This window comes from Devosia sp. A369, from assembly GCF_054489345.1.
Genome location: NZ_JBTMWV010000003.1, coordinates 15,001 through 128,097 on the forward strand (window position 1 = coordinate 15,001; position 113,097 = coordinate 128,097).

The following is a 113,097-nucleotide window of genomic DNA, read 5'->3' on the forward strand; positions in this document are numbered from 1 at the left end:
CGATGAGCCGGGTTATAGGGGCAATTTTTGCGGCTGTAACCCCCCAAAACGACAAAACTGTCATTTTCCAATTTTTTCGCCGCAGCCCATGTGGAAAACTCGACTGAGTCACCAGTGATTACAGGGGTGAGCGCCCGGACCCCTGATTTAGGAATTTTCGCAGGTTTTTCAAGGGCTCCGCAGATCCGGCGCTTTCCGGGCCCCGGCAACCGAAAAACCCGATTCTGCGCCCCTATTGGAGTGCCCTTTATAGAAGCCCTCCCAAAACGCAGTGTCATCCCGGCGAAAGCCTGGGGGACATCGGGGGGATGGGATGGGACCGCGCTGCACCCGCCCCGTCCCCGCTCTCCCAACCCACGCCCAAACAATCCCGGGCCCAAAAGTGCGCCGTCTCCTCTCATCCGTGGCCGCCAGCAGCCCTGACTCGCAGTTTCGCCGCATTTTGCTTAGATACGGCCTGAGGATTGATATAGACTCCGCGCACGTATGTGAGCGCGTAGCGCGGGTTCGAGTTAACCGGCCGCAAGACCGGACAGGAAAACAGCCATGACACATCAAGGTACGGGGCGTTGAACGCAGCGCAAAGAAATCGCCATGCGGCGCTGCTCAAGGCCACCGGGTTCGAAGACTGCCCCGCGCTGACCGTGCAATCCACCGATGGTGAAATCCCCCATGGGCGCGAGCTCAGTTTCGCCTGGCTGACCGGCACGGTGATGACCGGCCTGACCAGCGTGCTGCTGATGGGCGCCGCGCTCTATGTCTCCTTCCAGGGGCAGGACACCTTCTCGACCGCTTATGAAGCGCTGCAGCTGTCGCGCCCCAAGACCGAAGCGCTGACGCCCACCGATCTGTCGGCCAAATCCTCCCGCCTGCGTCCGGTGACCGCCACCCGCTCCGACCTCGAGATCATCGAAGCCTCGATCCGCGAGACCGTCGATGGCCGCGACATGATCCGCAACCAGCCCTTCGTGCGCATCCGCGCCACGCTGGCCACCGCCCCGACCTCATTGTCCGAGGGCGTGCCGAATTACGATCCGGTGGCGATTCTCAACGCCACCCAGCCGATCGCCGCCACCGCCAGCAATATCGACATCAATACCGACGTCTATGGCGCCGAAGTCGAAGGCGAGGTCGCCGTCCAGCTGGCCGCCATGCCGATGACCTTCGTGCCGCCGCGCGCCATCTCCGATCAGTCGGCCGCCGAATATGTGCGCAGCGTGGTGGAAGCCACCTTCTTTAGTGAAGATCCCACGGCCCCGACCCTGGCCTATGCCGCGCTCGGCCCGAGCGTGCGCGATCTGGGCCTGCTGCCGGGTAACGGCACCTTGGGCGGCATTGCCGAAAACGTCACCGTCATGCCCAAGACGACTTTGGCCGCCGACGCCGAGCTGGGCCGCTCCGAGCGCATCCTCACCGTCAAGGAGCGCACCGCGCTCAACGAAGTGCTGCGCCGCAACGGCTTTACCGATGCGATGATCGCCGCTATCGACGCGACGCTGCAAAACGTCTTCCCCTCCACCGAATTGCCGGCCGGCGCGCGCCTGCGCATCCTGTTCGGGCCGTCGCGCACCTCCAAGACGCTCATTCCCTATCGCATGAGCATCTATCTGCATGACAACGCCAGCAACACCGACGTGCATCGCGCCACCGTGGCGCTGACCGACAAGGGTCAATATGTGCTCGGTCTGGCCCCGGCCGAGATCGAGTTCCCCGAGGAAGACACCGAAGAGGTCAACGTCGCCAATCTGCCGAGCGTCTATCGCTCGATCTGGGAAACCGGCCGCAAGCACGACCTCGACGACCCCACCATCGAACGCATCATCGGCATGTTCGCCTATGAAGTGGACATGACCAAGAAGATCGCTGCCGGCGATTCCATCGAAATTCTGGAAACCGCGCCCGATGCCGAGGGTCGCACCGACCTGCTCTATGTCGGACTGACGCTGGGCAGCACGACGCGCCAGCTCTATCGCTTCGGCACCAGCGACGGCGTTATCGATTTTTACGACGCCGATGGTGAAACCGGGAAGCGCTTCCTCACCCGCCGGCCGCTCGAAGGCGGCGGCACGCTGCGCTCGCGCTTCGGCTACCGCATCCACCCCATCTTCAAGACGCGGCGCCTGCATACCGGCGCCGATCTGGCCGCCCCCTCCGGCACCCCGATTTACGCCGCCGGCGATGGCGTCATCCAATATTACAAGTGGCAGTCCGGCTACGGCAACAAGGTCGAGATCAGCCACGTCAACGGCTACGAAACCGCCTATGGCCACATGTCGCGCTATGTCGACGGCCTCAGCGTCGGCAGCCATGTGCGCCAGGGCCAGATCATCGGCTATGTCGGCTCCACCGGCCAGTCGACCGGCCCGCATCTGCATTTCGAAATCAAGATCAACGGCAATCTGGTCGATCCGCTCAGCGTCAAGCTGCCCAAGGACAATGTGCTGGCCCAGCGCTATGAAGGCCAGTTCGCCGAGACCATGGCCCAGATCAACGACCTGATGGCCCGCGACCCCGCCCCGGTCACCGTCGCCCAAGCCCCGACGCCTTAAGGCGTCGGGCCACTACTCTCGTTTCAGCCACATGGCCGCCCCACCCACGATGTCATCCCGGCCTTGAGCCGGGACCCATCCTGAGATGCCTGCAAAAATCATCCAAATTTGGCCAACCGTCATTGCCGGGCTTGTCCCGGCAATCCAGCGCTGGCCCAACATCCTGGACCACCCGGACAAGCCGGGTGGTGACGGTGTGGAAATCCCACCGGCGTCATTTCGAGGTGGCCCAGGCCTAAAATTGTTGCGACCCTATTGGCCCATCCAACCTCTGCACCCCTCACCCTAACCCTCTCCCCTGAAGGGGCGAGGGGATTTGGCCGGTGGGTAGACAACTATGGTGCCACTTGCACAAAGCTGTCCCCTCGCCCCTCAGGGGAGAGGGTTAGGGTGAGGGGTGCACAAGTCAGGGCGATCGACGCATCCAAGCGCCACCCGCGATGTCATCCCGGCCTTGAGCCGGGACCCATCCTGAGATGCCTGCAACGGCCCATCCAAATTTGGCCAACCGTCATTGCCGGGCTTGTCCCGGCAATCCAGCGATAGCCCAACATCCCCGGACCACCCTGGACCACCCGGGTGGTGACGGTGTGGAGGGAGCCGCGGCGCCTATCCTCCAAGCGACCCAGGCAACCGCCGCTCCAGCGTGAACCACGCCACCGCCGCCGACACCAGGCTCAGCCCCGCCGTAATGTAAGCAATGCTCGCAAACGCCGCGTCAGTCGCCGCCAGCCGCAGCGCCTCTTCGTCCGCGCTCAGCCCCGCCGCCGGTAACCCAAAAAAGATTGGCAATTCCGCTGCACTGCCCAGCGCCTGTTCGAACACCGGCGCGATCACCGCCCCCAGCAGCGCCACCGCCAGCAGCCCGGCCACCCGCGCCACCGCATTATTGACCCCCGAGGCAATGCCGGTATCGCCATCGGCGACCGAGATCATCACCGCCGTCGATAGCGGCGACACCACCAGCCCCATGCCCAGGCCAAGCAGCGCAATGCAGGGCATCACCGCCTGCCACACATCATGGCGCGGCGCCGTCAGGCCCAACCCCGCAAAAGCCGCCGCCACCAGCAGCGAGCCCAAGGCAATCAGCGGCCCCGGCCCGAACCGATCGGCCCATTTGCCGCTGAACGACGACAAGGCGGTCAACAGCACGCCCATCGGCAATAGCGCCAGCGACACCGTGGCCGGCGTTTCCCCCCAGCCGCCAATCATGGTCATCGGCAGATAGAACATGGTGCCGCCCAGCGCGAAATACAGCGCAAAGGTCAGCGCATTGGCGCCGGAAAAGCCGATATCGCTGAACAGCCGCAGCGGCAGCATCGGGCTCTTGGCCCGCCGTTCCCAGAACAGAAAGCCCACGGCCAGCACCAGCCCGCCACCGCACCACATTATCGTATGCGATAGCGGCGGCGTGCTCTCGCTGCCATCGCCGGTCAGCCCGTAGGCAATGCCCATCAGCGCCAAAGTCGCCAATATCGCGCCCACCCCGTCGAGACGCCGCCCGGCTTCGGGACGATCCGGCGCCACCTTCAGCCACAGCAGCGCCAGGGCCACGGCACCCAGCGGCAGGTTGATGGCAAACACCAGCCGCCAGCTCCACTCGCCCAATCCGGTCAGCACAAAGCCGCCAATGATCGGCCCGGCAATGGAGGTCAGCGACGCCGCCGTGGCCCAGATGCCAATGGCCCAGCCCCGCTCCTCGCGCGGATAGGCCTTGGCGATAATCGCCAGACTCCCCGGCACCATGAAGGCGGCGCCCATGCCCTGCACCGCCCGCGCGATCACCAGCACCAGCGGCGTCGGCGCCAAAGCGCAGACCATCGAGGCGGCGACAAACACTGCAATGCCGAGGCCAAATATCTTGCGCAGGCCAAAACGGTCGCCCGCCGCGCCGCCCAGCAGGATCAGCGCCGACAGGAACAGCAGATAGCCATTGCTCACCCATTGCGCGTCGGCCAGCGTCGCGCCGAGATTGGCCCGAATGGCCGGAATGGCGATGGAAATCACCGAGCCGTCGATGAAACCCATGCTCGACGCCAGAATCGCCGCCACCAGCACGAAAATGCGGCTTTGCGGGGCGGCGATATCCTGGGTCATGACGGGTCCGGGGCTCGATTTGGCGTTAGCCTATTCCCGCGCTGTCCACACCGCCATCTCGTTTCCACCCGGCTCGCGAAAATGAAACCGCCTGCCGCCGGGAAAATCGAACTGCGCCTGAGTAATCACCCCGCCCGCCGCCAAGACGCGCCGCTCGGCATCATCGAGATCATCGGTCCGCACGATGGCCATGGTCGCGGCAACCTTGCCTGAAGCCTGATCCACCCCGCCATCGATGCCGGCGTCGCTCAGCCCATCATAGTCGGGTCCGTAACTGACAATGCCCCAGCCGAAAGCCGCCTGAAAAAACGCGCTGCTCGCCGCCCGATTGGTCGAGGGGAATTCCACATAGTCGATCTTGTCAGCCATCGGTCTGCTCCAAATTATTGTTCGCTCTTTGTTCTAAATCAAACCGCATGAAAACCGCAAGAAAAATGCCAGCATGCTGGCAGCAAACCGGCAGCTTGCTGCCAGAAAAAAGGGCCGATCTTGCGACCGGCCCTTTGTCGATTTACGCGGCTTCCGCGACCCCGCCCGGCAGCAGCACGATGCCATCGTCATTGGCATCGATCACCACCCGGCTGCCGTCGGTCACCTGGCCGCTGAGGATTTCATCAGCCAACCCGTCCTGCACATGGCGCTGGATCACCCGCTTCAACGGGCGGGCGCCATAGGCCGGATCATAGCCTTCATTGCCCAGCCACTCGCGGGCCCGCGGCGTCAGCTCAAGCGTGATCTCGCGATCCTTGAGCAGCTGCTGCAACCGCCCGAACTGGATATCGACGATGGAGCCCATATGCTCGCGGCCCAACCGGTGGAACAGCAGGATCTCGTCGACGCGGTTGAGAAATTCCGGGCGGAACGCGGCTTTCACCATGTCGAGCACCTTGCCGCGCACCAGCTCCACCGACTCGCCGTCCTTGAGGTCGACCAGATATTCCGAGCCCAGATTGGAGGTCAGGATGATCACCGTATTGCGGAAATCCACCGTCCGCCCCTGCCCGTCGGTCAGCCGCCCGTCATCGAGCACCTGCAACAAGACGTTGAACACGTCCGGATGCGCCTTCTCGATTTCGTCGAACAGCACCACCTGATAGGGCCGGCGCCGCACCGCTTCGGTCAACACGCCGCCTTCGTCATAGCCGACATAGCCCGGAGGCGCGCCGATCAGCCGGGCCACCGAGTGCTTTTCCATGAACTCGCTCATGTCGAGCCGCACCATGGCGGTCTCGTCATCGAACAGGAACTGGGCCAGCGTCTTGGTCAGCTCGGTCTTGCCGACGCCGGTCGGCCCGAGGAACATGAACGAGCCGATCGGGCGATGCGGGTCCTGCAAGCCGGCCCGCGACCGGCGCACGGCCTTGGCCACCGCCGCCACCGCTTCGGACTGGCCGATCACCCGGGCGCCCAGCGCCTCTTCCATCTTGAGCAGCTTTTCGCGCTCGCCTTCGAGCATCCGATCCACCGGAATGCCGGTCCAGCGGCTGACCACACCAGCGATATCGCTGGGCGTCACCACTTCGGCCGCCATCACCGGATCGGCGCCATCGACGCCATTGGTTTCCGCCGATTTGATGCGCTTTTCCAGATCGGGAATGACGCCATAGGCCAGCTCGCCGGCCTTGGCCAGATCGCCCTGGCGCTGCGCGATTTCCAGCTGACTGCGCGCCGCATCCAGCTCTTCCTTGAGCTTCTGGCTGCCCTGCAGGCGTTCCTTTTCCGCCAGCCACTTGGCCGACATCACCTGCGCCTGCTCTTCGAGCGTCGCCAGTTCATTCTCCAGCCGGTCGAGCCTGGTCTTGGAGCCGTCATCATCTTCCTTGCGCAGCGCCTCGCGCTCGATCTTGAGCTGCATGATGCGGCGATCAAGTTCGTCCAGCGCTTCGGGCTTGGAGTCGACGGCCATGCGCAGCCGCGCCGCCGCTTCGTCCATCAGATCGATGGCCTTGTCGGGCAGGAAGCGGTCGGTGATGTAGCGGCTCGACAGCGTCGCCGCACTCACCAGCGCCGAGTCGGAAATCCGAATGCCATGATGCAGCTCGTATTTTTCCTTGAGCCCGCGCAGGATCGAAATCGTATCTTCCACCGTCGGCTCATCGACAAATACCGGCTGGAACCGCCGCGCCAAAGCCGCGTCCTTTTCCACATGCTTGCGATATTCATCCAGCGTCGTCGCGCCAACGCAATGCAGCTCACCGCGCGCCAAAGCGGGCTTGAGCAGATTGGACGCGTCCATCGCGCCATCCGCCTTGCCGGCGCCGACCAGTGTGTGCATCTCGTCGATGAACAGGATGATCTGCCCCTCGGCGGCGGTGACTTCGCTCAGCACGGCTTTCAGCCGCTCTTCGAACTCACCACGATATTTCGCGCCGGCAATCAAGCTGCCCATGTCGAGCGACAGCAGCGCCTTGTTCTTCAGCGATTCCGGCACGTCGCCATTGACGATACGGATCGCCAGCCCCTCGGCGATGGCGGTCTTGCCAACGCCGGGTTCGCCGATCAGTACCGGGTTGTTCTTGGTGCGCCGGCTCAGCACCTGGATGGTGCGGCGGATTTCCTCGTCGCGGCCGATCACCGGATCAAGCTTGCCCTCGCGCACATCCTGGGTCAGGTCGCGCGCATATTTCTTCAGCGCGTCATAGCTGTTCTCGGCCGAGGCGGAATCAGCAGTGCGGCCCTTGCGGATCGCCTCGATTGCGGCGTTCAGCGTCTGCGGCGTCACCCCGGACGACGACAGGATTTTGCCCGCGTCACTATCCTTCTCGACCACCAAGGCCAGCAGCAAGCGCTCGACGGTGACAAACGAGTCGCCGGCCTTCTGCGCCGCGCTTTCGGCGGTGTCGAACACCCGCGCCAATTCGCGGCTCAGATAAAGCTGCGAACCGTCGCCGGATACGGACGGAATTTTGTTCAGCGCTGCCTCGACGGCTGCGCGCGCGCCCTTGGGGTCGCCCCCGGCGCGTTCGATCAAGCCATTGGCCATGCCCTGATCATCGTCCAGCAGCACCTTGAGCAGATGGATCGGCGCAAATTGCTGATGGCCCTTGCCCAGGGCGTAGGTCTGCGCACTCTGGATAAAGCCGCGCGCCCGCTCGGTATATTTCTCGATATTCATGCAACTCTCCTGATCTCGCCCTCGGCCCGGCCCATCAAGGCACCAAAGCACACGGCGGAAGCGTCGAATGATGGAACGCCCGACCTGGCGGCACGGCTCCATCACAGAGCTATATGGGGAGTGATCCTGGAGGATAAAGGGGCGCGCCGCCACATCCGCATCGGCTCGGGCAGGCCCCAAGAAAAAGGCCGGACATTGCTGCCCGGCCTCTTTAAATCTTATTCCGCAGCACTCGTGGTGCCGGCGGTCAGGAAGGCCGGCAATTCGCCGACATCGGGCTGATCCGCCCCGGCGAGATCGCCGCCATCACCACCTGCTGGGCGGCGACGACGGGGCCGACGCTCGCGTGGCTTGCGGGCTTCGCCCTCTTCGGCCACAGCCTCGACGGCAGGCGCCTCGGCGCTGGCCTCGACCGGCGCAGCCTCGACGACGGCAGCAGCGGCTTCGCCTTCAACCCGCTCGGGGCGCGGCTGACGCTCAGGCCGCTCGCGGCGCTGCTGGCGTTCGCCTTCCGGGCGCTCACGCGACGGGCGCGGTTCGCGGGGCTGCTGCTGCTGTTGCGGCTGCTCACCTTCGCCCTGCTCATCGCCATCACCCTGCACATATTGCTGCTGCGGCTGGGGCTGCGGCGACGAGAAGCGCGAGTTCATCTCGGGCATATCGTCATCGAAATCAGCGTCGTCCTGGCCTTCAGGGCGAATGCCGCTCTGGGCCTGCTGGGCGCTGGAGACGATGCGGAAATAATGTTCGGCGTGCTGGAGATAGTTCTCCGCCATCACCGAGTCACCGCTCGATTGCGCATCGCGCGCCAGCTGCAGATATTTCTCGGCGACGTGGGCGGCATTGCCGCGCACCTTCACGTCAGGACCGTTGCTCTCAAAATTGCGGGACAACGGATTAACGTGCTTGCGCCCACCATTACGGCTGCGCTGCCGGTTCTTGTTATTCTGGTTGTTGGGTCTCATCTGGTCGCTTTATCTAACTCTAGAAAAATAAGCGTCACACTGCTGGCGGGCCGGCTTGCTGCCTGGTCGGGCCAGTCCCTGGCGAAGCATTCCGCTTCGGGCATGGGGCTCTATCTGGCTTCATGAAGACCGAAACCGTCATCCGGCGGCAGCACCAAGTTCCGAACCTGTCCCGCGTCGTTCCAGCTCTGCCGGAACCGCGCTGCCTATGCAGCCTGGGGGATTGTCGGGTGGCTTGTCGCCGTGGCGCTCATGAAGCGCCGTTGACAGCACAGTCAAACTATAACGTTCGCGGCGGATTTGCCAGCATTAATTGCGCGATGTCCACCGCAGCACCGACGAATACCCTATAGATGGTGCGCCTCGACCACACGGTCAAGCCGATTGAGGTCACGATGCACCGTCACCGCCTCAAAGCCGGCCTCGAGAAACAATGCGCTGACGCTGGCGCCCTGATCATAGCCGATCTCGACCAGCACCCGCCCATCGGGCGTGAGCCAATGCTGCGCCTCACTGGCAATGACGCGATACGGCGCCAGCCCATCCGGCCCGCCATCCAGCGCCAGACGCGGATCGAAATCGCGCACTTCGGGGGCAAGGGTCTCGACGATAGAAGAGGTGATGTAAGGTGGGTTGGAGGTGATGACATCGAAACCCCACCTCTCCCCTGAGGGGAGAGGTCGACCCGTGGGGTCGGGTGAGGGGTTCAGATTTTGGGCTTGAGCCGAGAGGGTGAACCCCTCACCCCAACCCTCTCCCCTCAGGGGAGAGGGAGTCAGCGCCTCAAACCAGCTGCCCTGCCGAAACGCAATCCGCTCCGACACCGCATGCCGCTTGGCATTGGCCCGCGCCGCGTCCAGCGCCTCGGCGCTGAGATCCGTCGCCACCGCGCTCGCATCGCTCTGGCTGGCCAACACGGCAATCGGAATGCAGCCCGTCCCGGTACCCATATCGAGCAGGCGACCACCGGCCGGCAGCGCGCCGAGCGCCAGTTCGACCAGCAATTCCGTCTCCGGCCGTGGCTCCAGCGTGGCGCTGTTGAGGCTGAAACCCAGGCCGTAAAATTCGCGTTCGCCAATGATGCGCGCCACCGACTCGCCGGTCATGCGGCGCTGCAGTAGTTCGGCCACCCGCATGGCCGCCGCGTCATCAACCGGCTCATTCTCCCTCGTCGCCAGTTCCAGCGCACTCAGCCCCAACGCGTGGCCGGTCAGCAATTTGGCGTCACGCGCGGCGCTCTCGAAACCCTGCCGGCCAAGCACATCGCGCCAGCCCCGCCACAGCGCACCGATAGTTGGCGACAGGCTCAGTTACCCGTCTCCAGCGCCGCCAGCTGTTCGGCCTGGCTGGTGGTGATCAGCGCCTCGATCAGCTCATCCAGCGCTTCGCCGGCAATCACCTTGTCGAGCTTATACAGCGTCAGATTGATGCGGTGGTCGGTCACCCGGCCCTGCGGGAAATTATAGGTGCGGATGCGTTCCGAGCGGTCGCCCGAGCCGACCTGCCCCTTGCGCTCGGCCGAACGGGCGCTGTCGCGCTCCTCGCGCTGCATTTCATAGAGCCGCGAGCGCAGCACGATCATCGCCTGCGCCCGGTTCTGGTGCTGGCTCTTCATCGCCGAGGTCACGACCAGACCAGACGGAATATGGGTGATGCGTACCGCCGAGTCGGTGGTGTTGACGTGCTGGCCGCCGGCGCCCGACGCCCGCATCGTGTCGATGCGGATATCTTCGTTGCGGATTTCGATGTCGATGTCTTCCACTTCCGGCAGCACCGCCACGGTGGCCGCCGAAGTGTGAATGCGGCCCGACCCTTCAGTCTCGGGAACCCGCTGCACCCGATGCACACCGCTCTCGAATTTCAGCCGCGCATAGACGCCCTTGCCGGAGATATTGGCGATGATTTCTTTGAAGCCGCCCATTTCGCCGGCGCTTTCTTCCATGATGGAAACCTTCCAGCCATGGTTGGCGGCATAGCGCTCATACATGCGGAACAGGTCGCCGGCGAACAAAGCTGCTTCATCGCCGCCGGTGCCGCCGCGGATTTCGAGAATGATCGACTTTTCGTCGGCTTCGTCCTTGGGCAGCAGCAGGACGCGGACCGCCTGGAACAGATCCTCGAGCTTTTCGTCGAGTTCCTCGATTTCGGCCTCGGCCATTTCGGCCATTTCCTTGTCGCCGCTCTTGAGCAGCGCCTCGGCTTCGGCCCGGTCGCTCAGCGCCTTGTTATAGGCGCGGATCTCGCCGACGATGGGCGCCAGCTCGGCATGTTCCTTGGAGAATTTGACGAACTCATCCGGCCCCGCCCCGCCCGACAAAGCCGCTTCGACATACTGAAACCGCGTCTCGAGCGCGTCGAGCTTGTCCTGGGGAAGAGATGCCATGGGTCGGGTCTTTCAAGTCTGGAGCAGGCACGCTTTAGGGATATCGCGGACAGATCGCAAGGGTTGGCATGATATCGCCCTCCCACAGATCGTCACCCTCGGGCTTGACCCGAGGGCTCTGTACTTTGGGAATGACCGCCAAGTGTAGTGCCCTCGGGTCAAGCCCGAGGGTGACGATTCAGCTTTAGGCAACGCCCATCTCAAACCGGCAAATTCTGCTTTTCGATCCACTCTTGCAGCAGCTGCCGGATCGTCACGCCATCCGCGCCATCGCTGAGGGCAGCGCCCACGGCGAGCTGGATCGGCTTGAGATCGAGATTGAGCACCAGTTCCTTGATCGGCCCGATCGAGGCCGGCCCCATCGACAGCCGTGTCATTCCGATCGCCATCAGCGCCAGCGCTTCGAGCGGCTTGCCCGCCAACTCGCCGCACATGGTGATCGGCACATTATAGCGCCGCGCCGCATCGACCACGAGGCGGATGGCGCGCAGGCGCGGCATGCCGATGGGATCATAGGTCTTGGCGACGCGCGGATTGGCGCGATCCGAAGCGGTAAGGAACTGCACCAGATCGTTGGAGCCGATGGAAACGAAATCGGCCTGCGGCAGCAACTGATCCAGTTCGAACAGCAGCGAGGGCACTTCCACCATCACCCCCAGTTCGAGCCGGCTCGGCAGTGGCTTGCCGGCGCGGCGCTGCCGCTCGACTTCCTTCTGCACCACCATCTTGGTCTGGGTGAATTCAAAGGTCTCGGTGACCATCGGCACCAGAATCTTCAGCGGCCTTCCATTGGCCGCCATCAGCAGCGCCCTGATCTGCGTGCGCAGCAGCCCCGGCCGTTCCAGCCCCAGCCGGATCGAGCGGAACCCCATGGCCGGGTTTTCCTCGGTCGTTGAACGCTGGTAGGGCAGCACCTTGTCGCCGCCGATATCGAGCAGGCGGAACACCACCGGCCGGTCGCCGGCAATCGCCATGGCCTCGGCATAGAGCTCCATCTGCTCGCCCAGCTTGGGCAACTTGCTGGCAATCATGAACTGCAATTCGGTGCGGAACAGCCCGACCCCGGCGGCGCCGGTATCGTCCAGCATCGGCAGATCGGCCACCAGCCCCGAATTATGCAGCAGGGTGATATTGACGCCATCCTTGGTGATGGAGGGCTTGTCCTTGAGCGCGGCGTAATGCGCCCGGCGCTTGGCCGAGACCCGCACCTTGTCGACATAGCTCTGTTCAATCTCGGGCGTTGGCCGCAAATGCACCACCCCGGCCGCGCCGTCGAGAATGATGTTGTCGCCGCTCTCGGACATCGAGACGATTGATTCGGCCTGCCCCACCGCCACCATGCCCAGCGAACGCGCCACGATGGCCACATGCGCCGTGGTGCCGCCCTCTTCGAGCACGATGCCGCGCAGCTTGGTGCGGTCATATTCCAGCAGTTCCGCCGGCCCCATATTGCGGGCCACCAGAATGGCATTGTCGGGCAGGTTCTTGCGCCCGATGGCCCCGCCATTGCCGGTCAGCACCCGCAACAGCCGATTGGCCAGATCGTCGAGATCATGCAGCCGGTCGCGGATATAGGGATCCGTCTGGCGCATCATCCGCGCGCGGGTATCGTTCTGCACCCGCTCGACCGCCGCTTCCGCCGACAAGCCATTGTCGATGGCTTCGGTCAGCCGGTGCACCCAGCCCCGGTCATTGGCGAACATGCGATAAGTTTCGAGAATTTCCCGATGATCGGTGCCACCCACCATGTCGCCATGGTCGAGCATGGCGTCGATGGAGACGCGCATCTTTTCCAGCGCCGCTTCCAGCCGCAGCTTTTCCGCGTCGGTATCCTCGGCGATGAAATTGGACACCACGACGCGCGGATCATGCAGCACCACCGTGCCCAAAGCGATGCCATCGGTAAAACTGACGCCGGTGAACATGCGAGGCCGCCTGAGGTCGATATCGGACCCCGGCTTGATCAGATTGTCGAAATCCGAGGTGGCGATCATCTCAGCCAGAATTGTGGCCGTAGTCAGCATCGCCTCGGTTTCATCCTCGCCATAATGCCGGCGCTCGGCATTCTGCACCACCAGCACGCCCAGCGTCTGGCCAGCCCGCAGCACCGGCACGCCGAGGAAGGAATTATAGCGCTCTTCGCCGGTTTCCGGGCGATAGGCAAAGCCGGGATGGTTGGGCGCATCGTCAAGGCTGAGCGGCTCGGCTTCGGCCGCGATCAGCCCGACCAGGCCCTCACCCAGCCGCAGCGTGGTCATATGCACCGATTCGGCGGCCAGCCCCTTGGTGGCGAACAGCTCGAGCGCGCCATCGTCACGCAGCACATAGAACGAGCAGACATCGGCCCGCATATTGTCAGCGATCAGGCCTACGATCTTGTCGAGTCGGGCCTGCGAAGCCAGCGGCTCCGCCATCGTCTCGCGCAATTGCCGCAGCAGCACCCGTGGGCCGCCTATGGTCATGGCCATCTGCCTCTATAGACGGCCCGCAAGCCGCCCCCCTTTGTCGAGGACGCGGCCCACTCCCCCCTTGGCGGGGCTCAGGCGTCCTTCTTGTCCAACCCGTAATAAGTATGGAGGGCGCGAACCGCAAGCTCGGCATATTGCTCGTCGATCAACACCGAGGTCTTGATTTCCGAAGTGGTGATCAACTGGATGTTGATGCCCTTGTCGGCCAGCGCCTTGAACATCGAGGAGGCGACACCCGCATGGCTGCGCATGCCCACGCCCACAACCGAGACCTTTGCCCCGCCCTTGGAGCCGCTGATGCGCGCATATTCGATGCGGCTGCCGGCATCTTCCAGCGTCTTGATGGCCCGGTCATACTCGCTGTCCGGTACCGTAAATGTGATGTCGGTGGTGGCGCCATCATCGGCAATATTCTGCACGATCATGTCGACGATAATGCCCTGATCGGCCAGCGTGCCGAAAATGGCCGCCGCGACACCCGGATTGTCCTTGACGTCGCGCAGGGTGATCTTGGCTTCTGCCTTGGCGAGCGTCACGCCCGAAACGATCTGCTTTTCCACGATCTCATCCTCATCGCAAACCAATGTACCGGGCACACCCGGCGTTCCGTCAGGCGCCACCTGCGGCGCATCGGGGTCGTCAAAACTCGAGCGCACCACCAGCGGCACCTTATAGGCCATCGCCATCTCGACCGAGCGGATCATCAGCACCTTGGCGCCGAGCGAGGCCATTTCCAGCATTTCCTCAAAGGAAATCCGGGTCATGCGCTGCGCCTTGCTCACGATACGCGGGTCGGTCGTGTAAACGCCGTCCACATCGGTATAGATATCGCAACGGTCGGCCTTGATCGAGGCCGCCACCGCCACCGCCGACGTATCCGAACCACCGCGACCCAGCGTCGTCACCCGGCCACTGGGGGAAATGCCCTGGAAGCCGGTGATCACCGGCACCCAGCCATCATTGAGCCGCTTGTTGAGTTCGGTCGGATCGATTTCGGTGATCCGCGCCGCGCCATGCGCGCCATCGGTCTTGATCGGCACCTGCCAGCCCGAAAACGAGCGTGACTGGATGCCCATCTCGCTGAGCACGATGGCCATCAGCCCGGCTGTCACCTGCTCGCCCGACGCCACGACGGCGTCATATTCGCGGGCGTCATGCAGCGGACTGGCTTCATTGACCCAGCCGACCAGTTCATTGGTTTTGCCCGACATGGCCGAAACCACGACAACCACCTGGTTGCCGGCTTCGACTTCGCGCTTCACATGCCGCGCGGACTGGCGGATACGTTCGATGCTGGCAACCGAAGTGCCCCCGAACTTGACGACGATACGGGCCAATTGCTTCCCCGGACTTCCACCGAACCCGGCGGTACGCTTGATGTTGCGCGTGCAATGCCACAAAGGCGGCCCGCGATCAACACGCATCGCAGCCGCAGCGACGATCTGCGACCTCGCGTGCCTTGCCTCAGCCATGCTGGCACGTTCATATGACGGACCAACGGAGCCGCGCCATGACCGCCACCACCATCAACGACGCCGAAATCGCCAAATTCACCGCGATGGCCGAGGAATGGTGGGATCCGACCGGTAAATTCAAGCCGCTGCATAAATTCGGCCCGGTCCGCCTCGGCTTCATCCGCGAGCATCTGCTCGCCCATTTCGGTCTTGATGGCACCGGCATGCGCCCCTTCGAGGGTCTGACAATTCTTGATGTCGGCTGCGGCGGCGGGCTGCTCTGCGAACCGCTGGCCCGGCTGGGCGCCACCGTCACCGGCATTGACGCTGCTGAACGCAACATCGCCATCGCCCGCCTCCATGCCGAGCAATCCGGGCTTCCCATCGATTATCGCGCCACCACCAGCGAGGCCGTCGCCGCCGCCGGCGAGCGTTTCGACATGGTGCTCAACATGGAAGTGGTGGAGCATGTCGACAATGTCCCGCTCTATATGAAGAGCTGCGCCGATCTGGTGAAGCCGGGCGGGCTGATGCTGACCGCCACGCTCAACCGCACCGCCCGCGCCTGGGCGCTGGCGGTGATCGGCGCCGAACGCGTGCTGCGCTGGCTGCCCAAGGGCACCCATGACTGGAACAAATTCCTGACGCCCGAAGAAATTGCAGTGCTGCTGATCCGCAACGGCCTCAAGGTCACCGACCAGACCGGCGTGGTGTTCCACCCGCTGGCCGATGAATGGCGCAAGTCGCGCGACATGGCGATCAACTACATGGTGATGGCCGAAAAGCCGGCTGCCTGAGGCCCCTATCGCGGCGTCACGGCGCGTTATAGCCTGCGGGACCAAGCGCCCCGGAGCCTTCATGCGCCTCACCCAGATTGCCGTCGCCTTTGTTCTCGTTACCGCGCCCGCCCTGGCCCAGAGCGAGGAGGCGATCCTCGCGCAGATCGAAAGCCTGCATGGCGACTCGACAGCTTTTGGCGAAGCCTTCAGCACGCTGCAGGACGCCTTTCTGTTCGACAATCCCGCCGCCTTGGCTGACCTCGTCTTCTATCCGCTCGATGTGGAAGCCAATGGCGAGCTGTATGAAATCACCGAACCGCAGGAGCTGATCGACAATTTCGACACCCTGCTGACGCCAGACACCATCAGCGCCCTGTCCAGCCAGGACTTTTCCGACCTCATCGTCACCAGCGACGGCGTCGGCTTCGGCAATGGCGCGCTGTGGATGACCCTGGTCTGCCTCGACGTTTCCTGCGCCGACACCCAATGGGGCATCATCCGCATCAATAATTGAGCGGCGCCCTGCCGCCTTGATGTCATCCCCGCAGCCCCTCAAAAATGCGGTGTCACCCCGGACTTGAGCCGGGGCCCATCCCCAGATCGTCCCGCCGCCGCAAGGTCGATCAATTTCACCTCGATGTCCGTACCCCACCCCCTCCCGGCCTCCCCCATCATGGGGGAGGTGTCAGATCGAGCTTGAGGCACGATCACGCCCACGAGTGGAGCGATACCTCCCCCTTGATGGGGGAGGCTAGGAGGAGGTGGAGCCAAACGCACCATGCCCTCAACTTATCCCTCTTATCCCCGCCCCCAAAACCTCCTGCATACTCCCCCCATCTCTCCGGGATACGGGCGGCGCTGCAGCGACCGGTGTCCGGGGCGACGGTCGGGAGGGTGGAGGTCGCGCTCCGCCCTGGGCTGTGCGGATGGGGCATTCGGGCAGGGGGCTACGGTTCCATGCTGGGGCTTCGGTCTGCCTTCCGAGAAAAACCCGACGCCCCGAGGCGGTTTCGTCTCACTTTTTTACTACCTCACGAGGCGAAAGCCACCTCGGGGCTCCGCTCGTTTCGACCATGGCATTTCCGCCGCAATCGTACCGTACGGTACGGTACGTTTTGATTGATACCTGTCTGTAATGGGTCTAATGTGGCCGGCAACATTGCCAGGCGACCTTGCGCCCGACTTCTGAGGATATGTCCATGCCAGTCTATCGTTCCCGTACCACCACTCATGGCCGCAACATGGCCGGCGCGCGTGGCCTCTGGCGCGCGACGGGTATGAAGAACAGCGATTTCGGCAAGCCGATCATCGCCGTGGTGAACTCGTTCACCCAATTCGTGCCCGGCCACGTCCATCTCAAAGATCTGGGCCAGCTCGTGGCCCGTGAAATCGAGGCGGCCGGTGGCGTCGCCAAGGAATTCAACACCATCGCGGTCGATGACGGCATCGCCATGGGTCACGACGGCATGCTGTATTCGCTGCCCAGCCGCGACCTGATCGCCGACTCGGTGGAATACATGGTCAACGCCCACTGCGCCGACGCCATGGTCTGCATCTCCAACTGCGACAAGATCACCCCCGGCATGCTCAATGCCGCCATGCGCATCAACATCCCGGTGGTGTTCGTCTCCGGCGGGCCGATGGAAGCCGGCAAGGCCATGCTCAAGGGCAAGCTGCAGGCGCTCGATCTGGTCGACGCCATGGTGATGGCCGCCGACGAAAACTATTCCGACGAAGAAGTGCAGGCCGTCGAAGAAGCCGCCTGCCCCACCTGCGGCTCCTGCTCGGGCATGTTCACCGCCAACTCGATGAACTGCCTCACCGAAGCCCTGGGCCTGTCGCTGCCCGGCAACGGCTCGACCCTGGCCACCCACTCGGACCGCAAGCATCTGTTCGAGGAAGCCGGCCGCACCATCGTCGCCATCACCAAGCGTTGGTACGAGCAGGACGATGCCTCGGTGCTCCCGCGCAACATCGCCACCAAGGCGGCGTTTGAAAACGCCATGACGCTCGACATCGCCATGGGCGGCTCGACCAATACCGTGCTGCACATTCTGGCCGCCGCTCATGAAGGCGAAATCGACTTCACCATGGACGATATCGACGCCCTGTCGCGCCGCGTCCCGGTGCTGTGCAAGGTCGCCCCGGCCAAGGCCGACGTGCATATGGAAGACGTCCACCGCGCCGGCGGCATCATGTCGATCCTCGGCCAGCTCGACCGTGCCGGCCTGATCAACCGTTCCGAGCCCACCATTCACGCGCCGACGCTGGGCGATGCGCTCGACCACTGGGACATCTCGCGCACCAATTCGGAAGACGTGCGCAATTTCTTCATGGCCGCCCCCGGCGGCGTGCGCACCACGCAGGCGTTTTCGCAGTCCAACCGCTGGGCCGAACTCGACCTCGACCGCCAGAACGGCGCCATCCGCTCGGCCGAATACGCCTTCTCCAAGGATGGCGGCTTGGCCGTGCTGTCGGGCAATATCGCCATCGATGGCTGCATAGTGAAGACCGCCGGCGTCGACGAATCCATTCTCAAATTCACCGGCAAGGCCCGCGTGTTCGAGAGCCAGGACGACTCGGTCAAGGCGATTTTGGCCAATGAGATCAAGGAAGGCGACGTGCTGGTGATCCGTTACGAAGGCCCGCGCGGTGGCCCCGGCATGCAGGAAATGCTGTATCCGACCAGCTACCTCAAATCCAAGGGCCTCGGCAAAGCCTGCGCCCTGCTGACTGATGGTCGCTTCTCCGGCGGCACATCGGGCCTTTCCATCGGCCACGTGTCCCCCGAAGCGGCCGAAGGCGGCACCATTGGCCTCGTCCGTGAAGGCGATACCATCGAGATCGACATCCCCAACCGCAGCATCACGCTGCTGGTCAGCGATGACGAGCTGGTGCAGCGCCGCCACGACCAGGATCAGCTCGGCTGGAAGCCGGCGCATCCGCGTAAGCGCAACGTCACGCAGGCCCTGCGTGCCTACGCCGCCTTCGCCACCTCCGCTGCTCGCGGCGCGGTGCGCGACCTCGGCGCACTGGATAAGTGACCGGGAAAAATTGATTGACGACAATCGCGTGACAAGTCTGGCGCCAGCATGCTAGACGGGCGCCAGCCAATCAGCGGTCTGCCAAGATTGCTGATTGGTTAGGTTCGATAGCGGGGATTCCACCCTCCCTATCGAACCGACCTAAAACCCCCAGACATCGTTATCAGCGACCCAGCAGCTGCTGTCTTACGAGACGACCGTGATCTTCTCGGCGGCCCGGGTAATGCCGGTATAAAGCCAGCGCGCGCGTTCCTCGCGGAACACAAAGCTCTCATCAAACAGATAGACATTGTCCCACTGGCTGCCCTGCGCCTTATGCACGGTCAGGCAGTAGCCAAAGGTGAATTCGTCAAATTGCCGGCGCTCGGGCCAGCTCATCGCATCTTCCTCGCCTGAGAAAAACGCCTTATGCGTCAGCACCTTGGCCTCGCCCTTGCCCTCATCGGCGCCGAGCAAGAGCGACCACTTGCCATTGCTGCGGCGGGTCGCCTCGGTGACGATCCAGATCTGGCCATTGAGCAGCTTCTTGCGCGGATTATTGCGCAGGCAGACCATGCGGTCGCCCAGCACCGGCTCATGAAACGGCAAGCCCTTCAGCTCGCGCAGCCGGTCATTATATTGCAGCCGCGTCTTGTTGCGGCCCACCAGCACCTGATCGGCTTCCAGCACCGCATTGCGATCGACATTGTCGCGCCCCACCACAATGGAATCGCCATAGGTGCCGCGCTCGAGGAAGCCGCCCTCACGCACCTGCATCGACAAATGAATGATCGGATTATCCGCCGCCTGCCGGTGGATTTCGGTGAGCATCACATCGGGCTCTTCGGCGGTGAAAAACCCCGCCCCCTGCACCGGCGGCAGCTGGAACGGATCGCCCAGCACCAACACCTTGACGCCAAAGCTCAACAGATCTCGGCCCAACTGCTCATCGACCATCGAGACTTCATCGATAACGATCAGATCGGCATCGGCGGCCGGGCTTTCGCCATCCAGCACGAAGCGCGGCTCGCCGTCCTTCTCGCTGACCAAAGTATAGATCAGGCTATGGATGGTCTGCGCGCCCTTGCAGCCACGTTTGCGCATCACCAAAGCTGCCTTGCCGGTGAAGGCGGCAAACTTCACCGAGCGCACGTCCTGCGCCAGATGCACCGCCAGCGTCGACTTGCCGGTACCGGCCCAGCCGAAGAGCCGGAACACCTGCGGCCCATTGCGATCCTTGAGCCAATCGGACACGGCTTTCAGCGCCGCATCCTGCTGGGGAGACCAGACCGGCATCAGACGATCGAGGTCCTGACAGTGCCGATCCCGGCAATGGCGCCTTCCAGCACGTCGCCGCGCACCACCGCGCCGACCCCGGCCGGCGTACCGGTCATGATCAGGTCGCCGGCCCGCAAGGTGACGAACTGGCTGAGAAACGCGATGGCCTCGCTGACAGTCCAGATCTGGTCAGCCAGATCGCCGCGCTGCCGCTCGACGCCGTTGACCGACAGGGTGATAGCCCCGCTGTCGGGGTGGCCAATGGAGGCAGCGGGTTCGATGCTGCCGATGGGAGCCGAGGCATCAAACCCCTTGGCCATCGCCCATGGTCGCCCAGCCTGCTTGGCCTGGGCCTGCAGATCGCGCCGGGTCATGTCGAGCCCGACGGCGTAGCCATAGACATGGTCCAGCGCATCGGCTTCGGCGATATCGGCGCCATCCTTGCCGATGGCGACGACCAGCTCGATTTCATGATGGAAATCACTGGTCTGCGGCGGATAGGGGATCGCCGCGCCACCGACCACGACGGCGTCGGTCGGCTTGCCGAAAAAGAACGGCGGCTCGCGGGTGTCATTGCCCATTTCGACAATGTGCTCGGCATAATTGCGGCCGACGCAATAGATGCGGCGCACGGCAAACAGCCCGCCCCGGGCAATCGGCACCGAAATCGGCGCATAGGGTTCGAACAGAAAATCAGCCACGCTTGAACTCCTCGGCATAGGGGGCGATCAGATCGAGATCGATCTGGCCCAGCCGATCCTGTGCGGTAAACGATTGGTGCCAATAGGGATAGAGCAGCGGCGGCTGGCTGGCCGCGTCGAGCTGCGCCCGCTCGTCGGCGGTGAGCTTGAGATTGGCCGCAGCCAGATTATCCTGGAACTGCGCCTCATTGCGCCCGCCGATGATCACCGAGGTCACCCCCGGCCGCCCCAGCAGCCAGGCCAGCGCCACCTGCGCCCCCGACACGCCGCGCGCATCGGCAACGGCCACCAGCGCGTCGATGATGGTGTAGAACTTGTCCCAGTCATAGACCGGCGGCTCGCGGAAACCGCCGACATGGCGACCGGCTTTCGGCCCGCCATCGCGGCGATATTTACCCGACAGCAGCCCACCGGCCAGCGGCGACCAGATCAGCATGCCAAGGCCCTGATCCCGGGTGATCGGCACCAGCTCATATTCGGCTTCGCGCGAATGCAGCGTGTAGTGGATCTGCTGGGAAATGAAGCGCTGGCCATGGCGCTTGTCGGCAGCGGCGAGCGCCTTGCTGATATGCCAGCCCGAATAATTGGAACAGCCGATATAGCGGACCTTGCCCTGCTGCACGAGCGTATCGAGCGCCTCCATCGTCTCCTCGATGGGGGTCTGCCCGTCCCATTCCTGCACCTGATAGAGATCGATGACATCGGTCTGCAAGCGGCGCAGGCTGGCTTCGGCCTGGGCAATGATGTGGTGCCGGCTGAGGCCGGTCTCATTGGGCCCATTGCCCATCTTGAAGCGCACCTTGGTGCCGATCAGCGTGCGCTGGCGGCGACCATTCTCGCTCAGCGCCACCCCGATCATCTCCTCGGAGACGCCGGCATTATAGACATTGGCGGTGTCGAGCAGATTGATCCCGGCATCGAGGCACAGATCGATCTGGCGCGTCGCATCGGCCTGTTCGGTATGGCCGACGCGTTCCGAGCCACCGAAGGTCATGGTGCCCATGGTCAGCGTCGAGACCTTGAGGCCCGAGCGTCCCAGATAACGGTATTCCATCGGCTTTCCTCCTAGGATCGGCTGGCGATAGGGCTAAAGCGCATTGAGAGTCGGGTCAATGGAGCCGGCATGGAGGTGATGACGCCTTGGAAGAAGGCTGCTACAGCACGCCATCATCTTGAAAGCCCTTCCCGTGCGGCCCCAATCCGTTCTGTTCTCCGTCGCTCTCGTCACTCTCGGCATGGTGTTCACCCAGACCGGGGCCTCCTTCGCCAAGCAGCTGTTTCCCGCCATCGGCCCCGCCGGGGCGACAACGCTACGGCTGGTATTGGCCGCCTTGGTGCTGGTGCTGATCTTCCGGCCGTGGCGGCAAAAGCTCGACGCCCGCCAGTGGCGCGCCGTGCTGGCCTATGGCGGCGCCATGGGGGCGATGAACCTGTTCTTCTATGCAGCGCTGACCAGCATTCCACTCGGGGTAGCGGTAGCGCTCGAATTCACCGGCCCCTTGGCGGTGGCGCTGTTCGGCGCCCGCAAGCCGCTCGACTTTGCCTGGATCGCGCTGGCGGTGGCGGGCCTCGCCATGCTGCTGCCGTTGGGCCAATCCAGCGGCGAAATCGGCATTGTCGGGGTGCTGCTGGCGCTGGCGGCGGGCGGCTGCTGGGCCGGCTATATCATTTTCGGCCAACGCGCCGGCACCGGCGGTGGTCCCCATATCACCGCACTGGGCGTTTCCATCGCCGCCATCATCGCCCTGCCCTTCGGCGTGGCGACGGCGGGCACCGCCCTGCTCGATCCGGGCCTCCTGCCGCTGGCGCTGGCCGTGGCACTGATGTCGAGCGCCATCCCTTATGCCCTCGATATGGTGGCGCTGCCCCATATTCCCTCGCGCCTGTTCGGCATTCTGATGAGCGGCCAGCCGGCGCTCGGGGCGCTGTCAGGCTTTGTAATTCTGAGCGAAACCCTGAGCCCATGGCAGGGTGCCGGCATCACTGCCATCATCGTCGCCTCGCTGGGGGCGACGGTGACCATTGCCCGCTCGCCCCCACCACCGGTGGCGTAAGGCGCAAAAAAACTCTCCCCCCAATCTCGGATTGAGTCATAATCCCCCGCCGCCACCCGGACGAGGGATGCCCCAAAATGCTCTATGCCGTGCTCTGCTATAATGACGAAAAAGCCGTCGCCACCTGGAGCCAGGAAGAGGACGACGCCTGCATGGCGCGCCTGGCTCTGGTGGAAGAGGGCATGAAGGCCAAGGGCAAGCTCGGCCCCGTGGCGCGACTGCTGCCCACCAGCAAGGCCACCACCCTGCGCAAGACCTCGGGCGAGCCGCTGATCATCGATGGTCCGTTTGCCGAAACCAAGGAACAGTTTCTCGGTTTTTTCGTCGCCGATTGCGAAACGCTGGATGACGCCATCGCCTTTGCCAAGGATCTGTCGGTCGCCAATCCAGGCCTCGGCGCCTATGAAATCCGCCCGCTGGCGCTATATCACCCCAGCGCCTTGCTGGACGGCGACGCAAAATAGCCGCTGTCGAAGCGGCACCTGCTGGTTCGTCGTGACATGCAACCCTATGAGGAGATCAGCCCATGACCGACTTCCGCCCCCATTCCGGCGTCACGCCCTATCTCAGCGTTGACGGCGCCCGCAAGGCCATCGAGTTTTACAAAAAGGCCTTTGCCGCCACCGAATATGAAGCCATGGCCGCCGAAAACAGCGACAAGCTGATGCACTCGCAAATCGGCATCAATGGCAGCTCGATTTTCCTGTCCGATTTTTTCCCCGAGCACGGCTATGCCCCGGTCGCCCCGCAGGGCTTCAACATGCATATCCATGTCGATGACGCCCAGATGTGGTGGGACCGCGCCGTCGCCGCCGGCTGCACCATCACCTCGCCACTCAAGACCGAATTCTGGGGCGATATCTACGGCCAACTGAAAGACCCGTTCGGCGTAACCTGGGCCATCGGCCAAAGCCAGGCGCAGCCGGCTTAAGACTGGAGCCCGCCCCACACACGGTGTCACCCCGGCGAAAGCCGGGGTCCATCCTGAGATCTCAAGATGTGGGCGCCAATTCTTCCAACTCGATCAGCGTGCCGTCAAAATCCTTGGGATGCAGGAACAGCACCGGCAGGCCATGCGCCCCGGTCTTGGGCGTGCCATCGCCCAGCACCCGGGCGCCGCCTGCGGTGAGCGTCGCCGCGGCGGCGAGAATATCGGGCACCTCGAAGCAGATATGATGCATGCCGCCGGCGGGATTCTTGCCGAGAAACGCCGCAATCGGCGAATTCTCACCCAGCGGCTCCAGCAGCTCCACCTTGGTATTGCCGGTATCGATGAACACCACGGTGACGCCATGCTCCGGCAGTTCCAGCGGCGCGCCGACCTTCGCCCCCAGCAAATCACGATATTTCGCGGCGGCGCTGGCCAGATCAGGCACGGCGATGGCGATGTGGTTGAGGCGGCCGATCATCGGTTGGAGAGCCTTCCCTCGATCTGGCTCAACACGGAAAACGCCGCACTCAGCACATTGGTGCCAGGCCCGAAAATCGCAGCCACCCCGGCATCGAGCAGGAACGCATAATCCTGCTCGGGAATGACGCCGCCGACAACGACGGTGACCTCGCCCAGATCGCGCTCGCGCAGCGCCGCGATCAGTTCCGGCACCAGCGTCTTGTGGCCAGCGGCCAGGGAGGACACGCCCACCGCATCGACCTTGAGCTCGGCGACATGGTCCGCCACTTCCGGCGCCGTCTCGAACAGATCGCCCATATGCACATTGAAGCCCAGATCGGCGAAGGCGCTGGCAATGATCTTGGCGCCGCGATCATGGCCGTCCTGCCCCATCTTGGCGATGAAGATCGACGGGGCGCGGCCCCGCGCCGCCTTGAAGCTGTCGATGCGGCCGGCGATGGCGGCAAATTCGGGATCGTCGCCATAGCCATCGGCATAGACGCCGGAGATGACGCGGGTAATCGCCGAATGGCGGCCGAACACGTCTTCCATCGCCGCGCTGATTTCGCCCAAAGTGGCGCGGGCGCGGGCCGCTTCAATCGCCGCTTCAAGCAGATTGCCTTCGTCCTTGGCGGCGTATTCGCGCAGTGCCGACAGCATCGACTGGCACTTGGCCTCGTCGCGGCTGGCGCGGATGCGCTGCAGCTGCGCCACCTGTTCGGCGCGCACCTTGGCATTGTCGATATCGCGCACCTCGATCGGGTCTTCGCTGTCGAGGCGGTAGCGATTGACCCCGACAATGACATCTTCGCCGCGATCGACCCGCGCCTGCCGCAACGCCGCCGCCTTCTCGATCTCGAGCTTGGGCCCGCCGGCCTGCACCGCCTGGGTCATGCCGCCGGCCATTTCGGCTTCGCCGATCAGGATCTTGGCGCCTTCCACCAGCTCGCGCGTCAGCGCCTCGACATAATAGGAACCGCCCAGCGGATCGACCACATCGGTGATGCGCGATTCATGCTGCAGGATCAGCTGGGTGTTGCGGGCGATGCGGCTGGAAAATTCGGTGGGCAGCGCGATGGCTTCGTCAAAGCTGTTGGTGTGGAGGCTCTGCGTGCCGCCCAAAGTCGCCGCCAGCGCCTCAATGGTGGTGCGCACGATATTGTTGTGCGGGTCCTGCTCGGTCAGCGACACGCCCGAGGTCTGGCAATGGGTGCGCAGCATCTTGCTGCGCGCATCCTTGGCCCCCAGCCCGGTCATGATCTCACTCCACAGCTGCCGCGCGGCGCGCAGCTTGCTGACTTCGAGAAAGAAATTCATGCCGATGCCGAAAAAGAAGCTCAGCCGCCCGGCGAAAGCATCGATATCGAGGCCCCTTGCCTGCGCGGCACGGACATATTCCATGCCATCGGCCAGCGTATAGGCCAGCTCCTGCACCGCCGTCGCCCCAGCCTCGTGCATGTGATAACCCGAAATCGAGATCGAGTTGAATTTGGGCATATGCTCGGCGGTATGGGCGATGATGTCACCAATGATCCGCATCGAAGGCTCGGGCGGATAGATATAGGTGTTGCGGACCATGAACTCCTTGAGGATGTCGTTCTGGATGGTCCCATCCAATTTGGCCTGCTTCACGCCCTGTTCCTCAGCGGCGACGATGAACATCGCCAACACCGGAATCACCGCGCCATTCATGGTCATCGACACGCTCATCTGATCGAGCGGAATGCCGTCGAACAGCATTTTCATGTCCTCGACGCTGTCGATGGCCACCCCGGCCTTGCCGACATCGCCGGTGACGCGCGGATGGTCGCTGTCATAGCCGCGATGGGTGGCCAGATCGAAGGCAACAGAGAGCCCCTTCTGCCCCTTCTCCAGCGCCTGCCGATAAAACGCATTGGACTCCCGCGCCGTCGAGAAGCCGGCATATTGGCGGATGGTCCAGGGCCGGTTGGCATACATGGTGGCGCGCACGCCGCGGGTAAACGGCGCCACGCCGGGGATTTCCCCCTCGCCCCCAAAATACACCGGCTTGACCGGAATGCCGCCATAGTCGCTGTCGAGCGAGGCCAGCGGGGTATCCCGCAATTCCTTTTGCGCCAGCGCCGCCCAATGGGCGAAATTCGGCTGCTCGCTCATTACAGCGCCTCGAATTCGAGAATGATCTGGTCCACCGCCAGCACCGAACCGGGGCCGGCATGCACCTTGCTGACGCGGGCCCGCTTCTCGGCCTTCAGCACATTTTCCATCTTCATCGCCTCGACAATGGCCAGGGTCTGCCCGTCTTCGACGATATCACCTTCCTTGACGTCCACCCGCACGATCTGGCCTGGCATCGGGCAGAGCAGGAACTTGCTCATGTCGGGCGGGACTTTGACCGGCATCAGCACCAGCAGATCGGCGACGCGCGGCTCCAGCACCTGCACATTGAGATCGGCACCGCGATAGCGCATGCGGAAGCCGCTGCTGCTGCGCTTCAGCTTAACATGCCGCCGCACCCCGGACAGCCGGGCCACCGCGAGCCTGTCGGTTGGCTCCCAGGCCAGTTCAACCGCGCGCGGCGCGGCTCCACTGTCCACGATCCATTCATTATCGACATGGTCGACCGTGACGTCACGCCGCCGGCCATTGATGACCACCGCGAGTTGCCGACTGCCGGCCAGCGGCACGAATTTCTGCTGATGCCGCAGGGCAGCGACGGCAGCGATATCGGCCAGATCGGCGAGCACCGCGTCATCCAGCGTGGCGCCGTCAAAGCCCTCGGGGAACTCCTCGGCAATATAGCCGGTGGTGATCGTTCCCGCGCGGAACCGCTCCTGATCCATCACCGTGGAGAGGAAGGGCAGATTGTGCCCGACGCCTTCGACCTCAAAGCTGTCGAGCGCCACCGCCATCGCCTCAATGGCCTCGAGCCGGGTCGGGGCCCAGGTGCAGAGCTTGGCGATCATCGGATCGTAGAAGGTGGAGATTTCGCCGCCCTCAAACACGCCGGTGTCGTTGCGCACCACGCGATCCTTGCCAGCGCGCTCCTCGGGCGGCCGATAGCGGGTCAGCCGACCGGTCGAGGGCAGGAAATTGCGATAGGGGTCTTCGGCATAGAGCCGGCTTTCAATGGCCCAGCCATTGCGCTGCACTTGGCTCTGCGTCAGCGGCAGGGCTTCGCCATTGGCGGCGCGGAGCATCAGCTCCACCAGATCGAGCCCGGTGATCAGCTCGGTCACCGGATGCTCCACCTGGAGGCGGGTGTTCATCTCGAGGAAATAGAAATTGCGGTCCTTGTCGACGATGAACTCCACCGTCCCGGCGCTCTGGTAGCCCACGGCCTTGGCCAGCGCCACCGACTGCTCGCCCATGGCCTTGCGGGTGGCCTCATCGAGAAACGGCGACGGCGCTTCTTCGATGACCTTCTGGTTGCGGCGCTGGATCGAGCATTCGCGCTCATTGAGATAGAGCACGTTGCCATGACTATCGCCGATCAGCTGGATTTCGATATGGCGCGGCTCGGTGACGAATTTTTCGATGAAAATCCGGTCATCGCCAAACGACGACGCGGCCTCAGACTTGGAGCGCTCAAAGCCCTCACGCGCTTCGGCGTCGTTCCAGGCAATGCGCATGCCCTTGCCGCCGCCGCCGGCGCTGGCCTTGATCATCACCGGGTAGCCGACCGACCGGGAAATCGTCACCGCCTCTTCGGCGTCAGCAATCAGCCCCATATGGCCAGGCACCGTCGACACCCCGGCTTCAGCGGCGAGCTTCTTGGAGGTGATCTTGTCGCCCATCGCCTCGATGGCTTTCACCGGCGGGCCGACAAAGATGATCCCGGCAGCGGCCAGCGCCTCGGCAAACTTGGGATTTTCCGACAGGAAGCCATAACCCGGATGCACCGCCTGCGCGCCGGTCTGCTTGCAGGCGGCAATGATCTTGTCGATCTGGAGGTAGCTATCCTTGGCCGGCGACGGACCGATATGGACGGCTTCGTCCGCCATCCGGACATGCAAAGCTTCCCGGTCGGCGTCGGAATAAACCGCGACCGTGGCAATGCCCATGCGCTTGGCAGTCTTGATGACCCGGCAAGCAATTTCGCCCCGATTGGCGATGAGGAGTTTGGTGATCATGCTCTGGCTCCTCACAGCGGAATATTGTCGTGCTTCTTCTTCGGCATGCTGTGCGTTTTGTGGCGCAGCGTCGAGAAGGCACGGATGACGCGGCGTCTTGTGCCGTGCGGCATGATCACGTCGTCGATGAAGCCGCGCTCCGCCGCCACAAACGGGTTGGCGAAGCGCTTTTCGTAGTCGGCGGTGCGCTGGGCGATCTTGGCTTTGTCCGAGAGTTCGGAGCGATAGATGATTTCCGCCGCGCCCTTGGCACCCATCACAGCAATTTCGGCACTAGGCCAGGCGTAGTTGACGTCGGCCTTGATGTGCTTGGAGGCCATCACGTCATAGGCGCCGCCATAGGCTTTGCGGGTGATGACGGTGACCAATGGCACCGTGGCCTCGGCATAGGCGAAGAGCAACTTGGCGCCGTGCTTGATGATGCCGCCATATTCCTGCGCCACGCCGGGCAGGAAGCCGGGCACGTCGACAAAGGTCAGGATCGGGATTTCAAAGCTGTCGCAGAAGCGGATGAAGCGCGCGGCTTTCTTACTGGCATTGATGTCGAGACAGCCGGCCAGTACCAGCGGCTGATTGGCTACCACGCCGACGGTTTCGCCGCCGAGGCGGATGAAACCAATCAGGATATTGCCGGCATGGTCCTTTTGCAGTTCGAGGAAATCGCCCTCATCGGCAACCTTTTCAATGACTTCGCGCATGTCATAGGGCTTGTTGGCGCTGTCGGGAATGATGGTGTCGAGACTGTCGTCGCGCCGGTCGAGCGGGTCAGTGGTAGCGATGCTGGGCGCGCGTTCGCCGGCCCGCAACGGCAAAAAGCTGAACAGGCGGCGGACTTCGAGCAGGGTTTCGATGTCGTTGTCGAAGGCCGCGTCGGCGACCGAGGAGATTTTGGTGTGGGTCGACGCGCCGCCGAGTTCTTCGGCGGTGACGATTTCGTTGGTCACGGTTTTGACCACGTCGGGGCCGGTGACGAACATGTAGCTGGTGTCTTTGACCATGTAGATAAAGTCGGTCATCGCTGGCGAATAGACCGCACCGCCGGCGCAGGGGCCCATGATCACCGAAATCTGCGGCACCGCGCCGCTGGCCTGCACATTGCGCCAGAACACGTCGGCATAGCCGCCCAGCGAGGCCACGCCTTCCTGAATGCGGGCGCCACCGCTATCGTTGAGCCCGATCACCGGCGCGCCGTTCTGCAGCGCTAAATCCATGATCTTGCAAATTTTTTCGGCATGGGTCTCGCTCAGCGAGCCGCCAAACACCGTGAAATCCTGGCTGAACACATAGACGATGCGGCCGCCAATGGTGCCCCAGCCGGTGACCACGCCATCGCCCGGAATCAGCGTTTCACCCATGCCGAACTCGGTGGCCCGGTGGGTGACGAACATGTCGTATTCTTCAAAACTGCCCGGATCGAGCAGCACATCGAGCCGCTCGCGCGCCGTCAGCTTGCCCTTGGCATGCTGCGTGTCGATCCGTTTTTGCCCGCCGCCAAGACGAGCAAGTGCGCGTTTTTCTTCCAGCTGCTGGATGATTTCTTGCATATTTCCGCCTGTTTTCTTCACTGAACCTAGCGGCGAAGGGCGCTGGCACCAAGACTCCAAAGTGCGTGCGTGTTAGGATTGTGGGAGAAGTGTTTGTGGCTTTGTGGATATGTGAATGAACGACCGGAAAGTCTTCATCGGCGCCCGCCTGCGCACCCTGCGCGCCGAGAGCCGCCTGACCCAAGCCGAGCTGGCGGCACGGCTCGAAATTTCTCCCTCCTATGTCAACCAGCTCGAACTCAATCAGCGTCCGCTGACCGCGACGGTGATGTTCGCGCTGGCCCGGAATTTCAATCTCGATCTGTCGCGGCTGAGTTCGGACGATTCCGACCGCCTGGTGGCTGACCTCCGTGAAGTTCTGGTCGATCCGGTGTTTGGCGATACCCCGCCCAGCCTGCAGGATCTCAAGACCCTCGCCCATAATGCGCCCGACATGGCCAAGGCCATGCTGCAGCTGTACCAAACCTATCGCAAGACCAATGCGCGGCTGGCCAGCGTCGACGCGGTGCTGACGCAGGACCCCTCCAGCGGCACGCTGAGCCCCTATGAGGAAGTGCGCGACTTCTTCCATTATGCGGACAATTATATCGACGATCTGGACAGGGCGGCGGAGCATACCGCCGGGGAAATCGGCAGCACCGGGCCGGACCGGCTGCAAAAGCTGATCGCCTATTGCCGCCGCTCGCATGATCTCGATGTCCGGCTGACCAGCGCCGTGCCGCCCGACCTGATGCGCGATTTTGATCGGGCCAATCGGCTGCTGCTGGTCAATGCGCGGCAGGAGGCGTCGAGCCAGTTTTTCCATATCGCCGCCGTGCTCGGCGACATCACCCAGTCGCGCCTGATCGGCGAGCTGCTCGATGCCGCCAATTTCTCCACCCAGGAAGCGCGCGCCATCTGCCATATGGGGCTGTCCAACTATTTCGCGGGGGCATTGCAACTGCCCTATGAGGCGTTTCTCAGCGCCGCCGAGGCCAGTCGCTACGATATCGAGGAACTCGGCCATCTGTTCGGCGCCAGTTTCGAGCAGGTCGCGCATCGCCTGTCGACCATGCAGCGGCCGATGCTGCGCGGGGTGCCGTTTTTCTTCGCCCGGGTCGATGCCGCCGGCACCATCACCAAGCGCCATTCGGCGACGCCGCTGCAATTCGCCCGCTTCGGCGGCGCCTGCCCGCTGTGGAATGTGCATCAGGCCTTTGAAGCGCATGGCCGCATCCAGCGCCAATTCGCCGAAACCCCGGACGGCAATCGCTATCTGTCGCTGGCCTGGTCGAGCGAAAAGCGCAGCGGCGGCTATGCCGGTATCACAAGGCGTTACGCCTATGCGCTGGGCTGCGAAATCAGCCATGCCAGCCGGCTGGTCTATGGCACCGATATCGACATCACCCGCACCAAATTCGAGCCGATCGGCATTGCCTGCCGCATCTGCGAACGACGCAATTGTCCGCAGCGCTCGGTGCCACCGCTGGCCGCTTCCATCGCGGTCAATGCCGACCGCCGCATGATCGTGCCCTACGACATTTCCTAGGCGTCGGCGGCGCGCAGCAGCAGCGCCACCAATTCGGCCTGCCGGTTGGTGTCGGTCTTCTGGAAAATATTGCGCAGGTGAAACACTACCGTGGTGCGGGCAATGTCGAGGTCGGCGGCGATCTGCGCCGGTTGCTTGCCATCGGCCAGCGCCAGCGCCACCCGCGCTTCCGCCGGGGTCAGGCCGAAGTCGCGCACCAGAATGTCGGGGCAGAGCGGTGGGCGCGGCCCCAATTGCGCCCGCAGGCGCGCCACCTGTCGCAGCCTTGCATCGACCGTGGCCAGCAGCAGGTCATAATCAATCGGCTTGACCAGATAGTCGTCGGCACCCAGCCGCTTGCCGGCCACCACTTCGCGCGGATCGGCCAGCGCCGACAGAAACACGAAAGGTATGCCGGCATGCTCGCCCCCCTTGGCCTGGGTTGCCTGCAACACGGCGTGGCCGTTGAGACCGGGCATGGAGATATCGCACAGGATCAGATCGGGGCGCTGCGTTTCCAATTGCTGCAGCGCTTCGGCGCCATCGCTGGCTTCGATGACGGCATAGCCGGCTTCGCTCAATTCATCGGCGATATCGCGGCGCAAATCCTCCTCGTCCTCGACGCAGAGGATGAGCGGGCGCGACTGGGTGGCGCCGGGCATCAAGCCGGCTCTCCCAGCCGGAGCGGCGCGGGTTCGGCCAGATCGGATGCTTGCGGCAGGGTCAGGACAAAACTGACCTGATCAGCATCATGATCGGCCAGTTGCACATCGCCCCCCTGCATGCGCGCCAGACTGCGCGCCATATAGAGCCCGATGCCGATGCCCGGCCGGCCTTCGGCGTTCTGGCCACGAAAATAACGCTCAAACAGCGCCTCGCGCTCATCCGGGCAGGCCAGCGCCCCGCGATTGCTGACCGTGCATTGCACCGCCTGCCCATCGCCGCGCACCGTCACGCCGATCGGGCTGTCGGGTGCGGAATATTTGATGGCATTGGTCAGCAGATTGACCAGAATATTTTCGACATGCACCGGATCGCAGCGCGCCATGGTGGGTGACGGACCGGCATCGAGCAGGATTTTGCGGCGTGGCGTGGCCTCATGCTGGCGGGCACAGACTTCCGCTGCCAATTTGCCCAGATCGCAGGCCTCGCTGCGGATCTCGATCTGTCCGGCGTCGAGCCGTGCCGCATCGAGCGTGCTTTCCACCAGCCGGATCAGCCGGGCAATCGCCTGCCGCGCCTTGCCACCGCGATCCAGCACTTCTGCCGCCGACAGCTTGTCACTGCGCCGCATCAGCCGCTGCAGGGCCGAATCGACAATCGCCAGCGGGGTGCGGAATTGATGCGAGATCATGGTGCCGAAATGGCGGTAGAGGTCGGCCGTCGTCCGCTCACGCTCCAGCGCCGCATCCAGCTCCCGAGTGCGGGCCTGCACCAGATGTTCGAGCTGATCGCGGTGCTCGGCGGTCTGGCGCTGCGCCGCGCGGCGCTCGGTTTCGTCGGAGACCAGCAGGATCGCCCCGATGATGCGCTCGCCATCGCGCAGTGAAAAACAGCGCAGATCGAGATAGAGCGGCGCGTCCTTGCCCGGCGGGAAGAATGGCTGGTCGGACAACACCGTCGCGGTTCCGGCCAGAGCCTGATCCATGGCCTGATTGATCCGCTCGACCTGAAAAAAGCCGGACACGGCGCTCAGCGTGCAGCCGATGGTTTTGCCGGCGGGGAGCCTGAACAATTGCTCCGCTGCCTCATTCCACACCGTGCAGCGCCGTTCGAGATCGACGGCAACAATGCCCTCGCCGCTCGAGCCGATCAGCAGTTCGGAAAATGCCCTTTCCTTGTCCAGCAGCCGGGCGCGCCGCCGCGCGTCGCTGATGGTCAGCAGGAAATGGATCGACAGCACGGCGCCGGCCAGCGAAATGCCGATCACCGAGATGATGATCTGCCAGAGCTGATGCCGCGAGGTATCGAGCTTGCCGCCCAGATCATCCCATTCCGCCACCATGGCCTTGTTGGCCGCTTGCGTCAGCATGGCATCATAGGGGTCGAGCAGGCCATCGATGGCGCGCAGCTCGGCCATGGCGCCCGGCTGGAGCGCGCCCAGCAATTCGGCGAGTTCCGGCAGCCGGAGCTGGAACGCATCCAGCACCGGGCCAAAACCCAGCGCCTGCATTTTGCGGCGCTGCGGCCCATCATTGAGCAGGCTGACGCGGCTGAGAAACAGCTGATGGCGCAGTTGCAGCGTCTCCTGGTCGATCTCGCCCAGCGAGCGCTGCGCCGCCGCCTCGCTCAATTGCAGGCTGGCGACATGGCTGCGCGACACCACCCACACCATGTTCTGCGTGGCTTCGATACGCATGTCCCGCTCTATATTGGACAGCCGCATCAGCGAGAACGCCAGCAGCAGCGCGAAAATGGCGATGGTCAGGATCGGCAGGGCGATGCCGATCAAAGTGCGGGCCGAGCGGCTCATTTGATGTCGAGCCGGGTCAGCTGCCAGACCCAGCGATAGTCATAGCGGATGTCCTGCAACTCGACATGCTGGTCGCGTGGATAGACGATCCACAGCGGGCCCTTGTCGCTGGCCAGCAGCGGCGCGCCATCCAGCGCATAGGCCACCAGCACATCGAAGCGCTCGAATTCATCGGCGGCAAAATCGATGATGTAATCATTCAGCGCGGTCGCGGTGACCATCGTGCCAGTGGCGCCGACGTGAGCGAGCAGGTCGCGCATCATAAAGCCATCGAAGCGATGCACCCCGTCGGTCACGGCGGTGCTGGTTTCCAGCGTCACCACCGGCAGCGCTTGCAGCATCGCCATGTCGAACAATGCCGCGCCTTCCTGATTGCCATTGGCAATCTCGCCATGCACTTCAAGCACAGTGTCGCCGCGCGGCGCACCCAGGACATCGGCCCACGCCGAAGACCCCGTTGCCGACGCAGCCAATAGCGCCACAGCAACGCCCAGAAAACTCCACCGCCCTCCCCCCAAGACCGCTCCCCCTCAATTGCCGCACTGGTTCACCAAGCCATAGCATACTTATGCGCCAGAGTTTTCTTCACCGCCCCCTCCAAACGAACGGGGCGCCCACTGCCTCTCCCCGCTAGGCTCGGCAAAACAGATTGCGGCGGCCGGAGACAAGCATGTGGGACTTTAGCGTGGGCAACGCCCTGGGATTGATGGCGCGGACCATGCCGTTCATCGTCTTGCGCATGGCGGTGTATTTCGGCATTGCCGTTGGCTATGTGCTGGTCACCGGCACTGGGGCCGGGGTCGGTTACGGCGTCGGCATGTTCGGCGATAGCGAGTTTCAGGCCAGCACGGCCTTCTGGGGCGGTGCGGTCGGCTTCGGCGTGTTCGGCGCCATCATGTATTGGGCCCGCGAATATATCCTCTACATCGTCAAGGCCGGCCATATCGCCGTTTTGGTCGAACTGCTCGACGGCAAACCGATGCCGGAGGGCAAATCCCAGATCAGCTATGCCAGCTCCGTGGTGCAGCAGCGCTTTGCCCAGGCCAGCGTGTTGTTCGCCATCGATCAGCTGATCAAGGGGGTGGTCGGCGCCATTACCGGGCTGATGCGCGGCGTGCTGTCGATCCTGCCGCTGCCCGGCATGCAGCAGCTGTCGGGCATTCTCAATGCCTTCCTCAAAATCGCTGTCGGCTTCATCGACGAGGTCATTCTCGCCCACGCCATTCGCACCCGCTCGACCAATCCCTGGGCCTCGGCCCAGGAAGCGCTGGTGCTGTATGGGCAGAACTACAAGGTGATGCTGAAAAACGCCGCCTGGCTGGCGGTGATCGTCTATCTGCTGAGCTTTGTGGTGTTTCTGGTGATGTTGGCCCCGGCGGCACTAGTGGTTTACCTGATGCCCGGCGCCTGGGCCGCTGGCGGCGTGGTGTTTGCCCTGCTGTTTGCCTGGAGCGTCAAGGCGGCGCTGCTCGAGCCCTTCGCCATCACCTGCCTGATGGAAGTCTATTTCAAGACCATCGAGGGCCAGCAGCCCAATCCCGAATGGGAAGCCCGGCTCGAACAGCTGTCGGACAAATTCCGCAAGCTCAAGGCGCGCGCCATCGGTGCGCCCGGCGGCGCAACCCCGGCAAACGAGGATTGGCGGCCGGCATGACACCGGTTCGGGCCCAGGAGACAATGATGAAAACTCTACACGCAGCCTTGTTCGCCGCTTTGGCCTTGCTGGCGCCTGTCGCCACGGCTTCGGCCGCCGATGATGTGGTGATCGTCTATGACGCCTCCGGCTCGATGTGGGGCCAGATCGATGGCGTCAGCAAGCTCGAGATCGCCCGCGAGGTGATGGGGGATTTGGTCCAGAGCTGGTCGGCCGAGACCAATCTGGGACTGGTGGCCTATGGCCACCGCTCGGAAGGCGATTGCCGCGATATCGAGACCCTGATCGAACCGGGGCCGCTGGATCGCGCTAGCTTCATCGACACCGTCAATGCCATCCGCCCCAAGGGCAAGACGCCGATTTCGGCGGCGGTGCAGCATGCCGCCGACCTATTATCCTATCGCGATAATCCGGCCACCGTGGTGCTGATCTCGGACGGCCTGGAAACCTGCCAGGCCGATCCCTGCGCGCTGGCCGAGCAATTGTCCCGGCAGGGGGTGAAATTCACCGCCCATGTGGTCGGCTTCGATCTCGACGACGCGTCCAATGCGCAATTGGCCTGCATTGCCGACAATACCGGCGGCATCTTTGTCCCCGCCCAGAATGCCGCCGAATTGCAGGACGCGCTGGCGCAGGTGCAGGATGTGCTGGCTTTGCAGCCCATGGCGCTCGCGCCGGCTGAGCCGGAGCCGGAACCGCGGCTTGAGGCCGAAATTGAGCTGACCGCGCCAGCCGAGGTCACCACCGGCGCCAGTTTTGCCGTAGCGTGGTCGGACATCGTCGATGCCAATGACCTGGTGACCATTGTCCCGGCCGGGGCCGATGAAGGCAGCTATGCCACCTATGTCCGGGTGCATGACAACCGCCAGGACCAGCTGGTCGCCCCGGCCGACCCCGGACTTTATGAGGTCCGCTATATCCTCAACGAGGGCCGGCGCACGCTCGGATCGACCCCCGTGGAAGTGGTCGAGGCCGAAGTCGGCATTGCCGCACCGGAGCAGGTCACCACCGGCGCCAGCTTTGCCGTTTCCTGGTCGGCAGCAGTGCATCCCAACGACCTGGTGACCATCGTTCCAGCCGGGGCCGATGAGGGCAGCTATGCCACCTATGTCCGGGTACATGACAACGGCCAGGACCAGCTGGTCGCTCCGGCCGAATCCGGGCTGTATGAGGTCCGCTATATCCTCAATGAAGGCCGGCGCACCCTGGCATCGGCTCCGGTGGAAGTGGTCGAAGCCGAAGTGGGCATTGGCGGGCCAGCTCTGGTCCGGGCCGAGACGCCGGTGCGGGTGAGCTGGTCGTCATCGGTACATCCCAACGACCTGGTGACCATCGTGCCGGCCGGCGCTGATGAAGGCAGCTATGCCCAATATGTCCGCGTGCATGACAAGCTGCAGGCCGATCTCAAGGCGCCCGCCGAAACCGGGCTGTATGAGGTGCGCTATATCCTCAATGAAGGAAGGCGGACTTTGGCCAGCTATCCGCTGGAAGTGGTGGACGCGGATGCGGCGCTGGATGATGGCGCCAGCCTGACCGTGCCGGCGCAGGGCGCGGCCGGCAGCACCATCACCGTGTCGTGGAGCGGCGGGGCCGATAGTGCCGACCAGCGCATTGCACTGGCGCGGGCGGAGCAGGCCGATTTCAGCTGGATCAGCGCGCATAAAATCGGCGCGGACACCACGCTGGAGCTGAAACTGCCAGCCGAAGCCGGCCGCTATGAGGTGCGTTACCTCGATGTCAGTGGCCGCGCCGTGCTCGGCCGAGCCATTGTGGAGGTACAGTGATCATGGCGTGGTTTAAGGCAGCGCTGGCCGTCGTCTTCCTCGGCGCCATGGCGCCAGCGGCGCATGCCGAGATTGACGGTCACGGGCCGGATAGCTGGCGCGTCACCAATGTGCGCGTTGGCGAGGTGCTCAACGCAAGGATGGGGCCGGGCACCAACTATCCGGTGATCGAAACTTTTGCCGACTATGAGCGTGGGCTGCAGCAGATCACCTGCGTGCCGTTTTACACGGCAGCCCATTTCATGGCGATGAGTGAGACCGAGATTGCTTCCCTGCCGCAGCGCTGGTGCCTGATGCGCGATGCTGCGATGCGCAAGGCCGGTTGGGTGGCGCAGCACTATATCACCCCTGATAATGCCGAGACGCTGACCGTAACACCGGCGACGGCGCCTGCCGCGCCACCGGCAACCGAGCCTTACGCACCCGATCCCAATATCGACCCGGTCGATCAGGCGACGGATCTGGTGCGCGAAATCTACGAGCGCCAGTTCCAGTCCGAGAACAGCAACCTGCCCAGCGCGTTTGACCCGTCAGTGTCGCACCACTACTTCACCAACGATATTGTGGCTTGGCTCGCCTCCGGCGATATTGGCGCGCATCCGCTCTACGGCGCCCAGGACTTCGATGGCGCTATCGGCGAGCCGACCCCCGATCCCGATCAGCCCATGTTTCGCGGCATGATCACTATCAATGTCGACTTCACCAATTTCGGCCAGCCGCAGCGCGCGGTGTTCTATCTGCGGGCCGACACCGAACGGGCGCGCGCGCCCTTGCGCGTATTCCGCATCGAGCATGATGGTTGGTCCCTGCCCTAGCGCGTGCCCCAACCGTATAGGCATCAGCACTGTTTTGCCGGCGCTCTCGCCCCAAATGATCACGAGGCGAGGGGCCGGCGAAAGTCTAAGCTGATCTTTCCAACCACCCAGTTGTACTAAAGCGCCACAACGCGATACCATAAGTCGCATTGCATGGCCGCGCCGTTGTTCGTAAGCGGAGCTGGATACAACGGTGGATAGACATGAACGAGACGGAAAACACTTCCGACAACCTGCACCTGCTGGACCTGACGACCGAGATCGTTGCGGCTTATGTGAGCAACAATGCCGTCAGCCCCACGGACTTGGTCGGCCTCATCACTGACACGCACGCTGCGCTGCTGTTGCAGCAACAGGGCGAGGTGATCGAGCCGGTCGTCGAACTGACCCCGGCTGTGCCCATCAAGAAATCGGTCACGCCCGAAGCGCTGATCTGTCTCGAGGACGGCAAGAAGTTCAAGTCGCTCAAGCGGCATCTGGCGTCGCATCACAATCTGACGCCCGAGCAGTATCGCGAGAAATGGAACCTGCCGCAGGACTATCCGATGACGGCGCCCGCCTATTCGGCGACGCGGTCGGCGCTGGCCAAGGCCAATGGGCTCGGCCGCTCCCCCGCAGCGCCGGTGCTCGAGGTCGTGCCCGGCCCTGCCAAGCGCAAGAAGCTGGGGCTGAAGTTTCAGTAATCATCTGAGCCGGCGGTCTGAACACCCGCCGGCAATGCCGCGTTAATTGTCGTCGGCGACGTCGGGCAGCGGCAGGAAGTCGATGCCGTCATCGAGCAGGCCCGCCACTTCGTCGCGCGTCGCCTCGCCATAGATGCCGCGCGCTTCCACTTCCTCGAAATGGATTTTGCGCGCCTCTTCGGCAAAATTGTCGCCGACATAATCCGCCTGGCTGGTGACCTGCTGCCGATAGGCCCGCAGCATTTCGCGGAATTTGGCCGCCTCGGCCGGCGTCGGGCTCAAGGCCAGTTTTTGCGTGTCGCGGCGCGCCACGGCCGGCGCCATCAGCGCCTTTTCGATGCTGCCATCGCCACATACCGCACAGGTCACAATGCCACGCGCCTGCTGTTCATCGAACGCCGCAGCGTTCTTGAACCAGGCGTCGAACTGGTGGCCTTGGGCGCAATGGAGCGAATACTGGATCACGGCACTATCGTTTCAGGAGCCCCGATGGCTCGTTGCATAAGCATATAGGGCGTCAGGCTAGACCTGCAACGGCCCAGGAGGAGCGAAGCTGCGGGCATTGGCCAGCGCCGGGATGCGCTCACGCGCCTCCGTAACCAGTTCCGGGGTGATCTCGGCCAACAACACCCCCGGCTCGTCATGGGCCAGCTCGGCGACAATCCGCCCCCAGGGGTCGATGACCAGCGAATGGCCATAGGTCGCCCGCCCATTGGGATGCTTGCCGCCCTGCGCCGCCGCGATCACATAGGAGCCGGTTTCAATGGCCCGGGCGCGCAGCAGCACATGCCAATGCGCCTGCCCCGTCGGCACGGTGAAGGCCGCCGGCACCGCCAGCAGATTGGCCCCGGCATTGGCCAGGGTATTGAACAGGCTGGGGAAGCGCATGTCGTAGCAGATGCTCATGCCGAGCGTGAACTCGCCGACCGGCGCCACCACCGCAGCCTCGCCACCGGCATAGGTGGCGCTTTCGCGATAGGCGTTGAGCCCGGCAATATTGGCGTCGAACAAATGGATCTTGTCATAGGTCGCCGTGATCGCTCCGTCCGGCCCGAACAGCACCGAGCGATTGGCGAAACGCCCATCGGGCAGCGGCACCGCCAGTGAGCCGATATGGATATGCATGGCATGCTGCTTGGCCAGTTCGCCGATGCGCCGCAATTGCGGATGGTCTTCGAACGGCGCAGCGACGCTGGTCAGCTGCTCGCGACTCTCGGGGAAAATCACCGTGACTTCCGGGGTCAGCACATAGCTCGCGCCCTGGGCGGCGGCATCGGCCAGCATCGGCTCAAGCGCAGCGAGATTGGCTTCGGGATCAAGGCCCGAGCGCATCTGGATGGCAGCGATTTTCATGATTTATATCCTGACCGATTAGGCTGCCAGCAACGGGTCGAGCCCGCCCCGGCGATCGAGCGCCGCCATATCGTCATAGCCGCCGATATGGGCGTCATCGATGAAGATTTGCGGCACGGTGCGCCGTCCATGGGCGCGCGTCGTCATCGCCTCGCGCAGGGCCGGGTCGAGCACGCTGATCTCGGTATAGTCGGCGCCCTTGTCGGCCAGCAGCGACTTGGCGGCGTGGCAATAAGGGCAGGTCGGCGTGGTGTAGATCTCGATCTTGGCCATCACATTTTCTCCAATGAAGACAAGATGTTTGTCCCTTATATGGGCAAGTCGGCGCCAATGACAACTCGGGCAAAACTCACGACATCGACCGCCGTGACGCCGGCCTTGAGCAGGCTGCGCGCCGCCGCCTTGGTGGTGGCGCCCGTGGTATAGACATCGTCGACCAGCACGATCCGCCTGCCGCCGGCGCGCAGCAGGATTTCGGGGTCAGCGGCGAAGGCGCCGGCGACATTGCGCTGCCGGCCATCGCCACTCAAACCCACCTGCTGCCTGGTGTTGCGGCTGCGCCGGACCAGGCTCGGATCGACCCCAAGCCCGGTCAATTGCCCCAGCGCCTGCGCCAGTTCACTCGATTGGTTATAGCGCCGCTGGCGCTGCCGCGCCTTATGCAGCGGGATCGGCACCAATATCGGATTATCCGCCCACAGCTCATGCCCGGCCCCGGCCATCAGCCGGGCGCAGAAGCGGGCCAACTCGGGCCGGTCGCCATATTTGAGGCGCGAGACGATGCTGCGCGCCACCTCAGTATAGACCACCGCCGAGCGGGCGCGGCCAAACGGGGGCGGATCGGCAATGGCTTCCACCGACAGCGCGCCGGGCCCGGGATCGGCATCAAATGGCAGGCCGAGGCGGGGACATAGCGGCGCCGTGATCGGCCGCAAGCCCTGGAAACACTGGGCACACAGGCAGTCTGGGTTGGCGGTCGGGGCATCGCAGCTGAGGCAGACCGGGGGATAGACCAGATCGAGCAACACGCTGCCGGCGCGCCGCACGCCTAGGCCCAGGCGGCGACGCCAGCCCCCGCTTTTGACAAGCTCCCCGGCGCTCTCCATAAGGCAGATACTGCGTTATCTCCCCAACCGGCCGCAAGTCCATCATGAGCCAGTCGCCCGCCATCTTCGATACCGCGCTGATTGCCCGCCATCTGGCCCGGCGACAGACCATCGGCGATTTTGTCACCGAGCTGGTGCTGGCCGATCTCGACGACCGGCTGAGCGCGCTGATCCGTGACTTTCCCAAGGCCATGATCATCGGCCCCGATGTCGAGTTGCTGCCCGTGACGACCCGGTCGGCCAGCGCCGAAATCCAGTTCGAGCGCCATGCCGCCTTTGCCGGCGATGATGGCATTCCCCCGGATGACGGGAGCAAGTTCAACCTCATCGTCTCGCTGCTGCATCTGCAGGTGGTCAATGATGTGCCGGGCTATCTGGCGCGGCTGCGCGCCCGGCTGGAACCCGATGGATTGCTGATGCTTGCGGCGCTGGGCGGGGAGACGCTGACCGAGCTGCGCGAAGCCTTTCTCGCAGCCGATGCCGAGGTGTTCGGCGGCGCGTCGGCCAGGGTGGCGCCGATGATCCAGGTGCGCGACGCTGGGGCGCTGCTGCAGCGGGTCGGGCTGGCGCTGCCGGTGGCCGATGTCGAAACCCATATCGTGCGCTATGCGACCCCGTTTGCGCTGATGGCCGAACTCAAGGCGCTGGGGGCCGCCAACCCCTTGATCGACCGCTCGAAACGGCTGGCAAGCCCGGCCCTGCTCAGCGCAGCGGCGCAAGCCTATGCCGCGCGCGACAGCGATCCCGATGGCCGCATCCGGGCCACCCTCGAAATCATCTGGCTCTCGGGCTGGGCGCCGCATGAAAGCCAGCAACAGCCGCTGCGCCCCGGCAGCGCCACCACGCGGCTCAAGGACGTGCTGCGCGGTTAGCGTCAGCGCGGACACAAAAAAGGCCGGTATTGCTACCGGCCTCTTTTCAGAATTTTGCGGAGGGCGACGCTTAGGCGGCCGCTTCCTCGTCGGTCTCGGCGGCTTCAGTCGCGTCGGCCTTGGTGCGCTTGGGCGACTTGGCCAGATTCTTCTCGATGAGCTGGACGGCTTCGGTCAGCGTCAGCTTGTTGACGGCACCGATTTCGCGGCTCATGCGGTCCATTGCCTGTTCGAACAGCTGGCGTTCCGAATAGGACTGCTCAGGCTGGTCGTCGGAGCGATAGAGGTCGCGCACAACTTCAGCGATGGCGATGAGATCGCCCGAATTGATCTTGGCTTCGTATTCCTGGGCACGACGCGACCACATGGTGCGCTTGACGCGGGCGCGACCGGTAACGGTGACCAGCGCCTGATCGACCAGTGTCTCCTCGGCGAGCTTGCGCATGCCAACGGACTTGATCTTGGCGACAGGAACGCGCAGGGTCAGTTTGTCCTGCTCGAAGCTGATGACGAACAACTCAAGGGTCATCCCAGCGACTTCTTGTTCCTCGATCGAGACGATCACGCCGACGCCGTGCGACGGATAGACCACGTACTCGCCCGTCTTGAACCCAAGCCGCTGCTGTGACTTCTTGGCTACCATATTCATGGAACTCCTTGTTGACGCCCCAAAATGGACAATTCCCTGCGGGAAGGATCGTCCACTCCTACTCTTACCTCACGTCCGGACGGGACGCTGCGCGCAGCACAACCCCATGGGCACCCGGGTCCGCTTTCCCCGGAGCACATGCATCCAATGATGTTGTCAAAAAAATCGTGCCTTAAGGCACGGGCTGGGTGACGGGCTTAACTGCATCTGAAAAGACCATAGCACAAATTTTCAGCAGAATCAAAAACTACGAATCAGGTCGTAAATCACCGTGGCGCGACGAGCGCGCAAGTGGGCGATGCTGAGGCCCAGGGTGATCGGATGAGCTGTCCACAGCCTATCCACAATTTGCGCCCGGCCGCGTTCTGCGCACCGCGAGCAAAGCCGGCGGCGAACCGCCTGCCGGCCAGAAAACTCAGTCGCCTTCGCCGGGGGCTTCGGAGAAATACTTCTCCAGCTTGCCGTCTTCGCCGTCTTTTTCCTTGGCCTCGGGCAGAGGATCGCGCCTCTCGGTCAAATTGGGCCAGAGCGAGGCGAACTTGGTATTGAGCACCAGCCACTCATCCAAGCCGCTTTCGGTATCGGGCTTGATGGCTTCGGCCGGGCATTCGGGCTCGCAGACGCCGCAGTCGATACACTCGTCCGGGTGGATCACCAGCATGTTCTCGCCTTCGTAGAAGCAGTCCACCGGACACACTTCCACGCAATCGGTGTATTTACAGGCGATGCAATTGTCGGTGACGATGTAGGTCATCTCGGGGCGGCAGTCCGGGCAGGTCTCAACAGGTCCGGTGCTAACCCGTTTTGGTGCCCCCCGCAAGGCTGCAGAGGCGCACCTTTTGGCGCAGGCAGGCCCCCAGCAGGAAAGCTATTCCGGCAGCGTCGGCGCGTCACGGCGAATGGCGGTAAACCAGGTCCTCCGGATCCTGCCGCGCCGCCGCCGGATCGCACACCGCTCCCAGCCGTTCGGCCACGGCGATGGAGGCAAGATTGCCGGCGTCGATATAGCTGACCAGCGTCGACAGACCCCGCACGGTGAACGCCCAATCGCGCAACGCCCGCGCCGCTTCGGCAGCGTAGCCGTGCCCCTCATGCCCGTCATAAAGCAGCCAGCCCAGTTCCTGTTCGGGAAACAGCGGCCCGTGATTGATGCCCACCTGGCCGACACAGGCGCCGGTAGCAGTCAGGTCGACCATCAACGCGCCGTGGCCGAATAATTCCCACTGGGCGATATCGTGGCAGAACAGGCCCCAGGCGGCGAAACGGTTATACGGGCCACCCATGTAAACCGCGCGTGGCGACGCCATCAGCGCTTCATAGGCAGGAAAATCGGCGATTACCGGCGGGCGCAGCGTGAGGCGCGAGGTGGTGAGCGTGGGGATCATCTTTCTTCACCTCTCCCTTGGGGGAGAGGTGAAGAAAGACTCAATCATTACCATCATCCCCACCACGCAACTTGTCGGTCTCCCGCCGTTCCTTCTTGGTCGGCCGGCCGCTGCCTTCGGCGCGGGGGGCGATGGCGGCTTCGTAGGGCGACTGCTCGGCCTTGGGCAGCACCGGGGGCGATAGGTCTTCGTAGAGCGCCTGGGCTTCGGCGGCCGGGCCGCGCCTGGTCCCGCAATCGAGAATGCGCCAGACCAGGATGCGACTATGCAGGCTCATGGTCAGCACATCGCCCGCCCCGACCTTGAGGTCGGAGCGGATGGTGCGTTCGGAATTGACGCGGATGGCGCCGGTTTCGATGAGCTTTTGCGCCAGCGTGCGCGATTTCAGCGCCCGCGAAAAGAACAGGAATTTGTCGAGTCGTTCCTTGCGAACGGGTTCAACACTCCCTGCCAAGCGCTACTGGCCCTTGGGCGCCTTGAGCGCCATCAGCTTGGCGAAGGGGCTGTCGGGATCGAAAGCCTTTTCCTTGCGCACTTCCACAGGCCGCTCGAAACGGGCGCGATCGCCCTGCTGGTCGGCCGGACGGCGATTGTCATTGCGGCCCTTGCCCTCGAATTTGGGGCGCGGATTGAGATGCTGGGCCTTGGCGAGGTCCTGCACTTCACCCTCGGGGCGACGCGGCGCGGACGGGCGCTGATTGCGCTCGGGACGCGAGCGCGTCTGCTGCGCCTCGCCCTCGGGACGACGACGGCCGTCGTGGCGCTTATGCTCCTGCCGCTTGCCGGCAGGCGACCAGATTTCGTCGAATTCGGGTTCGGCAGGCACGGCGGGTTCAGCCGATTCGGTCGACTCGACAGCTTCAACAGCCTCGGCCGGTGTGGCTTCGACCGTCTCCGGCGCAGCTTCGGCTTCGGCTTCGGCTTCGACTGCGGGAGCAGTTTCCTCGACCGGGGCCGCTGCTTCGACAGCAGCAGTCTCGACCGGCGCTACGTCTTCGGCCGGAGCGGCGTCGACGGTTTCGGTCGAAGCGGTCGCCTCGGCATCAACCGGCGCGCTTGCCTCGGCGGCAACTTCAGCAACAGCCGGCGCCGCCACCTTGGGGGTGCGCTTGACGCGATAACCCAGCGAATTGAGGATCGAGGCGAAATCTTCGCCCGAGCAACCCAGCAGCGAGGTCATTTCCACGGTGACTCGGAAGCCATTGCCTTCGGCGGCGCCAGCCGGCAACTCGCCCTGATGGCGGGTCGGATCGAGCGCGATCAGCGGGCGGATGATATCGGCGAGGCGTTCGAGAATATCGACGCGCACGGCACGCTTGCCGGCCACCTTGAAGCCAGCGACTTCATAGAGGCGGGTATCGACTTCGGGATCGACCACGAAGCTGGTGCGGCCGCTCAGCACGATATGCGGAATGTCGGTGACGCCGGCCTGGCGCACGCCGCCATTCTGGAGCGCGAACAGTATCACCGCCAGCTCGCGTGGGGCGGGCTTGAGCGAGAGCGGCAGATAGATGTGATAGGCGCCGAACTTGACGCCGAGCTTGCGCAGCTTGCCGCGCACGTCCTGATCGAGCGTCTTGACCTCTTCAGCCACCTGGCTGCGGGGGATCAGGCCGAGATGCTCAAACAGCTGATAGGCGATGCCGCGCGCCGGACCTTCGAGGTCGGTCGGGGCTTCCAGCGCCATGACGCCTTCGAGCACGGTATTGATGTGGTGGCGCAGCCAGAGGCTGAGGCGATCCTGCACGCGCTCAAGATCGGTGCCGGTGAGGCCCTCATCGGCCAGCAGCAGGATGCGCGGACGATACAGCGCATCGCCCTCGATCAGCTCGGCGACGATGTCGCCCTTCCAGCGCAGGCGACCATCAGTGGCCAGCACGAATTCTTCATTGGGCGCGCCGGCCAGCCGGTCGGCCCGATTGGCGATCTCGGGGGCCACCACATGGTCGGCCGCCGCGCGCAGCCCCTTGATGTCGGCATCGCCGTCATTTCGGGCGATGGTGAAGCGGAAGCCTTCAAGCGTGCCGATGAGATGGCCTTCCAGCCGCACTTCGCCACGCTCATTGATCTCGGGAGATGCCATACGTTTGTCTTTCAGGTGACGAAGCAGCACGCTGGTGCGCCGGTCGACGAACCGCTGGGTTAAACGCTCATGCAGCGCGTCACTCAGCCGATCTTCAATATCCCGGGTCTTTTCGCGCCAATGTGCGGGGTCTGCAAGCCAGTTTTTGCGGTTCGCGACGAAGGTCCATGTGCGGATCTGCTTGATCCGGTTGCTTAAAGTGTCAATATCGCCGCTCGCATTGTCGCAAAAGCGCACCTGCTCGGCAATCCAGTCCGCGTCAACCTTGCCGCGCTTGACTAAATCCGAGTAAATTCGGGTGACGATTTCTCCATGATTGGCCGGCGAAATCCCTTGATAATCAGGGATTTGGCAGCACTCCCACAGCAGGCGCGCCCCATCGAGGCCCCGGGCCAGCTTACCCGCCTCATTGCGGGCAACGAACTCGAGGGCATGCTGATCCTTGGCAATCGGCACCCTGGTCAGACTGCGGTGGTCGGGGGTGGCTTCGAGGCTATAGCGCAACGCATCGATGGAGCTGAAATCCAGCTGATTGTTGCGCCATTGCAGCACTTTTACCGGAGCGAAGTCGTGGGTTTCGAGCGCCACGACCATTTCTTCATCGAATCCCTCGGTGCCGCCGGTGACGCCAAAGGTGCCATTGCGGGCATGGCGACCGGCACGGCCGGCGATCTGGCCCAGCTCGGCCGGGGTCAGCGGACGGCTGGTATGGCCATCGAATTTGCTGTCATCGGCAAAGGCGACATGGTGGATATCGAGGTTCAGCCCCATGCCGATGGCATCGGTGGCGACCAGAAAATCCACATCGCCATTCTGATACAGTTCCACCTGGGCATTGCGGGTGCGCGGGCTGAGCGCCCCCATCACCACGGCGGCGCCGCCGCGCTCGCGCCGGATCAATTCGGCGATGGCATAGACCTGCCGCGCCGAGAAGGCGACGATGGCACTGCGTTCGGGCTGGCGCGAGATTTTCTTCGACCCGGCATAGGTCAGGTGGGAAAACCGGGGCCGGTCGATGATTTCGCAATGCGGCAATAGCCGGCGGATCACCGGCTCCATGGTGGCGGCGCCGAGCAGCAGGGTTTCGCTGCTGCCGCGCGCATGCAGGATGCGGTCGGTAAACACATGGCCGCGGTCGAAATCGGTGGCGGTCTGGATTTCGTCGATGGCGACGCAATCGACGCGGATATCCATCGGCATGGCTTCGACGGTGCAGACCCAGAAGCGCGGCCGCGCCGGCACGATGCGCTCCTCGCCGGTCACCAGCGCCACCGCGCCCTCGCCCACCCGCTCGACGCAGCGCTGATACACCTCGCGCGCCAGCAAACGCAGCGGCAGGCCGATCATCCCGGTGGGATGGGCCAGCATGCGCTCGATGGCAAAATAGGTCTTGCCGGTATTGGTGGGGCCAAGAATCGCCTTGACCGACTGAGGGGGCGCGAAAGTCATTGCCGACAATGTAGGCGGTCACGATGGCGGTTGCGAGATGGTCCGGCGTTTGTCCCAAGAAAGGACAGGCTTTGCGACCCTTTTGCCACGCCGGTTAACGGCAGGAACAAGCAGGGAACGAAACGGCACCGAATCGGCGCGACTCACAGAATCTGGTTTCGTTCACGGCTAGCAGTGGTAGCGGCAGCGGCTTCGGACACCAGAGGATGGCGAAATCGGGGCTGCGACCGGGAAACAGCCAAAAATCCGTTCAGCTTGGTTACCGGCAGGTTAATTTCGGCCGGAAACGGGCAAAAGTAAACGCGCGGTAAATCCTTGTCTGGCAAAGATTTTTGGCAGATTTATGACGCGGGGTGCGGCGGCTATGGGGCGGCGCGACGCAAATTGAGGAAACAGGCAATTGACCGTGCCGGAGTGGGACAGGCGGGGGCAATTCTACCGCACGCGCAGTCGGCCCACCCTCCCCCTTGCGGGGAGGGACAGCGAGATAGGACTTAGCCCTTCGCTAAGTCCGTGATCGAGCCGGGTGGGGGTATCTCGCCGCAAGCGCCGTGCCCGTGACTCACCCCCACCCTTGATCCCTCCCCGCAAGGGGGAGGGTGTCGACTGCGAGATCGGGGGTCATCACCATTCCCATATCTGGACACAATCGCCCGCCCATCCGCCGCTCCGTTCACCATCGAACCAAACCGGGAACGAACAGGGACAGAATCGGGCGAACAGGCAAAATGCGGGTTTGTTCACGGCCAGATGTGGTGGCGGGAGCGGGCTGGGACACAAGAGGGGTCGAAATGACGTCGCGCCGGCGCCGGCACGGCGCAAACCGGTTCACCTTGGTTAGAAAAGGGTTAATTTCGGCCGATTCTGCCCGTTTGTGAGCAGAACATTGCGCGAAAATCCGCGCCCGGCCGGCGGCCGTTAACCTCTATGGCCACGGCCGCAGCCACTATGGCGGGGCAAAATTGGTAATAAAGCCGTTGACCGTCCCGAAGCGGGACGGGACCTATTGGGTCAGGCTGGTCAGCACCATCGACAGATCGCCCATATTGGTGCCGAGCAGCACGCGATATGGGATGAAATAGCCGGTCTCGCCCAACGGGGCGTACCAGATGATGATGCGGTCGCTATTGGCCAGATAGGTGGTGATGTCCGAGCTGGTGAAATGGCCCGACACCGGCTGATACGACACCGTGCACAGCACCACCGGCCCCTGATAGCCGGTGCGGGGCGACGTGGCCTTGTCCTCGCCGGCATAGCTCATGGCGATATTGAAGCGCTCGACGCCGGTGAAAATCTTGGCCTGGCGCTGGCACAGGCTCTTGTCGAGCGCCTTGCCCTTGAGCACGAAGGAAGACAGGAAATCGGCCACCCCGGTCAGGTGGCGGCGTTCCAGCGGCACCCGGTCATAATTATCCAGGATCGGCGGCTCGACCTTGAAGGAGGAGACATCCTTGCCGGCGAAGGTCACGTCGACCGTGAAGCTGTCGCCATTGGCGCGGGTCTGCAGGTTGAATTTGTCGGCCAGCAAGGTGCTGCCTGAGGACTTGCCCACCGAGGTGGCGTTGGCGGTGCCGCTGGCCACCAGCGTGCCCAGCCCCGCCACATTGGCCGACAGATCGAGCGTATAGGCCCGGCCATCATCCTTGAGATCGACATTCATGGCGGCAATATTGATGCCGCCCAGCGTCATGACATAGCGTGCCGTGGCATCGACCTCGGCGGCCGCGACCGGAAACGTGAACAAAACGGCCAGCGCGGCCAGGGGAGCGAAACGGGACTGGATCAAGGCGGCTGGTCTCTGGGGGCGGGGGCGGCGCGAATCAGTGATTTGAACAAAACTGCCTGCGCACCATGGCCCATGCAAGGCGCTCGCGGGCGTTTGAGCCCCGCTTGCCTTGACTGCGGCGGCCATTTTCTCTAGAGACACGCCAGATCTCATAACAATCGAGGCCCGTCGCGGCATTGTCCGCCACGCAGGACCTTTACACAAATAGGATATCTCCAAATGGCACGTCGCTGTGAATTGACTGGCAAGGGCGTAATGGTTGGCAACAACGTCTCCCACGCTCTTAACCGCACCCGCCGCCGGTTCCTGCCGAACCTGGTGAACGTCACGCTGATTTCGGACGCGCTCGGTCGCTCGATCAAGCTGCGCATCTCGGCTGCGGCACTCCGCACCGTCGAACACCGCGGTGGTCTCGACGCCTTCCTGCTCAAGCAGAGCGACGACACGCTGTCGACGCTGGCTGCCGGCATCAAGAAGGAAATTCGCGCCACGCTCGCCGCCAACGCTTAAGCGACCGGCCAGCTATCGAATTTGAACCGCGTGGGGTAATGCCCCGCGCGGTTTTTTATTTGGCCCGCTGCATTCGCACCGGCCGAAGCACTCTCGGATCAAAGCCGAGGGTGACGAACGACGCCTGGGGGGCTATAGGTCCCCGCATAACACTGCGCTCCGGTCTGTTGCCGGTCGGCGCTAACAGAGGTGCATTCTGATGCTTGCTCGCTTCATGACGGCCGTGGCCGCCATGGTCGCGGTTGTTGCCGCGTCCAATTTTCTCGTTCAGTTCCCGGTCGATGTTCAGCTCGGCGGCATCCATGTCGGCGATATCCTCACCTGGGGTGCCTTCACCTATCCGGTGGCCTTTCTGGTCACCGACCTGACCAACCGCGCCTTCGGCCCGGCCCGGGCGCGCCTCGTGGTGCTGGCCGGTTTCGCCGTGGCGGTGGTCCTGTCGATCTGGCTCGCCACGCCGCGCATCGCCATTGCCTCGGGCACGGCCTTCCTCTGCGCCCAGTTCCTCGATATTTCCATCTTCCACCGCCTGCGTCATGGCGCCTGGTGGCAGGCGCCGATGTTTTCCTCGCTGGTCAGCTCGGCGCTCGACACGGTGATCTTCTTCTCGCTGGCCATGGCCCCCGCTTTCGTGGCGCTGGACACGCTGTTCGGCCGCGAGGATGGCTCCCTAGCCTTCCCCGCCCCGCTGCTCGGCGTCGGGCCCGAGGTGGAGCTGTGGGTCTCGCTGGGGCTGGGTGACTTCCTGGTCAAGCTGGTGCTCGCCGTACTGATGCTGGCGCCCTACAAGACCCTGCGCAGCTGGCTGGCCGGGCGTGGGGCCGTAGCGGCTTAGGCTAAACTCCCCCTCTCCCCTTGAGGGAGAAATTTGGCCATTCACCTTAGCAATATCAATAGGTTACGCTGCTACCGAAAGGCATAACACTGCATCTTGTTATGCACAAGTGAGGGATGAAACTGGGGTGGCAGGTGGCATCAACAATGGCGTGGTAGGTTTCGAAAACTTAGGTGGAGAGCCAGTTGGCGCGTAGATACTGCCAAGCATTTTCGACCGGGTTCGGGGTCGGGATGGCAGGAAGACCATGGTGAGTTTCGCGGCACATCGACTACGCCAGTGTTGTGCCAACAGGTCCTCTCGAGCAACAGAATGCTAATCGGTGTAGGGTTTAACGGGCCGACTGGCCCGCTAAACCATCGAATCACATGATGGCGGGATCGTGCAATTGTGCTCAACTACCTGGGTTTTGCGCCCTCAAAGCAACCGGTACTGCCTGGCCTTGTTGCGCAGGAATGGAAGCCCCCTATCCATCACCTCCTCGAAGCTATTGGCAACGGGACGCCATACGGCGAGACCATGAGCGAGTTCGGGCGGCATGTTTATGAAGCTCTCCATGGCGATTCCACCCTTGTACCCGATGGCAGCAAGCGTCGCGTAGATCTCGTCCCAGTTGCAGGTTCCCTCGCCTGGCGTACCGCGATCAGATTCAGACATATGGATATAGCGCAGCAAATCGCCGGCATCGATAATGCCGTTGCCAACGCCCTTTTCTTCGATATTCATGTGATAGGTGTCGAGATGGATGAAGATGTTGTCTTCTCCCACCTTCTCGATCATCCACCTGGCCTGGGCAGCGGTGTTGATCAGGTGGTTCTCGTAGCGGTTTACCGGCTCGATGCCGAAGGCAATGCCCAATTGCCTGGCATATTTGGCAGCCGCTTCCAACGCGCGAGCGACATTGTCGTATTCTTGGGCGGTTGGAGGAAAGCCGGACCGTTGCCCTATGCCGCCATAGGTCACGCCCGACAGCGCCTCGGCACCCATGCTGGCGGTCACGTCCATGGCCAGTTTAAGGTGGGCAATGCCGGCCTCGGGGGCCATGGACGGCCAAGCATTTTCCGGCAGGCCCAGCGAGCAGACCGCGCGCAATCCATGGGCGTCAAGCAGCGCCCGCGTATGCGAGGCATCGACATCTCCCGGGTTCAGCAGCGCGATCTCGATGAAGTCCATACCGTAGGCGGCGGCGGCCGGAATCGTCCGTTCTGCCCCCGCGCGGTCCCAGTTCATAGTCCACATGCTGGTGTGAACGCCAAAACCCTGCATTGTTCGTCCCTTTCGTACTTTGTAGGCCCCGGTTTTAGCTAATCTGTCGTGCCGCAGCCTGCAGCGCCTCGAAGGCGCGATAACGCTGCCGATGCAACGCGGCGCCATGTGAGTCGGCGGGCGTGAACAGCGTGGCGGGACCGGACATAGCCTGCATGGCCTCGCTCACGCTGCCATGGCGCTTTGCTGCAACCGTGGCCAGCATCGCCGAGCCCAGCAGCACCGGTTCGGGTGTTGCTGGAACGGCGACCGCCACGCCCGTCGCATCGGCCAGGACCTGGCAGACTAGTGCGCTGCGCGCGGCGCCGCCGCTTACCATGATCGTTGATATTGCTATGCCATTCGTTGCGAACCGATCGAGCAGCTGCCGGAGGCCGTAGCCGACCCCCGAAAGCCCCGCAACATAGAGGGCAACGAGGCTCGCCACATTCCGCTCCAGGCCTAGGCCGGCGATCACCGCCCGGGCATCTGGATCGGCAAAGGGCGAACGATTGCCCAGGAATTCCGGCACCACATGGATATTACCAGCAAGTTCAACAGCGCGCGCGAGGGATGGTGCCATCCGTGAAGCTTCCCGGTCGAGCCATTCCACCGGCGAGATATCCTCTGTCGCAGCAAGAGCGGCCACCTCGGGCGCCGCAGGATGCAGGGTCACGAGATGGTCAATAGCCGCACCCGCTGCCGACTGGCCACCCTCGTTCAGCCACAGGCCGGGCACCATCGCCGAGAAATAGGGTCCCCAGACGCCAGGCACGAAAACGGGCTGGGGGGCCGATGCCATGGAGCAGGCCGAAGTGCCAAAGATATAAGCCAGGCGGGCGCCGACATCCGCCGGCGCACCCTCGACATTTGCGCCCAGCGTACCAACTCCGCCGGCATGGGCATCGATCAGGGACGCCGCGACCGGGGTTCCCTCGGCAAGGCCCAGATCAATGGCCGCCTGGGCGGTGAGCCCGTAGCCTAAAGCCGCCCCCGGCTCCACCATTTCAGTGCCAATGCGGGTGAACCCCTCTTCGACCAGTTCGCCCAGGCCAATGGCTTCGAAATAAAGCGGGTCCCAGCGGCGCTCGTGGGCGAGATAGGTCCACTTGCAGGTCACAGTGCAGATCGAGCGCGCCGACGAGCCGGACGCGCGCCAGCTCAGATAGTCCGCGAGATCGAAGAAATGATCGGTGGCAGCAAAGGCGGCCGGCAGGTTTCGCTTAAGCCACAGCAGCTTCGGCGTTTCCATCTCCGGCGAGATGCGCCCGCCGACATAGCGCAGCACCTCGTGCCCCCCCGCGTTGATCTCCTCGGCCTCGCCGGCCGCGCGGTGGTCCATCCAGACCATGACGTTGCGTGCTGGATCGCCCGAAAGGCTCACCGATACGGGCGCGCCATCAGCCTTGACGGCAACGAGCGAGCACGTGGCATCAAAGCCGATCCCCGCGATATCGTCGGACGTCAATTGCGAAAGCTGCAGTGCCTCGCGCACGCTCTCGGCCACGGCTTGCCAAATCTGGTCACTCGACTGTTCGACAACATCTCCCGCTTCGTGCCAGATGGAGATCGGGCGCTTGGCGGAAGCCAGTAGCTGTCCCGCGAAGTCAAAGACACCAGCCCGCGCGCTGCCGGTGCCGACATCGACACCGATGACGCTGCCCCGGGCAGATGGTTGGCCGACCTGGCTCATAGATCCAGGCTGACTGGCAGGATGGTGAGATCGCGGATGACAATGTTGCGCGGCCGCGTCAGCATGAACAGCACTGCTTCGGCGACCTCCTTGGGCTGCATCAGGCTACCGTTCGCCAGCGCCTCGTCCATCTTTGCCTGCGGCCAATCGTCGAGCAGGGCCGTCACCACGGGACCGGGCAGAACAGCACCGACGCGGATGCCATGCTTGGAGACCTGCCGCCGGACGGTGTGGACAAAGGCCTGCACCGCATGCTTGGAGGCGGTGTAGATCGGCTCCCAGACCACCGGAATGACACCTGCCACCGAACTGGTGACGATAATGTCGCCGGTGCGCCTTTCCACCATATGCGGTAGCACCGCGTGGATGGTCCGGAATACGGCATTGATGTTGAGGTTCAGCATCCTGTCCCAGGCGTCAGGGTCACCATCGATGACCTCGCCGCCGACATACGAACCGGCATTGGCATGGAAGATGTCGAGGCCGCCGGCCTTCTCTAGGATTTGCGGCATCATGGTCGCGACGCTTGCCGGATCCAGCAGGTCGATCACCACCGGAATGGCGCGCGAGCCCAGTGCGGTGCAGAGCTGGTTCAGCTTGTCTCCGGCCCGGTCAACGAGAACGACTGTTGCTCCGGCATTCAGCATGGCCCGGGCGCATTCAAGGCCAATGCCTGACGCCGCCCCGGTAACCGCGGCGACCTTGCCGCCCAGTTTATCACTCATCTTCAGCTCTACTCCGATTGTTGGTTTTAGGCGCGCCCATGGGACGCGCGCGACTGCCGCGCCAGCGAATCGACGATAACCGCCAGTGCCAATACCGCCCCGGTGATCATGTACCGTAACGAGGAGCTGAGATTGAGCAGGGTCAGGCCGTTGGCGATGGCCTGGATGACAATGATGCCGAGTAGGGCCGAATAGGCGCTGCCGCGGCCCCCGAACAGGCTGGTGCCGCCGATGACCGCCGCGGCAATGGCATTGAGGTTGACGTCGCCGGTGCCGGCCTGCTGGCTGGACGAGGCGAGGCGAGACGCCGCAAGTACCCCGCCCAGCGCCGCAAAGGTCGAGCACAAGATGAAAGCACTGGTGTAGATCCGACGCACATTGATACCGGCGCGACGGGCTGCTTCCTTGTTGCCACCGACCGCGCGCATCGAGCGCCCCCACTTGGTTCGGGTGAAGGCATAGTCCATCACCACCACCAGGGCGACGAAGAGGCCGAACATCCACGGCACGCCACGCCCCAGATTGAGATAATAAACGGCGGCTTCAATGACGACAGTCAGCGCGATCGCCTTGAAAACGACGCCGCTCACCCCCCCGGTGCTGAGGTTCGCGGCGCGGCGGCGCCGGATTGCAGCGAACCCGATGCCGATGGTGAACAGGCCGGGAAGCAGCCCCAACACATAGGATAGCCATGCCGGCATCATCAAAATCTGACCGAACATCACCAGGGAGGATTTGAACGGCAGGTTGATCGAACCGGCATTGCCCAGGATGTAGAGTTGCAGGCCAAGCAATGCGAGCAGTCCTGCCAGTGTCGCGACGAAGCTGGGCATCCCCAAATGGTTGTAGAGCAGCGCATAGAGCCAGCCCATCAACACGCCCGCGAGCAGTGCAACGCCGATCGCCACTTCCACCGGCCAACCCTGACTGACCCACAGCGCCCCAAACAACGCCGAGGCCAGGCCGCTCATCGAGCCCACAGAGAGATCGATCTCGCCCAGCATCAGAACGCAAACAACGCCGAGTGAAATGATGCCAACCGTGGCGCAGTCAAACAGCAGGTTCACCAAGTTATTGGGCGCGAGGAATACCGGATTGAGGGCCGTGAACACGACCGAAATGACCACAAGCCCAACGGCTACCGGAAGCATGCCCAAATCGCCGGAACGCACGCGCGCGAAGAAGCTGCGAATGGCGCCGCCGATGCCCTTGTCGTGTCGTACCCGCGTGTCGCCGCGATCGAGCGCCGGTGGCGGGGTATTCACCTGATCCTGGCTCATAGCGGTGCCTCCTGTGCCATGGTAGGTACTGCGCGCTTGTTTCGCATGCGCCGTGAGACTGAGTTTTCGGTAGCGCCGGTGATGGCAGCAACCAGTTCCTGATTGGAGGCGTCGGGTGTGAACACGCCACTGTTGCGCCCGAGCCGAAGCACCACGATGCGATCGGCCACGGCCAGCACGTCTTCCATATTATGGCTAATCATGATCACACCCAGCCCGCGGTCACGCACCCGCTCGATCAGGTTCAGCACCTCTGCGGTCTGGGCAACACCGAGCGCTGCGGTGGGCTCGTCGAGCATGATCAACTTGGGCTCAAGCAGGAGCGAACGGGCAATGGCCACGGTCTGACGCTGGCCGCCCGAGAGCGAGGCAACCGGCTCGCGCACCGATGGGATGCGGGCCGAAAGTTCATTGAGCAGCGTCCAGGCGCGTACCTCCATGGCCACCTCATCGAGGCGCCACGGGTCTTTCTCGCGGCCGAGGAAAATATTGGCGACGACATCGAGGTTCTCGCACAGCGCCAGATCCTGGAACACAGTGGCGATGCCGAGGTCGAGGGCCGATGCGGGGTCGCTCAGCGCGACCTCGCGCCCACCGAACTGGATCGTGCCGGCACTCTGCTGGTGCACGCCGGCCAGTATCTTGACCAGCGTCGACTTGCCGGCGCCGTTGTCGCCGACCAGCGCCACGACCTCGCCAGCATGGACGTCCAATTCGATGTCTGTCAGCGCCGAGACGGCGCCAAAATTCTTCGATATCCCGCGCAGACTGAGCACGGGGGCACCCCGGGCTGGGGCGGTGTCTGATATCTGGGACATGCTGGTCGACCTTTCAGGTGCTTTACCCATAGCCGCCCGGCCATGAAGACCGGGCGGGCACGTTGCGGCAGGCCTTACTGAATGATGCCGAGTTCGCGGCAACCATCCACATACTCGCCGGTGCAGACATCGTCGGCGCTGGCGATCTTTGAGTCAAAGATCTCCGCCTTAATGTTCTCGCGCGTCACCACAACCGGGACGAAAAGTTCGGAAGGCGTCTCGTAGAGGGTGGTTTTGGCCTCGGGGGTCTCTCCGTTGAGCAGCTTGAACGCCACATTGGCCGCAGCCGCAGCAACGATCTCTGACGGCTTGGAAATGGTGTTGTATTGATCGCCCGAGATGATCAGCTGCAACGCCGCAGTGACCGCGTCGTTGCCCGTGACCGGTGGCACTGGGTCCACACCTGCCGCCTTGAAGGCCGCGATGGCGCCGCCGGCGGTCCCGTCGTTGGCCGCCGCTACGCCCACGATCTGGTCGCCGAAGCGCGTGACCTGACCCGCGGCCCACTGCTGGGCTTCGGAGGGCTGCCAGTCCGGCGTGTCGAATTCCGCCAGAGTGACGTATCCGGACGCATCAAGCGCCGAGTCGATGCCATCCCGGATGAGGCCGGCAGCCGCGTCGGTGGGCGAGCCATTGATCTGGATCACGCCCGAGCCCTCGGGAACACCTTTGGCCTTGAGGTGGTCAACGAGCGACTGTGCGATCGCACGGCCGATACCCTCATTGTCGAACGAGACATAGTAGTCAGCCGGCATGTCCGGGATCGGCCGATCATAGGCGATGACCTTCACACCTTGGGCATGCGCTTGCTGAACCAGCGAGGCAGCAGCCGAGGAGTCGACCGGGTCAAGCACGATCACGGTGGCACCCTGCGTCATGGCCGAGTTGAACTGCTGCTGCTGCAGCGCGACATCGGCCGTGGCATTCTGATAGATCAGCGTGCAACTCGCGCACAGCTTCTCCATTTCGGCCTTGAAGCCCGGCCAGTCATGCTCCTCATAACGGGTCGAGCCCTGGTCAGGCATGAGGAATGCCACCGTGGCACCCTCTGCCTGCGCGAATGCAGGCGTTGCCATCAGGGTGCCGACAAGAGCGGTCGCCAGGGCGGTTCCGATCAAACTTCTAGTCATGTAGTCCTCCCATTGTGATTAAGTCTGCCTCTATGCTCCTGCCGGTTGCTCCGGCGGGATTTTTGCGTGGAGTGGCCGGGGTGCGGCTCGCCACGTTTTTTGCCTGCGTGCTCAACGCCCCCCTGCAAGTGGGCCGATTTCAGCCAGCGGCCTGGCGGCCGCGGCCCGGTTGCTCGCGTCTGGGGGAAATGCTGTTGATTCCCGCACGATGAGTTCCACCGGTAATCGCCGATGGACGACATCGCCGTCGGCGCCCTTGATCCTCTCATGTAATTGGGTCCACGCCAGACGACCGATTTCTCCGACCGGCTGACGGATGGCGGTAACCGAAGGTCGCGCCACGGGCATCCACGGATAGTCATCGAAGCCCACCAGCGAAACCTCCTCGGGAACCGAGCGTCCGGCCCGGTTCAACGCAGCAAGAACTTGCAGCGTTGTGGTGTTCATCAATGCAATTATGGCCGTGGCATCGGCCAGGGGCCCTTCGACCTCGGCGGGCAGCGTCTCAAGTCCGCTGCCAAACCCGGTTTGGACGATAGCGGGCTCGGCGCCGAGTTCCGCCAGCACCTGGGCGATGCCCTGGATGCGCTCCCTCAAATTGCGGACTTCGAGTGAGGGTGCGCAGACCGTGATCCGGCTGTGGCCAAGTTCGACCAGGTGGCGCGCGGCGGCCTCGCCGGCGGCCACATTGTCGATTTCGACAAAATCGCAAGGCGCCCCATCCGGCGAGCGGTCGGCAAAGACCAACGCCACCCGGGCATCCTCGATCTGTTTGCGGATGGCGAATTCTCCCGAACAAGGGATCACGATAAAACCGGCCGGTTTCCATTGCAGGAGAGCGCCAATCCGGGCCGCCTCGATCTCCGGCTGATTGTCCGAACTGGCCACGATTAGTTCGTAACCATCCTTTTGGCACTGCGCCTCGACCGCCGCCAGGATGGTGGGAAAGAACGGGTTTTCAAGAGAAGGCACAACCGCGCAGACGATCCGCGATCGTCCGGTGCGCAGGTATGAGGCAACCGGGTTCACTCTGTAGTTAAGCTCATCGACCGCCTTCATCACCCGTTCACGAGATGCCGACCGGACGGGTTTATCGCCAGCGAGGACGTTCGAGACCGTGGCGGCGGACACGTCCGCACGCTTGGCGACATCCTTGATGGTGATAGCGCGTTTGATTTCTCAATCTCCCAGTAGGTCCCGTTGATCCGGAAACGCAAAACGATTTACGTAAATCGTTTCACCGATCAAATTGACTGTCAAGTACCACGGCGGGCCGACGTACTTTGATGTGAGCCTCACGGATGCCAGCCCATAACCTGACATCCATCACTCAAGATATGTCGCGTGAAATCGGTAAGAGCCCGGTCTTTAAAAGGCACTCGGTTTGGCGATAGCCACAACCTCGTACGGCAGGTCATTCGCAGTCTCCGCACCTATATGTCTCAACTGCAACGGACTTCGCTGGCTGCTCTTGGCTGGACGAACAATGGCGTTCAGTTGTCGCAACGGGACCGAACTGTGGCGTCAATTGAAGGGGAAGGGCTTCCGAACCTCTTCATGCATTGTGGGAGAACGGACAACTCGCCGACGCTTGCAGCGACGGGTTCAGATCGGTAGCTACACGAGGCTCCGCCCGCCAGAACCATTGCGCGGCTGATGACCACGGAGCGTGATGACTTAGGCGAGTGACTCGAAATGCAGGAAACGGTTCCGCTTGAGGGAACAATACCCTGAAGCGGCGTTCTCCTCGCGATTGCCGAGCAGGAAATATCCAGCGTCACTACCCGCGGCCGATACCACATGCCCACAAAAAGCCCAGTTGATCCCACAAGGTCCCAGTGGATACCAGTAAGTACCAGTGAAATACCAGCAGAGTACCAGTACTTTAGGGCCACCACACCTCACGCACTGAGAGTGCCGACAGGCTCAATCAGGGTCAAAACAGCTGCGCGGCGCCTACAAACGATGCCGTTTGGCCGAATTCTTGCGCAGGTAGGCACCCTTATGCCGTCCGCGCAGAAGATGGCGCCGCATCAAACGGCCGCGGTCGACGCCGAAGCTGCTCGCTTGGAGCCCTCACCAATTCGCCGATTTAGTCGGATGTCACCAGGACAAATCCACATCTTTCCATCATGCTTCAAATTGTTTCAATTTGCTCCATACTGCTCGGATATGTTGCATTTTGTTCTCTTCACACCTGTGCATCACACAAAGTGGTGAAGAGCCTAATTAGCCAAACGATACGGTTTATTCATTGGGGAGCGACAGGAACCACGCTACTAATTCGGAGGAGTTGGCCACACCGACAGAGCGTGAGAGACGAAGGCGATGCGACTCGACGGTTCGCCGTGAAAGTCCGATCTCCCTCGCGATGGCGTCGCTGCTCTTGCCCTGCGCGACCAGGCTCAGTATTTGGTGCTGGCGCCTAGTGAGAGCCAAGGGTGCCTCAGAGATCGGCCTCTTCATGGGTGAAAAGCAATAGACCGCTGCGGCGAAGGGATCCGAAGTGTTCTTCGAGCGCCCGTTGACATGGCACCAGAATCGTACTCCACCATTCGCGACCATAATCCGTTCGTCGTAATAGACCGCTCCGCCTTCCATGTGATGGCGCCAAGTCTGGCCCACCAGGACGAAATCCGCAATCGCAGGATAGAGGTGGACGAAGCTGGTATCGATCAGTTCTTCGCGCCGATAGCCAAACAGATCTGCAAATTCGGTATTGCAGTTGCGAATGATCCGGTGCGCTGCGAACACCATAGGTACCGGGATGTCTTCTAGCGTTAGGCTGAAGCGTGAGGACATTGGACAACGTTCGATTGGTACCGCTCTGCGGCAGCAAGTGCCTGTGATTGCAGCGTAGGGCGTCCGCTAAGAGCGCGGCAGACCGCATTGGGTTTTGTCATAAGTCTGTACCGGCCCTGTGGTCGCCTTCCTGGAGTTCATGATTGCTGCGGACGCCGGACAACATTACGCAGATATCCAATTTTCTCGATCTCCAGTTCGACCTGGTCGCCATCCTGCAAGAAGCGCCCAAACTCAAGACCACACCCTCCTGCCAAGGTTCCGGACCCGATAATCTCGCCCGCATGAATAGTCTCGCTCTGCGACATGTAGGCAATCACCTCCTCGAACGAGAACAACATGCCCGCTGTCGAGGTGGCCGCCCGGATTTCGCCGTTCACCTTAACAGTTCCAGCTAAACTAGAAGGATCCCCAATTTCGTCGGGGGTAACGATCCAGGGGCCGATTACATTCGAGCCGTTAAAGCTCTTGCCCTTCGCAGGGCCTAACCCGCCGAGCGTCTCAAGCGCCTGTTGATCCCGCGCCGAGAAATCGTTGAAAATCGTGTAGCCGAAGACGTGGTCCGAGACATCCTCCTCACGAATATTGACGCCCGTCCTTCCCATGACAAGGGCCAGTTCCAGCTCGTAATCCATCAGCCGCGAATATGAGGGCCAGATGATCTCGCTCTCGGGGCCTGCGAGATTAAGATGATTGGTGAAGTAGAACACCGGTATCTGACGATATATATCGGCAAGCTCGGGCAACGGAAGACTCTCAAGATCGAGCCCGTCGGCACGGAAATCGGCGGCTCGGAGCGCCATGATCGTCCGCATCGAGCGCCGAACGTGCATCTCGTGCAACATGCCGTCCCGCATCTGACGCGGCCGGGGTAGCGGCGGCAGCAGACGAATATTGTCTGCTTCGTGGTTGAAGGTTTGCTCCTGTGCATAGCGTTCGAACAGGCGACGGGCGTGATCGAGTCCGATCTTTCCACTGTCTATCAGGGCAAGCATGTCGACAAAATGGCCGGCATTCTCCCCCGCAGCTTGGGCGCCGGACGCGAGATCGAACAGCTTTTTATCGCGATCATGGACAATTGCGATACGGGCCTCTCCCTGAGAGGTCAGAAAACTTGCCAGTTTCACTCTGCGGCCTTTCCGTTCGTGTCGAGGTGGCGGGTAAACCAGGTAAGCGCGGCCTCGCTCGCCGACTTGAATTCCTCTAGATAGGGTGAGAAATGCCCACCCCGGATCAGGGTAAGCTCCTTCGGCGCGAGCGCGCGCTCATAGGCGGCCAGAGCCAGATCCGTCGGGGTCATTCGATCGCGCTCGGCCACGATCATCAGCAGCGGCGTAGGAGAAACCGCAGCGACGAATAAGCCTGGCTCGTACATCCTGGCCGCGCGGACCGAACGCACGGTCATGCTGTTCTCCCATTCAGCACCATCGAGCGGCTGCATATAGAACGCTTGGGCATCTTCGCTACGGTAAGCCGCCGGCATTTGCGACGAGCTATCCACCACAGCCATCCGGGCCAGCGTGCCGGTACGAAAATAGCTTCGATCAGCCTCGATCATGTTATTTTCATAGGCTTCCAGCTGATCGGGAGCGACCCTGCGCAAGCCTTGCTGGATGCCGCTGATCGTCGGCACCTGCGAAACCACCGCCTTAATCCGCCGGTCCGTGGCACCGAGCACCAGCGCATGCCCTCCCGCATAGCTGGTGCCCCAGAGGCCGATCCGCTCCGGATCAACCTCGGGCCGCGCTTCCAGCCAAGAAATGACCATGCGCCAGTCGTCTATCTGACGCCAAGGGTCGATATCACCGCGCTCCGTACCGCCGCTGCTGCCGAAATTGCGATGATCATGCACGACAACGACAAATCCCGCCTGCGCAAAGGCGCGCGCAAAGCCCTGAAGCTGGTGCTCCTTGAGCCCGGCGAAGCCGACCGCCATGGTAATAGCGGGAAACGGCCCGGCACCCTCCTCGGGTAAAAAGAGCCATGCACCAAGTTCGACCCCGTCGCCTGCAGATATCCGCAGTTCAAGATGCTGTGTCATTGTGTGACGCCCTTTCTTATGTCTCCCAAACCCTCGTCGGCGCGTGGCTGCGGACCGACCACCTCTTCAGCGATCGCCGATACCTCGGCCTTCTGGTGCTTTCCGTTCTGGTTGCGCGGTACAGGTTCGGCCCTAATCAACCAAAAATCAGGGATCTTGTAATCGGCGATCCTTGCTCGCAAGTAGGCGCCCAACCCCTCGGATGTGATCTGGCTATCCTCGCTCTGGATGAGAACGAAGGTCTTCTCGCCCAACACCGGGTCGGGAACGCCAATTACTGAACAATCTATGACGGATTCATGCGCCATCAGGGCATTCTCGACTTCGGCACTGAACACCTTGAAACCGCCTCGGTTGATCATGTCCTTGAGCCGGTCGTGGATATAGACCAGCCCATTGGAATCCACCGTCGCGATATCGCCGCTCTTCCAATATCCGTTTTCGAAGGCCGCCCGAGTCGCCTCCGGGTCGTTCCAATAGCCCGGACTGACATTCGGGCCAGCGATCCAGAGTTCACCCGGCACGGCAGAGCCCGCCGGTTCACCATTCTCGTCCACCACGCGGAGATCGCAGCAATGCAAGGAGAACCCGACGCTGTCAGGCGCGAGTCGCGTCAGGCTGCTATCCATCATCGTACAAACGGCAGAAGTCTCGGTCGCCCCATAAGCATTCACCATGCGTAATTGCGGCAACTTTTGCGAAAAGCGCTCGATGACCGCAGGTGGCATGATCGCACCGCCATAGACCCCGTAGATCCAGGCCGAGAGATCGTAGCTCTCGAATTCCTCTTTCATCAGCATGAGCTGATACATGGTTGGCACCATCACCGAGAATTCAATACGCTCGGCCTGCAGCGTCTCGAGCACGCGCGCGGTCTTGAACTCCGGCAGCAACACAAGCGTGCCAGCGGCGGCGAAGGTGGTCGAGATGACCGGGCCGATCCCGGCCACATGCGTGCCCGGCACAGCCAGAAGACTGCGTAGCGGGGCCGTGATCGACAGCGCATAGATATAGTGCAAGCTGGTGTGGATCAGATTGACATTCGTCAAACACGCGCCTTTGGGCTTGCCCGTGGTGCCCGACGTATAAATGATCATCACCGTGTCCTCCTGGGCAAGCGGAGGGAACACGGCCAGCTCACCGCTCGACACCGCGTCGAAGCCGAGCTGATCCGAGCCCGCCTCTGCGGTGAGTATCATTCTGTCGCTCATCGCGGCCGGGAAGCGCTCAGCCCAATTGGGCGCGGTAATGCAGAACCTGGGCTCGCAATTGCCGACAATATAACCCACATCGTCAGGGCCGAGCCGCGTGCCCATCGGGACGAAAATGCCACCTGCCCGAATGGTAGCCAGCATTGCGATAATATATTCTGGTCGATTGTCGAGCATGACCGCGACCCGGTCTCCCACCGCCAAACCGTGCCGGATCAGACCGCTGGCAAAGCTTGTAACCAGGCGGTCCAACTCCACATAACTCAGGCGCGTCGTGCCGCAGACCAGGGCCTCGGCCGCCGGATTGCGCCTTACCGCATCGCGGAACATCGCGTCATAGGTTAGCGGACGCTTGCGGAAGCGCCAGCCGGTCGTGCCATCAGTTCCTGCCTCGGAAACCAGTTCATTGACACCATTCGCCAATTGCCATTTCCGCTCATAGGAGCTGAGAGCCCCCGTCCGCAGCGCGGCAGTGGTACCGAACAAGCCGATCTCGTTCGTCATATTCATCTGATCAATCTTTCAGTTGCGCTGGCCGGCGGCAGGCCCGACGGTACATTGAACCGGCCCGCCATCGACTAGGCACCTTGCCATTATAGGAAACGTCAGGCCGACATAAGCGTGCGGTATTCCTCGCCGCTCATCAACTCGCGGCCAAGACCCAGAGCTATGTCGCGCATCTGCGCGAAAGCGGCCGCATTGCGCGAGATCTTCTCGTCGCTATGTGGCCATTTCCACACCGTGTCCTCCATTCCGACGCGAATATGCAGGCCCAGAAGCAATCCGAGCGTGGCGACATGGGAGCTGGCGCGTCCGCCCGCACAGACGACGATGCGCGCTTCTGGATCCACCTCGCGGATAAGCCGGACCTGTCGCATGAGGCCATCGACCATGCTATTTGGTGTATACATCGGCGTGCAACCGGGCAGCCCACTGACCACGAGCCAGGTCTGCCCTTGCCCCAGCAAACCGCTATCGATCAGCAGGCGTCGCGCATTGTCGATATCGCCATCGGTATAGACTGCAAGCTGCGGTTTCAGTCCGGCATCGAGGATTAGCCGTGTCTTCTCGATAATCACATGGGGCGGCTTCACGAACAGATTGTCGCCCAAGATAATGGCTGTGGTGTTTACCGGAACCGCATCGAGAAGTCCGGTCGAGAGCATCGCGCGCAGATCTGCGCTTTCCTCGTCATTCACCGAGACCAAGCAGGCATCCACCGCGATTCCATTATGCTGTTTGCGGAGATGGCGGATGACTTCGCCGAAGGCCACGGGGTCAAGTACGTTGTAGCCCTGCTCGTCTCGCGCATGCAGGTGAATGATCTGCGCCCCTTCAGCTATACATTCCTCGGCAGATTGAATGATCTCTTCCGGCGTAATGGGTTGGGCAGGGTTCTCGTTGCGGGTGAAGAATGCGCCATTGATAGCCGCCGAAATCGCCACATTTTCATGAGCCTGCCATTTCGGCATCTGCTCGGCGCCCGAAATATTGCTGGTGTCGACGCTCATTACTGCGGGCATTCCATAGGTCCGCCAATACGTATTGAGGTTCTCGCGGTCGACATATTTTTTCACGCGATCCCAATGGATCTTCGAATCATTCACACTCATGATTTCTCCAATTCTTGCTGCTCGCGATGAGCCGATTGACAAACGAATTCTATTACGGGAAATCTCCAAGTAGAGACCCCGCATTTCCCTGAATTTTCCTTGCACCCCGAATGGTGAAGGTGGCAATCATTTCAAACTGAAACATTGACTGCTCCAGTTACTAGACTGTTGCGCATCCTATGCTGGCCGGGTGATCAGGAATCTGGATTGCGGCAGAACCTCGAAATATTCTGCTGGGCCCCCTCCCCGCATAACGGTCTTGGATGCTCCGGTTTGATAGATGCCGTCCAGCAACATGTCCTGCCGGATATGAACGCCGATCACCTCACCTAAGACGAGCCAGGTCTCGAGCGGCTTGCTCGCTATGTCTGCGAGTTGCACGATCTGGGCGACTCTGCATTCGAAGCTCACCGGACTTTCGGCCACTCGGGGCGGTCGGATGAGCCGTGAGGGCGCCTTGGTCACGCCCGAATGCTCGAACTCGTCCACGGCGCGGGGAAAAGTGGCTGAGCTTGCGCTCACCGCTTCTGCGAGCGGTCTCACCGCCAGGTTCCAGCAGAATTCCCCAGTCTGCAACACATTTTCGAGCGTGTGCTTCATACCGATGCTGGAGAAGCCGATGATCGGGGGCACATAATTGAATACGTTGAAGAAGCTATAGGGTGCCAGATTGGCGCCACCCGCCTCGTCCACAGTCGAGATCCAGCCAATTGGGCGTGGGCCAACAATGGCGTTAAGCGGATCATAGCGTAGACCATGGCCATCTACCGGCTGATAGAAATGCCAATCATGCTCGGGTTCAGACACGATTTTCCTCCCCAAATGCCGGCTCAGTTTCGGCAACGGGATAAGTACCGTCGATCCGATCAGCCAACGGGGTATAAATATGACATCGCACAAGATGGCCGGGACGCCCCTCGTTCAACTCGGGCGCGATGCGGCTGCAAAGCTCGGTGGCGTACAGGCAGCGCGGAGCAAAGCGACAGGCCTTCGGAATGTTCAGAGGTGAAGGCACCTCGCCTTTGAGCTCGACGCGCTGACGAGCGCCGTCGAAATCCATGCGCGGGATCGCTGCAACCAGTTGCTGCGTATAGGGATGCAGCGGCGTTGTCAGCACCGTGCCCGCAGGCGCCTGTTCGACAATCACGCCGAGATACATCACGGCGACCTCATCACAGATATAGCCCACGGTCGCGATGTCATGCGAGATGTACAGGATCGATAGGCCGAGCCTTTGAGAAAGCTCCTCAAGCAGTTCCAGCACGCTGGCCTGGATCGAGACGTCGAGCATCGAGACCGGTTCGTCAGCGACGATGAAATTCGGCTCGAGCACCAATGCGCGCGCGATGGCAATCCGCTGTCGCTGACCTCCGGACAGGTCACTGGGATAGCGATCCATATAATCTTCAGCGGGCATATGGACGAGTTCGAGAGCTTTTCGAACCTGCGTAGCCCGCTCAGCCGCATCGCCCCTGCCATGGATCAACAGCGGCTCCTCAACGATTTTTCCCACGGTTAGGCGTGGATTGATCGAGCTGTAAGGGTCCTGAAAGATGATCTGACTGCGGGCGCGATAGGCTTTGAGCACACGCCCCTTTGCATGAGTCACATTCTCGCCGTCGAAGAGTATCTCGCCCGAACTCGGCTCGTGCATACGCACGAGGGTCATTCCCAGGGTAGATTTTCCGCAACCACTTTCGCCAACAAGGCCGACGATCCTGCGCCTGTCGATCTTCAAATCGACGCCGTCGAGCGCACGCACGATCGGCAGCTCTTTTCCTGCCAGCGCCTCGAACACCCCGCCACCAAGCCTGAAATGGGTCTTCAATGCCTGAGCCGCGATGAGCGGCTCGGTCTCATCATGAGGGGTCATGCGTGTCTCTCCATGTTCTTCCAAGTGGAGGCTTGGGCCGCGCGCTGGCGGAACTCGACCGCCAATTGCGGATAATGACAGGCCGCGACATGTGCCTCGCTGCCCTGAAGCTGTGGTGCCTCGTTGCGGCAGAGTTCGGTGGCAAACGGACAACGGGAGGCGAAGCGGCACCCCTTAGGCGGAGCGAGCAGATTTGGCACGCGCCCCGCGATCCAGATCAGCGGCCGCTTCTCTTCCCCGTCCTTGGGCAACATCGGAAAGGCGTTGCGCAGGCCCATTGTGTATGGATGCAGCGGCGCAGTCAGCACGTCGCGCACCGGGCCACGCTCGACAATGGTTCCGGCATACATCACCGCCACATCGTTGCAGGTTTCAGCCACAACCGCGATGTCATGCGTAACGAGAACCATCGAGCGATGCAGGCGCTTCTGCAGCGCCTTGATCCGTCCCATGATCTGGTCCTGCATGATCGGATCCAACGCCGTGGTGGGCTCATCGGCCAGCAGGAGCCCTGCATTGAGGCTCATCGCCATGGCGATGACCGCGCGCTGTCGCATGCCACCCGAAAACTGGTGCGGAAATTCGTGCAATCTTGCGGCAGGCAAGCCGACAAGCGCGAACATCTCCTCGGCGCGTTTCCACGCAACACCCCGCGTCACCGGCATGTGAGTGCGGATCGATTCTACGATCTGATCTCCAATGGTGTAAACTGGATCGAGAGAGTTCATTGCGCTTTGAGTGACGAGGGCAATGCTCGACCACCGGAGCCGATTAAGAGATGCCTTATCGAGTGCCAACAGATCGATGTCGTCGAGCAGAACACGACCGCCGACTTCTGTGCCCTCGGGCAGAAGACGCATCAACGCCTTGACGACCGTGCTCTTGCCGCATCCGCTCTCACCAACAAGACCGAGCGTCCGCGCCGGATCGACCGAGAAAGATATCTTGTCGAGAGCATAGAACGGACCGCGTGCCGTACGGTAGGCCACGCTGAGGTTTTCGACATTCAGTCGTACGGCGTGCTTGCTCTCGAGACTGGCGTTCAGATCAGATACCTTACTCATCCTCACAACCTCCTCAGCCGGGGATTGGTCTGCTCCTCATAGGCCCGTCCGATGAGGTAAAGCGCTGAAACCAGGAAAATGAGTGCGATGGAAGGTGGAACAACCCACCACCAGGCTGTCCGCAGGTTGCCGCTGGTGAAGGCCGTGTTCAGCATCTGGCCCCAGCTAACCACGGTTGGATCCCCGAGACCGATAAAGGCGAGACTGGCTTCGGTTAGAATGGCGAAGGCGACCGACATGGTGATCCATAGAACGATGATACGGAAGATGTTGGGCAGGATGTGCCAGAAGATGACGTGCAGATCCGAAGCGCCGGCGGCCTGTGCCCACTTGACATAAACCCTTTCGCGCTCGGTCAGCACCGCCGAGCGGATAATCCTCGCCCCATTGCGCCAAAACAGCAGCGTGATCACGAGGATGATGTTGTCGACGCTTGGCCCGAGCATGGCCACGGCAACAATGGCGAAAGGCAGGGTAGGTATAGAGAGAACCACATCGGTGATGCGCATGAGCACATCGTCGATCCACCCACCAAAATAGCCGGCGACGACACCAACGATCGTCGAGATCACGCTAACGGCAAGCGCAGCAACAAGACCGATGCGCAGCGCAATTCCACAGCCATGCAGCATCTGCGACAGCACATCCATCCCGTATCCGGTGGTGCCGAACCAATGGTCGGCAGATGGAGGCTCAAGGCGCCGGAGCCTCCCCGCTTCCGATAGCGAGACCTCAAAGGGCCCGTAAGGTGCCAGCCAGGGGCCGAAGATTGCAAGCAGTACAAAGATCGCGAAGATAACCAGTCCAACCGCCGCGAAGCGGTCGCGCCAAAGCAGCACGAGCGAAGTGCGGAGCGCGGAGAAGGTCGGCCTGCGCTGCGTGGCAATATGCGCACCAGATTTCTGCATGGTGACGTCTCTCATTTGTAAACTACCCGCGGATCCAGCTTGCCATAGGTCAGGTCAGCCAGCAGGTTTGCGAGGACGATCATGACGGCCATGAGGAAGAAGGCTGCTTGCGCCACGGGATAATCCTGCCGCATCACCGACATGACCAGTTCCCGTCCTACGCCCGGCCAGGCAAAGACGATCTCGATGACAACAATGCCGGCGACCGTTTCGGCCAATGCGGGAAACAACCAGGTGATCAGCGGTAACATGGAGTTGCGCGCGGCATGCCAGGCAACCCTCCGGTCGGGAACCCCCTTGGCGCGAACCAGCTCGATGTAGTCCTCGGTACGATTCTCGACAACGCCGCTGCGCATCAGCAGCAGATTCTCGGGAATGAAGAAGATGGTCACCGCGACTAGTGGCAGAACCAGATGGTGCAGAAAATCGAGGGTCAGATAACGTTGCGCACCCACAGCGTCAGCCGGGTCTCCCATGCCGAAGCCTGGGAACCAACCCAGCCCGCTGGAAAACACTGCCAATAGCAGGATGCCAATCACGAATCCCGGCATGCCGCGGATGACCGTCGCCACCAGCATTCCGGCTTGTTCAATTCGGCCGCCCCGGCGGGACCAGCCGATTAGCACGCCGAGCCCACCACCGATCACCGCCCCCAGCAGAAGACCTGGAATCGCGATCCAGAGCGTATTGACGATAGCTGGCCAGAGCACATCCCAGACCGGGCGGCGATAGAAGAAGGAGGTGCCGAAATCGCCGCTCATGATGCTAAGCATGTAACGAACATATTGTTCAAACAACGATCCCGACAGACCCCAGCGTTCGAGGAGGGCCTGACGGGCCTCCTCGCTCATTCCTGCTTCGACGAACATCGTCGTGGGGTCCGCCGGCATAACTCGGAACATGAAGAACATGATCGTCGTGACCGCGAACACCACAAGGGCGGACTGGAGAAGACGACGGAAGATATAACCGCGCATCTGTGTTTCCTGTTATGAGGTGTGTCTGCTGACCCCGATGGGACGATTAGTTCGGATAGTGCAGACGCCCCTGGTCGTCCCATCCGTAGCCAGCCTTGCGCAGCGTCTCGCGAGCGGCCTCGATATCGAACAGAACCGGTTCGAGATCGTCATTGTACCAGCGCTCGAGTTGGCGCGGCACGTTGGTCTCGCCGGCTATGGCGGCAAAACCCAGCCAGGCTTCGATAGCGACGCGCTGTTTGTTGGTGGCCTGGCGAAGCGCCTCACGGAAGGCCAGGTCGGTGAATGGTGCCTTCTCGTTGTTGACCCAGGTCAGCAGGGCAGCATGCGATGGAGTCTCCATGAAGCTCAGATGACTTTCCTGATTGGCCAGGTCACTCATCGAGGCCACTGGCAGCACCGTTGTCGCGATATCGCCGGTGCCCGCGATCATCGCCTCGCGGATCGAGTCTGCCTGGCCCAGGGTAAGCCTGCGGATGCCATCATATTCGGGCGCATGGAAATGCTCCGGGTTGGCGTCGAGCTCGTGTAGCTCGTTCATCCGCCAGGTGCGGAACTTGAAAGGCCCGCTGCCGATCACCACACCATCGCCTATCACGTCCCGATCAATCCAATCGCCCTCGTAGTCGCTCCAGAGATGCTCGGGCAGAATGAAGAGATAGGTCAGAATCGTAGCAGCAAAGGAAGCATCTGCCGTCTTCAGCTGGATGTCGAAGGTCAGGTCATCGATCTGCTCAGCGCCCGAGATGTTCACGATCCGTGAAGACATCGCATAGGGCTGGATTTCGACGATACGGTTTATGGTGAAGACGGCATCATGTGCAGTTACCTGCTCGCCGTCATGGAACGTCATTCCCTCACGCAGGGTGATGCGCACGGTAGTGTCGTCAATGCTCTCCCAATTCGTCGCGGCCCAGGGAACGGTCTCGCCGTCAGCATCGTTTTTGGCGAATGTGTCGAAGATGAAGCGCAGCCAGCCGGGCGCGCTTTCCTCTGCCAGCGGGTTGTAGGTACTCACGTCCTCAAAATATGCCCAATCGACCACCCGGTCCTCAGTGAGCGGGCGCATGGAGAGCCACGGGTCGATCAATCCCTCATGTGCGGCGATCGGTGCTGGGTTGGTAACGTTTTCCCATTTGTCGCTGTTCCATACGATGCCATCGATCGTATTGGTAACCTGCCACCAGGGCGCGGCCTCATAGAAGCGCTCCTGCAGGTCGTGGACCAGTTCAAGTCGCTTGGTATCGTCGAGCACGGCACGCTGTTCGGCTGCCAACGTGGAATATTCCTCGTCGCACCACTTGGCGCCGTTGCGGCGCTGGCCGCAGGCGTTCAGGTCGAATACCCAATAGGCGGGATCGACCCGATCTGGGTCGGCCCCTACGGCAAAGACGCCAATATCCTCCAGACCACCGCCCGCGATATAGGTCGAGACAAAGGTGCTGAACTGCACCGGCTGAAGCTGGAACTGCAGCCCAAGCTTGGCCCATTCTTCCGTTAGTATCCGCGCCGACTGCTCATAGACCGGCCCCATATCGGCAGCGTAATAGACAACCTTCAAGGGAGGAACTATTTCTCCCAAACCATCCTGGGCGAATGCCGCCGCTGCTGATAAAATGGAAGTCGTCGCGATTATCGCGCAGGACGTGCGCAAAGTATAACCTATCTTCATTTATCCCTCCCTTGTGCGTTCATCGACGCAAACAATTTATCGCGGGGGAGCCTCATCAGATCTTTTTAGATCTTTTCCGAGGCATTTCCCGAAGAAGCCGCTGACGTGAAGCATAGGCAGATCCAGGAGAGGGAGTAGCAGTAAAAACACGGCACAAAGGGAATGAGAAGGAGAGCTGAAAAAAGCGATTGAGAATCGGATTTAGGGTTCGATGCAGAGGCGGCATTCGCATGATAGAAAGCCGGTTCCCACCTTTTCGCACCTTGCTCTAGCTTCACTGGCCTCCATGTCCCGCCGTCTCTGCGCCCATTCGGCAGCTTCGCCGGGGTCATCCTCCAGAACGGCCCTGATCGTGTGGTACAACTCCCCAGCGAGAGCAGTGATCTGCCTCAGCGTCCGCCGGACCGGCCCCTGCTCGAAGGTGAGCCAGACACGATCAAATTCATCCTGGGCCTCTTTTGCCAATCGCTTCGTCTCGGCGGGGGCTCTTGGTCCGCAGCGAGACCTTGAGGTCAGCGCCAAGGGTCATTGATGATGGCAGTCCGTCAATCGTAACTGTGACCGCCTTGCCCTTCGCAACCGTCAAAAAATCGCGCAGGAACGCGCTGGCGATACCAGTAAATGCCGGTTGTCGGATGCTTGTATGGAGAAGGCATGGAAAGGACCATGTGGACTACCCCTGTGTATGAACAGCGGCAAACGAAAGTCCAGCAAATCCAGATTGTTCAGGTCCATCAAGGAGATGGATTGGTGCGCCCGAAGAGATTCGAACACGCCGCAAAACAAAGCTTCTGATCAGCTCCGGTTCTCGTTGCGAGCCAAGCCTGCGAGAAAAGTCCACCCAATCGCCTGAATGATTTCGTTGAGGCGATGGATATCGACGGGCCGCGGCTCTTTCTTGGTGCCGTAGCCCTTGGTGGCGCCGGTTTCGGCATGACCGAGCAGCTGCTTCTTTTCATCCTCGGTAGCGCCGACGCTCGCCGTCGCATCCTTAAAACTATGCCGAAACGAATACAGGGTCTTCTGCGGATCACCGATCTTGAGCTCGTTGCGGGCAAAGTCCGCCCAGAAAGAAGAAACCTGCTGGGACACCGCGTCAATGTCGCGATGTTTGTCCTCCACCGGCCGCCACAGGGTGGTCCAGCCCTTGGCGCTGGCCGTGTCTACAAGTTCGGTGAGGCCGAGACCGCTGAGCTCGTTACGGATCGGCAGCCAGCGCCGGCGCGCCACGGTTTTGGTATGGCGTCCACCGCTGGTGGTCACGACAAAACACAGAATATCGGTGCCGGGATAGCAACGGACGGTGTCCGGCCCCAATTGCAGGATTTCACTGGAAATCATGCCATGCAGACAGGAGATCAGGGGCAGCCAGAATGGCAGCCCGTCCAGGGCGGTGGCCGTCGCTAGGATCTGGCGCTCCGTGAACAGCGGATGGCCGAAGATCGTTTGCAGATCCTGGCTGGAATAGGGCTCGCGGGCATCTTCACCATCCGGCACCGTCAGGCGAATGTCGCCGCGGATGGCATCATCAATCCAGCCCTTGTTGGCAGCCGTCTTCACCAGCGTGGTGATGTAGCCGGTGCGCTTGTTGACCGAGGCGGTGGCGTAGCGGCCACTGTCATACATCTGGTCGCGAAAGGCGATGATATGCCGGCGCTGCACCAGGCCGACATCGCTAACCCCAGCCTGGGTCTGGAACAGGCCGATGGTCTTATCCATGTCGTCCAATTGCTTGTTGGTCGCCGGCTTGTTGGTTCGGATGCGTTCGGCAGCATAAGCGGCCCGGCAATCGACCAGGGACTTGCCGGCCACCGCCTGCCGGGCGTTGGCCGAGCCCATAATCCGAGCCACCTGCGCGTCGGTGTTGCTGGCAATCTCGGCCCGCCACGGGCCAGCCACCGTATCGGGATGGGCATGCTGCACATTCTGACCGAGGCGAAAGCGCAGCGCCACATCCAGAAACATGATTTCTGCGGCCAGGGCGGCGGCCATGAAACGGGCAAAATACGGGTTGGCCTGCGACACTGGCGCCCCGAGCCGGCGCACGATCGACTGCACGAAGGCGCCGCGCTCGGTGGCATACTCGCCGACGGTCATCTCCTTGAGCCGGTTGTCGTGCTGGATCAGGGCCGGCGCATCAGGATAGGCCAGACTGAGATCGACCGGCCGCCCGGGCTTGCCCGCGACCGCATGGCCCTTGCGGCCCATGATCAGCCCTTTGAGGTCATCTTCGATCAGCGTCGCCGTGAACCAGACGGCCAGTTGTTCCCAATCCGGCCAGGTCCAGCTGTCGACATGAATGATCCCAATGGCAAAGCTCTTGTCGCGGCGCAGGGCGGCGAACTGGGCGTCGAGTTCGGTGGTGATCCGCGCCGCCGCGGCATATGCTTCCGACGCACTGGCAGTGGCCAGGGTACGTTGAATGCGCTGGATGGGATAAGCGTGCGCCAGATCACCGGGGATCCGGCGGACATATTGCAGCACCGTGCCGCGGCGCACGACGTAGGGCGGGAGTTTCATTGCGTCATCCATGTTATGCACTATGGTGGACAGATGCGCCTGTTACAAGCGCAGCTGCGGCACGCAAAACATTGATGATGACGATGAATAGGCCGGGCAAAAGAATGAAGAAAATATAGCGATATCAGTTGTTTGGCGCAATATGGCGTTGGCCATGTGATGCATTTCGACAGCTGGGTCTCGACCTATTTCTCTGCTTCTGCCTTGTCATGCTGTCTCCCCTTGAGGGAGAGGGACAGACCTGACGCGTTCAGCGGAAGGTCAGGGTGAGGGGTCCTGCGCGTGCCCATGCTTCAATGCTCGCGGGACCAACCCCTCATCCGCCCTCGGGCACCTTCTCCCTCAAGGGGAGAAGGGAAGAAAACCCCTACTCCGCCAATGCAAATTCCAGCAGCAAGGTCCGCTGCCAGTCGTTGAAATTATTGTCCGAGCCGATGAGGATGCGCAGCTCGCCATCCGGCGCCGTATGGACCGCCAGCGATTCCATGTTGTCGATGGAGCCGCCGCTGGCCGAGAGCAGCAATTCGCCGACCATCAGATTGCCCGGCCGCACCTCGGCCGCCGGGACGCGGCGCAGATTCATCACAAAGCTCAGCATAGCCACGCCGCGCTCCAGCACCAGCAGATCGCCATTGGGCAGGAAGGCGCATTCGGTGGGATTGACCACCGGGCTGTTGGTATAGGTGATCGGCCCCTTGTCATTCTGCCCCAGCAGCCAGCCCTGATGATTGCCGGCTGCGTCGAGATGTTCCTCGGTCAGCAGCAGGGTCGAGCCGGCAATCGGCGAGGCCGGTGGCGCGATGCAGAGGGTTTCCAGCGATTCATTGGTGCGCAGGTCGGTGAGCCAATCGGGAATCGCCACTTCGCGCGCCGCGCCGCCTGGGCGGCCATCGGTCAGCGCATAATCGGCCACCCGCGTCAGATGCTCGAAGCCCACCCGCACCGCCACCGGCTCGCCATCGCGATAGACGGTGTCGACGCTTTCGGCATCGCGCGCATATTGGCGCGGCAGCACATCGCCCCTGGAATTGCGCATCGGCTCGATGGTGATGCCGATCAGGCTGAGCAGCCGCCCGGCATCGTCATAGGCCAGATGCCCGCTGACGAAATTGCCGCGATCGCTGACAAACACCACCTGCTGGTCCGGCCCGGTCATGGCGAGACCCGAGAGGCCCCCAAACGTATCGTCCTGGCTGACCAGGGCGATGCCGCCACGAAACACCAGCTGGTCGACCTGCTGGTCGATACCGGCATCCTTGAACTGGGTAATCGGGCTGGCGCTGACGCTCACCTCGACGGCCGCGGCGGGCAACACACTGCCCGCCAGCACCGCCGCAAGGATGGCGGCGCCGAGCCGGGTCATCCCCGGCTCCGCCGGCGCGTCTGGGCCGGCATTTCTTCATCGAACAGGGCGGCCAGCTCGTCGGTCAGCGCCCCGGCCAGTTCCTCGGCATCGAGCAGGGTCACGGCGCGCTTGTAGTAGCGCGTCACGTCATGGCCAATGCCCACGGCCACCAGCTGGATCGGCGAGCGGGTTTCGATATCTTCGATCACCTGGCGCAGATGGGCTTCCAGATAATTGCCGGCATTGACCGACTGCGTGCTGTCATCGACCGGCGCGCCATCGGAAATCACCATCAGGATGCGACGGGCTTCGGGACGGGCCATCAGGCGCTTGCGCGCCCATTCGAGCGCCTCGCCATCGATATTTTCCTTGAGCAGCCCCTCGCGCATCATCAGCCCGAGATTGCGCCGCGCATGGCGCCACGGCTCCTCAGCGGCCTTGTAGATGATGTGGCGCACATCATTGACGCGACCCGGATTGGCCGGGCGACCGGCTTCGAGCCAGGCTTCGCGGCTCTTGCCGCCCTTCCAGGCGCGGGTGGTAAAGCCCAGGATTTCCACCTTGACGCCGCAACGCTCCAGCGTGCGGGCGAGAATATCGCCGCAGATCGCCGCAATGGTAATCGGGCGGCCGCGCATCGAGCCGGAATTGTCGATCAGCAGCGTCACCACGGTGTCGCGGAAATCGGTGTCGTTCTCGACCTTGAAGCTGAGCGCCTGCATCGGATCGGTGACCACGCGGGTCAACCGCGCCGTATCGAGCAGCCCCTCTTCGAGGTCGAACTGCCAGCTGCGGTTCTGCTTGGCCATCAGCCGGCGCTGCAGCTTGTTGGCCAGCCGCGCTACTGCGCCGGCCAGGTTCTCCAGCTGCTTGTCGAGGAGGCTCCGCAGCTGATCGAGCTCGTCGGGCGGGCACAGATCGGCGGCCTTGACGATCTCGTCGAACTTGTTGGTGAACACCTTGTAGTTGAACTGGTTGGACAGGCGCTCGCCGCCATCCTTGGCGGGCGGCGGCATCGGCGCGTCTTCGCCGGCTTCGGCGGCCGCGTCCTCGTCGGTATCGGCCATGTCCGATTCCATGCCGTCGACATCGCCGGTTTCGTCGCTGTCGCCGGCCTGCTCGTCCTGCTCGCTGTCCTGGCTGTCATTCTCGCCTTCGCCCTGCTCGGGCGACTGCTCGGAATTATCGCCGCCTTCGGGCTCGGAATCGTCGTTCTCGTCGTCGTCGGACGCGTCGGGGTCTTCCAGCTCGCTTTCGGGCACCAGATTGAGGTCGCGCAGCAGGGCCTTGGCCGCCTTGGAGAAGGCGTCCTGATTTTCGTAGAGGCCGAGCAAATCATCGAGCGACTTGCCGCCCTTGTCCTCGATCTCCTTGCGCCACAGCTCGACCAGCGCATGCCCCGAGGGCGGCACCGGCACGCCGGCGAGCTTCTCGCGCAGCAGCAGGCCTAGGGCCTCGGCGATAGGCGCATCGCCCTTGTCGCTGATTTCGGCAAAATTGGCGCGGAACAGCCGGTCTTCCAGCATCTCGCCGATATTGCCGACCATGCCCGGCATGCGCACGCAGCCCAGCGCCTCGACACGGGCCTGCTCCAGCGCGTCGAAGGCGGCGCGGGCGATGGGGTCCATCGGCGCGCGCTTGCGGTGGGCTTCGGGGTCGTGGCTGGCCAGACGCATCGCCATGGCGTCGCCCTGCCCGCGGGCAATGGCGATATCGCGGCGCGTCGGCAGGCGCGGCAGATTGGCCAGCCGCGCCTTGTCCGAGGTCAGCAGCGGCCGGTCGGCGGTGAAGGTGACTTCCAAATCGGGCTGGCCACCAATGGCGCGCACCGTCGCGCCCATGGCTGATTTGAACAGCTGGGTCTGGTCGGGCTTATTGGCTTTGCTGCGCGGTGGAGTGGCCATTCTACGTCAGTTCCCGAACGCCCCTCACCCCAACCCTCTCCCCAAAGGGGCGAGGGGGCGCATCGGAGCTTGGAGGGCCACCGCGTTCCCTTCGCCCCGTCGGGGAGAAGGTGGCCCGCAGGGCCGGATGAGGGGCCTCCCGGTCAATCCGGAAGGCGTGGTGTCAGGCCGTGATGGCCAGATTGGCCGAGCTTTCCGGCAGATCTTCGCCAAACACGCGCTGGTAGAACTCGGCCACCACGGGGCGCTCAAGCTCGTCGCATTTGTTGAGGAAGGTCAGGCGGAAGGCAAAACCGATATCGCCGCCGAAAATCTGGGTGTTTTCGGCCCAGGTGATCACGGTCCGCGGGCTCATCACCGTCGACAGATCGCCATTGATGAAGGCCGAGCGCGTCAGATCGGCCAGCCGCACCATGTTGGACACGATTTTCCGGCCCTTCTCGGTCTCGGCATAGGCCTTGTTCTTGGCCAGCACGATGCCGACTTCCTTGTCGTGCGGCAGGTAATTCAGCGTGGTGACCAGGCTCCAGCGGTCCATCTGACCCTGGTTGATCTGCTGGGTGCCGTGATAGAGGCCCGAAGTATCGCCCAGACCAATGGTGTTGGTGGTCGAGAACAGGCGGAACGCCGGATGCGGCACGATCACGCGGTTCTGATCGAGCAGGGTCAACCGACCCGCCACTTCGAGCACGCGCTGGATCACGAACATCACGTCGGGACGACCGGCGTCATATTCGTCGAACACCAGAGCGACATTGTTCTGCACCGCCCAGGGCAAAATACCGTCGCGGAATTCGGTGATCTGCTTGCCATCCTTGAGCACGATCGCGTCCTTGCCGACGAGATCGATACGGGAGACGTGGCTGTCGAGATTGACGCGGACCAGCGGCCAGTTGAGGCGCGCCGCGACCTGCTCGATATGGGTCGACTTGCCGGTGCCGTGATAGCCCTGCACCATGACGCGGCGATTATGCTGAAAGCCTGCCAGGATCGCCAGCGTGGTGTTGCGGTCGAACAGATAGTCCGGGTCCAGCGGCGGCACGTGGCTATTGGCTTCCTTGTAGCCCATCACCTTCATGTCCGTATCAATACCGAACAGCTCCCGGGCCGAAAATTCGGTATCGGGCAGATTGGTGTACTCAGTCATGGGCATTGCTCTTGGCGGAAGGATCGAGGCGGGCGGGAATAAAAGTCGCGGGCTCTATAGCAGCATTGTGACGGTGGCGGTAGCCATTCACACGGCAAGACTACTTGAGCACGAAGCCGGTTTTCTTCAGATGGCTATAGGCGGCGATGATGGTGCGCAGCCGCTCTTCGCTGGCCTTGTCGCCACCATTGGCGTCGGGATGGTGGATTTTGACCAGCGTCTTGTAGGCGCGCTTGATCTCGTCCGATTTGGCCTGACCCACGAGGCCCAGCGTTTCCAACGCCCGCCGATCCTGCTCATGCAGGGTGCGGACGCGCTCGGAAGCCGGCTTCTGCGACTGGCGGTGGCGATATTTGGCAAACACGCCAAACGGATCGCCATAGCGGTCGCCGGGACGCATCCCGGCGGTGGCCGCAGCGCGGGCGCCGCGCACGCCGGGATTGCCGGTGGCGAAGCTGGAGCGCGACTCGGCCTTGGGCGGGGCATGCAGCGCCTCGTCCAATTCCTCTTTTTCCATGCCGGCGAAGAAATTGAACGCCGTATTGTAGTGGCGCACATGCTCCAGGCAGAAATGGTGATACTCGCCTGCGTTACGACTGCCCTTGGGGGCGCGATAATTGCCTGCCGCCTCGCAGCCTTCCCATTCACAGACGTGCTCGATCGGCGCGGGCTTTTCTTCCCGGCGCGGCTTGATGCGAATGGTGTCGAAGATCTTGGATTGCAGTTTCATTGCGCCTAGTTAAGTGCCTGAACCAATTAGAGAGCCCGCCGTAATGTCCCTTACCGACACCATGACCGCCAAGCTCACCAGCGAATTTGCCCCCGCTTTCCTCGCTGTGATCGATGAATCGAACCAGCATTTCGGACACGCCGGGTGGCGCGAGGGTGGTGAAACCCATTTTCGTGTCAGAATCGCGACCTGTCATTTTGACGGGCTCAGCCGCGTGGCGCAACACCGAGCTGTCATGGACGTGCTGGACGCCGAACTCAAGGGCCGGGTGCATGCCCTGGCCATCGATGTACTGCCGGTCGGAGGACCGTATTGAGGCAATCGAGCGGGGCTAGCCCCGCATATCCTCGATAAACGCGGCAACCGCCGCCGGATCGACATTCTTTTCGATAAACGCCTGCCCGATGCCGCGGGTCAGAATAAAAGTCAGGGCCCCGCGCGAGACTTTCTTGTCCTGCGCGATGGCCGCCATCAAGGTTTCGGTGGACCCCAGCGTGCCGGGGATGTCGGCCAATATGGTGGGAAGCCCGGCTTTTTGCAAATGCGCCACGATCCGCCCGGTATCCTGGCTCGGCGCCAGGCCCAGTTTCGCCGAAAAACCATGCGCCAGCGCCATGCCGATAGCGACGCCTTCGCCATGCAGCAGCCGGTCGGAATAGCCGGTGTCTTTTTCCAGCGCGTGGCCGAACGTGTGGCCGAGATTGAGCAGGGCCCGGACGCCGAGCTCCTTTTCGTCCTCGATCACCACCCGCGCCTTGTGGGCGCAGCAGCGGGCAATGGCCTCGCCGCGCGCCGGACCACCGGCGAAAATCTCGGCCTGGTTGGCTTCCAGCCAGAAGAAAAACTCTTCGTCGTCGATCAGCCCGTATTTGACCACCTCGGCATAGCCGGCGGCAAACTGGCGCGGGCTCAGCGTATCCAGCGTCGACAGATCCGCCAGCACCAGCTTGGGCTGATGGAAGGCGCCGATCAAATTTTTGCCATGCGGCGAGTTGATCCCGGTTTTGCCGCCCACCGACGAATCGACCTGCGCCAGCAGCGAGGTCGGCATCTGCACGAAATCCATGCCGCGCCGTGCAATGGAGGCGGCAAAGCCGGCCAGATCGCCGATCACCCCGCCGCCCAGAGCGATAATCAGATCGCCGCGCTCCAGCCGCGCCGCCAGAATCCCTTCGACCGCCTCGCCCAGCAGCGTCCAGGACTTGGTTGATTCGCCGGCCGGCAGCACGATTTCGGTGTGCCCGAGCCCGGCCGCATCGAGCGAGGCCAACAGCCGCGGCAATTGCGCCTCAGCGACATTGGTGTCGGTGATGATGCCGTAGCGGCAGCCGGGAAAGCGCTCGGCCAGAATCGCCCCGGCGTCGTCGAGCAGGTGATCGCCGATCAGAATGTCATAGGCCCGCTCGCCGAGAGCGACGTGAACGGTGTGGGAAATTGCGGGCATCAGCGGTGCTCCTGGCGTTTGAGATAGGCGAGCACGGCATCGACCACGTCGCTGGCGACCACATCCTGCGGCACGTCGCGAGAGACCACGGTGACGTCGGCCTCGGCATAGATCGGGTAGCGCTCCTCGATCAGCTTTTCCAGCGTGGCGCGCGGATTGGCGGTCTTGAGCAAGGGGCGATTGCTGCGGCGCGACACCCGCTCGAACAGGATATCGATCTCGGCCTTGAGCCAGACCGAAATCGCCCCGGCCTTGATCAGCGCCCTGGTTTCTTCATTGACGAACGCCCCGCCCCCGGTGGCCAGCACCACGCCGCCATCCTTGAGCACCCGGGCGATGACGCGGGTTTCCCCGGCACGGAATTCGGGCTCGCCGCGCTGCGCGAAGATTTCGGGAATCGTCATCTGCGCCGCTTTTTCGATCTCTTCATCGCTGTCGAGAAACTGGCGGTTGATGCGGGCGGCCAAGCGCCGGCCCACCGTGGTCTTGCCGGCGCCCATCATGCCAACCAGCACCAAGGGCGTGCCGGCAAGGCGCTGGGACAGGCGTTCGGCGCGGGCGTGCCGCGATGCCGCGTCGGGTCGGTTCAACGAAAGGCTCCCTGATACTGGGGGGCTATCAAGCCGCCCGCACCCGCCCTGTCAAGAACTTGCGAGCCAAACCCGACGCAAACCGTTAGCCTTACGGAAACGAAAGCATTTACGCGCAAGCTTCAAACAAATCTGTCAGCCGGACTGCTCATGCCCACTTTGATCCGCCTCATCATCACGCTGCTGTTCCTGGCCGGCCTGGTCTATGCCGGCATGATCGCCCTGATCGCCTTTGTCGAACCGACGCCCAAGGAAGTGACCATCCGCATCCCGGCCCGTGACCTGCTCTCGGGCGGCCAGCCGGCCCTGCCGGGCACCGCAGCGCCCGCCGAGGAGCCTGCAACAGCGCCGGCCACCCCATGACCCAGGCTGGCGGCCATCTGGTCGACGCGTTTCTCGAAATGATGAGCGCCGAACGCGGCGCGGCCAAAAACACCATCGCCGCCTATCGCCGCGACCTGGCCGACTATGCCGGCTATGTCACCGGCAGGCAGCATAATCTGCTGACCACGGACCGCGACACCGTCAACGCCTATCTCGACCGGCTCAAGCATGACGGGCTCTCCGCCTCGTCCTCGGCGCGCCGGCTGTCGGCGATCCGCCAATTCCACAAGTTTTTATGCGCCGATGGCATCAGGGGCGATGATCCGACCCGCATCGTCGCCAGCCCCAAAAGCCGGCGGGCGCTGCCCAAAGTGCTGTCCATCGCCGAGGTCGACCTGTTGCTGAGCACGGCGGAAGCCGAGGCCAATGCCGAAGCTACCCCGCCCAAAGCGGCGGCGGCGCTGCGGCTCTATGTGCTGCTCGAACTGCTCTATGCCACCGGCCTGCGGGTCAGCGAGCTGGTCAGCCTGCGCCGCTCGGCGGTGATGCGCGACACCAGCTATCTCACCGTAATCGGCAAGGGCAGCAAGGAGCGCGTGGTGCCGCTCAATGACCGTGCCCGCGACGCCATCAAGACCTATGTGGCAACGCTGGAGCCCGGCTCCCCTTTCCTGTTTCCCGCCAGCGGCGCCGATGGCTATCTCACCCGGCAGGTCTTTGCCCGCGACCTCAAGGAACTGGCGGCGCGCGCCAGCATCAGTTCGGCCCGGGTGGCGCCGCATGTGCTGCGCCATGCCTTTGCCAGCCATTTGCTGGCCGGCGGCGCCGATCTGCGCGTGGTGCAGATGCTGCTCGGCCACGCCGATATTTCCACCACGCAGATCTATACCCATGTGCTGGACGAAAAACTGCGCACCCTGGTCGAAACCCATCACCCGCTGGCGGAGGGCTAGTTTCACCGGCGCGGCGACAAAACAGGGCGCTTTCCTGTGTCCCAATGCCGCCAACCCTTGACTCAGCGTTGCGCCAACGCCACTTTCCGGCCACTTTAGGGCGCAACAGCAGCGACCCAGCACTTCGGGGCCGCATAGCCCCCTCAGAGCAAGGCCCGAAATGCCGGATACCGGCGTTTCGCAACGGTCTTGCGACAAAAAAGAAACCGAAAGCCGGCGATCCTTGGTCGCATGCGGCTTGAGCAGGCGGGTGGGATGCAGTCTTATCTCGATTTCGAAAAGCCGGTCGCCGATCTTGAAGGCAAGATCGCCGAACTCAAGGCGATGGCGGCAACCGATCAGGCCGTGTCGATCGACGAAGAGGTCAACCGACTCTCCAGCCGCGCCGAAGAGGCGCTGGTCGAGATCTATAAAAAGCTGACCCCGTGGCAGAAGACGCAGGTGGCCCGCCACCCGCAGCGGCCGCATTTTTCCGACTATATCGGCAAGCTGATCACCGAATGGACACCGCTGGCCGGCGACCGCAAATACCGCGAAGACGCGGCCTTGCAGGCCGGCTTCGGGCGCTTCAACGGCCAGTCCGTCGCCATTCTGGGCCAGGAAAAGGGCAGCTCCACCGAAACCCGCCTCAAGCATAATTTCGGCATGGCCAGCCCCGAGGGCTACCGCAAGGCCGTGCGCATCATGGAAATGGCCGACCGCTTCAACATCCCGGTGATTTCCTTTGTCGACACCGCCGGCGCCTATCCCGGCATCGGCGCCGAGGAACGCGGTCAGGCCGAGGCGATTGCCCGCTCGACCGAGAAATGCCTCGAACTGGGCGTGCCCAATATCGCCATCGTCATCGGCGAAGGCGGCTCAGGTGGCGCCATTGCCATCGCCGTGGCCAACCGCGTGCTGATGCTGGAAAACTCCATCTATTCGGTGATTTCGCCCGAAGCCGGCGCCTCGATCCTGTTCCGCGACGCGGCCCGGGCGCAGGACATGGCGACAGCCCAGAAGATCACCGCCCAGGACCTGCTCGGCTTTGGCGTCATCGACGCCATCATCCCCGAGCCGGCCGGCGGCGCCCATCGCCACCACGAAGTCATCATGGACGCCACCCGCAACGCCATCGCCGGCTTCCTCAGCGATTTCTCCGGCAAGGGTCGCCTCGAAACCCGCGAACACCGCCGCGAAAAATTCCTGGCCATCGGCACGACGCTTTAAGGCTTCGCCTCTTCACCTCTCCCTTGGGGGAGAGGTCGACCTTCTTGGGTCGGGTGAGGGGGCCTTTTCTGGGTGTGGTGCGGGTCAAGGCCCCCTCACCCGGCGCTGCGCGCCGACCTCTCCCCCGAAGGGAGAGGTTATATCCCCACACATCTGCGTGAGATAAGCCGGCTTCCGGGCATTTTAGCGCCGTGGTAAGGCTTAATTCACCAGCAAAACTCATGCTGCGGTAACCAACGGCCCCTATTGGGTCCGGACCTGTTCCTCGACCATCGGGCCGCAATCGTGACCGCCATCGTTCTCCGCAAAATCTGTTCGACTCTTGTCGTGCTTGTCGTCGCCTTGAGCCTGGCTGCCTGTGGCGGCTTCATGTCCAAAAGCAACGACAATCGGCATAACCAGCCGCTGTCGGGCGTGACCCAGGCCGGGTTGCGCAATATGGGCTCGTCGGCCGGCGAAGCCATGGTCATCCGCATCTTCAAGCAGGAGCAGGCGCTCGAAGTGTGGAAGCGCACCTCTGGCGGCACCTACAAGCTGTTCAAGACCTATGAGATTTGCGCCTATTCCGGCGATCTCGGCCCCAAGATCAAGGAAGGCGACCGGCAGAGCCCCGAGGGTTTCTATACGATCACGCCCGGCCTGATGAACCCGAAGTCGAGCTATTACCTCTCCTTCAACACCGGCTTTCCCAACAAGTTCGACCGCGCCTGGGGCCGCACCGGCACCGATCTGATGGTGCATGGCGATTGCTCATCGCGCGGCTGCTACGCCATGACCGATGAAGGCATCGCCGAAATCTATGCGCTGGCCCGCGAAACCTTCAAGGGCGGCAATTCCAGCTTTCAGCTGCAGATTTTCCCGTTCCGCATGACCGCCGGCAATCTGGCCAAGCAAGCCGGCAGCCAGCACATCAGCTTCTGGAAGGACATCAAGGAAGGCTATGATCTGTTCGAGCTGACCAAGACACCGCCGGCCTGGGATGTGTGCGAGCGGCAGTATATTTTTAACGCCATCGGCGGCGGCGCGCTCAACCCCATGGGGGCCTGCCCGCCCGTGGTGCAGAATGCCGCGCTGGCGCAAAAGCAGCAGGCCGACGAAATGGCCTTCGTCTCCGCTGTCGAAAGCGAGACCCAGAAGGCAGCACGGCTGGCGCTTGAGGCCGAGCGCGAGGCAGCGGCCCTGGCCGCCGCCAAACAGCGGGGCGAGGCCATTGGCGGCTTCTTCAGCGGCATCGGCAATGTCTTTGGCGGCAAGGACGCCAATGTCACCCCGGTGATCTCCGGCCAGCCGGCGCCCAAGCCCCCGGCCCCGCCGCAGCGCCAGTAGGCGCCGGCACCATACCGAAGCCGTAATCTGCGCCGATCCAGACCCGACTGCCCATAGGGAGATAATTCGCCTTGGAAGAGCCGGTAACTGTCGAGGTCAAGGCGGAGACGCCGCCTGAACGCAAGCGGCCGCGCCGCCGCCTGCCGCGCGGCACGCTGCTGAGCTTTGTCGTCGGGCTGGTCGGTGTCGCCGCTTTGGGGGCCAGCGCCTGGGTCTATGGCGAAACCCAGCGCGACATCATGCGGCTCTCCACCGATATCGCCCAGTTCCGCCTCAGCCTTGAGCTGTTCGGCCGCCATCAGGGCACACCCTCGGGCACCGACGCAGCCAGCCTGCAGGATTTGGCCAATCGCCTCGCCATCCTCGAAGAAAACTGGCGCAGCCCGGTCCAGACCGCGCTGCCCGAGCTGCCGGCCGCGCCCAATGCCACCGCCCCCGCCAATGCCGGCGACTGCCTGCCCACCGGCACAAGGTTCCTGGTGGCGGCCGGCGACAGCTACCCGGTCTGCGGCGTTGCCGGCACGGTGGCGATCGGTGCGGTGGACAATGGCTTCATCTCGCTTGCCGACGGCACGGTGATCGCCGCCGGCGGCAATATCGGCCTGCCCGGCACCGCCTGCATGATCGGCGTCGTCTCCGCCGGCGAAAACGGCATGACCGGCTTCGCCGAGATCCGCGTGACCTGCTGAGGGCTCACCTCTCCCCTCAGGGGAGAGGGGGCGCAGGAGCCCACATACTGGCAATAAAAAAGGCCCGGATCGCTCCGGGCCTTCGTCATTTCAGTCCACCAGCGCCTAGAACGCGCCGTGGCAATGCTTGAACTTCTTGCCCGAGCCGCAGGGGCATGGGGCGTTGCGCGCCACGCCGACCAGTAGCTTGGGGTCGATCGGGGCCAGCGCCGGATCGCTGCCCGAAGCCAGGCCATTGCCTTCATTGACGTCATTCTCGCCGGTCAGCGGATCGATATGGGTTTCCTGCAGGCGGCTGAGATCAGGCACCGGCGGGGTCATGGGACGCGGCTGCAATTCGACATGGCTGAGCTGGGTGGTCACCAGCTCGCGCAGATTGGCGAGCAGGCCCTGGAACAGCTCATAGGCTTCCTGCTTGTATTCGTTGAGCGGATCGCGCTGGCCGATGCCGCGCCAGCCCACCACCTTGGAGAGGTGGTCCAGCGTCACCAGATGCTCGCGCCACAGCCCGTCGATCGACTGCAGCAGGATGGACTTCTCCACCTGGCGCATCACGCCCGGATTGGGTGAGCCGGCTGCTTCCATCGCCACGATGGTGCGGGCTTCCTTCTCGGCGGCATGCGCATCGGCAGCTTCCACCAGCCGCTGGGTGATCATCTCGGGATCGATGTCTTCTTCAGCCACCCATGCCGCGACCGGCACATCGAGGTTGAGATAGGTCTTGGCGGCAGCGGTCAGCTGTTCCACGTGCCACTGCTCGGGGTAGGAGCGCGGCGGAATCGCCTTGCTGACAATGTTGTCGACCACGTCATGGCGCATCTCGACCACGGTCTCGCTGACATCCTCGGCATCCATCATTTCGATGCGCTGTTCGAAGATCACCTTGCGCTGATCATTCATCACGTCATCGTATTTGAGGATGTTCTTGCGGATGTCGAAGTTGCGCGCCTCGACCTTGCCCTGCGCCCGTTCGATGGCCTTGCTCACCCAGGGATGAGTGATCGATTCGCCCTGCTCCAGCCCCAGCTTGCCGAGCATGGAATCCATGCTGTCGACCGGGAAGATGCGCATCAGATCGTCCTGCAGGCTCAGGAAGAAGGCCGAATGGCCCGGATCGCCCTGACGGCCGGAACGGCCACGCAGCTGGTTGTCGATACGGCGGCTTTCATGCCGCTCGGTGCCGATCACCATCAGCCCGCCGGCAGCCAGCGCCTTGGCCTTGTCGCTGGCGATAGTCGCCTTGATATCGGCGATCTTGGCCTCGCGCGCTTCGCCCTCCAGCCCCTCGGTTTCGCGCTGGATGCGCATTTCGAGGTTACCGCCAAGCTGAATGTCGGTGCCGCGACCGGCCATATTGGTGGCAATGGTGATGGCGCCCGGCAGGCCGGCATCGGCGACGATGAAGGCTTCCTGCTCGTGATGACGGGCATTGAGCACATTCATCTGCCCAACATTCTTGGTGCGCAGGATTTCGGCCAGCATTTCCGATTTTTCGATGGACGTGGTGCCCACCAGCACGGGCTGGCCGCGCTCCTGGCATTCCTTGATCAGATCGGCGATGGCGTTGAATTTTTCCTCGGCGGTGCGGAAGATGGCGTCTTCGTCATCCTTGCGGGCCACCGGCACGTTGGTCGGCACGGTCACCACATCGAGCTTGTAGATGTCGGCGAATTCCTCGGCCTCGGTCGCCGCCGTACCGGTCATGCCGGCCAGCTTCTTGTAGAGGCGGAAATAATTCTGGAAGGTGATCGAGGCCAGCGTCTGGTTTTCCGGCTGGATCTTGACGTGTTCCTTGGCTTCCAGCGCCTGGTGCAGGCCTTCCGAATAGCGGCGGCCCGGCATCATGCGGCCGGAGAATTCGTCGATGATCACCACTTCGTCGTTGCGGACGATGTAATCCTTGTCCTTGCGGAACAGCTTGTGGGCGCGCAGTGCCGAATTGGCATGGTGCACCAGCGCGACGTTTTCGATGTCGTAGAGCGAGCCGGTCTTGAGCAGCCCGTCTTCGGTCAGCTTGGCTTCGAGCTTTTCGATGCCCTGATCGGTGAAGGTGGCGGCGCGCTGCTTTTCATCCAGCTCGAAATCGCCCTCTTCGATGATCGGCATCAGCGCATCGATGGTGGTGTAGAGCGTGGAGCGGTCGTCCGACGGGCCCGAAATGATCAAGGGCGTGCGCGCCTCGTCGATCAGGATCGAGTCGACTTCGTCGACGATGGCGAATTCATGCCCGCGCTGCACCATCTGGGCACGGGTATATTTCATATTGTCGCGCAGATAGTCGAAGCCCAGCTCGTTATTGGTGCCGTAGGTGATATCGGCGCCATAGGCGGCCTGACGCTCGGGATCGGTCATGCCATGGACGATGACGCCCCAGCTCAGGCCCAGGAAATTATAGATCTGGCCCATCCAGGCGGCGTCGCGCTTGACCAGATAGTCGTTGACGGTGACCAGATGCGCACCCTTGCCGGTCAGGGCATTGAGATACATCGGCAAGGTCGCCACCAGCGTCTTGCCTTCACCGGTGCGCATCTCGGCGATGCCGCTCTCATTCATCACCATGCCGCCAACCAGCTGCACGTCGAAATGGCGCATGCCGAGCACGCGCTTGGAGGCTTCACGCACGGTAGCAAAGGCCGGCACGATCAAATCGTCGAGATCGGCCCCCTGTTCCAGTTGCGCCTTGAATTCGGCGGTGCGGGCGCGCAGGGCGTCATCACTGAGCTTTTCCAGTTCCGGCTCGAGCGCGTTGATCGCGGCGACCCGGCCCTGGAACCGCTTGACGTGCCGATCGGACGGTGACCCGAAAATCCGACGAGCGAGTGAAGCCAGTGCCATATATCAGGTCCTTAAATGGCTCATCGCGGAGAGCTGGAGAGGGTGCGGAAGGGACCCGTTCGGCCACGTCGGCGCGATGAGAAAGCCTTTCGGGCTTTTGAATTTCTGGTGTCCGCCAGACGACGGAAAAAGCGGGTGAGATGTAAGAGCGCACCCCTGTCTTGTCAACGTCGCCGAAATCAGCGACACCTCCCTACCCCTGCCGGAAAGCCCGGTAGAGACAGGGTTTCCGGTCAGAGATTGCCCACAAGGCGCGACGCGGCACATTTTGGCCCCGTTGCCATGTGAGCTGAGGCCATTGCCCCGCGCCGGACTCCGGTTCCGGAGCGCATGTCGCAGAACAATTTCGCCTGGCGCCTAGCAGCGCCGGCCCAGGAGACCGAACGATGATGCTTTTTTCTTCGCGCCTTGCCCGCACTGCCAGCGTTCTGGCCCTGATGCTGGCCGGCACCGCACTGGCGCCGGCCCTGGCCCAGGAGGCCGCGCCCGCTGTCGAAGCCGCCGCTGTGACCCCTGAAACGGTGGTCGCCACCGTTGGCGGTGAGCCGATCACCGAGGCCGATCTCAGCTTTGCTGCCGAAGACCTGACCCAGGAACTCGGCCAGATGCCCCCCGACCAGCGCAAGCCGTTCCTGCTGCGCGTGCTGATCGACATGAAGGTGATGGCCAAGGCCGGCAAGGACGCCGGCATGGCCGATACCCCGCTGTTCCAGCAGCGCCTCAAATATCTTGAGGAACGCGCCCTGCGCCGCGCCTATTTCGCCGACACCATCGCCAATGCGGTGACCGAGGAAGCCGTGCGCGCTGCCTACGACAAATTCGTCGCCGATTTCGTGCCCGCCGAGGAAATCCGCGCCAGCCACATCCTGGTACCGACCGAAGACGAAGCCAAGGCAGTCAAGGCCGAGCTGGATGGCGGCGCCGATTTCGCTGCCGTCGCCAAGGAAAAGTCGATTGATCCGGGTGCTGCCAATGGCGGCGATCTTGGCTTCTTCGGCAAGGGCATGATGGTCGCGCCGTTCGAGGCCGCTGTCTATGCCATGACCGAGATCGACCAGGTCTCCGATCCGGTGCAGTCCCAGTTCGGCTGGCACGTCATCCGCCTCGAAGAAAAGCGCCAGTCGTCCGCCCCGGCTTTCGAGGCAGTCGCCGGCCAGCTGCAGCAGCAGCTGCTGATGACCACCTTTGACGAGACCGTGGAGCGGCTGATGGCTGGTGTCACCATCGACATCCCCGACGCCACCCTCAAGGCCGCCGTCGACGCCCAGACCGAAGGCGAAGCCGCCGCGCAGTAAGGCCTCCGGCCACACCCACCGGGTTCACCTTCGCCCTTGCGGGGAGGGCGAGCGAGATAGGACTTAGCCCTTCGCTAAGCCCGTCATCGAGCCGGGTGGGGGTACGAGAGCCCCGATCACCGGGACCAAACCACCCCCACCCTTGATCGCCATTCGGGCAAAGCCCTCATGGCCTCCTCACCTAAAATCGCTCCATTGGAGCGATTTTGCCTTTCGGCCGGCTCGAAGCCCCGCAAGGGGGAGGGTGTCGACTGCGGCTTTTGTGCTCAAGCCATCCCACCACCCCCAGCCGTCGGGCCTGACCCGAGGGCTCTCCACTTCCCCAAGCCCTGCCCCCTCGGATCAAGCCGCCCACAGGCGGCACGTCTGCCCGTCTTGCGAATGCCGCATGTTTGGGGCACACCGGGCGTTGAACTCATCTCCCACAAGGCACCTGCAGATGGCCATCCCGGTTTCCCCGCTCGCTCCCAAATCCTATCCGGACCTGCCTTCCATTGCCGGGGTGCGCTTTGCCACCGCCGAAGCGGGCATCAAATACAAAAACCGCACCGATGTGCTGCTGATGGCCTTTGATGAGGGCACCGTCGCCGCTGGCGTGCTGACCCGCTCGAAATGCTCGTCGGCCGCCGTCGACTGGTGCAAGGCCAATCTGCCGGGCGGCGTGGCGCGCGGGCTGGTGGTCAATTCGGGCAATGCCAATGCCTTTACCGGCGCCAAGGGCCAGCAGAGCGTCGAGCTGACCGCCGACTATGCCGCCAAGGCACTGGGCTGCACCCCATCCGAAATTTTCCTCGCCTCGACCGGCGTCATCGGCGAACCGCTCGATGCCAGTAAATTCGCCGGCGTGCTCGACACCATGGCGACCCAGCTCGGCGATGGCCCGTGGATGGGCCCGGCCAAGGCCATCATGACCACCGACACTTTCCCCAAGCTATCAGGCGCGATCCTTGAGATCGACGGCGTCGAGGTCAAGATCAACGGCATCGCCAAGGGCAGCGGCATGATCGCGCCCGACATGGCCACCATGCTCAGCTTCGTCGTCACCGACATGCCGATTGCCGCGCCGGTCTTGCAGGCGCTGCTGGCCCAGCATGTGCAGACCAGCTTCAACGCCATCACCGTCGACAGCGACACCTCCACCTCCGATACGCTGTTGGCCTTTGCCACCGGCAAGGCCGGGGTCGAGCCGATTGCCAGCCTCGATGATCCGCGCGCCGAAATCTTTGGCGAGGCGCTCAAGGACGTGCTGTTCGATCTGGCCATCCAGGTGGTGCGCGACGGCGAAGGCGCCACCAAGCAGGTGTCGATCCATGTCGAAGGCGCCACCACCGACGCCTCGGCCTTCCGCATCGCCAAGGTGATTGCCGACAGCCCGCTGGTCAAGACCGCGATTGCCGGCGAGGACGCCAATTGGGGTCGCGTGGTAATGGCCGTGGGCAAGGCCGGCGAGCCAGCCGACCGCGACCGCCTCGCTATCCGCTTCGGCGATCTGGTGGTGGCCCGCAATGGCGAGCGCGCCCATGGCTATGACGAAGCCGCCACCAGCGCCTATATGAAGGGCGAAGAGCTGGAGCTGACCGTCAGCCTGGGGCTCGGGGACGGCGCGGCGACGGTCTATACCTGCGACCTGACCCATGGCTACATCACCATCAATGGCGATTACCGGAGCTGATATGGCCCTGCCCGACGTCGAAGCCTTCGAGCGGGCCAGCCTGCGCGCCTGGCCCTCTCTGGAAGAAAAATGGGACGGCGGCTGGGTAAGGCGAGCCGCCGGCGGCTACACCAAACGGGCCAATTCGGTGCAGTGCTTTGATCCCGAAGACGGCGAGGATGCCGATCTGCGGGTGATTTCGGCCAGCTCCTGGATGGTGATCCGCGGGCTCAAGCCGGTGTTCCGCATCACGCCGCTGTCGAACCCCGACCTCAACGAAACCCTCGACGACGCCGGCTGGCAAAGCATCGACGCCAGCCATCTGCTGGCCATGGAATTGGGTGAACACGCGCCGGACGCCGAGGCGCAATGCCTTGGCGTGCTTGATCCGGTGTTCCTGGCTGCCCAGCAGCATTTGTCGGACCTCAGCGACGAGGTCACGGCCAAAATGAGCAAGGTGCTGGCCGCCTTTGCCGTGCCGGCTACCGGCGTGGTGCTGTTTCGCGATGGGCAAGCCGTGGCCTCCGGCCTGATGGCCGTCGCCGATGGCATTGTGCTGACCGGCAATGTGGTGACCGACCCCACGCGCCGCCGCCAGGGCCTGGCCGCCGCCATGATGCAGAGCGGCCTGGCTTGGGCCAGGGGCAAAGGCGCGACCATTGCGGCGCTCAATGTGCAGGCCGACAATGCTGCCGCCAAGGCGCTCTATGCCGGTCTCGGCTATACCCATCAATATGACTACAGCTATCGCATTCCGGGGGCCCGATGAGCGACCACAAACTGCTGCTCGTCGTCGCCTGCGCCCTGATCGATGCGGATCGCCGCGTGCTGATCGCCCAGCGCCCCGAGGGCAAAAATCTGGCCGGGCTGTGGGAATTTCCCGGCGGCAAGATCGAGCCGGGGGAAAGCCCGGAAGAAGCGCTGATCCGCGAGCTGGAGGAGGAGCTGGGCATCTCCACCAAGACCGCGTGCCTGGCGCCGCTGACCTTCGCCAGCCACTCTTACGACAATGTTCACCTGTTGATGCCACTTTACGCCTGCCGGAAATGGCAGGGCGTGCCGGAGGCGCGGGAGCATACGGCCCTCAAATGGGTGCGTCCGCAGAAATTGCGCGACTATGCCATGCCACCGGCGGACGAACCGCTGATCGCCGCTCTATGCGATCTGCTCTAGTCCGATAACCTTGCCGGCCGGGGGGCGCGCATGCTGGTTGAGACGATCAAATCCTTTATCGGCGACGAAGCCGGCGCCACCGCCATCGAATATGCCCTCTTGGGCACACTGATCGCTGTCGCCATTGCCGGCACCTTTGCCGCCGTCGGCAATAATCTGTTCGTCGTCATGGGCGCGGGCACCGGCGGCGCCGCCGACGTCATCGGCGATCAGGCCAAGAAGCTCTAGGCTATTGCAGCACCACGACCTTGTATTTCTCCCCGGCTACGACGCTGTCGCCGGGATAGAGGTCGTTGATGATATAGAACAATTCGCTGCCGCGACTGAGCCCGGCCATCTGTCGCGCCAGTGAATCGGCACTATCGCCGGCCTTGGCGGTGACGACGCGCAGCGCCACCTTGCGCACCTGGCCGAGATCGGCGGCGCTGGCCCGGCGGAAGCTCTGCAGCGTGGCGTCGGCCCCCTGGGCAAAGCGGGCGCTGTCGCTCTTGGCGGCAAAAATGAACCGATAGACCTGGCCATCCAGCCGCATCACCGAGACGCGGAAGAACCACTGGTCGGTCTGGGCCAGGCCCGAAGCCATCTCGATACCGTTGAAGCTCTGCGTCTTGACGCTGTCGGCCTTGAGCCCGGCGATCCAGCCCGATTTCAGATAATCCGCCAGCCCCACATTGGCCTGCACATCGGCGCTGTCGAAACGCACCGCCTCGCCGTCGCCCGCGACGCCGACCACTGCACTCTGCGAGTTCTGCAGCGTGTAGCCGTCGGGCACGGTGAAGGTGAATTTGGACGCGGTATGGATGAAGCGCCGTCCGACGATGGAGCCCTGCGCCGGGCTGTCGCCAAAGGTGAGCCCGGAAATCGACGCCAGATAGCCGGCGCGGTCCGTCTCCAGCTGGGCCTGGCCGAACATGGTTTTGGCGGTATCGAGCGCCTTCTGGATGCGGGCCGGGGTCGAGGGGTGGGACGACAAGAACCCTTCCCCGCCATTTTCGCCGGCCGAGAAGCTGGCAAAACGGCTCATCACCCCGAGGAAGCGCGCCGCCGCCTGCGGGTCATAGCCGGCCTTGCCGGCAAATTTGATGCCCTCACGGTCGGCTTCCAGCTCCTGATTCTGGCTGAAGGCCGCCATTGATTCGCGGGTGCGGTTGGCGGTGGCGTCGGTCGAGGTATCGCCGCCGAAGACGCCGGTGATGACGCGGTCGACAATCTGGGTGGTGCGGGTGCGATTGGTGCGCGCGCGGGCATGGCGCAGCGTCACGTGGGCAATTTCATGGGCCAGTACGGCGGAGAGTTCGCTGGTATCGGAGGCCAGCGCCAGGATACCGCGCGTCACATAGATATAGCCGCCCGGCAGCGCGAAGGCATTGACCTCGGAACTGTCGAGAATGGTCACCTGGAACTGGGCATTGGGCTGGCTGGCGGCAGCGAGCAGGCGGCCGACAATGCGGGCCACCATGATTTCGGCCGGCCGGTCGGAATACACCCCGCCATAGGCGGCGATGATACGCGGATGCTCGCGGCGACCGATCACCACGTCATCGGGTTCGGTACCAGCCGGCACCACGGCCGGCGCCGGATTGTCACCGGTCTGGCTGACCGCGACATTGGTCCCGGTCAGGCTGGTGCAGGCGCCAAGCGCCAGCAGCGACACCACCAGCACGCCGCTGCGCAAAATTTTTGCGATATGCCCCATGCCCGTCATTGCCTAGCCAGAACCTCGATCTGTTCGGGATGCGTAATTTCAATGCGTGGACCATCCCGGTCGTCCACCCATCCGCGAATCCGCACCAGCGCCTGTTCCAGCACCAGCGGGTCGATACCGGCCTTGGCAAACAGCCGCAAAGCCGGCGCCTCGATCACGGCGGTGAAGTCTTCCTTCCAGAACCGGCCGAAATTGAGATAGACCCGCCCGCCGGTTTTATCGGCCAGCAGGATTCTACCTTCGACAAGTTCATAATGGCCGGCCCGGGCAAGGAGGTCGCCGGGCGCGTCCGCCGCACGAACGCTGTAATAGGGATCGGCCCAGATGCCAAGCCCGCCCAAGCGGGCCCGGCCTTCGGCGGCCAACAACAATTCGAGACAAGCGCGATTGTCGGGGAAGGAATAGACCCGCGCCAGCCCCTGCGCCACCATCACCTGCTGCGCCCAGATTTCGCCGTCCGGCGTGTCGATGAACAGATGCGCCAGGCTACGGCCATAGCGATCAATGGTTTCCCCGCCATAGCCCAGCCGCACCTTCTGGTTGAGGGCGATCGCCTGCAGCGCCGCCTTGGCCTCGGGCGCCAGCGGCCAGGTGACGAAATCGGGCCGGTCGAGCGGCAGCTTGGGCGCCTGCGTGCCGATCAGCCGCACCACCCGCCCATCATCGAGAATCACCGTATCGCCATCGGTGACCGCCGTGACCACGCCACAGGCCGCCATCGCCAGCTGTTCGCAGGCAAGGTTCGCCACCGACACCGAAGACAGGGCCGCAAGCGCAGCAAGGCGAACGAGACTGGAGGTGAACAAATCAGGCCCCGGAAAGACTTCCCTAACCATGCACCCAAATACGGCAAAAAATCATGAACGCCGATTTCACGCCGTGAAGACGCACATTGCCCCGCCTACCGCGCGTCACCCTCGGGGCGTGGTGCGGGATGGTGGTCGCCCACCGAGCCCCCCTTCTCCCCTCGTGGGAGAAGGTGCCCGAAGGGCGGATGAGGGGGTTCTTCGGCCGACATCAAAACATAGGCGAGCGCAGCCCCCTCACCCTGACCTGCCGCTGAACGCGTCAGGTCTGTCCCTCTCCCACAAGGGGAGAGGGGATCCGGCGATTGGGCGGGATGCCCCTGAGCAAGAAGCGCGGCGAAGGCCGCCGCTTCGCCTTGTCACCATCCGGCCTTGCTGGTATTTCGTCCGGCGTGGTCTCGTAGCTCAGTTGGATAGAGCACCGGATTCCTAATCCGGGGGTCGTGGGTTCGAATCCCGCCGAGATCACCACCTCCCGACAGCACCAGATCGCGTTAAGCCGCTGGCAGGTGTCTGGCGGTTATAGAGGGGGCAACCATCTTTTGGCCTTGCTCGGCCCATAATTGGCCACGGCCCTTTGTCTCAGGATTTACTCATGACCGCTCTGCGTTCTTTCAAGCCGGCCCTTGCGCCGCTCGCCGCCGTGTTGGCGGCAATTGTCCTTTCCGCCTGCAGCATGGGCGGCGGCGGTGCCAGCAGCGCCACGGCGCTGGCGCCGGCTCTGTCGGCCCGCATGGATCAGCCGGGCGCCCGGCTCGACCAGGCCCAGGCCATCGGCATGATCAACGCCTATCGCGCCACCGCCGGCCTGCCGGCTCTGGCCTCCGACGCGGCGCTCGACGGCACCGCCCAGGCGCTGGCCAATCAATATGCCCAGACCGGCACCCCGCCGAAAACCCCGCAGGGCCTGACGGTGATGAAGCTCAGCGCCGGTTACGCCACTTTTGCCGAGACCTTCTCGGGCTGGCGCAACAACCCCGCCGACGCCGTCGGCCTGCGCGCCACGGCCGGCAAGGCCGGCCTCGCCATGGCCTTCAACCCGACCTCGAGCTACGGCATCCACTGGGTTCTTGTCCTTGGCGACTGAGCCCGACATCATCGACGCACGCGGGCTGAAATGCCCGCTGCCGGTGCTGAAAATGGAAAAGCGTCTTGCGGGCCTGCCCGCCGGCGCAACCCTGCTCGTGCTGGCCACCGACCCGATGGCCAAGGTGGATATCCCGCTTTACTGCCGCCAGCACGGCCACGACTGCACGCTCAGCACCGAGGGCACGGTGCTGCAGTTTGCAATTATAGTGGGATAATGGTGCCCCCCGCCGGACTCGAACCGGCACGCCTCGCAGCGGAGGATTTTGAGTCCTCTGCGTCTACCATTCCGCCAGAGGGGCACGGGAAAGCTCTCTAACCCAGGTCGGGTTGCGCTGCAACAGGCTGATTACGCTAGCAGCCACAGTCGTACGAGATAAACCGCGAGGACGCCGGCCGCCATCGACGCCAGCAGATTGCGGGTGATGACATAGGTCCCGGCGGTGATGGCAGCGGCGATGACTTCGGCGGCGCTGCCGGTGACCAGAGCCGGGGCCACCAGCGAGGCCAGCACCGCGCCGGGAATATGCTTGAGCCAGGACGCGGCAAAGCCGTCGCGCGGCAGGCGATTGGCCAGCAGCAAGCCCCCGGCCTTGACCATGAAAGTCACCAGCGCCATGCCGGCGATGGCGAGCAGGGCTTCGGTGCTAGTGAGCATGGCGCAGCCTTTCGGCGATGGCCCCGGCCAGACTGCCGACCACGCCACCAATCAGAATATACCAGCTGCCCTCGATCAGCTTGGCCGAGATAATGGCCGCCAGCGCCGCCACGATCCACGGCACCAGATCGCCCTTGCCCTTCCACATGCCGAGCAGCAGCACGAGGAAGGTGGCGGTGAAGGCAAAATCGAGGCCATAGCGACTGGGATCGTCAATCGCCGAGCCCAGCGTATGGCCGATGACGGTGGTGGCCATCCAGCAGCAATAGGCCAGCACGCCGCCGCCCAGCAAAAACCCGACCGAGCCGCGCCCCTTGGCCATTTCGGCCACGGTCATCGCCCAGGTTTCGTCCGAGACAATGCCCATGATCAGCGCGCCCTTGACCTGTTCATGCGGACCAAACAAGGGCCGCAGCGTCGCCGTCAGCAGCAGATAGCGCAGATTGACGATCAGCGCAGCGATGATCAGCGGGCCGATCGGCAGGCTGGACGGCGTCGCGCTCCACAGATCGAGCGCCACGAATTGCGCCGAGCCGGCAAACACCAGCCCGCTCATCAGGATCACTTCCAGCAGGCTCAACCCGGTGCCGCGCGCCAACACGCCCCAGACAATGCCATAGGCGGCCACCGAGATGACGACGGGAATACAGGCGCGGGCGCCGGCATAGAACTGGTCGGAAAAGCGGACAGCGGGGGCGGCGGTGATCGTGGACATGGTTGATGCTTAGCCGCAGCGCGCCGCGAACGCATCAGCTTTTCGCGCCTGGGGCGATGACACTTGGTGATGGGAGCGATTGGTGGCGGTGATAAGGGTGGATTGGGCTTGTCCACTCATCGGTGTGTGTGGCCCCACCCCACCCTCATTCCCTCCCCATCGAAGGGGAGGGAGGCGCTGGCTGAGGTGTCTGTGTTCATCGTCTCCCTCCCCCTTGTGGGGAGGGATCAAGGGTGGGGGATGGGAGCCACGATATCGGGGCGCTCCGTCACCCCCTCCTAGCCTCCCCCTTCAAGGGGGAGGTACCGCGCAGTGGTCGTGACGGGATCGTGCCACGCGAGTGGAGAGACACCTCCCCCTAGATGGGGGAGGCTGGGAGGGGGTGGGGCCCCAGCCTCCGCGCCCCCGCCCACACGCCCGCAAAACGCGTTGACGCCCACCACCCTCAAGCGTAGAAACTGCGCCGTGTCATTGCCACGCCTCCAGCGCCCGTCCAGCCTGCACTCCGCCATGAGGGTGTAAATCGGTCCCTGCAGCGACCTGAAATTTTCTCAGCGTTGCGCTGTTCCCGGGGCCCCTGTCGGGGCGCTCTTTTTTGTCGAGGTTCTTCGGAGTGTTCAAATGAACCCCCAATCCAAGCCGCTCTGGCAGCGGTTCGTCGTGTTTCTCATACCGCTGATGGCCTCCAATATTCTGCAGGCGCTCTCGGGTACGGTCAATTCCATCTATATCGGGCAGATGATCGGCGTTGAGGCCCTGGCCGCCACCGCCACCTTCTTCCCCATCATGTTTTTCCTGATGAGCTTCGTCATTGGCCTGTCGGCCGGCTCGACCGTGCTGATCGGTCAGGCCTGGGGCGCGCGCAATGTCGACAAGGTCAAGCAGGTGGCCGGCACCACGCTGTTCGCCACCCTGGTGCTCGGCGCGCTGGTTGCGGTGGGCGGCGGGCTGCTCACCGAACAGATCATGACCGTGCTCGGCGCCCCGGAAAACATCCGCGAAATGTCGGTGGGCTATGCGCGCATCGTGCTGATCGGCATGCCGGGCTTTTTCATGTTCCTCGTGGTCACCTCGGTGCTGCGCGGCGTCGGCGACACCATCACCCCGCTCTTCTCGCTGATCATGTCGATGGTGGTCAGCCTGCTGGTCACCCCGGCACTGATCCTGGGCTGGTTCGGCCTGCCGCAGCTGGGCGTCAATGCTGCGGCCTGGGCGATGATCTCCGGCTTCCTCACCGTGCTGGTCTTCCTGTTCTTCTATATGCGGATCCGCAATATGCCGCTGGCGCCCGATGCGGTGCTGCTGCGCGCCATGCTGCATCCCGACTTCAAGCTGCTCGGGCTGATCCTCAAGCTGGGCGTCCCGACCGGCATGCAGATGGTGATTTCGTCCATCGCCGGCATCGTCGTGATCGGGCTGGTCAACCGCTTTGGCTCGGACGCCACTGCCGCCTATGGCGCGCTGGGGCAGGTGATGAGCTATGTGCAGTTCCCCGCCATGTCGATCGGCATCGCCGCCTCGATCTTTGCCGCCCAGGCCATCGGTGCGGGCCAGACCCAGCAATTGGGCACCATCGCCAAGACTGCCGTGCTGCTCAATCTGATCATCACCGGCGGGCTGATCGTGCTGGCCTATCTGTTCAGCCAGCATGTGGTGGCGCTGTTCATCACCGATCCCGAAGTGATCGAGCTGACCGAAACCCTGCTGCATGTGGTGCTGTGGAGCATTCTCTGCTTCGGCTGGAGCGTGGTGTTCTCGGGCATGATGCGCGCCAGCGGCACGGTCTATGCGCCGATGCTGCTGTCGCTGTCCTGTATCCTGTTCATCGAACTGCCCGGCGCGATCTGGCTCAGCCAGACCAGCCTCGGCCTCACCGGCATCTGGATCGCCTATGCCGCCAGCTTCACCATGATGCTGGTGCTACAGGCGAGCTGGTATCAGTTCGTGTGGAAGCGCAAAAAGATCGTCGCGCTGATCTAGGCTCTGAAGCGGCGCTCCAGCCAGTCGATCGCGAAAGCGACGATGGCCGGGGCGTCGACCAACACCGACGGGGCGTGGCCGATCTGGCCGCGCCTGCCCTGCCCGCTGGCCAAAAACGCGTCCACCACATCGGCGAAATAATCGTCGGCCAGGCCATCGACCACCGGATCGCTGGTGTCGAATTCCTCGAAATGCCGCCACACACTGCGGCCATTGATCAGCATCGGCGCCTCGTAGCGCCGCACACGCTTGTTCGGCAGATTAGCCAGATGCTCGGCGTGATGCAGCAGCGTCATGGTGTCGAGCGGCGCGCCAACCAGCAGGGTCTTGCCATTGGCGGCGACCAGCTTGCCGAAGGGCGAGTGCGGGCCATAGCCATAATCCAGCGCATGATCGGCGACGAACCAGTCGGCCCGCCCACCCAGGGCGGCGCAGGACGCACCGGGATTGCCGCTGCGTCTGGCGCCCGGTGTGGTGCGCAGTAATTCGGGGAAAGCGCCATTGTCGCGCGTGGCGCGGGAGCGCTCCGGATCGAAGGGCGGCACCTGCGGGCGCAGGGCATGATCGGGATAGTCGCGATCATCATAGGCCCAGTCGCAATAGGCCAGAATGGTGCCGTCGGGCCCGACCGCGTCGCCCAGCGCCGCGATCAGGGCATCCGGCCCGCCCAGTATCGGCCCGACCGACCGCAGCCCGGCATGGGTCAGCACCGCATCGCCGGGTCGCAGACCCAGTGCGGTGAGCTGTTGCGCCAGCGCCGACCGCGTCCAGACCATGGCTCACTCAGCCATTGACATAGGCGACCTTGCGCGGCTCGGCAGCAGCCACCGCATCGGCGCGGGCGTCATAGATGGAACGGGCTTCGATGATGGCGGTGTGATGCTCGGCCGACCAATCCCACAATTTGCTGATCGGACCATCCAGCGTCTTGCCCATTTCGGTCAGGCCATATTCGACGCGCGGCGGCACCTCGGGATAGATGGTGCGGGTGACCAGCCCATCGCGCTCGAGATTGCGCAAGGTCAGCGTCAGCATGCGCTGGCTGACGCCATTGATCATGCGCTTGAGCTCATTGAAGCGCAGCGTGCCGTTGCGCCCGAGCATGCCCACCACCAGCACGCTCCACTTGTCGCCGATGCGATTGAGCACGTCAGACATCGCGGTGCAGTTGGCGGATTTGGACGTGTCGTGCAGTGACATGGAATATAGCTTTCATTTCGCGTAACTCAGGCACTAATATAGACACAGTTCCTTATTGTGCCTAGGGGGCAAAAAATTACAGGCAAATTGCGAGAAAACCGCAAGAAAACCACAAGCATGCTGCCAGCCGATGCTGGCTTCAAAAGCCGGCTTCAAAACCCCGTCAGCAGCCATCCCCTTCCATTGAGGTGACGGCGCCGCGCTGCTAAGAAGGGGCGCCTTTCCCCCACCCTGGAGCCGTGTCCGTTGCTGTTTGCCCGCCGTCTTGTCCTTGTCGTCCTGCTGGCCCTGCTGAGTCTGGCGCCGGCCCGCGCCAATCCGATGCTGCTGGTCGATATGGACAATTTCGACGTGCTCTATGCCCAGGAGGCTGGCCAGCCCTGGCACCCGGCGTCGCTCACCAAGATGATGACGGCCTATGTCGCCTTCGAGCAGATCGCTCTGGGCAAGGTCACGCTCGACACCCCGGTGGTCGTCTCCAAAAAGGCCTTCAACCAGGCGCCGTCCAAATCCGGCCTGCCGGTGGGCAGTGCAGTGAGCTTGCAGGACGCGCTGTATTTGATGCTGGTCAAATCGGCCAATGACATCGCCACCGCCATCGCCGAAACCGTGGGCGGCGACGAGGCCAGCTTTGTCGGCATGATGAACGAAGCCTCCTCGCGCATGGGGCTGACCGCCACCCATTACGCCAATGCCAATGGCCTGCACGACCCGGCCCAGGTGACCTCGGCCCGCGACATGGCGATCCTGTCGCTCTATATCCGCCAGAGCTTTCCGCAATATCTGCCGATTTTCGGCACCAGCACCGTGATGCTCAACGGCAAGGCGCTGAAGTCGGAAAACAAGCTGCTGGAAAGCTTTGCTGGCACAACCGGCATGAAAACCGGCTTCGTCTGCGCCTCCGGCCTCAACATCGTCACCACTGTCGAACGCAATGGCCGCCGCCTGCTCGCCGTGGTGCTGGGCGGCGCCTCGGGCCGCGACCGCAATGAGCGGACCGCCGAATTGCTGCTCAAGGGCCTGTCGGGCGGCGCCACGCCGACCGGACAGAACGTGCTGGGCCTCGCCAACAATCCCGGCGCCGCGCCGGTCGACATGCGCCCGCTGATCTGCGGCAAGGAAGCCGCCGCCTATACCGCCGCCCAGGAAGCCGCCTTCCCCATGGGGCTCAAGGGCCAGCCGAGCTTTCTCAGTGACACGGTGATCGCCAGCTCTTATGTCGCCACCGATCTGGGCCGCATCGCCGTCGGCATCAACCTGCCGCGCCCGCGCCCGGTGCATCTGCCGCTGTTCAGCGCCCCGACCACCGAAGCCTCCCTCGGCGGCGACCTGCGCCCCGGCCTGCCCAGCACCGACTCCGCCCCCTTCCCCCGACCACGCCCGAGTTTCTAGGTTTTTGGCCCCTCGCTTCGTCTAAACGCGGTGTCATCCCGGCCTTGAGCCGGGACCCATCCTGAGATGGGTTCACCGGCCTGATCTCGAGATGGGCCCCGGCTCAAGGCCGGGGCGACACCGTGGCGTGGCAATATCAAAAACCGCCGCTTTCGGCCCGATTCCGCCCCTCCACACCCATCCCGCGCAAATGTGATCACCTGCCATGCTCTCCTGCATGGCGTTAACCCTGTTCCTTACCCGACTATTAATTTGTTCAGTCGCATTTTGCGCAGGACAATTTCCCTTCCCTTCTACGAGGACATCCATGAAGCGCCTTGGCATCATGCTTTCCGCGATCCTGCTGCTTTCCACCGCTGCCCAGGCTGCCGATCTCGGCTGGAACAGCGGCGCGAGCCCGATCTATTCGCCCACCCCGGCCTCCGGCTGGTCGGGCTTTTACGCTGGCGTCAATGCCAGCTACGGCTGGGGCACCCTGGACCGGCAGCCTGCTGCTGGCGGCGCGACGGTCTCCAACAATAGCGGCGGCGGCGCGCTGGGCGCACAGGTCGGCTACAATCTGGATATGGGCGGCTTCGTGCTCGGCACCGAAGCAGATCTGCAGTGGGCCAGCATCGGCCACACCCAGGATCTGGGCGCCGGCGACACGCTCAAGGCGGGCATCGACGTGTTCGGCACCATCCGTGGCCGCGCCGGCATGAGCTTTGGTCAGGTGATGCCCTATGTCACCGGCGGCTTTGCCGCGGGCCGTGGCAGCGTCAGCCTCGACAATGGTGTTACCACCTCGCAGACCGCCACCCATATGGGCTGGACCGTGGGCGCGGGCCTCGAAGCCCAGGCCACCTCCAACATCTCCATCAAGGCCGAATATCTCTATGTCGACCTGGGCACCCAGACCTACAACAACCTGCCCGCTCCGTTCGGCAACACCAACGCTACGCAGCGCTTCAGCGTCGTCCGCGCCGGCCTGAACTACAAGTTCTAGCCGCAGCCATCCTGTGTGGGCGTTTATTGGGAAGGGACTGGTTTCGGCCAGTCCCCTTTTTATTTGAGCCAAACCGCCCCTAACCAGTTTGCCGTGTCGGCGATGCAAGAATTGATCGCGGCGTTCATGCGATACCCTCGCTCGGCCGCGGGCGTTGAGCCCGCGCGCGGGATTGTGGGCACCCTGCTCGATCAGCTTCAGATCGGCCCGAACTGGCCGTTTCGATGGCGATCTTGAGAAAATCGGCAAGCATCGAACGCTCCATCACTTGAGATGGAACGGAGCTACGCCTTAGCGGCGTAACGGCTCTAGATCGAAAGCGGCGCTAACCCGTAACGCGGGCGTAAAGCCCCTCCGGGTTGGAGCACCGGATCAGCGATCAATCGATTTGGGCGGCCGGCCCGGCAAAGATCTGCTTCACGTCGCCGGCACAATCGGCTCTGAGCAGCAGCGTCAACAGAACCCGCGCTTTGAGCCCGTCGAGCTGGCCGGCCAGCACGACGCCGCGCCGTTGCAGATCAATCTCACCCCCGACAAAGCCGTAGGTGCTGCGCAATACTTCGCCATTGCCGGCCCGGCTGGCCAGCACGACCGGGATCGCGGTCGCGGCTCGCTCCAGCGCCGCTGCAGCATTGGGTGAGGCGTGCCCGCCACCAACCCCTTCGATGACCAGGCCAGCAAAACCCGCCTCGACCGCCGCATGGATCAGTTCCCCCTGATCATCCAGCGACAGGCGGAGCAAGGCTACCCGCTGGCTGCCGGTTACCTTGTGGCGTGGTAACCGCCATGCGCGCAGGGGTCGGGTATGGAAATGGACGCGCCCCTCGCTCACCCCACCGATGACACCCCCACCCAGCGAGACAAACGCCGATGGGCTGGTGCTGTGTCGTTTGGCGACAAACTGGGCGGCATGTATCTCGTCATTCAGGACGACAACGACGCCCATCTGCCGGGCCTCGCTGCTGGCGGCGACACGGATTGCCGCGAGTAGATTGGCCGGGCCGTCCGCCCCCGACAATGATGGATTGCGCATCGCTCCGGTGACCACGACCGCGATGTCGGGGACAACGAGCAGGTCCAGGGCAAAGGCAGTTTCCTCGATAGTGTCGGTGCCTTGGGTGATGACCGCCCCTTGGGTACCCGCAGCAGCAAGGTCGTTGATGTGCGCGGCCAACTGCACGATGTCATCGAAGGACAGGTGAGCGCCGGGCAACATCCGGAAGCTTTCGGCGCGCAGGCCCGTGAACGCCGCCAACTCGGGCACCGCCCCGAGCAGTTGATCGGCGGTCAGGGTCGGTGTGACGCCCGGCTGCGCGCCGGGAGCCATGGCAATGGTGCCGCCCAGTCCGATAACAACGACCGGCGTGGCGACAGTCTCTGCAGTCACAATGGCACCCCTTCAAACTCGGCTTCGGCAAAATGCCCGCATTCGGGGCCGGGGCGCAAGCGGCCGTTCAGGCCGGGGAGAGTCTTGAACTGGCCCATTGCGGATATTGCATCCGCAATGGGCCTTCCGACTATCGCAAGGGCTTAGTCGGCGACGGGAACCACGGCACCCTTGTATTTTTCCAGAATGAACTGGCGGATCGGCTCGGACTTCAGCACTTCGACAAGGCGAATGATTTCCGGCCGGGTTTCATCGCCGGCCCGCACGGTGATGATGTTGGCATAGGGGTTGTTTTCGGCACTTTCGACGGCGATTGGATCATTCACCGGGTCAAGGCCGGCATCGAGGGCGTAGTTGGCGTTGATCACCACGGCGTCGGCTTCATCATTGAGATGGACCTGCGCCAGCAATGCGGCTTCCACATCGGTCTTGAAGGTCAAATTCTTCGGATTGCCGACGATATCGTGCACGCGGGCGGAATAGACATCGAGGCCTTCGGGCAGGGTGACGATGCCTTCACGCACGAAGATCGCCAGAATGCGGCCTTCTTCAGCGACCGAGTCGCGCAGGATGACTTCGCCATTGTCCGGCAGGTCCTGCAGACTATCCCAGCGCTGCGAATAAAGGCCGATCGGCTCGACATGGATGCCGCCGGCATTGACGAAATCATAGTCCGGATTGTCCGCCAGAACTTCGTTCAGATAGGGCACGTGCTGGAAATAATTGGCGTCGATTTCACCCGAATCCAGCGCCGTGTTGGGCAGGATATAGTCCTGGAACGGGATGATTTCGAGTTCGATGCCTTCTGCGGCCAGGATGGGCGCGGCCTGTTCGAGGATTTCGGCGTGCGGCACATAGGATGCGCCAACCACCAGCTTGGTCTGGGCCAGAGCGGGGGTTGCCAGCACAGTTGCAGCGAGCAACGCTGCGGTGATGAGAGAGGTCTTTGCCATCATTGGCTCCTTTGGTTTTATCGTTTGTCGAGATTGCGGGTCGCCATGTCGCCAGCGAATTGAATGGCGAAGACGATGACGAGAACCATTCCGGTGGCGGCCAGCGTGACGTCGCCATTATTGCGCTGGAAACCTTCGAGATAGGCCAGATGGCCCAGCCCCCCGGCCCCGATGACCCCGGCCATGGCGGTGAAGCCAACCAGCGAGATCAGGGACACGGTGAGGCCCGAAGCCAGCGCGGGGCCTGCCTCTGGAATGAGAACTTTGAAGATGATGGTGAAAACACCGCCACCCATGGAGCGCGTCGCTTCGATCACGCCCTTGGAGACCTCGCGAAAGGCAATCTCCACCAGCCGTGCATAGAACGGCGCTGCCCCCACGATCAGCGCCGGCAAGGCGGCGTTGACGCCCAGCATGCGCCCGACCAGGAACCGGGTTACCGGGATCAGCAGCACGATCAGGATGATGAAGGGGATCGAGCGGAAAAGGTTGGTAACCAGCGACAGCGCGCCATAGGCCGAGCGATTGGCCAGCAGCTGCCCAGGACTGGTCAGAAACAACACCGTGCCGATCAGCAGCCCGAGAATAAAGGTCGCGCTGCCAGCCATGCCCGTCATGTAGAGCGTGTCGATCGTGGCCTTCCAGAACTGGTCGAGCCGGAGATTGGGAAACAGCAATTCGATCATGGCGCGGTCTCCTCGCCAATGATTTCGGCGACGATGTCGCGCTCCGCCAGATAGGCCAGCAATGCCTGCAGCGCCGCGCCCTCGGCCGGCACCTCGACATAGAGTTCACCGATAGCGGCATCGCGCGTTCGGCTCACCCGACCATGCACGATGTTGATGGGGAGGTCGAAATGCCGGATCGCGTCGGCCAGCACGGGCTGGCGGGCCCGGGGCCCGACATAGACCAGCTTGATCAGGGCACCGTCCACGAGGCCAGGGACCGTTGGGTCGAAGGTATCGGCGCTGGAAATCTGCCGCACGAAACGCTTGGTCACCTCGGCCTGGGGCTGGGCGAAAACGGCCTTGGCCGGACCGGTCTCCACCACTTTCCCGGCTTCCATCACCGCCACCTGGTCGCAGATGCGCCGAATGACATGCATCTCATGGGTAATCAGCACGATGGTCAGACCCAGCCGGCGATTGATGTCGGACAACAGGTCCAGAATGGCGTCCGTGGTCTCCGGATCGAGCGCAGAGGTGGCCTCATCGCAGAGCAACACATCGGGATGGTTGGCCAAGGCCCGGGCGATACCGACGCGCTGCTTCTGGCCACCGCTCAATTGCGCCGGGTAGGCGTCTTCGCGGCCTTCGAGCCCCACCAGACGCACCAGTTCGGCCACCCTGGCCTTGGTTGTCGCCCGGTCAACCCGGGCAATCTCGAGGGCGAAGGCAATGTTCTGCGCCACGGTGCGCGACCAGAGCAGGTTGAAATGCTGGAAGATCATGCCGATCTTCAGCCGTGCCTTGCGCAAAGCCGGCCCTTCGGCATGCGACAGATCGAGACCATCGACATGGACCGTGCCGCTATCGACCCGCTCCAGCCCGTTCAGCAGGCGGATCAGCGTGCTCTTGCCCGCGCCGCTATGGCCGATCACCCCGAAGATCTGGCCCCGCTCCACGGACAGGTCCACCTGATCGACCGCCGTGATGCGCGCGTCTCCCTGCCCAAAGGATTTAGTGGCCTTGTTCAACGAGATCAGTGCGGCGGTCAAAAAACTTTCCTGTCAAAGCGAAAACGAACACAGCTTATAGCCCGGCTCATTCACGATATGAACGGTCGTGATTAAATCTCTTTCCCTCTCCGGCCGCGCGCGGCGCAATGGTTTCGCGCGGGGTGCGGCATGGGGAGCAATCGGGTCCCGTGGCATCTGGGCGTCCATGTCTCGACCCTGTTTTTAAGCGAGACGGGCGGGACAGGCTCGGCTAGAAAATATTCGGCCGCTCTGTGGCCATGTCGGATCGGCGTGGCCGTTAGCTGTTTGGCGCTGGGCGGCGGAGGACAAGAGCGTGAGCAAGCAAGGCGAAGTGCGCACTGGAACGGCCGGCTGGGTGTTCGAACCCTGGCGCGGCAGCTTTTATCCCGAAGGCCTCGTGCAGAAAAAAGAGCTGGCCTATGCCAGCTCCCGCCTCGGCAGCATCGAGATCAACGCCACCTTCCGTGCCAACCAGAAGCCGGAGAGTTTTGCCAAATGGGCCGGCGAAGCCCGCGACGGCTTTGTCTTCGCCATCAAGGGCCCGCAACTGGTCACCCATATCAAGCGGCTGAAAAACTGCGAGATCGAACTGGCCAATTTTTTCGCCTCGGGTCCGCTGGCCCTCGGCCCCAAGCTGGGTCCATTCATCTGGCAGCTGCCGCCCAATGTCAGCTATGACCGCGATGTGCTGAGCGGCTTCCTGGCGCTGCTGCCCAAAACCGGCGCCGACTATGTCGCGCTGGCGGGCAAGGCCGATGCACGGCTCAAATCCCCGCCCTTCCTCGATACCGGCAACGTCGGCCCGATCCGTCACGCCATCGAGCTGCGCAATGCCAGCTTTGACGCGCCCGAGGTCAATGCGCTGCTGGCCGAACATAATGTTGCGCGCGTCATCGCCGACACGCCGGACAATCCATCGCGCGACCTGACCGCCGATTTCGCCTATTGCCGGTTGCAGGGACCGGCGCATGGCCATGGCGGCGGCTACCAGCCCACCGACATTGCCGACTGGGCCAAAACCGTCACCGCCTGGGCTGGATCGGGCAAGGACGTGTTTGCCTATTTCGTGCATGAGGACAAATTGCACGCCCCGGCCAATGCCATCGCCCTGCGTCAGGCGGCTGGAATCAGCCTGCCCGGCGATTGATCACAAGCCTGTTTCCGGCTGGAATTTGCCACAGCGGCACGCTATCCAGCCTTCACTCCAGCGTCACTCGAGAACCCAAATGGCCCAATCGTTCCTCCGCCCGCTCGACAAGCTTTCGGCAGGCGCCGCCTTCGTTCTCGGCCTCGTGACCATCCTGCTGGCGCTCGCCTCGCAGGTATTCGGCGGCCTCGTGCCCTGCGAACTCTGCCTCGAACAGCGCCTCGCCTATTATTATGGCCTGCCGCTGCTGTTGCTGGTGCTGCTCACCTGGAACCGGCTGCCGCTGCCGGTCTGGTATGTCGCCATGGCCATCGTCACCGCCATTTTCGTCTGGAGCACCTATATGGGGGCGTTCCACGCTGGCGTCGAATGGGGCTTCTGGCCCGGCCCGACCGCCTGCACTGGCGTCGGCGAAAGCATGGATTTCAACGCGCTGAGCAACCTGACCCCGGTCATCGGCTGCGACGTGGTGCAGTTCCGCTTCCTCGGCATTTCCATGGCCGGCTACAACGCACTGGTGTCATTGGTGATTGTGGTTTTGCTGGGCGTATCGATTGCCGCCCAGCTGCGCGGGCAGAAGCGGGGCTAGACGTCCAGAGCGGCGTCGATGTCGACAGCTGCCGATAGGACGCGGATCACCGAGATGACGTCGTCGCGCACCACATAGATGACCGCGTAGCGCCCGTGTACCCGCCGACGATACCCGCGATCGGCGAAATTAGGCAAAACGGCAAAACCGAACGGGGTTTCGGTCAGCTCAATGCAGGCGGTCTGCAACTCCTGCACAAAGGTGATGGCCCGTTTTGGACTGTCCTCGGCGATATAGTCGCCTATGCCGCGCAAATCCATTCTGGCTCGAGGAGCGAACCGCAGCCTCATGCCGATTTCTTTTCGGCCATCTCACTGTAGCGGGCCATGAGTTCAGCAAAAACGTCATCGGCCGGGATGCCGAGCCCCGCATCAATCTCGTCCAGCCCCACTTGCAGCTTGGCTTCCAACTCCTTGAACCGCGCCTCGCGCTCTTGCACCAGGCGGACGCCTTCGCGCAGCACTTCGCTTTTGGAATTGTAGCGGCCGTTCTCAACCAGATCGGTCACGACTTTTTCGAGCGTTTCGCCCAGTTCAGCGCTGATGGCCATGCCTGTTCTCCGTGCCTGAGTGAAAACCAATAATAGTTATTGGCTAAACACCTTGCAAGAGAGCACGGGCTCCGTAGCTCTACTGATCCTCAAGCTCGCCCCACCCAGCCAGCCCTACGGCTCCAGCTCGATGTCCCAGTACAAATAATCCAGCCAGCTCTTGTGCAAATGGTTGGGCGGGAAAGCCCGGCCATTATTGTGCAGGTCATATACCGTGGGTTGATACGGCGTCTGGTGCGGGAACATGCGGATTTCGCTCGGCATCCGATTGGCTTTTTTCAGATTGCACGGCGCGCAGGCGGCAACGACATTTTCCCAGGTGGTCTGGCCGCCCTTGGAGCGGGGGATGACGTGATCGAAGGTCAGATCGTCCTTGCAGCCGCAATATTGGCACAGGAAGCGATCGCGCAGGAACACGTTGAAGCGGGTAAAGGCCGGGTTCCGCGCCGGCTTGATATAATCCTTGAGCGCCACCACGCTGGGCAATTGCATGGCAAAGCTGGGCGAGCGGATCACCGTGTCATATTGCGACACGATATTCACCCGATCGAGGCACACCGCCTTGATGGCGTCCTGCCAGGACCATAGGGACAATGGATAGTAGCTGAGCGGCCGGAAGTCGGCGTTCAGCACCAGAGCGGGACAGGCCTCAGGCGACACGTGGATGGTCACTTGAGTCTCCCGGAACGGGAATCGAGTAAGTCCATAGCGCTTTATACTAAGCGCTTTGTGTCAGCCCTGTGAAGCGGGAAGCATTCGCTTTATTTTGTGATCAGGCGCTCGATGAAACGGGTGGCAAACGCCATGCCGTCCGGGGCAATGCCGTGCCCGACGCCCGGGCTCACGTGATAGTGCACCTCATAGCCGGCTTGGCGCAGCGCCAGATCGGCCTCGGCGCTATGGATCGGATCGACCACGCTGTCGTTGTCACCATGCACCAGGCACACCGGGCTCTTGGCCACACCATCACTGCCAAAGCCCTCCGGCGGCAGCAGCGCCCCGGAAAAGCCGATGATGCCCATCAGCGGGCGATCCAATGACAGCCCAACATGCAGCGCCATCATCGCGCCCTGGCTGAAACCCGCCAGCAGCGTGTTTTCCGGGGTAATGTCGGTCTGGCTCCACAGATCGTCGAGAAATTCGCGCAGCACCGGGGCTGCCTGAACCACGCCCAATTGCCGCTTGGCCAGCCGGTCGCCGTCAAAGCTGATATCGAACCACTGATAGCCCGAGGCCAGTTGCCCGCATTGTTCGGGCCCATTGGGCGAGATGAACACCGCATCGGGCAAGGCGTCCTGCCACAGCGGCGCCAGCCCGATCAGATCATTGCCGTCGCTGCCATAGCCATGCAGCAGAATCACCGCCTGCTTGGGCAGGCCACCGGAAGCGGGGGGCACCATCGGGCCGGAGAGTTTGGTCATAAAAGAATTCCTTCCCGGTCGCGCATCACCGCGAAATACCGCCAGAACAACAGGGCCGCTGCCGAACGATGGGGCGTCCAGCCAGCGGCGATGGCGATCATTTCCTTGATGGTTGGCCGCGCGTCAAGGCCAAGCCCATGCTGCACCGCCTTGAGCAGCGCCAGATCGCCGGATGGAAACACATCGCAATGGCCGGCGCAGAACATCAGATAGACCTCCGCCGTCCATGGCCCGATGCCCTTATGCGCCACCAGAGACCGCACCGCATCATCCCCCGGCAGCGTCTCCAGCGCGTCGAAATCCAGCGTCCCATCCACCACCGCCTCGGCGATCACCCGCACGGTGCGAAACTTGCCTCCGGAAAAGCCGGTGGCGCGCACCGACTCCTCGCTCAGCGCCAGATAGGTTGCCGGATCGAGCGCCCCGGGCAGCAGCTCAAACCGGCTCCAGATCGCCGACGCACTGGCCACCGACACCTGTTGGCCGCAGATCACCTTGGCCATGCCGACAAAGCCCCGGCGATTGATCCGCGGCGGCACCACCCCGGCAAAATCGCGCACCGGGCCCAGCCGCGGATCGAGCCCCACCAGCGCCTCGATATGGGCGGCAATGGCGTCGACACTATCGAGGCGCGGTGACGGCGGCAGCAGGCCTATGGTAGAACCGTCCTGTGTCGCCGAATCCATCCAGTCCCGTCCTTCGTTTTGCCCCCAGCCCCAATGGGAGGCTGCATCTCGGCCATGCCTATTCGGCGCTCTATACCTGGCGCGCCGCCGCCCAGCTGGGTGGCACGGCCCTGCTGCGCATCGAAGACATTGATACCGAGCGCAGTAAACCCGAATTCACCGCCACAATCATCGACGATCTGCATTGGCTGGGGCTCGACTGGCCCGAACCGGTGCTGCGCCAGTCCGACCGGCTCGACGCCTATGCCGAGGCCGGCAACCGTTTGCGCGAGCAAAACCTGCTCTATCCCTGCTTCTGCGCCCGCAGCGAGATCGCCGCCCATGCCGATGGCAGCGACCCCGATGGCGCCCCGCTCTATCCCGGCACCTGCCGCCATCTCGACCGCGGCGAGCAGATCGAGCGGCTGGAACGCGGCGATCCGGTGCAGTTCCGCCTCGATACCGCCAAGGCCATGGACCGTGTCGGCATGCTCAGCTTTACCGTGGTCGGCCCGCTGCTCACCGACCGGCCGCAAATCCGCTATGCCAAGCCCGAACGCTGGGGCGATGTGGTGCTGCAGCGCAAGGGCATCCCCACCAGCTATCACCTCAGCGTCGTGGTCGACGACGCGGCGCAGAATATCACCCATGTGACGCGCGGCCGCGACATGGAGGCGGCCACCGATATCCACACGCTGCTGCAAATGCTGCTCGGCCTGCCGGCGCCGGTCTATAATTTTCATCGCCTGATTCTGGATGATTCCGGCAAAAAGCTGGCCAAATCCAAGGGCGCCGAAAGCCTCGCGGCCTTGCGCGCCCAAGGCTGGACGCAAGAGGATGTGCGGCGCGCGGTCGGGTTTTAGGCTCCCTTGCCGATCCGCCCCAGATGGGTCAGCGAAAATCCCTCCAGCGCTTTGAGGCCATAGCCCAGCATCCGGTCAAAGCCGGCATGGGCCAGGAACAGCGCGCCACAGGCTGCAAGCGCCGGCACGGCAAACACCGATCCTGCCGCCAGCAGCACCAGGCCAAAGCCATAGATATGCACGATATTGTAGCCCACTGCGCCCACCCTTGGGCCGAACGCATAGGCCAAAAAACTCAGGTCAGGCGCAAAGA

104 protein-coding genes, 2 tRNA genes and 1 pseudogene (1 of these 107 only partly in view) are annotated in these 113,097 nt (G+C 62.9%); 35 read left to right on the forward strand and 72 right to left on the reverse strand.

Translation table 11 applies throughout. The features are described from left to right. Positions 1–569 precede the first annotated feature (569 nt). Positions 570–2,549, forward strand: a complete 1,980-nt coding sequence (locus tag ACX3OZ_RS05305) for a M23 family metallopeptidase (protein WP_459093739.1) — start codon at positions 570–572, stop codon at positions 2,547–2,549. A gap of 609 nt (positions 2,550–3,158) precedes the next feature. Here ACX3OZ_RS05305 and ACX3OZ_RS05310 read toward each other — a convergent pair. From ACX3OZ_RS05310 to ACX3OZ_RS05345, 8 genes are all read right to left on the reverse strand, one after another. Further along, positions 3,159–4,646 carry an MFS transporter gene (locus ACX3OZ_RS05310; RefSeq protein ID WP_459093740.1) on the reverse strand — a complete coding sequence of 496 codons (1,488 nt, stop codon included), beginning with the start codon at positions 4,644–4,646 and terminating at the stop codon, positions 3,159–3,161. Positions 4,647–4,676: 30 nt separating this feature from the next. Then, the gene (locus ACX3OZ_RS05315) at positions 4,677–5,015 is read right to left on the reverse strand and encodes a VOC family protein (RefSeq protein ID WP_459093741.1); all 339 of its coding nucleotides are present in this window, start codon (positions 5,013–5,015) and stop codon (positions 4,677–4,679) included. Positions 5,016–5,157: 142 nt separating this feature from the next. Beyond that, a complete protein-coding gene (gene clpB / locus ACX3OZ_RS05320; RefSeq protein ID WP_459093742.1) occupies positions 5,158–7,761 on the reverse strand; it encodes an ATP-dependent chaperone ClpB in 2,604 nt (867 codons plus the stop codon). 218 nt (positions 7,762–7,979) lie between these two features. Next, a complete protein-coding gene (locus tag ACX3OZ_RS05325; protein WP_459103972.1) occupies positions 7,980–8,726 on the reverse strand; it encodes a DUF4167 domain-containing protein in 747 nt (248 codons plus the stop codon). 347 nt (positions 8,727–9,073) lie between these two features. After that, a complete protein-coding gene (locus ACX3OZ_RS05330) occupies positions 9,074–10,036 on the reverse strand; it encodes a N5-glutamine methyltransferase family protein (RefSeq protein WP_459094776.1) in 963 nt (320 codons plus the stop codon). Further along, on the reverse strand, positions 10,033–11,109 hold the full coding sequence (gene prfA, locus ACX3OZ_RS05335) for a peptide chain release factor 1 (protein WP_459093744.1): 1,077 nt from the start codon (positions 11,107–11,109) through the stop codon (positions 10,033–10,035). The genes ACX3OZ_RS05330 and prfA overlap by 4 nt, the downstream gene beginning before the upstream one ends. Positions 11,110–11,309: 200 nt before the next feature. Then, positions 11,310–13,577: a phosphoenolpyruvate--protein phosphotransferase gene (gene ptsP, locus ACX3OZ_RS05340; RefSeq protein WP_459093745.1), complete on the reverse strand. Its 2,268-nt coding sequence runs from the start codon at positions 13,575–13,577 to the stop codon at positions 11,310–11,312. A 71-nt stretch (positions 13,578–13,648) separates the two neighbouring features. Further along, complete coding sequence (locus ACX3OZ_RS05345) at positions 13,649–14,914, reverse strand: aspartate kinase (RefSeq protein WP_459093746.1); 1,266 nt, start codon at positions 14,912–14,914, stop codon at positions 13,649–13,651. Positions 14,915–15,087: 173 nt separating this feature from the next. Between ACX3OZ_RS05345 and ubiG the strand changes: the two genes are divergently transcribed. From ubiG to ilvD, 3 genes are all read left to right on the forward strand, one after another. Next, the gene (gene ubiG / locus ACX3OZ_RS05350) at positions 15,088–15,828 is read left to right on the forward strand and encodes a bifunctional 2-polyprenyl-6-hydroxyphenol methylase/3-demethylubiquinol 3-O-methyltransferase UbiG (RefSeq protein WP_459093747.1); all 741 of its coding nucleotides are present in this window, start codon (positions 15,088–15,090) and stop codon (positions 15,826–15,828) included. 61 nt (positions 15,829–15,889) lie between these two features. Beyond that, positions 15,890–16,324, forward strand: a complete 435-nt coding sequence (locus tag ACX3OZ_RS05355) for a hypothetical protein (RefSeq protein WP_459093748.1) — start codon at positions 15,890–15,892, stop codon at positions 16,322–16,324. Positions 16,325–17,009: 685 nt separating this feature from the next. After that, positions 17,010–18,854 (forward strand): dihydroxy-acid dehydratase, encoded by a 1,845-nt coding sequence (gene ilvD, locus ACX3OZ_RS05360; RefSeq protein WP_459093749.1) that lies wholly within the window; start codon positions 17,010–17,012, stop codon positions 18,852–18,854. A 186-nt stretch (positions 18,855–19,040) separates the two neighbouring features. Here ilvD and ACX3OZ_RS05365 read toward each other — a convergent pair whose 3' ends face one another. The 3 genes from ACX3OZ_RS05365 to ACX3OZ_RS05375 are packed head-to-tail and all read right to left on the reverse strand — an operon-like array spanning position 19,041 to position 21,866. Continuing rightward, complete coding sequence (locus ACX3OZ_RS05365; protein WP_459093750.1) at positions 19,041–20,129, reverse strand: ATP-dependent DNA helicase; 1,089 nt, start codon at positions 20,127–20,129, stop codon at positions 19,041–19,043. Further along, positions 20,129–20,812 (reverse strand): fumarylacetoacetate hydrolase family protein, encoded by a 684-nt coding sequence (locus ACX3OZ_RS05370; protein ID WP_459093751.1) that lies wholly within the window; start codon positions 20,810–20,812, stop codon positions 20,129–20,131. Before ACX3OZ_RS05370 ends, ACX3OZ_RS05365 begins: the two co-directional genes overlap by 1 nt. Next, on the reverse strand, positions 20,805–21,866 hold the full coding sequence (locus ACX3OZ_RS05375; RefSeq protein ID WP_459103973.1) for an aldo/keto reductase: 1,062 nt from the start codon (positions 21,864–21,866) through the stop codon (positions 20,805–20,807). The genes ACX3OZ_RS05370 and ACX3OZ_RS05375 overlap by 8 nt, the downstream gene beginning before the upstream one ends. A gap of 133 nt (positions 21,867–21,999) precedes the next feature. On the opposite strand from ACX3OZ_RS05375, the gene ACX3OZ_RS05380 reads away from it, so the two are divergent. From ACX3OZ_RS05380 to ACX3OZ_RS05390, 3 genes are all read left to right on the forward strand, one after another. Continuing rightward, the gene (locus ACX3OZ_RS05380) at positions 22,000–22,866 is read left to right on the forward strand and encodes an EamA family transporter (protein ID WP_459103974.1); all 867 of its coding nucleotides are present in this window, start codon (positions 22,000–22,002) and stop codon (positions 22,864–22,866) included. A gap of 77 nt (positions 22,867–22,943) precedes the next feature. Further along, positions 22,944–23,330 (forward strand): YciI family protein, encoded by a 387-nt coding sequence (locus ACX3OZ_RS05385; RefSeq protein ID WP_459093754.1) that lies wholly within the window; start codon positions 22,944–22,946, stop codon positions 23,328–23,330. A 62-nt stretch (positions 23,331–23,392) separates the two neighbouring features. Next, positions 23,393–23,797, forward strand: coding sequence for a VOC family protein (locus ACX3OZ_RS05390; protein ID WP_459093755.1), 405 nt, complete (start codon positions 23,393–23,395; stop codon positions 23,795–23,797). A gap of 61 nt (positions 23,798–23,858) precedes the next feature. Here ACX3OZ_RS05390 and mce read toward each other — a convergent pair whose 3' ends face one another. The 5 genes and pseudogenes from mce to ACX3OZ_RS05415 all read right to left on the reverse strand — a co-directional run bounded on the left by mce (position 23,859) and on the right by ACX3OZ_RS05415 (position 29,912). Further along, positions 23,859–24,275, reverse strand: coding sequence for a methylmalonyl-CoA epimerase (mce, locus tag ACX3OZ_RS05395; RefSeq protein ID WP_459093756.1), 417 nt, complete (start codon positions 24,273–24,275; stop codon positions 23,859–23,861). After that, positions 24,272–26,392, reverse strand: a complete 2,121-nt coding sequence (gene scpA / locus ACX3OZ_RS05400) for a methylmalonyl-CoA mutase (protein WP_459093757.1) — start codon at positions 26,390–26,392, stop codon at positions 24,272–24,274. The genes mce and scpA overlap by 4 nt, the downstream gene beginning before the upstream one ends. Continuing rightward, complete coding sequence (locus tag ACX3OZ_RS05405; RefSeq protein ID WP_459094777.1) at positions 26,392–26,982, reverse strand: biotin/lipoyl-containing protein; 591 nt, start codon at positions 26,980–26,982, stop codon at positions 26,392–26,394. The genes scpA and ACX3OZ_RS05405 overlap by 1 nt, the downstream gene beginning before the upstream one ends. 17 nt (positions 26,983–26,999) lie before the next feature. Beyond that, positions 27,000–28,368: pseudogene (locus ACX3OZ_RS05410) on the reverse strand (acetyl-CoA carboxylase biotin carboxylase subunit); the annotation flags it as partial. 11 nt (positions 28,369–28,379) lie between these two features. After that, the gene (locus tag ACX3OZ_RS05415; protein ID WP_459093758.1) at positions 28,380–29,912 is read right to left on the reverse strand and encodes an acyl-CoA carboxylase subunit beta; all 1,533 of its coding nucleotides are present in this window, start codon (positions 29,910–29,912) and stop codon (positions 28,380–28,382) included. A gap of 115 nt (positions 29,913–30,027) precedes the next feature. On the opposite strand from ACX3OZ_RS05415, the gene ACX3OZ_RS05420 reads away from it, so the two are divergent. After that, complete coding sequence (locus ACX3OZ_RS05420; protein ID WP_459103975.1) at positions 30,028–31,440, forward strand: short-chain fatty acyl-CoA regulator family protein; 1,413 nt, start codon at positions 30,028–30,030, stop codon at positions 31,438–31,440. On the opposite strand, the gene ACX3OZ_RS05425 is transcribed toward ACX3OZ_RS05420, so the two are convergent. From ACX3OZ_RS05425 to ACX3OZ_RS05435, 3 genes are read right to left on the reverse strand one after another with little or no spacing between them, the layout of a single operon-like run. Continuing rightward, the gene (locus ACX3OZ_RS05425) at positions 31,437–32,081 is read right to left on the reverse strand and encodes a response regulator (protein ID WP_459103976.1); all 645 of its coding nucleotides are present in this window, start codon (positions 32,079–32,081) and stop codon (positions 31,437–31,439) included. The genes ACX3OZ_RS05420 and ACX3OZ_RS05425 overlap by 4 nt on opposite strands. Further along, positions 32,081–33,892, reverse strand: coding sequence for a sensor histidine kinase (locus ACX3OZ_RS05430; protein WP_459103977.1), 1,812 nt, complete (start codon positions 33,890–33,892; stop codon positions 32,081–32,083). The genes ACX3OZ_RS05425 and ACX3OZ_RS05430 overlap by 1 nt, the downstream gene beginning before the upstream one ends. After that, positions 33,889–34,374, reverse strand: coding sequence for a putative pterin-binding protein (locus ACX3OZ_RS05435; RefSeq protein WP_459103978.1), 486 nt, complete (start codon positions 34,372–34,374; stop codon positions 33,889–33,891). Before ACX3OZ_RS05435 ends, ACX3OZ_RS05430 begins: the two co-directional genes overlap by 4 nt. Before the next feature lie 188 nt (positions 34,375–34,562). On the opposite strand from ACX3OZ_RS05435, the gene ACX3OZ_RS05440 reads away from it, so the two are divergent. The 4 genes from ACX3OZ_RS05440 to ACX3OZ_RS05455 all read left to right on the forward strand — a co-directional run bounded on the left by ACX3OZ_RS05440 (position 34,563) and on the right by ACX3OZ_RS05455 (position 38,828). Then, positions 34,563–35,546 (forward strand): hypothetical protein, encoded by a 984-nt coding sequence (locus tag ACX3OZ_RS05440; RefSeq protein ID WP_459103979.1) that lies wholly within the window; start codon positions 34,563–34,565, stop codon positions 35,544–35,546. A gap of 26 nt (positions 35,547–35,572) precedes the next feature. Further along, positions 35,573–37,330 carry a vWA domain-containing protein gene (locus ACX3OZ_RS05445; protein WP_459103980.1) on the forward strand — a complete coding sequence of 586 codons (1,758 nt, stop codon included), beginning with the start codon at positions 35,573–35,575 and terminating at the stop codon, positions 37,328–37,330. 2 nt (positions 37,331–37,332) lie between these two features. After that, positions 37,333–38,145: an SH3 domain-containing protein gene (locus tag ACX3OZ_RS05450; protein ID WP_459093764.1), complete on the forward strand. Its 813-nt coding sequence runs from the start codon at positions 37,333–37,335 to the stop codon at positions 38,143–38,145. A gap of 203 nt (positions 38,146–38,348) precedes the next feature. Further along, the gene (locus tag ACX3OZ_RS05455; protein ID WP_459093765.1) at positions 38,349–38,828 is read left to right on the forward strand and encodes a Ros/MucR family transcriptional regulator; all 480 of its coding nucleotides are present in this window, start codon (positions 38,349–38,351) and stop codon (positions 38,826–38,828) included. A 42-nt stretch (positions 38,829–38,870) separates the two neighbouring features. Here the strand turns inward: ACX3OZ_RS05455 and ACX3OZ_RS05460 are convergent, their stop codons facing one another. The 4 genes from ACX3OZ_RS05460 to ACX3OZ_RS05475 are packed head-to-tail and all read right to left on the reverse strand — an operon-like array spanning position 38,871 to position 41,227. Beyond that, positions 38,871–39,293: a DUF1178 family protein gene (locus ACX3OZ_RS05460; protein ID WP_459103981.1), complete on the reverse strand. Its 423-nt coding sequence runs from the start codon at positions 39,291–39,293 to the stop codon at positions 38,871–38,873. Positions 39,294–39,350: 57 nt separating this feature from the next. Beyond that, on the reverse strand, positions 39,351–40,181 hold the full coding sequence (locus ACX3OZ_RS05465) for a carbon-nitrogen hydrolase family protein (protein ID WP_459103982.1): 831 nt from the start codon (positions 40,179–40,181) through the stop codon (positions 39,351–39,353). A gap of 18 nt (positions 40,182–40,199) precedes the next feature. After that, entirely contained in the window at positions 40,200–40,454 is a 255-nt protein-coding gene (gene grxC / locus ACX3OZ_RS05470) for a glutaredoxin 3 (RefSeq protein ID WP_459093768.1), read from the reverse strand. Between the two features lie 35 nt (positions 40,455–40,489). Then, positions 40,490–41,227: a ComF family protein gene (locus tag ACX3OZ_RS05475; protein WP_459093769.1), complete on the reverse strand. Its 738-nt coding sequence runs from the start codon at positions 41,225–41,227 to the stop codon at positions 40,490–40,492. 104 nt (positions 41,228–41,331) lie between these two features. On the opposite strand from ACX3OZ_RS05475, the gene ACX3OZ_RS05480 reads away from it, so the two are divergent. Next, positions 41,332–42,159 (forward strand): SAM-dependent methyltransferase, encoded by an 828-nt coding sequence (locus ACX3OZ_RS05480; protein ID WP_459093770.1) that lies wholly within the window; start codon positions 41,332–41,334, stop codon positions 42,157–42,159. Between the two features lie 70 nt (positions 42,160–42,229). Here ACX3OZ_RS05480 and ACX3OZ_RS05485 read toward each other — a convergent pair whose 3' ends face one another. The 6 genes from ACX3OZ_RS05485 to ACX3OZ_RS05510 form a co-directional block, all read right to left on the reverse strand. Beyond that, positions 42,230–42,808 carry a CarD family transcriptional regulator gene (locus ACX3OZ_RS05485; protein WP_459093771.1) on the reverse strand — a complete coding sequence of 193 codons (579 nt, stop codon included), beginning with the start codon at positions 42,806–42,808 and terminating at the stop codon, positions 42,230–42,232. Positions 42,809–43,223: 415 nt separating this feature from the next. Next, entirely contained in the window at positions 43,224–43,562 is a 339-nt protein-coding gene (fdxA, locus tag ACX3OZ_RS05490) for a ferredoxin FdxA (protein ID WP_459093772.1), read from the reverse strand. 136 nt (positions 43,563–43,698) lie between these two features. Beyond that, positions 43,699–44,193 carry a GNAT family N-acetyltransferase gene (locus ACX3OZ_RS05495; protein WP_459093773.1) on the reverse strand — a complete coding sequence of 165 codons (495 nt, stop codon included), beginning with the start codon at positions 44,191–44,193 and terminating at the stop codon, positions 43,699–43,701. A 40-nt stretch (positions 44,194–44,233) separates the two neighbouring features. Further along, a complete protein-coding gene (locus ACX3OZ_RS05500; protein ID WP_459093774.1) occupies positions 44,234–44,647 on the reverse strand; it encodes an RNA-binding S4 domain-containing protein in 414 nt (137 codons plus the stop codon). 3 nt (positions 44,648–44,650) lie between these two features. Beyond that, positions 44,651–47,725: a helicase-related protein gene (locus tag ACX3OZ_RS05505; RefSeq protein ID WP_459103983.1), complete on the reverse strand. Its 3,075-nt coding sequence runs from the start codon at positions 47,723–47,725 to the stop codon at positions 44,651–44,653. Between the two features lie 1,003 nt (positions 47,726–48,728). Further along, positions 48,729–49,511 (reverse strand): DUF3108 domain-containing protein, encoded by a 783-nt coding sequence (locus tag ACX3OZ_RS05510; RefSeq protein ID WP_459093776.1) that lies wholly within the window; start codon positions 49,509–49,511, stop codon positions 48,729–48,731. A gap of 219 nt (positions 49,512–49,730) precedes the next feature. Between ACX3OZ_RS05510 and rpmB the strand changes: the two genes are divergently transcribed. Both rpmB and ACX3OZ_RS05520 read left to right on the forward strand, forming a co-directional pair. After that, positions 49,731–50,021: a 50S ribosomal protein L28 gene (gene rpmB, locus ACX3OZ_RS05515; protein WP_459093777.1), complete on the forward strand. Its 291-nt coding sequence runs from the start codon at positions 49,731–49,733 to the stop codon at positions 50,019–50,021. Between the two features lie 199 nt (positions 50,022–50,220). Further along, a complete protein-coding gene (locus ACX3OZ_RS05520; RefSeq protein WP_459093778.1) occupies positions 50,221–50,856 on the forward strand; it encodes a VUT family protein in 636 nt (211 codons plus the stop codon). Positions 50,857–51,273: 417 nt separating this feature from the next. On the opposite strand, the gene ACX3OZ_RS05525 is transcribed toward ACX3OZ_RS05520, so the two are convergent. The 23 genes from ACX3OZ_RS05525 to ACX3OZ_RS05635 all read right to left on the reverse strand — a co-directional run bounded on the left by ACX3OZ_RS05525 (position 51,274) and on the right by ACX3OZ_RS05635 (position 79,554). Then, positions 51,274–52,122 carry a sugar phosphate isomerase/epimerase family protein gene (locus tag ACX3OZ_RS05525; RefSeq protein ID WP_459103984.1) on the reverse strand — a complete coding sequence of 283 codons (849 nt, stop codon included), beginning with the start codon at positions 52,120–52,122 and terminating at the stop codon, positions 51,274–51,276. 34 nt (positions 52,123–52,156) lie between these two features. Further along, positions 52,157–53,794, reverse strand: a complete 1,638-nt coding sequence (locus ACX3OZ_RS05530) for an FGGY-family carbohydrate kinase (RefSeq protein ID WP_459103985.1) — start codon at positions 53,792–53,794, stop codon at positions 52,157–52,159. Then, a complete protein-coding gene (locus ACX3OZ_RS05535; protein ID WP_459103986.1) occupies positions 53,791–54,519 on the reverse strand; it encodes an SDR family oxidoreductase in 729 nt (242 codons plus the stop codon). Before ACX3OZ_RS05535 ends, ACX3OZ_RS05530 begins: the two co-directional genes overlap by 4 nt. Positions 54,520–54,545: 26 nt before the next feature. Then, positions 54,546–55,799, reverse strand: coding sequence for a sugar ABC transporter permease (locus tag ACX3OZ_RS05540; RefSeq protein WP_459103987.1), 1,254 nt, complete (start codon positions 55,797–55,799; stop codon positions 54,546–54,548). Further along, a complete protein-coding gene (locus ACX3OZ_RS05545; protein ID WP_459103988.1) occupies positions 55,796–56,617 on the reverse strand; it encodes an ATP-binding cassette domain-containing protein in 822 nt (273 codons plus the stop codon). Before ACX3OZ_RS05545 ends, ACX3OZ_RS05540 begins: the two co-directional genes overlap by 4 nt. A 74-nt stretch (positions 56,618–56,691) precedes the next feature. Continuing rightward, positions 56,692–57,747, reverse strand: a complete 1,056-nt coding sequence (locus ACX3OZ_RS05550; protein ID WP_459103989.1) for an ABC transporter substrate-binding protein — start codon at positions 57,745–57,747, stop codon at positions 56,692–56,694. Between the two features lie 111 nt (positions 57,748–57,858). After that, entirely contained in the window at positions 57,859–58,923 is a 1,065-nt protein-coding gene (locus tag ACX3OZ_RS05555; RefSeq protein ID WP_459104099.1) for a LacI family DNA-binding transcriptional regulator, read from the reverse strand. Between the two features lie 1,071 nt (positions 58,924–59,994). Continuing rightward, entirely contained in the window at positions 59,995–60,549 is a 555-nt protein-coding gene (locus tag ACX3OZ_RS05560) for a LuxR C-terminal-related transcriptional regulator (RefSeq protein ID WP_459103990.1), read from the reverse strand. 137 nt (positions 60,550–60,686) lie between these two features. Beyond that, the gene (locus tag ACX3OZ_RS05565) at positions 60,687–61,676 is read right to left on the reverse strand and encodes a fumarylacetoacetate hydrolase family protein (RefSeq protein WP_459103991.1); all 990 of its coding nucleotides are present in this window, start codon (positions 61,674–61,676) and stop codon (positions 60,687–60,689) included. Beyond that, positions 61,673–62,590, reverse strand: a complete 918-nt coding sequence (locus ACX3OZ_RS05570) for an alpha/beta hydrolase (protein WP_459103992.1) — start codon at positions 62,588–62,590, stop codon at positions 61,673–61,675. Before ACX3OZ_RS05570 ends, ACX3OZ_RS05565 begins: the two co-directional genes overlap by 4 nt. Continuing rightward, entirely contained in the window at positions 62,587–64,311 is a 1,725-nt protein-coding gene (locus tag ACX3OZ_RS05575) for a class I adenylate-forming enzyme family protein (protein WP_459103993.1), read from the reverse strand. The genes ACX3OZ_RS05570 and ACX3OZ_RS05575 overlap by 4 nt, the downstream gene beginning before the upstream one ends. Positions 64,312–64,406: 95 nt before the next feature. After that, entirely contained in the window at positions 64,407–65,414 is a 1,008-nt protein-coding gene (locus ACX3OZ_RS05580; protein WP_459103994.1) for a beta-keto acid cleavage family enzyme, read from the reverse strand. 177 nt (positions 65,415–65,591) lie between these two features. Next, on the reverse strand, positions 65,592–66,221 hold the full coding sequence (locus tag ACX3OZ_RS05585; RefSeq protein WP_459103995.1) for a flavin reductase family protein: 630 nt from the start codon (positions 66,219–66,221) through the stop codon (positions 65,592–65,594). Continuing rightward, on the reverse strand, positions 66,214–67,287 hold the full coding sequence (locus tag ACX3OZ_RS05590) for an ABC transporter ATP-binding protein (RefSeq protein WP_459103996.1): 1,074 nt from the start codon (positions 67,285–67,287) through the stop codon (positions 66,214–66,216). The genes ACX3OZ_RS05585 and ACX3OZ_RS05590 overlap by 8 nt, the downstream gene beginning before the upstream one ends. Continuing rightward, positions 67,284–68,351: an ABC transporter ATP-binding protein gene (locus ACX3OZ_RS05595; RefSeq protein WP_459103997.1), complete on the reverse strand. Its 1,068-nt coding sequence runs from the start codon at positions 68,349–68,351 to the stop codon at positions 67,284–67,286. Before ACX3OZ_RS05595 ends, ACX3OZ_RS05590 begins: the two co-directional genes overlap by 4 nt. A gap of 2 nt (positions 68,352–68,353) precedes the next feature. Next, positions 68,354–69,259, reverse strand: coding sequence for an ABC transporter permease (locus tag ACX3OZ_RS05600; protein ID WP_459103998.1), 906 nt, complete (start codon positions 69,257–69,259; stop codon positions 68,354–68,356). An 11-nt stretch (positions 69,260–69,270) separates the two neighbouring features. Then, positions 69,271–70,236: an ABC transporter permease gene (locus ACX3OZ_RS05605; protein WP_459103999.1), complete on the reverse strand. Its 966-nt coding sequence runs from the start codon at positions 70,234–70,236 to the stop codon at positions 69,271–69,273. A 46-nt stretch (positions 70,237–70,282) separates the two neighbouring features. Further along, positions 70,283–71,908: an ABC transporter substrate-binding protein gene (locus tag ACX3OZ_RS05610; protein ID WP_459104000.1), complete on the reverse strand. Its 1,626-nt coding sequence runs from the start codon at positions 71,906–71,908 to the stop codon at positions 70,283–70,285. A 795-nt stretch (positions 71,909–72,703) separates the two neighbouring features. Beyond that, complete coding sequence (locus ACX3OZ_RS05615) at positions 72,704–74,428, reverse strand: DUF6538 domain-containing protein (RefSeq protein ID WP_459104001.1); 1,725 nt, start codon at positions 74,426–74,428, stop codon at positions 72,704–72,706. A gap of 367 nt (positions 74,429–74,795) precedes the next feature. Further along, a complete protein-coding gene (locus ACX3OZ_RS05620; RefSeq protein WP_459093779.1) occupies positions 74,796–75,791 on the reverse strand; it encodes an esterase-like activity of phytase family protein in 996 nt (331 codons plus the stop codon). Next, positions 75,788–77,677: a cobaltochelatase subunit CobT gene (cobT, locus tag ACX3OZ_RS05625; protein ID WP_459093780.1), complete on the reverse strand. Its 1,890-nt coding sequence runs from the start codon at positions 77,675–77,677 to the stop codon at positions 75,788–75,790. Before cobT ends, ACX3OZ_RS05620 begins: the two co-directional genes overlap by 4 nt. 163 nt (positions 77,678–77,840) lie before the next feature. Then, the gene (gene cobS, locus ACX3OZ_RS05630) at positions 77,841–78,824 is read right to left on the reverse strand and encodes a cobaltochelatase subunit CobS (RefSeq protein WP_459093781.1); all 984 of its coding nucleotides are present in this window, start codon (positions 78,822–78,824) and stop codon (positions 77,841–77,843) included. 100 nt (positions 78,825–78,924) lie between these two features. After that, complete coding sequence (locus ACX3OZ_RS05635) at positions 78,925–79,554, reverse strand: J domain-containing protein (RefSeq protein ID WP_459093782.1); 630 nt, start codon at positions 79,552–79,554, stop codon at positions 78,925–78,927. A 43-nt stretch (positions 79,555–79,597) separates the two neighbouring features. Between ACX3OZ_RS05635 and ACX3OZ_RS05640 the strand changes: the two genes are divergently transcribed. Beyond that, on the forward strand, positions 79,598–79,870 hold the full coding sequence (locus tag ACX3OZ_RS05640; RefSeq protein WP_459104002.1) for a BolA family protein: 273 nt from the start codon (positions 79,598–79,600) through the stop codon (positions 79,868–79,870). Between the two features lie 15 nt (positions 79,871–79,885). Here ACX3OZ_RS05640 and aroB read toward each other — a convergent pair whose 3' ends face one another. Both aroB and ACX3OZ_RS05650 read right to left on the reverse strand, forming a co-directional pair. Then, entirely contained in the window at positions 79,886–80,998 is a 1,113-nt protein-coding gene (gene aroB, locus ACX3OZ_RS05645; RefSeq protein ID WP_459093784.1) for a 3-dehydroquinate synthase, read from the reverse strand. Further along, positions 80,998–81,588, reverse strand: a complete 591-nt coding sequence (locus ACX3OZ_RS05650; protein WP_459093785.1) for a shikimate kinase — start codon at positions 81,586–81,588, stop codon at positions 80,998–81,000. Before ACX3OZ_RS05650 ends, aroB begins: the two co-directional genes overlap by 1 nt. 150 nt (positions 81,589–81,738) lie before the next feature. Here ACX3OZ_RS05650 and ACX3OZ_RS05655 point away from each other — a divergent pair, with 150 nt between their 5' ends. The 5 genes from ACX3OZ_RS05655 to ACX3OZ_RS05675 all read left to right on the forward strand — a co-directional run bounded on the left by ACX3OZ_RS05655 (position 81,739) and on the right by ACX3OZ_RS05675 (position 86,089). Continuing rightward, on the forward strand, positions 81,739–81,951 hold the full coding sequence (locus ACX3OZ_RS05655; protein ID WP_459093786.1) for a histidine kinase: 213 nt from the start codon (positions 81,739–81,741) through the stop codon (positions 81,949–81,951). Then, positions 81,948–82,865: a site-specific tyrosine recombinase XerD gene (gene xerD, locus ACX3OZ_RS05660; RefSeq protein ID WP_459093787.1), complete on the forward strand. Its 918-nt coding sequence runs from the start codon at positions 81,948–81,950 to the stop codon at positions 82,863–82,865. Before ACX3OZ_RS05655 ends, xerD begins: the two co-directional genes overlap by 4 nt. Before the next feature lie 255 nt (positions 82,866–83,120). After that, a complete protein-coding gene (locus ACX3OZ_RS05665) occupies positions 83,121–84,074 on the forward strand; it encodes an acetyl-CoA carboxylase carboxyltransferase subunit alpha (RefSeq protein WP_459093788.1) in 954 nt (317 codons plus the stop codon). 369 nt (positions 84,075–84,443) lie between these two features. Then, positions 84,444–85,400 carry a L,D-transpeptidase family protein gene (locus ACX3OZ_RS05670; protein WP_459093789.1) on the forward strand — a complete coding sequence of 319 codons (957 nt, stop codon included), beginning with the start codon at positions 84,444–84,446 and terminating at the stop codon, positions 85,398–85,400. Positions 85,401–85,471: 71 nt separating this feature from the next. After that, positions 85,472–86,089: a hypothetical protein gene (locus ACX3OZ_RS05675; protein WP_459104003.1), complete on the forward strand. Its 618-nt coding sequence runs from the start codon at positions 85,472–85,474 to the stop codon at positions 86,087–86,089. A gap of 105 nt (positions 86,090–86,194) precedes the next feature. On the opposite strand, the gene secA is transcribed toward ACX3OZ_RS05675, so the two are convergent. Continuing rightward, a complete protein-coding gene (secA, locus tag ACX3OZ_RS05680; protein WP_459093791.1) occupies positions 86,195–88,924 on the reverse strand; it encodes a preprotein translocase subunit SecA in 2,730 nt (909 codons plus the stop codon). A gap of 386 nt (positions 88,925–89,310) precedes the next feature. On the opposite strand from secA, the gene ACX3OZ_RS05685 reads away from it, so the two are divergent. The 5 genes from ACX3OZ_RS05685 to ACX3OZ_RS05705 all read left to right on the forward strand — a co-directional run bounded on the left by ACX3OZ_RS05685 (position 89,311) and on the right by ACX3OZ_RS05705 (position 93,271). Further along, the gene (locus tag ACX3OZ_RS05685) at positions 89,311–90,219 is read left to right on the forward strand and encodes a peptidylprolyl isomerase (protein WP_459104004.1); all 909 of its coding nucleotides are present in this window, start codon (positions 89,311–89,313) and stop codon (positions 90,217–90,219) included. A gap of 439 nt (positions 90,220–90,658) precedes the next feature. Next, entirely contained in the window at positions 90,659–91,891 is a 1,233-nt protein-coding gene (argJ, locus tag ACX3OZ_RS05690; RefSeq protein ID WP_459093793.1) for a bifunctional glutamate N-acetyltransferase/amino-acid acetyltransferase ArgJ, read from the forward strand. Between the two features lies 1 nt (position 91,892). Next, complete coding sequence (locus ACX3OZ_RS05695) at positions 91,893–92,639, forward strand: GNAT family N-acetyltransferase (protein ID WP_459093794.1); 747 nt, start codon at positions 91,893–91,895, stop codon at positions 92,637–92,639. Continuing rightward, positions 92,636–93,043 carry a (deoxy)nucleoside triphosphate pyrophosphohydrolase gene (locus ACX3OZ_RS05700; RefSeq protein ID WP_459093795.1) on the forward strand — a complete coding sequence of 136 codons (408 nt, stop codon included), beginning with the start codon at positions 92,636–92,638 and terminating at the stop codon, positions 93,041–93,043. The genes ACX3OZ_RS05695 and ACX3OZ_RS05700 overlap by 4 nt, the downstream gene beginning before the upstream one ends. 30 nt (positions 93,044–93,073) lie before the next feature. Next, entirely contained in the window at positions 93,074–93,271 is a 198-nt protein-coding gene (locus ACX3OZ_RS05705; protein ID WP_459104005.1) for a Flp family type IVb pilin, read from the forward strand. 1 nt (position 93,272) lies between these two features. Here the strand turns inward: ACX3OZ_RS05705 and ACX3OZ_RS05710 are convergent, their stop codons facing one another. Together ACX3OZ_RS05710 and ACX3OZ_RS05715 are read right to left on the reverse strand one after the other, a co-directional pair. Continuing rightward, a complete protein-coding gene (locus tag ACX3OZ_RS05710; RefSeq protein WP_459104006.1) occupies positions 93,273–94,739 on the reverse strand; it encodes a M48 family metalloprotease in 1,467 nt (488 codons plus the stop codon). Between the two features lie 5 nt (positions 94,740–94,744). Beyond that, the gene (locus ACX3OZ_RS05715; RefSeq protein ID WP_459104007.1) at positions 94,745–95,554 is read right to left on the reverse strand and encodes a thermonuclease family protein; all 810 of its coding nucleotides are present in this window, start codon (positions 95,552–95,554) and stop codon (positions 94,745–94,747) included. A 394-nt stretch (positions 95,555–95,948) separates the two neighbouring features. Here ACX3OZ_RS05715 and ACX3OZ_RS05720 point away from each other — a divergent pair. From ACX3OZ_RS05720 to ACX3OZ_RS05730, 3 genes are all read left to right on the forward strand, one after another. Then, a tRNA-Arg gene (locus ACX3OZ_RS05720) sits at positions 95,949–96,025 on the forward strand. A 124-nt stretch (positions 96,026–96,149) separates the two neighbouring features. Continuing rightward, positions 96,150–96,641, forward strand: coding sequence for a CAP domain-containing protein (locus ACX3OZ_RS05725; RefSeq protein ID WP_459093799.1), 492 nt, complete (start codon positions 96,150–96,152; stop codon positions 96,639–96,641). Further along, positions 96,631–96,858 (forward strand): sulfurtransferase TusA family protein, encoded by a 228-nt coding sequence (locus ACX3OZ_RS05730; protein ID WP_459093800.1) that lies wholly within the window; start codon positions 96,631–96,633, stop codon positions 96,856–96,858. The genes ACX3OZ_RS05725 and ACX3OZ_RS05730 overlap by 11 nt, the downstream gene beginning before the upstream one ends. On the opposite strand, the gene ACX3OZ_RS05735 is transcribed toward ACX3OZ_RS05730, so the two are convergent. The 3 genes from ACX3OZ_RS05735 to ACX3OZ_RS05745 form a co-directional block, all read right to left on the reverse strand. Further along, a tRNA-Leu gene (locus ACX3OZ_RS05735) sits at positions 96,859–96,942 on the reverse strand. Between the two features lie 47 nt (positions 96,943–96,989). Continuing rightward, positions 96,990–97,298 carry an AzlD family protein gene (locus ACX3OZ_RS05740; protein WP_459104008.1) on the reverse strand — a complete coding sequence of 103 codons (309 nt, stop codon included), beginning with the start codon at positions 97,296–97,298 and terminating at the stop codon, positions 96,990–96,992. Next, the gene (locus tag ACX3OZ_RS05745; RefSeq protein WP_459093802.1) at positions 97,288–98,013 is read right to left on the reverse strand and encodes an AzlC family ABC transporter permease; all 726 of its coding nucleotides are present in this window, start codon (positions 98,011–98,013) and stop codon (positions 97,288–97,290) included. The genes ACX3OZ_RS05740 and ACX3OZ_RS05745 overlap by 11 nt, the downstream gene beginning before the upstream one ends. 621 nt (positions 98,014–98,634) lie before the next feature. On the opposite strand from ACX3OZ_RS05745, the gene ACX3OZ_RS05750 reads away from it, so the two are divergent. Further along, the gene (locus ACX3OZ_RS05750) at positions 98,635–99,993 is read left to right on the forward strand and encodes an MATE family efflux transporter (RefSeq protein WP_459104009.1); all 1,359 of its coding nucleotides are present in this window, start codon (positions 98,635–98,637) and stop codon (positions 99,991–99,993) included. On the opposite strand, the gene aac(3) is transcribed toward ACX3OZ_RS05750, so the two are convergent. Both aac(3) and ACX3OZ_RS05760 read right to left on the reverse strand, forming a co-directional pair. Beyond that, on the reverse strand, positions 99,990–100,769 hold the full coding sequence (aac(3), locus tag ACX3OZ_RS05755; RefSeq protein WP_459093804.1) for an aminoglycoside 3-N-acetyltransferase: 780 nt from the start codon (positions 100,767–100,769) through the stop codon (positions 99,990–99,992). The genes ACX3OZ_RS05750 and aac(3) overlap by 4 nt on opposite strands. A gap of 7 nt (positions 100,770–100,776) precedes the next feature. Further along, complete coding sequence (locus tag ACX3OZ_RS05760) at positions 100,777–101,193, reverse strand: winged helix-turn-helix transcriptional regulator (RefSeq protein WP_459093805.1); 417 nt, start codon at positions 101,191–101,193, stop codon at positions 100,777–100,779. Positions 101,194–101,439: 246 nt separating this feature from the next. Here ACX3OZ_RS05760 and ACX3OZ_RS05765 point away from each other — a divergent pair, with 246 nt between their 5' ends. Together ACX3OZ_RS05765 and ACX3OZ_RS05770 are read left to right on the forward strand one after the other, a co-directional pair. Further along, positions 101,440–102,585, forward strand: a complete 1,146-nt coding sequence (locus tag ACX3OZ_RS05765; protein WP_459093806.1) for a D-alanyl-D-alanine carboxypeptidase family protein — start codon at positions 101,440–101,442, stop codon at positions 102,583–102,585. 307 nt (positions 102,586–102,892) lie between these two features. Further along, the gene (locus ACX3OZ_RS05770; protein WP_459104010.1) at positions 102,893–103,570 is read left to right on the forward strand and encodes an outer membrane protein; all 678 of its coding nucleotides are present in this window, start codon (positions 102,893–102,895) and stop codon (positions 103,568–103,570) included. A gap of 379 nt (positions 103,571–103,949) precedes the next feature. Here the strand turns inward: ACX3OZ_RS05770 and ACX3OZ_RS05775 are convergent, their stop codons facing one another. From ACX3OZ_RS05775 to ACX3OZ_RS05790, 4 genes are all read right to left on the reverse strand, one after another. After that, on the reverse strand, positions 103,950–104,957 hold the full coding sequence (locus tag ACX3OZ_RS05775; protein WP_459104011.1) for an asparaginase: 1,008 nt from the start codon (positions 104,955–104,957) through the stop codon (positions 103,950–103,952). A gap of 143 nt (positions 104,958–105,100) precedes the next feature. Further along, positions 105,101–105,910, reverse strand: a complete 810-nt coding sequence (locus ACX3OZ_RS05780; protein ID WP_459093809.1) for a MetQ/NlpA family ABC transporter substrate-binding protein — start codon at positions 105,908–105,910, stop codon at positions 105,101–105,103. 17 nt (positions 105,911–105,927) lie between these two features. Then, complete coding sequence (locus tag ACX3OZ_RS05785) at positions 105,928–106,596, reverse strand: methionine ABC transporter permease (protein WP_459093810.1); 669 nt, start codon at positions 106,594–106,596, stop codon at positions 105,928–105,930. After that, complete coding sequence (locus tag ACX3OZ_RS05790; protein ID WP_459093811.1) at positions 106,593–107,627, reverse strand: methionine ABC transporter ATP-binding protein; 1,035 nt, start codon at positions 107,625–107,627, stop codon at positions 106,593–106,595. The genes ACX3OZ_RS05785 and ACX3OZ_RS05790 overlap by 4 nt, the downstream gene beginning before the upstream one ends. A gap of 295 nt (positions 107,628–107,922) precedes the next feature. Between ACX3OZ_RS05790 and ACX3OZ_RS05795 the strand changes: the two genes are divergently transcribed. Together ACX3OZ_RS05795 and ACX3OZ_RS05800 are read left to right on the forward strand one after the other, a co-directional pair. Continuing rightward, on the forward strand, positions 107,923–108,756 hold the full coding sequence (locus tag ACX3OZ_RS05795; protein ID WP_459093812.1) for a DUF72 domain-containing protein: 834 nt from the start codon (positions 107,923–107,925) through the stop codon (positions 108,754–108,756). A 79-nt stretch (positions 108,757–108,835) separates the two neighbouring features. Then, complete coding sequence (locus ACX3OZ_RS05800; protein WP_459093813.1) at positions 108,836–109,345, forward strand: disulfide bond formation protein B; 510 nt, start codon at positions 108,836–108,838, stop codon at positions 109,343–109,345. Here ACX3OZ_RS05800 and ACX3OZ_RS05805 read toward each other — a convergent pair. The 5 genes from ACX3OZ_RS05805 to ACX3OZ_RS05825 all read right to left on the reverse strand — a co-directional run bounded on the left by ACX3OZ_RS05805 (position 109,342) and on the right by ACX3OZ_RS05825 (position 112,002). After that, complete coding sequence (locus ACX3OZ_RS05805) at positions 109,342–109,635, reverse strand: type II toxin-antitoxin system RelE/ParE family toxin (protein WP_459093814.1); 294 nt, start codon at positions 109,633–109,635, stop codon at positions 109,342–109,344. The two genes, ACX3OZ_RS05800 and ACX3OZ_RS05805, sit on opposite strands and share 4 nt — an antisense overlap. Then, a complete protein-coding gene (locus ACX3OZ_RS05810; RefSeq protein ID WP_459104012.1) occupies positions 109,632–109,895 on the reverse strand; it encodes a type II toxin-antitoxin system ParD family antitoxin in 264 nt (87 codons plus the stop codon). The genes ACX3OZ_RS05805 and ACX3OZ_RS05810 overlap by 4 nt, the downstream gene beginning before the upstream one ends. A 114-nt stretch (positions 109,896–110,009) precedes the next feature. Continuing rightward, a complete protein-coding gene (locus ACX3OZ_RS05815) occupies positions 110,010–110,567 on the reverse strand; it encodes an HNH endonuclease (RefSeq protein WP_459093816.1) in 558 nt (185 codons plus the stop codon). An 89-nt stretch (positions 110,568–110,656) separates the two neighbouring features. Next, entirely contained in the window at positions 110,657–111,316 is a 660-nt protein-coding gene (locus ACX3OZ_RS05820) for an alpha/beta hydrolase (RefSeq protein ID WP_459093817.1), read from the reverse strand. Next, positions 111,313–112,002 (reverse strand): DNA-3-methyladenine glycosylase family protein, encoded by a 690-nt coding sequence (locus ACX3OZ_RS05825; protein ID WP_459093818.1) that lies wholly within the window; start codon positions 112,000–112,002, stop codon positions 111,313–111,315. Before ACX3OZ_RS05825 ends, ACX3OZ_RS05820 begins: the two co-directional genes overlap by 4 nt. On the opposite strand from ACX3OZ_RS05825, the gene gluQRS reads away from it, so the two are divergent. Continuing rightward, entirely contained in the window at positions 111,987–112,844 is an 858-nt protein-coding gene (gene gluQRS / locus ACX3OZ_RS05830; RefSeq protein ID WP_459093819.1) for a tRNA glutamyl-Q(34) synthetase GluQRS, read from the forward strand. The genes ACX3OZ_RS05825 and gluQRS overlap by 16 nt on opposite strands. On the opposite strand, the gene ACX3OZ_RS05835 is transcribed toward gluQRS, so the two are convergent. Further along, positions 112,841–113,097, reverse strand: partial view of a DUF4260 domain-containing protein gene (locus ACX3OZ_RS05835; protein WP_459093820.1) — the 3' portion only. Its footprint extends 115 nt past the window's final position; 257 of the gene's 372 nt are visible here — the last part of the coding sequence; its start codon lies off the right edge, out of view; the stop codon is at positions 112,841–112,843. The genes gluQRS and ACX3OZ_RS05835 overlap by 4 nt on opposite strands.

What these genes read in the sequence shown, in the direction of transcription:
- ACX3OZ_RS05615 (WP_459104001.1), bottom strand. Translation starts at nt 74,428, where the DNA reads ATGAAACTCCCGCCCTACGTCGTGCGCCGCGGCACGGTGCTGCAATAT.
- xerD (WP_459093787.1), top strand. Translation starts at nt 81,948, where the DNA reads ATGACCCAGGCTGGCGGCCATCTGGTCGACGCGTTTCTCGAAATGATG.
- ACX3OZ_RS05455 (WP_459093765.1), top strand. Translation starts at nt 38,349, where the DNA reads ATGAACGAGACGGAAAACACTTCCGACAACCTGCACCTGCTGGACCTG.
- clpB (WP_459093742.1), bottom strand. Translation starts at nt 7,761, where the DNA reads ATGAATATCGAGAAATATACCGAGCGGGCGCGCGGCTTTATCCAGAGT.
- cobT (WP_459093780.1), bottom strand. Translation starts at nt 77,677, where the DNA reads ATGGCCACTCCACCGCGCAGCAAAGCCAATAAGCCCGACCAGACCCAG.
- ACX3OZ_RS05420 (WP_459103975.1), top strand. Translation starts at nt 30,028, where the DNA reads ATGAACGACCGGAAAGTCTTCATCGGCGCCCGCCTGCGCACCCTGCGC.
- ACX3OZ_RS05310 (WP_459093740.1), bottom strand. Translation starts at nt 4,646, where the DNA reads ATGACCCAGGATATCGCCGCCCCGCAAAGCCGCATTTTCGTGCTGGTG.
- ACX3OZ_RS05440 (WP_459103979.1), top strand. Translation starts at nt 34,563, where the DNA reads ATGTGGGACTTTAGCGTGGGCAACGCCCTGGGATTGATGGCGCGGACC.
- ACX3OZ_RS05705 (WP_459104005.1), top strand. Translation starts at nt 93,074, where the DNA reads ATGCTGGTTGAGACGATCAAATCCTTTATCGGCGACGAAGCCGGCGCC.
- ubiG (WP_459093747.1), top strand. Translation starts at nt 15,088, where the DNA reads ATGACCGCCACCACCATCAACGACGCCGAAATCGCCAAATTCACCGCG.
- argJ (WP_459093793.1), top strand. Translation starts at nt 90,659, where the DNA reads ATGGCCATCCCGGTTTCCCCGCTCGCTCCCAAATCCTATCCGGACCTG.
- ACX3OZ_RS05710 (WP_459104006.1), bottom strand. Translation starts at nt 94,739, where the DNA reads ATGGGGCATATCGCAAAAATTTTGCGCAGCGGCGTGCTGGTGGTGTCG.
- ACX3OZ_RS05580 (WP_459103994.1), bottom strand. Translation starts at nt 65,414, where the DNA reads ATGAGTGTGAATGATTCGAAGATCCATTGGGATCGCGTGAAAAAATAT.
- ACX3OZ_RS05820 (WP_459093817.1), bottom strand. Translation starts at nt 111,316, where the DNA reads ATGACCAAACTCTCCGGCCCGATGGTGCCCCCCGCTTCCGGTGGCCTG.
- ACX3OZ_RS05365 (WP_459093750.1), bottom strand. Translation starts at nt 20,129, where the DNA reads ATGCCGGTCTGGTCTCCCCAGCAGGATGCGGCGCTGAAAGCCGTGTCC.
- ACX3OZ_RS05430 (WP_459103977.1), bottom strand. Translation starts at nt 33,892, where the DNA reads ATGAGCCGCTCGGCCCGCACTTTGATCGGCATCGCCCTGCCGATCCTG.
- ACX3OZ_RS05465 (WP_459103982.1), bottom strand. Translation starts at nt 40,181, where the DNA reads ATGAAAATCGCTGCCATCCAGATGCGCTCGGGCCTTGATCCCGAAGCC.
- ACX3OZ_RS05445 (WP_459103980.1), top strand. Translation starts at nt 35,573, where the DNA reads ATGAAAACTCTACACGCAGCCTTGTTCGCCGCTTTGGCCTTGCTGGCG.
- ACX3OZ_RS05595 (WP_459103997.1), bottom strand. Translation starts at nt 68,351, where the DNA reads ATGAGTAAGGTATCTGATCTGAACGCCAGTCTCGAGAGCAAGCACGCC.
- ptsP (WP_459093745.1), bottom strand. Translation starts at nt 13,577, where the DNA reads ATGGCCATGACCATAGGCGGCCCACGGGTGCTGCTGCGGCAATTGCGC.
- ACX3OZ_RS05610 (WP_459104000.1), bottom strand. Translation starts at nt 71,908, where the DNA reads ATGAAGATAGGTTATACTTTGCGCACGTCCTGCGCGATAATCGCGACG.
- ACX3OZ_RS05575 (WP_459103993.1), bottom strand. Translation starts at nt 64,311, where the DNA reads ATGAATATGACGAACGAGATCGGCTTGTTCGGTACCACTGCCGCGCTG.
- ACX3OZ_RS05480 (WP_459093770.1), top strand. Translation starts at nt 41,332, where the DNA reads ATGAGCCAGTCGCCCGCCATCTTCGATACCGCGCTGATTGCCCGCCAT.
- ACX3OZ_RS05770 (WP_459104010.1), top strand. Translation starts at nt 102,893, where the DNA reads ATGAAGCGCCTTGGCATCATGCTTTCCGCGATCCTGCTGCTTTCCACC.
- secA (WP_459093791.1), bottom strand. Translation starts at nt 88,924, where the DNA reads ATGGCACTGGCTTCACTCGCTCGTCGGATTTTCGGGTCACCGTCCGAT.
- ACX3OZ_RS05800 (WP_459093813.1), top strand. Translation starts at nt 108,836, where the DNA reads ATGGCCCAATCGTTCCTCCGCCCGCTCGACAAGCTTTCGGCAGGCGCC.
- ACX3OZ_RS05745 (WP_459093802.1), bottom strand. Translation starts at nt 98,013, where the DNA reads ATGTCCACGATCACCGCCGCCCCCGCTGTCCGCTTTTCCGACCAGTTC.
- ACX3OZ_RS05600 (WP_459103998.1), bottom strand. Translation starts at nt 69,259, where the DNA reads ATGCAGAAATCTGGTGCGCATATTGCCACGCAGCGCAGGCCGACCTTC.
- ACX3OZ_RS05495 (WP_459093773.1), bottom strand. Translation starts at nt 44,193, where the DNA reads ATGATCCCCACGCTCACCACCTCGCGCCTCACGCTGCGCCCGCCGGTA.
- ACX3OZ_RS05785 (WP_459093810.1), bottom strand. Translation starts at nt 106,596, where the DNA reads ATGATCGAATTGCTGTTTCCCAATCTCCGGCTCGACCAGTTCTGGAAG.
- prfA (WP_459093744.1), bottom strand. Translation starts at nt 11,109, where the DNA reads ATGGCATCTCTTCCCCAGGACAAGCTCGACGCGCTCGAGACGCGGTTT.
- ACX3OZ_RS05740 (WP_459104008.1), bottom strand. Translation starts at nt 97,298, where the DNA reads ATGCTCACTAGCACCGAAGCCCTGCTCGCCATCGCCGGCATGGCGCTG.
- ACX3OZ_RS05780 (WP_459093809.1), bottom strand. Translation starts at nt 105,910, where the DNA reads ATGGCAAAGACCTCTCTCATCACCGCAGCGTTGCTCGCTGCAACTGTG.
- ACX3OZ_RS05655 (WP_459093786.1), top strand. Translation starts at nt 81,739, where the DNA reads ATGCCCACTTTGATCCGCCTCATCATCACGCTGCTGTTCCTGGCCGGC.
- ACX3OZ_RS05665 (WP_459093788.1), top strand. Translation starts at nt 83,121, where the DNA reads ATGCAGTCTTATCTCGATTTCGAAAAGCCGGTCGCCGATCTTGAAGGC.
- ACX3OZ_RS05560 (WP_459103990.1), bottom strand. Translation starts at nt 60,549, where the DNA reads ATGTCCTCACGCTTCAGCCTAACGCTAGAAGACATCCCGGTACCTATG.
- ACX3OZ_RS05545 (WP_459103988.1), bottom strand. Translation starts at nt 56,617, where the DNA reads ATGTCCCAGATATCAGACACCGCCCCAGCCCGGGGTGCCCCCGTGCTC.
- ACX3OZ_RS05685 (WP_459104004.1), top strand. Translation starts at nt 89,311, where the DNA reads ATGATGCTTTTTTCTTCGCGCCTTGCCCGCACTGCCAGCGTTCTGGCC.
- ACX3OZ_RS05550 (WP_459103989.1), bottom strand. Translation starts at nt 57,747, where the DNA reads ATGACTAGAAGTTTGATCGGAACCGCCCTGGCGACCGCTCTTGTCGGC.
- ACX3OZ_RS05505 (WP_459103983.1), bottom strand. Translation starts at nt 47,725, where the DNA reads ATGACTTTCGCGCCCCCTCAGTCGGTCAAGGCGATTCTTGGCCCCACC.
- ilvD (WP_459093749.1), top strand. Translation starts at nt 17,010, where the DNA reads ATGCCAGTCTATCGTTCCCGTACCACCACTCATGGCCGCAACATGGCC.
- ACX3OZ_RS05590 (WP_459103996.1), bottom strand. Translation starts at nt 67,287, where the DNA reads ATGACCCCTCATGATGAGACCGAGCCGCTCATCGCGGCTCAGGCATTG.
- ACX3OZ_RS05760 (WP_459093805.1), bottom strand. Translation starts at nt 101,193, where the DNA reads ATGTCACTGCACGACACGTCCAAATCCGCCAACTGCACCGCGATGTCT.
- grxC (WP_459093768.1), bottom strand. Translation starts at nt 40,454, where the DNA reads ATGGCCAAGATCGAGATCTACACCACGCCGACCTGCCCTTATTGCCAC.
- ACX3OZ_RS05810 (WP_459104012.1), bottom strand. Translation starts at nt 109,895, where the DNA reads ATGGCCATCAGCGCTGAACTGGGCGAAACGCTCGAAAAAGTCGTGACC.
- scpA (WP_459093757.1), bottom strand. Translation starts at nt 26,392, where the DNA reads ATGAGCGAGCAGCCGAATTTCGCCCATTGGGCGGCGCTGGCGCAAAAG.
- cobS (WP_459093781.1), bottom strand. Translation starts at nt 78,824, where the DNA reads ATGACTGAGTACACCAATCTGCCCGATACCGAATTTTCGGCCCGGGAG.
- ACX3OZ_RS05750 (WP_459104009.1), top strand. Translation starts at nt 98,635, where the DNA reads ATGAACCCCCAATCCAAGCCGCTCTGGCAGCGGTTCGTCGTGTTTCTC.
- ACX3OZ_RS05605 (WP_459103999.1), bottom strand. Translation starts at nt 70,236, where the DNA reads ATGCGCGGTTATATCTTCCGTCGTCTTCTCCAGTCCGCCCTTGTGGTG.
- ACX3OZ_RS05570 (WP_459103992.1), bottom strand. Translation starts at nt 62,590, where the DNA reads ATGACACAGCATCTTGAACTGCGGATATCTGCAGGCGACGGGGTCGAA.
- fdxA (WP_459093772.1), bottom strand. Translation starts at nt 43,562, where the DNA reads ATGACCTACATCGTCACCGACAATTGCATCGCCTGTAAATACACCGAT.
- ACX3OZ_RS05620 (WP_459093779.1), bottom strand. Translation starts at nt 75,791, where the DNA reads ATGACCCGGCTCGGCGCCGCCATCCTTGCGGCGGTGCTGGCGGGCAGT.
- ACX3OZ_RS05315 (WP_459093741.1), bottom strand. Translation starts at nt 5,015, where the DNA reads ATGGCTGACAAGATCGACTATGTGGAATTCCCCTCGACCAATCGGGCG.
- ACX3OZ_RS05325 (WP_459103972.1), bottom strand. Translation starts at nt 8,726, where the DNA reads ATGAGACCCAACAACCAGAATAACAAGAACCGGCAGCGCAGCCGTAAT.
- ACX3OZ_RS05640 (WP_459104002.1), top strand. Translation starts at nt 79,598, where the DNA reads ATGTCCCTTACCGACACCATGACCGCCAAGCTCACCAGCGAATTTGCC.
- ACX3OZ_RS05485 (WP_459093771.1), bottom strand. Translation starts at nt 42,808, where the DNA reads ATGAATATGGTAGCCAAGAAGTCACAGCAGCGGCTTGGGTTCAAGACG.
- ACX3OZ_RS05725 (WP_459093799.1), top strand. Translation starts at nt 96,150, where the DNA reads ATGACCGCTCTGCGTTCTTTCAAGCCGGCCCTTGCGCCGCTCGCCGCC.
- ACX3OZ_RS05530 (WP_459103985.1), bottom strand. Translation starts at nt 53,794, where the DNA reads ATGAGCCAGGTCGGCCAACCATCTGCCCGGGGCAGCGTCATCGGTGTC.
- ACX3OZ_RS05520 (WP_459093778.1), top strand. Translation starts at nt 50,221, where the DNA reads ATGCTTGCTCGCTTCATGACGGCCGTGGCCGCCATGGTCGCGGTTGTT.
- ACX3OZ_RS05525 (WP_459103984.1), bottom strand. Translation starts at nt 52,122, where the DNA reads ATGCAGGGTTTTGGCGTTCACACCAGCATGTGGACTATGAACTGGGAC.
- ACX3OZ_RS05425 (WP_459103976.1), bottom strand. Translation starts at nt 32,081, where the DNA reads ATGCCCGGCGCCACCCAGTCGCGCCCGCTCATCCTCTGCGTCGAGGAC.
- ACX3OZ_RS05385 (WP_459093754.1), top strand. Translation starts at nt 22,944, where the DNA reads ATGCTCTATGCCGTGCTCTGCTATAATGACGAAAAAGCCGTCGCCACC.
- mce (WP_459093756.1), bottom strand. Translation starts at nt 24,275, where the DNA reads ATGATCGGCCGCCTCAACCACATCGCCATCGCCGTGCCTGATCTGGCC.
- aroB (WP_459093784.1), bottom strand. Translation starts at nt 80,998, where the DNA reads ATGCCCGCAATTTCCCACACCGTTCACGTCGCTCTCGGCGAGCGGGCC.
- ACX3OZ_RS05695 (WP_459093794.1), top strand. Translation starts at nt 91,893, where the DNA reads ATGGCCCTGCCCGACGTCGAAGCCTTCGAGCGGGCCAGCCTGCGCGCC.
- ACX3OZ_RS05805 (WP_459093814.1), bottom strand. Translation starts at nt 109,635, where the DNA reads ATGAGGCTGCGGTTCGCTCCTCGAGCCAGAATGGATTTGCGCGGCATA.
- ACX3OZ_RS05700 (WP_459093795.1), top strand. Translation starts at nt 92,636, where the DNA reads ATGAGCGACCACAAACTGCTGCTCGTCGTCGCCTGCGCCCTGATCGAT.
- ACX3OZ_RS05390 (WP_459093755.1), top strand. Translation starts at nt 23,393, where the DNA reads ATGACCGACTTCCGCCCCCATTCCGGCGTCACGCCCTATCTCAGCGTT.
- ACX3OZ_RS05540 (WP_459103987.1), bottom strand. Translation starts at nt 55,799, where the DNA reads ATGAGCCAGGATCAGGTGAATACCCCGCCACCGGCGCTCGATCGCGGC.
- rpmB (WP_459093777.1), top strand. Translation starts at nt 49,731, where the DNA reads ATGGCACGTCGCTGTGAATTGACTGGCAAGGGCGTAATGGTTGGCAAC.
- ACX3OZ_RS05825 (WP_459093818.1), bottom strand. Translation starts at nt 112,002, where the DNA reads ATGGATTCGGCGACACAGGACGGTTCTACCATAGGCCTGCTGCCGCCG.
- ACX3OZ_RS05450 (WP_459093764.1), top strand. Translation starts at nt 37,333, where the DNA reads ATGGCGTGGTTTAAGGCAGCGCTGGCCGTCGTCTTCCTCGGCGCCATG.
- ACX3OZ_RS05415 (WP_459093758.1), bottom strand. Translation starts at nt 29,912, where the DNA reads ATGCAAGAAATCATCCAGCAGCTGGAAGAAAAACGCGCACTTGCTCGT.
- ACX3OZ_RS05355 (WP_459093748.1), top strand. Translation starts at nt 15,890, where the DNA reads ATGCGCCTCACCCAGATTGCCGTCGCCTTTGTTCTCGTTACCGCGCCC.
- ACX3OZ_RS05375 (WP_459103973.1), bottom strand. Translation starts at nt 21,866, where the DNA reads ATGGAATACCGTTATCTGGGACGCTCGGGCCTCAAGGTCTCGACGCTG.
- ACX3OZ_RS05535 (WP_459103986.1), bottom strand. Translation starts at nt 54,519, where the DNA reads ATGAGTGATAAACTGGGCGGCAAGGTCGCCGCGGTTACCGGGGCGGCG.
- ACX3OZ_RS05635 (WP_459093782.1), bottom strand. Translation starts at nt 79,554, where the DNA reads ATGAAACTGCAATCCAAGATCTTCGACACCATTCGCATCAAGCCGCGC.
- ACX3OZ_RS05670 (WP_459093789.1), top strand. Translation starts at nt 84,444, where the DNA reads ATGTCCAAAAGCAACGACAATCGGCATAACCAGCCGCTGTCGGGCGTG.